The following is a 115,343-nucleotide window of genomic DNA, read 5'->3' as shown; positions in this document are numbered from 1 at the left end:
AGACCAGAAAGTGCAGCTGAGCATCGTTCACATCACCGTCCGGTACTTCGCGGCGGCGCGAGCGGCCGCGGGTGTCGACGAGGAGTCGCTGGACGTCACCACCGACGCGTCGATCGACGATCTCGTCGCGATCCTCTCCGCGCGCGGCCCGGAGTTGGCCAGAGTTCTCGCCCGATGCAGTTTCCTCTGCGACGGGGTGGCGGTGCGCGATCGCTCGGAATCGCTGAGAACAAACCGAACCGTCGATGTGTTACCGCCGTTCGCCGGCGGCTAACGGTGATTTACGTCACATCACGAATTGGTCACGGAATGACCACGTGCCCGTTATGCGGGTTTCCATTGCTGGGACAACGTCAAACATTCCTGCGCCTTTAAGATCCTCTTATAGTTCGCTAGCTGCGGAAACGCCGTCGTGGTCAAAAGTGACGAGACCGCACAGACCCGTTACGGTCTGTTCCCAAGCCACCAACCCCCATTGGCGGCCCGCTGTGCCCGATAACGCTGAACTCCATCCGTTGGGCGCGGTTCTTCAGACTCCTTGGATGGAGGCGGGGGACCCACCCGGTCCACCGAAATACCGGACCACTGGAGCCTTCACCGGCTCCTTGGGGTGAAGCCGGCGCCGCGAGGCGCAGGCCGGGCAACCTCTCCAGCCCGAACCCGACAGCTGACTCCGCAGGCGTTGACGAGAGGATTTTCTGCACCTATGAGCGGACGGCACCGTAGGGCCACCAGTTCGACCGTAAGTGTCGCGAAGATCGCCTTCACCGGCGCTGTCATCGGAGGCGGAAGCCTCGGAAGCCTTGCCCTGGCGGGCCAGGCTGGGGCAGCCACCGATGGTGAATGGGATACCGTCGCGAGCTGCGAGTCCGGTGGCAACTGGGCGATCAACACCGGCAACGGCTATCAGGGCGGCCTGCAGTTCTCGCCCAGCACCTGGAGTGGACACGGCGGTGGCGAGTACGCGCCCGCCGCGCACATGGCCACCAAGGAGCAGCAGATCGCCGTCGCCGAGCGCGTGCTGGCGTCCCAGGGCCGCGGCGCCTGGCCGACATGTGGGCGCGGGCTCTCCAGCGCGACGCCGCGCAACGTCCTCGCCGACGCCCCGCAGCCCCTCGACAACCCCGATGTGAACGGCATCCTGCCGCCTCCTCCGGTCGACCTGCTGGCAGCGCCCCCGCCGCCGGACCCGTTCGCACCCCCGCCGCCGGACCCGTTCGCGCCGCCTCCCCCGGCCCCGTTGGACGCGCCGTTGGCCGTGGCTCCGCCGCCCCCGCCGCCCGCTGACATCCTTCCTCCGCCGCCCGCCGACGCCGTGCCGCTGGCTGACATCGCACCCGCGGACCCCGCGCTGCCGCCGCCCCCGGACCCCGCAGTGCTGGCCGCCGCCCCGGCGCCGGCACCGCTGCCGCCCGGTCTCGGTCCGCTGAAGCTCGCTCCGCCGCCGCCCACCGAGGCCATCGCCGCCTCGAACTGGGACGTCGCCCCGGACGCTCAGGCGGGCGGACCTCAGCTGTGGGCGCTGCACGCCGGCGACCTGCCGCAGGAACCCGTGTTCCCCGCACCCGCTCCGGCCCCCGCGCCGGCACCGGCACCGGCACCCGCTGCCGGCCCGCTCGGCCTGGCCGGTCCCGCACCCGCTCCGGCCCCGGCAGCGGTGGCGCCCGACGGCGCGGTGCCGCCCCCGGCCGATCCGCTGGCCGCTCCCGGCCCCGTTCCGCACCTCGCCAGCCCCGACGCGCTGCCTCCCGGCGCGACCCTGGATCCGGTGGCGGGCGGCGCCGACTCGCCCAACGCGAGCTACCTCAAGGATCTGTGGCACGCCGTCCAGAACCAGGAGATCAGCGGCAAGGAGGCTCTGATCCTCGGGCTCTCCCAGCGCGGCATGAACACGCCGATCCCGGATCAGGCGCCGGGCCCGAACGTGCCGACCCAGTTCTCGCAGGGGCCCGCTGCGCCTCCAGCCGATCCGGCACTGGCACCCGCGCCGGTTCCGGCACCCGGTGGCCCGCTGGTTCCCGCGCCGCTTCCCCAGGCCTAACCGCCTAGGCGCTGCCGACCCACTCGTCGGTGCCGTCGGCGAAGAGCTGGTGTTTCCACACCGGCAGTCGCGCTTTGACGGTGTCGACGAGTAGCGCGCACGTCTCGAAGGCCGCTGCCCGGTGATCGGCCGCGACCGCGGCGACGAGGGCGTTATCGCCGATCTCCAGAGGGCCGATGCGGTGGCTCACGGCGATCGCCCGCACCCCACTGCTCCCCGCGGCGATCTCGGCGGCGACCTCGGCGAGTACCTGCGCCGCGGTGGGATGCGCCGAGTACTCCAGTCGACTGACGGACCGTCCGCCGTCGTGATCGCGCACCGCGCCGACGAAGCCCACGACGGCACCCGCCGTGGGAACCCACGCGGCCGCCTCGTGTTCGGCGAGATCGATGCGCTGCTCGGTCAGGTCCGCGCGCACGACGATTGCGGTCATGGGGAATGGTCTCCGCCCGCCAGTTGATCCAGCGCGTGCTGCAATACGTCCTCGAGCACCTCGAGGCCGTCCTTCACGCCGCCGGTGGACCCCGGCAGGTTGACGATGAGCGTGCCGTCGCGCACGCCGCACACGCCCCGCGACAGCACCGACGTCGGGACGTGGGGCAGGCCGGATCGACGGATCGCGTCGGCGAGGCCGGGGATCTGGTAGTCGACGATCTCCGCCGTCGCGTCGGCGGTGCGGTCGGTCGGCGAGATCCCGGTGCCGCCCGACGTCAGGATCAGGTGCACCCGCTCGCCCAGCGCCGCCAGCAGTGCGTGGTTCACTCCGATGCCGTCGGCGACGACGACGGGGGCGGGCACGGCGAACCCGCGCTGAGCCAGCCAGTCCACCAGGATCGGCCCGGTGCGGTCCTCGTAGACCCCCGCGGCGGCACGGGTGGACGCGATGACGACCCTGGCGCTGCGCGTCACGGACGGGTCCAGGTACCGGTCTTGCCGCCGTCCTTGCGTTCGACGCGCACACCGTCGATGACGGCGGCGGGGTCGACTGCCTTGAGCATGTCGTAGAGCGTCAAAGCGGCGACGCTGACGGCGGTCAGCGCCTCCATCTCAACCCCGGTGCGGTCGGTGGTGCGGACCGTCGCGGCGATGTCGACTTCGGTTGTGCCGATGTGGAATTCGATGTCCACCCCGGTGAGCGCGAGCTGGTGGCACAGCGGAATGAGGTCACTGGTGCGCTTGGCGGCGAGAATGCCCGCGACGCGCGCAGTGGCGAGTGCGTCGCCCTTGGGCAGTCCGCCCGTCGCGATCAGCGCGACGACGTCGGCGCGGGTGCGCAACGTCCCGACCGCGACGGCGGTGCGCTTGGTGGCGTCCTTGCCGGTGACGTCGACCATGTGCGCCGCCCCCGTCTCGTCGAGGTGCGACAGCTCCACGACTACTTGTTGACGACGGTGACCGGGTGCGTGTACGGCAACTCTTCGGCGGGCAGGGGGAATGTGACGTCGCCGAACGGCGACAGCGCGCCCGTGCGGTCGGCGGCGAGTTCGCTCACGGCGTGGTCGCCGTCCTCAACCGTGGGCCAGCCGTTGTCGACGTAGTGCTTCTTCTTGTCAGCCACGCCCACATTGTGGCAGGTCGACGGCCGAGTGGCGAGGGCGGTGCGCTGACATAGGCTGGTTGGCAATGTCTACCTCGGCGTCGTCATCCGCGCCTGCGCTGCCGCTCGGCGCATGGCTGGGTGAGTCGTCCGACGATCGGCTCGTCCGGCTGCTGGAACTCCGCCCCGACCTGACACAGCCACCGCCCGGCTCGATCGCCGCGCTCGCGGCCAGGGCGCAGACCCGGCAATCGGTGAAGGCCGCCACCGACGACCTGGACTTCCTGCACCTCGCGGTGCTCGACGCACTGCTACTGCTGCAGGCGGACGGCGAACCGATACCGGTGACCAAGCTGACGTCGCTCATCGGCGACCGTGCCGGCGTGGGACGACTGGACGCCGCGGTGGCCGACCTGCAGGAGCGGGCCCTGGTGTGGGGTGACGGCGTTCTGAGGGTCACGGCGGAGGCCGCGTCCGGGCTGCCGTGGTACCCCGGCCAGGTCACACTCGAGACCGACCACGACGCCAGCGCGATCACCGCACTGCTCGCAGGCGTCGACGCCGCGCAGCGCGATCTGCTGGAACGCCTCGTCGACGGCTCCCCCGTCGGGCGCACCAGGGACGCCGCGCCGGGCACCCCGGCCGACCGGCCCGTGCAGCGCCTGCTGGCGGCGGGTCTGCTCCGGCAGGTCGACGGCGACACCGTGATCCTGCCGCGGCTCGTCGGCCAGGTGATGCGCGGCGAGAGCCCCGGCCCCACCGGTCTCGTCGCGCCGGACCCGACCGTGACGACGACGACGGCGGCCGACGTCGACGCCGTGGCGGCGGGTGCGGCCATCGACCTGCTGCGCGAGGTCGAGGTCGTCATCGAGACCCTGTCGGCCACCCCGACGCCGGAGCTCCGCAGCGGCGGGCTGGGGATCCGCGAGGTGAAGCGGCTGACGAAGGCCACGGGCATCGACGATCAGCGGCTCGCGCTGCTGCTCGAGATCTCGGCGGCGGCCGGCCTCATCGCACCGGGGGTGCCCGATTCCGTCGACTTCGGCGACGGCACGGTCTGGGCGCCCACGGTCAACGCCGACCGGTTCATCGAGTCGCCGACCGCGACGCGCTGGCACCTGCTCGCGTCGACCTGGCTGGACCTGCCGGCCAGGCCCGGCCTGGTCGGCGAACGCGGGCCCGACGGGAAACCCTACGGGGCGCTGTCGGATTCGTTGTTCTCGACGGCCGCGCCACTGGACCGCCAGCTGCTGCTCGACATGCTCGCCGACCTCGCTCCCGGCCACGGCGTCGACGCCGAGTCGGCGGCGCGGGCGCTGATCTGGCGCAGGCCGCGGTGGGCGGCCAGGTTCCAGCCCGGACCGGTGGCGACCCTGCTCGCCGAGGCGCATGCGCTCGGCCTCGTCGGCCGCGGGGCGCTGGCCACCCCGGTCCGCAAGCTGCTCGCGGGCGAGCCCGACGACGTCGTCGTGGCCGCCATGACCAAGGCGCTGCCAGCGCCCATCGACCACTTCCTGCTGCAGGCCGACCTCACGGTGATCGTGCCCGGCCCGCTCGAGCGCGGCCTGGCCGAGCAGCTGGCCGCTGTGGCGACGGTGGAGTCGGCGGGCGCGGCCATGGTGTACCGGATCAGCGAGCAGACGATCAGGCGCGCCCTCGACACCGGACGCACCGCGGGCGAGTTGCACGCGATGTTCGCCAAGCACTCGAAAACGCCTGTGCCACAGGGCTTGACGTATCTGATCGATGACGTGGCGCGCAGGCACGGTCAGCTGCGCGTCGGGATGGCCAGCTCGTTCGTCCGGTGTGAGGATCCCGCGCTGCTGGCTCAGGCCATCGCCGCCCAGGCGATGGACCAACTCGACGTCAGGCTCCTGGCCCCGACCGTCGCCGTCTCGCAGGCCCCGATCAACGAGGTGCTGGCGGCGCTGCGGACCGCGGGTTTCGCACCGGCCGCCGAGGACTCGACGGGCGCGATCGTCGACCTCCGCGCCAGGGGCATCCGGGTGCCGGCACCGGCGGGGCGCCGCCGCGTGTACCGGTCGGCGTCTCCGAGCCTGCAGACGCTCGGGGCAATCGTGGCGGTGCTGCGCAAGATGGCCGCGGCGCCGGCGTCGGCTAGTCGGCTCGACCCGGCCGAGGCGATGGCCCTGCTGCAGCGCGCGGCCCACCAGCAGGGGTCGGTGGTGATCGGCTACGTCGACGCGGCGGGCGTGGCCACGCAGCGCGTCGTCGCTCCCATCAACGTGCGCGGGGGTCAGCTCACGGCGTTCGACCCGGCGGCGGGTCGGGTCCGCGAGTTCGCGATTCACCGCGTGACGTCGGTGGTGTCGTCGGACTCGGAGTGACCGGTCACACGCTGGCCGCAGGTTGTCGCAGGAGCCTGGATAATGGACCGAATGGTTTGCGAGCGAGAAGCGAAGCGGGATCGCGCATGACTGACGGCCCACTGATCGTCCAGTCCGACAAGACGGTGCTGCTGGAGATCGATCACGAACTCGCGGGCGCGGCGCGCGCGGCGATAGCACCCTTCGCCGAGCTCGAGCGCGCCCCCGAGCACGTGCACACCTATCGCATCACGCCGCTGGCGCTGTGGAACGCCCGCGCGGCGGGCCACGACGCCGAGCAGGTGGTCGATGCATTGGTGACGTACTCGCGCTACGCGGTGCCGCAGCCCCTGCTGGTCGACATCGTCGACACCATGGGCCGCTACGGCAGGCTGCAGCTGGTCAAGAGCCCCGTGCACGGCCTCACCCTGGTCAGCTTCGACCGCGCGGTGCTGGAGGAGGTGCTGCGTCACAAGAAGATCGCCCCCATGCTGGGCGCGCGCATCGACGACGACACCGTGCTGGTGCACCCGAGCGAACGCGGCCGCGTCAAGCAGCTGTTGTTGAAGATCGGCTGGCCCGCGGAGGACCTCGCCGGCTACGTCGACGGTGAGGCGCACCCGATCGCACTCGACCAGGACGGTTGGGAGCTGCGCGACTACCAGCAGATGGCGGCCGACTCGTTCTGGGCGGGCGGCTCCGGCGTCGTCGTCCTGCCGTGCGGTGCGGGCAAGACCCTGGTCGGGGCCGCGGCGATGGCCAGGGCCGGTGCGACGACGCTGATCCTGGTCACCAACACCGTGGCCGGCCGGCAGTGGAAGCGCGAGCTGATCGCGCGGACGTCGCTGACCGAGGAGGAGATCGGCGAGTACTCGGGCGAGCGCAAGGAGATCCGGCCGGTCACCATCGCGACGTACCAGGTGATCACCCGCCGGACGAAGGGCGAGTACCGGCACCTCGAGCTGTTCGACAGTCGCGACTGGGGCCTGATCATCTACGACGAGGTGCACCTGCTTCCCGCACCGGTGTTCCGCATGACGGCCGATCTGCAGTCGCGGCGGCGGCTGGGGCTGACGGCGACGCTCATCCGCGAGGACGGCCGCGAGGGCGACGTGTTCAGCCTCATCGGCCCCAAGCGCTACGACGCGCCGTGGAAGGACATCGAGGCCCAGGGCTGGATCGCACCCGCGGAGTGCATCGAGGTGCGGGTCACGATGACCGACAACGAGCGGATGATCTACGCGACCGCCGAGCCCGAGGAGCGCTACAAGCTGTGCTCGACGGCGCACACCAAGATCGCGGTGGTGAAGTCGATCCTCGCCCGCCATCCGGACGAGCCCACGCTGGTGATCGGCGCCTACCTGGATCAGCTCGACGAGCTGGGCACCGAACTCGACGCACCGGTCATCCAGGGGTCCACCAAGAACGCCGAACGAGAACTGCTCTTCGACGCGTTCCGGCGCGGCGAGATCCGCACACTGGTGGTGTCCAAGGTCGCGAACTTCTCCATCGACCTGCCGGAAGCCAGCGTCGCGGTTCAGGTGTCGGGAACCTTCGGGTCACGCCAGGAGGAGGCGCAGCGCCTGGGCCGGCTGCTGCGGCCGAAGGCCGACGGCGGCGGCGCGGTGTTCTACTCGGTGGTGTCGCGCGACAGCCTCGACGCGGAGTACGCCGCACACCGGCAGCGCTTCCTGGCCGAGCAGGGCTACGGCTACGTCATCAAGGACGCCGACGATCTGCTGGGCCCGGCGATTTGACGGTCCTTCGCGTGGTCCCGGTGCACACCGTCGAGGATCTGCAGGCCGCTGCCGCCGGGTACGTCGCCGCGCTCGGTCTGGTCGAGGTGATGAACCACGGCTGGATCGTCACGCTCGCCGGTGACGACGGCCACCAGGTGAGCCTGATGACCAGGGACCTGACCGCGGCCGTCAACCCGACGATCTCGGTGGAGGTCGACGACGTCGACGCCGCATACGCGTCCGCGGTCGCGGCGGGACTGGAGATCGTGCACCCGCTGTCCGACGAGGAGTGGGGCGTGCGTCGCTTCTTCTTCGCCGACACGTCCGGCAACGTCGTCAACGTGCTCTCGCACGCCTAGCAAGCCCGCGTCGCCGACGTGAAAGGCGACTTTCGGCGGAGGAGTTCGAGTGAATGTCTACCGAAGTCGCTTCTCACGCGGCGATCTGACTTCGCGCATGGCTTCGCACTCGACGCGGCGAGGCGCTAGCCTCATTCCTTGAGTCGGGACGACAGAGAGCACGGCAGAGATTTCATGACCCCTTCGCAGCGCGATAGCGCCACGACCTTGAGGTTCGTCACCGGTGTCGGTGCCGCCGCCGCGATCGCGCTCGGCGCGCTCCTGCAGGCGGGCACCGCTGCCGCCGAACCCGTGCTTCCGACGCCCGTCCCCGGCGAGCCCCTCCCGCCGGGGCAGCCGGTGATGATCCAGGACGTCGGGGGTGGCGACGCACCGCCCGCTCCCCCGCCGATGGGCGCGCCGCCGGTGCCGGAGATGGCGGCCGGGGACGCCAAGTACGGCTCCGGCAACGGCCCGCTGGGCTCGCTGCGCGACGCGTGGAATCAGGCCAAGGATCCCTTCAACATGGCGGAGAACCCCCAGGGCTTCGGCTCGGCTCCGCCGCCGGGAGCGGGCGCGCCGCCGCCGCTGCCGCCGGGGTACGTGTCGGTGAACGCACCGGGCTCCGAGACCATCGCCCCGCCGCAGGATCCGGCCCAGGGTCCGGCTCTGCCTCCCGGCTACTACTCGCTGTCGGGGCCTCCGCCGCCCGGATACTTCGACGCCCCCGCCGGAACGCCGATGGCGCCGCCAGCTGATCCGAACGCGCCGAAGCCCTACGTGCCGGTGGTGTCGCCTCCTCCGCCGCCGCTGATCCCGCAGCCGTAAGGCGGGTCGGCCTGCGGCGACTCGACTCAGGATGCTTCTGCAGGTTCGGAACCGCGCCAGCTCTGGTCCGTTGAGGCAGCGGCGCGACTGTCCATGAGCGCCCGAGTCATCGCGTCTGCAGGGAACCACAGCTCCACCCGCGGCGTCGCCACGGTGATCTGCTGCGGGATCCCGACCACAGTCTGCAAAGTGAAGAACGACAATCTGCCGTAGCAGGTGTCGAACCGCAAATGCAGCGACGGGTCACCGCGGTCAGGCTCACGGTCGCAGGGGACTACCCGGAAGCGTTCTCGTAACGACGCCTCGAACCGATCGACCCGCGTCCGCAGGCTCGGGTTGGTCAGCTGCTCCGTCCGCAATTGCCGCAAATACGCCTCGCCGACGTCCGCGGCATCCCGAACATGCGACAGAAGACCGCCCGAGTGAGTCAGGGCCGCGAGCATGTCCATTCCGCCGTCGGGGTCGGGCACATCGGCCCAGAGGTCGGGCATCACCACGGAGCACAACCACTGACCGCCCTGGTTCAGTCGCTGCATCGTCCAGTCTGCGTCGAAAACGAACGCCGGGTTGGGGTTATGGCGGCCGATCATCTCGACCAGCGACGCGCTGACAGATTTCGCCGCGTCGAGCTCGACCACGTGCCGAGGCGCGTAACCTCCGGCGAGCAAGCACATGTTGAGCTCGTGGTTGGACGCTCCGAGCGCTCGTGCGAGGTGGACGATCAGCTCCCTGCTGGCGCGGGCGCGGCCGGTTTCGACGAAGCTGAGGTGACGGGTAGACACGTCGCAGTCGACAGCGACGCGCAGTTGGCTCCAGCCCCGCCGCGCGCGCCAGCGGCGCAGGTGTTCGCCGACTCGCGCGTGAGTGTTCGTCGACTGGCCCCGTCGCGGCGCGGTGGCCACGGGCGCGGCCGTTGGAGAGGTCGTCGCTGACATCGTCGACCCCTCGCGCTCCCTAGGCGATTCGGCTGGCCGACGAGGGCGCGATGCGCTCGGTGGGACGGCATCGGCAATGCCGGCGGGCGGCGAGACGGCGGCGCAACGGGGGCAGAGTGCGTGCGGCGACCACGCGCGGTTCCGGAAGAAGTCGCCGCAGCGATCGCACAGTACCGTCTCCGGCCGACTCTCTCTGTCCTCGTGGATTTTTCCGCGGCGGACGGCGATCTCGTCATTCATGGCAGCGTCCAATCCTTTGTCACCGATGGGGCAACACTTCGTTTGCGAGAGTGGGCGCAACGACGCCACTGATTGGACCCGTCTGTCGAGACGACGCCCGGGGTGGCGGCGGTGAAGTGATCGCGATGTCGATTGCGCACCGCATCGGCCTCACCCGATTCACCGAGTTTGTCCACGCCGTACTGCCGCACGGTTTCCGGAATCTGGTATCGGACGGCGCTTTCGGCATGCTCCGCCGTTACGAGGAAGAACTCGACCAGTTGGCCGAGAAGCTCGTCGAGTCGGGCTCGCATCGGCTCGCCGCCACCTTCGACCGCCAGCGCGGCATCCATGTCGAACCCACCGATGAAGACCGCCAGCCGCCGCAGCACGGCTCGTTGCGGCTCAGTCAGAAGGGAGTGCGCCCAGTCCAGCGTCGTGTACAGAATCTGCTGACGCGACAGCGCCGTGCCCGAAGGTCCGGTGAGCAACCGGAACCGAACCTGCAGGCTTTCGACGATCTGCTGCAACTCCATGGTTCCCGCCCGAGCCGCCGCCAGTTCGATCGCCAGTGGGATGCCGTCGAGCCGCTGACATATCCAGTTCACCAGGACGGCGTCGTCGCCGGATACACCGACTTCTCGCCGCGCCCGGCTGGTGAACAGCTCGACCGCCTCGCCAGCCGGTGACAGGGGACACACCAGCCAGGTGACGGCGTTCGGGACGGCGGAGGGCTCCCTGCTCGTCGACATGATCGACAGCCGCGGGCAGACTCCGAGGAGTTCGACGACCATCTGGTCACACGCGTCGTAGAGGTGCTCGCAATTGTCGAGCAGCAAGAGAAACCTGCGGTCGCCGATGAACGTCCCAAGCGAACCTATCGCGGTGTCGTCCTGCAGATCGACAAGGCCCGGTCCCCGGGCGCCCGTGGCCGCTACGGCCCGCGGACTGCTCGCCAGCGCGAGATCGACGTAGCACACCGCGCCGCCGAACTTCTCGCTCAACGCCGCGGTCACCTCGAGTGCCAGCCGCGACTTGCCGACACCGGCGGCCCCGGTCAGGACGACGAAGCGGCTGTCGGTGACCAGCCGGCACAACTCCTCGGTTTCCGAGCTGCGCCCGACGAAGCTGGTCGACGGTCTCGGTGGACGCCGGGCCGCGACAAGCGGATTGCACCGCCGGTCCGCTCGCTCACCACCCATGGCATCAACATTCGCCGACCAGGGACGCCAGAACATCGGCGATACCGCGTATATGCAGACCGCCACCCCGCGTACTCCGACACCTGACGGCCTTGGCGCCGCCGCGGCTCAGGTGTGGCGCGCGGCTTCTTGAGCGAGCTGCACACGCGAGCTCAAGCCCAGCTTCGCGTACACGTGGGTCAGATGGGTCTGCACCGTACGCGGCGAGACGAACAACCGCGCTGCTATCTCCTTGGTTGCCAACCCTTCACTGACCAGGCCGACGACGTCGCGCTCGGTGGGTGTTAGCGAATCCCAGCCCGTGGTGGGCCGCTTGCGCTCACCACGGCCCCGCCGCGCATACGCAACGGCTTCATTGACGGACACGTCAGCAGCCTGCGACCAGACGCGGTCGAATTCATCAGAGCCCAGCGCGTTTCGGGCATCGCGCACCCCGGCTTCGTGGTCGGCGTCGTACACCTTGAACCGCACCACGCCGAGACCGCTGCGGATGCCCTGTGCCGCAGCGAAGAGCCGGACGGCCACCTGATGGCTGTCGGATTTCACGGCGAGCCCGGCGAGGATCTCGAGGATATCGGGAATGACCAGAACAGCGCCGACGTCCGCGGCGCACGTCAAGGCGTCGCGGGCATCTCGTTCGGCCTGCTCGACGCCGTCCTGTGCGCATGCGACCCGAGCGCGCGTCGTGAGCGCCAGCGCCCGGTGCCATCCGCCCAGAGTTGCCCTGACGTCTTGATCCGCCCACGTCCGAGCGGCCTCGAGATCGCCCACCGCCAAGGCGAGTGCGGCGAAGCGCCAGAGCATCGCCGCCGGGTAGGCGGGCTGGGCGGGTATGTGCCGCCGGGCCGCGGCTGCTGCGGCCTCGGCGGCCGCGACGTCGCCGGCGGCCAGTTCTGCCGCGATCATCGCCATGTGGCCGAGTCCGATGTAGAAACCGCCCCCCGATCGGACGCCGGTGTCGATGGCCGCGACCGCCTCATCCCGTGCGGCGTCCGGCCTGCCGCGGTAGGCCTGCAGGAAAGCCAAATTGATGCGGCCCACGAACACGTTGACCGCATCGGCTGCCGCTTCCGCATCGGCCGTCAGCTCGCGCAGCTCCGCTTCTGCGGCAGGCAGCGCGCCCTCGACCATTTGCGAGACCCCGACACCCCAGAGGCGGCACTGTCGCATCACGAAGTCGTTTCCGATCGCGAGCGCGAGGTCGTACCCCTCCTCGCCGGCCGTCCGAGCCGCGACCGGATCACCGGCGACGAACGCCGAGTACGCCTGCCAGCCGAGTAACTGGCTGAGGCGCCACCGATCACCCAGCGAACGGGCGAGCGAAATCGCCTCGGTGAAGTACGGCCGCGCGGCGTGCCCGTGGACAGCGGAGGTGGCGGCGCAGGCCGTGAGCACGTGACCCACGAGAACCGGGTCGTCAAGGTCCCGCGCGATCTTCAATGCGTGTTCGGCCTGCGGCAGGCTGTCGGCGGTCACCCAACCGCTGTCCAGTACGGCCTTGTCGGCTAGCGCCCGCGCGTGCACTGCGGGCGCAAGCCCGAGGTCGCCACCCTTCTCGTTGCTGAGGATCACGTGAAACCAGCTGCGTCCCTCCACCATCAACCCGCGCATCAGCCAGTACGGCTGCAATGCCGATACCAGGCACAGAGCCGTTTCGGGGTCTGCGCATTGGCGGCTCCACGCGAAAGCCGCTCGCAGATTGTCGATCTCGGCCTCGATCCAGTCGAGCCGCTCGTCTCCTACCTGCGCACCCGAATTGTCCAGCGCGATCACCGTCGACGTGTAGTGGTCTCGGTGGCGGCGGCGCAGCTGGTCGGCCTCACCCGACTCGCCCAGCTTCTGCAACGCGTATTGCCTCATGGTTTCCAGCAGGCGGTATCGGGTTCGGCCGTCAGCGTTCTCGGCGACCACAAGCGACTTGTCCACCAGCAGCGTCAACTGGTCGAGCACCCCGATGCGCTCAACGTCGCCACCGGCGCACACCGCTTGTGCTGCATCGCGGTCGAATCCACCCATGAACACGGCGAGTCGGCGGAACAGCGTCCGCTCGGATGTCGTCAGCAGACCGTGCGACCATTCGACGGAAGCACGCAGCGTCTGCTGCCGGGGTGTCGCGGTGCGCGCTCCGCCGGTCAGCAGCCGGAAGCGATCGTGCAGGCCGTCCAGGATCTCGGTCAGCGACAGCACACGCACCCGCGCCGCAGCCAACTCGATTGCCAGAGGCATGCCGTCCAGACGGCGGCAGATCTCGCCGATGACCGCCAAATCCTGCGCATCCGCGACGAAATCAGGTCGTACGTGCCGCGCTCGGTCATCGAACAGTTCGATCGCCTCGTCGGCCAGCGACAGCGAGGGCACGCGCCAGATGACCTCTCCGGGTGCGCCAATCGGCTCACGACTTGTCGTCATGACCTTCGCCGCCGAGGACGCACTGAGCAGGGCCTCTGCGACGCATGCGCTGGCGTCGAGCAGGTGCTCGCAGTTGTCGAGGACCATCAGCAGCTGCCGACCCGACGCGAACCGCAATACGGTGTCCATCGTGGAACTGGCGGTCTGATCCTTCAGCCCGAGAGCGCGCGCCACCTCAACCGACACCACGTCGGAAGCGGTGAGCGGCGCGAGATCGACGTACCAGACGCCGTCGGCGAAGTCGTCGCTCAGTGTGGTCGCCACCTGAATCGCCAAGCGTGTCTTGCCAACACCGCCCGCGCCGGTCAGGGTGAGCAAGCGGTTCTCCGCCAGCAGTCGACGCACCTCACACATGGAGGCAGCGCGGCCCACGAAGCGGGTCAGCTGCCGCCGGATGGTGCGCGGCAACTGCGCCGGTAGGGACTTGAGTGGCGCGAAGTCGATGGGTAGATCCGGATGACACAGTTGAACCACCCGTTCGGGCCGCGGCAGGCCCGCCAGGGCATGACTGCCCAGGTCGGTCAACCACGCGTCGGCCGGAAGCGAGTCGGCGACCAGCGGCTCAGTGGCGCCTGACAGTAGGGTCTGGCCGCCGTGCGCCACATCGCGTAACCGAGCCGCGCGGTTGATCGTCGGCCCGACGTACGTGGCGCCGTCGCGCAGGCGCACCTCACCGGTGTGCAGTCCGATCCGCAGCCGGATCGGCGTCAACTGCGCGCGCTGCAGATCCAGCGCACAGGCCACGGCATCCCTCGGGCACTCGAACGCGGCCGCGAAGCCGTCGTCGGCGCCCTGCTGGGGCGGGCGGACACCCCCGTGCGCGTCGACCGCCTCCGAGACGGTCGAGTTCAGGGCGGCGTTAGCGGCAGCCATGTCATCGGGCCGGCTCTCCCACAATTGCGCTGCGCCCTCGACGTCTGCCATCAGCAGCGTCACTATCCCCGTCGGCAGCAAGCTCATACCCAACCCGCTCTGCCGCGCAGGAAGCCGACCTGTGCGACCGTCACAGCGATAAATCGACTCGTACTCGGGGCCTACCGACCGCCGAACAAGAGAACATCCTATGTGGAGTTGCCGTCGCATGGCACGGTTAATTCAGTGATGGCTGCCAGTGAACGGCAACGCTCTCTCGGTTGACGGTCACGTTAGTTTGCTTTCCTCAAGCTGGACGGTATGTACGGCATTTCGGCTCTGCACCTTCGGTTTAATTGCACGCGTCGCTGAAGCCACGTACTGGAGACTGGGCGCGGATATCGGTATCGGCTGGCGCGCGCCGCGCATGCAGCCGTCGGCGGAAGTGGCAAAGATTTGCAGCTTGGCGAGAACTGCATGTCGAGGTAGTTCGACTTGGCTTGCCCGAGAATGTCTTTGATGGATGTGCATGCGATCAATTCCGCTTTTCGCTTGTGCCACAGCGCTGTTCGACATATCGCGATCCGGCGTTACGATCCCCACGCTGACGCGGTTACACGCGGGCGGATCGGCATGGAGTGCTTTGAGCAATGACCAACTTGGTAATGGTCAACGCGGGCATTGGAGTTCACTATCGCACCGGCGCAGTGGGGGTCGATCCCGGAACGTCGATTCCATTGCCATTCTCGGCGTTCGGCCGACGGGGAGCGCGTAGGAAGCTGCTTACCCATCAGGTAATCGACTCCGATTCCGAGGCCCCAATACGTTCATGCTATGAGCGTCGAGGTGCCAGCGGACCTGCGCACCAATCAAAGTCGTCACGTCACTGCACCGCGATCCGATCCCCGATCGATCCCCGCTGCCAGCCGGAGCCTGCGCCAATCGGCCAGATCGGTTGTCGAACAATATGATCTGTCGAGTGCTGAGGTCGATGCGCCCATCGGCCAGCCGCCCTCGTTGCCATCGCTGCCCAAGGATCTGCAGCACCGGTTGGATGCGGCCTTGGCTCGCCCGGCGGTCCAGCAGCCCAGCTGGGATCCCGAAGCGGCCCGCACCATGCGCACGGTACTCGAGAACGTCCCGCCGGTGACGGTGCCCGCCGAGATCGAGCGACTCAAGGGTTTGCTGGCCGATGTGGCGCGCGGCGAGGCGTTCCTGCTGCAGGGCGGCGACTGCGCCGAGACGTTCTCCGATAACACCGAAGCGCACATCCGGGCCAACATCCGCACGCTGCTGCAGATGGCGGTGGTGCTGACCTACGGGGCGAGCATGCCGGTGGTCAAGGTGGCCCGCATCGCGGGGCAGTACGCCAAGCCGCGCTCGGCCGACATCGACGCGCGGGGTCTACGGTCCTATCGCGGGGACATGGTCAACGGGTTCGCCGCGGACCCGACGGCGCGTGAACACGATCCATCGCGGCTGGTGCGCGCTTACGCCAACGCCAGCGCGGCGATGAACCTGGTGCGAGCGTTCACCGCGTCGGGGTTGGCGTCGCTGCACGCCGTGCGCGACTGGAATCGCGAGTTCGTGCGCACCTCCCCGGCTGGTGCGCGCTATGAGGCGCTGGCCGGTGAGATCGACCGCGCCCTGACGTTCATGAGCGCCTGCGGCGTCGCTGATCGCAACCTACAGACCGCCGAGATCTACGCCAGCCACGAGGCACTGGTGCTCGACTACGAGCGGGCGATGCTGCGGCTCGCCGATGACGCCTCGGGCGTGCCGTCGCTCTACGATTTGTCGGCGCACTACGTGTGGATCGGGGAGCGCACCCGCCAGATCGATGGGGCGCACATCGCGTTCGCCGCGGCGATCGCCAACCCAGTCGGGGTCAAGCTCGGCCCGATGACGCCCCCGGAGCTGGCGGTCGAGTACGTCGAGCGCCTCGACCCCGACAATGTGCCCGGCAGGCTCACGCTTGTTACCCGCATGGGCAACGACAAGGTGCGCGAGCTTCTGCCGCCGATTATCGAGAAGGTGCAGGCCACCGGCCACCAGGTCATCTGGCAGTGCGACCCGATGCACGGCAACACCCACGAGTCCTCCACGGGTTACAAGACCCGTCACTTCGACCGGATCGTCGACGAGGTGCAGGGCTTCTTCGAGGTGCACCGCGCGCTGGGCACTCACCCCGGCGGCATTCACCTCGAGATCACCGGCGAGAACGTCACCGAATGCCTGGGCGGTGCCCAGAACATCTCCGACTCCGACCTCAGCGGGCGCTACGAGACCGCCTGCGACCCACGGCTGAACACACAGCAGAGCCTGGAACTGGCGTTCGTCGTCGCCGGAATGCTGCGCCGTTGAGTCTCGCGCCAAGCAAGGAAGAAAGTGAGTTGTACTCAGGCGGATTGTCGACCTCGGTCTCCGCGCAGCGAGAATCGGATGCGCCACGCCGACCACAGAGGCAGCGGCCAAAGTCAGTGAGCCGATTATCCACAACGGGGTAAGGACCTTAAGGGCCACCAACGAGGACTTCTACATGACGACTGACAATGAGTGAACGGTGAGCGAATCGGTAACGCAATGCGGTTGTCGGTCAACCCCGTGGGCGTTCTCGTTGGGCGCGTGGACGATTCATCGCATGCTCGGGAAGGGCTCGTCGTCAGCCCGTCGGCAGGACGAAATCGCCGACATCGTGCTCTGCCCCTGCAGCTCCATCGTTCCCATCGCCCTCCTTACGCTGTCGCCATCAAGAACTCACGCAGTGCGTAGGCAGTATCGACCCACTCGAACTTTTCAGCCCATCCAGCGGTTGCTCGAGGGACCATGATGCGGACCACGACGCGAGTCGGCCGCCTCGTCGTGGGCCGCCGCAGTGAAGCGACAGGGATCGGCCTTCACCACAGCCCTTTTCGAGCTCTGCTGGATCTCATGCGTACCGCACTCGCCCGGTGCCATCACACCGAGCCTGTGACGAGCGGTTCGCTCCGCCCGTCGACGAACGGAGCCTAATCGTCAATCTCGTCGACGCGGTGTTGAGGCTGACTGTCGCGCGCACTCTCAATGACGTTGATGGCGACCCCCAATGCTGTTCGCAACTCGTTACCGGGCGGGTAATCGACGTCGATCCGTCGCACAGCGAGTATCGATGTGTGCGCGAGCAGGCCCCGGAATCAGACCCGCACGCTGTACAAGGCGGGTCTGCGGACCGCTCGGCCGAGATGCACGAGTTCGACTGCACATTCGGACCGTTGCGATTGCGGTTCACCGTCCGGACCCGTCCGCCCTTCACCATCGGAAGCGGGACCCTGACCGTATCGGCAGCTTTGAGCCGGTGGCGATCGGGACCGACGCCGGCGACGCCGATCCCTGCCGAAAGTGTCTCCGCGAGCATCCGTCTGCCGACTGGTTTGGCGACGAATCCGGTCGGCACGGCGCCCCAGCTGCTGTGGCTATGGCTGCGAGGGCTTTTCGGCCCGCTCACCGCTGTCACGGTCGCATTGAGAGGCGTGGCGCTCGCCGCCACCGATGCCCTGTGGCCGCGATGACCTCGGTGCGCAACTCACGACGAGGTGGCCCAGACGCTCGGAGCCAAGGACGACGGTTCGTCGGTGCCCCTGCGATTGACCCAGCTGCACCCCACTTACAGGGTCGGCATAATTCAAGGCCATACCGGCGATGGTGACCGCGATAGCGGCCGCCCCAGGAACGCGATCCAAGGCACGGCGGCCCGGTGGTCCGGGGGCAGGAACTGACGCCGCGCGAGCGCGAGGTGCTCCAAATCATACCGATGAACTCCGGAACGTGGCGGGCTCGCCGAACTCACCACCGCCGATGAACCTGACGGCACAAACGGCTTTTCAGCCGACGGCACCGATCACGGTGCGGCGCAGCGTCGCCCTGGTTGCGGCACCCCGACGGCATCACACATCCAAATGAAAACAGTGACAACGGTTTCGCCTCGGTTGGAGTCGGGAAATCCTCCCGTATTGCATCGACGCCCGATATTCGTCCCCAAATCATTTCTGCTGCAACACGTTTGCTTTGCATCAGCGAGGAGGGCGCTTGCTCCAGTCGTCGGCAGCAAACCAGCGACCACGTCCGCGCCGAATTTCGTTATCGACGAACGCCGCCACGAAGTTGATTGCGCGCCCGCTTCGTTACCTACTCGGTAATTGATCCGACCCAGATAATGAAGACATTGTCGATCCGATTCGACGGTTGAGCGTCAGCGAGCCAAAGGACAGATCATGACAGAATCCGACATCGGGCGCAGTGACGCCGAATCCGCAGCCCTCGACAGCGTCGCAGTGATCGGCACCGGGATGATGGGCACCTCCGTCGCGCTGTCCCTGCGGGCGCGCGGTCTGCAGGTTTACCTGCGGGACCAGGATCCTGCGGCCGCCGCAGTCGCCGCAGCCAGGGGCGCGGGCACAACGGAGGATCCGCCGGGGCCGGTCGACGTGGCGGTGATCGCGGTGCCACCCGGTGAGATCGCGCTCGTGCTGGCCGAATGCCAGGCCGCCGGACTGGCGCGGGTGTTCACCGACGTCGGCAGCGTCAAGGCCGCGCCAGTGGCCGCCGCCGAGGCCTACGGCTGCGACCTCTCCAACTACGTCGGGGGCCATCCGATGGCGGGAAGTGAGCGATCGGGTCCGATGGCGGCCTCACCGACGTTGTTCCTGGACCGCACGTGGGTGCTGACCCCACTGTCGGAGACCACTCCCGCGGCGATCGAAACAGTGGTGGAACTCGTCGAACTGACCGGTGCCGAACCGGTGATGATGACACCCGCTGATCATGACCGCGCGGTCGCCAGGGCGTCGCACGTGCCCCACCTGGTGGCCGCGGCGCTCGCGGCGACGCTCGACGACGCCGACGACGCGGTGCTGCGGCTCTGTGACTCCGACATCCTGGACATCACCCGGGTCGCCGCCGGCGACGCGAAGATGTGGTCCGACGTCCTCTCGCTCAATGCCACCGATGTCGCCAAAGTGCTGTCCGAGGTCGCGGCCGATCTCGCCGAAGCGGCCGCCGCAGTGGCTGGCGATTGGACGCAACTGACAACCCTGCTGCGGCGCGGCAACAGCGGGCGGGCGTTGCTGACGGGTGCCCTTTTCTACTGACCAATTCAGTTGGGGCACGGCGCCGACGAACGGCCGATGCTCAGGCCGACGCGCGCGCCATCACCTGACGAGTGTGCTGATCGGCGGGGAACCACATCTCCACTCTGGGCGTGGCGACGGTGACCTGCTGCGGCATCCCGATGACGCTTTGCACGGTGAAGAACGACACCGGCCCGTGCACAGTGTCGAAGTCCAGGTGCAGGGTTGGGTCGTCACGGTCCCCCTCCTCGTCCGCGTCGAACGCCGGATAGCGGCGTAGCAGCGAGGCCTCGAACGCGTCGACGCGCGCTTGCAGGTCGGGATTGGTCAACTGCTCCATCCGCAACTGGCGCAACAGTGCCCAGCCGGTGCAAGCGGCGTTTCGCATCTGAGAGAGCAGGCCGTCGCTGCGTGTCAGCGCGTCCAACATGTCAACCCCGACGCGCGGGTCGGCCACGGCGCTCCAGAGGTCGGGCATCAACACCGAGCACAACCACTGGCCGCCGGCATTCACCCGCACCGTCATCCAGTCGGGGCTGAAGACGAACGCCGGGTAGGGGTTGTGACGGTCGATCATCTCCACGAGGGCGTCGGATACGGCATGCAGGTCGCCTGCGAGTTCCACCATGTGCCGCGGAGCGAATCCACCGGCCAGCAGGCAGACGTTGAGTTCCTCGTTGGTCGCCCCCAGCGAGCGGGCAAGGTAGACGATCAACTCCCGACTGGGCCGCGCGCGACCGGTCTCGACAAAACTGAGGTGACGCGTCGAGACGTTGCAGTCGTGGGCGACGCGCATCTGGCTCAACCCCACACGGTTGCGCCACCGTCGTAGATGCTCGCCAACGCCTGCTTCGGACGGCACCGACACGGCGCTCGACGACTCGGTCGTCACGACGATCCTTTCGGTGCCACGGTGAATTGCGCTGTCGCCAGCGGATACGGACTGTATACGACTGGTCCGACAGGTACCGGACCTGACCGACAAGGCGACGTGCAGGGTCGCCCAGTCACTGGGGCCCGGCGTCGATGTAGGCCATCGCCGACGCGAGTTGCAAGATCAACTCGCTGCGCGGTTGCGCTCTTCCCGTCTCGACGTAAGTCAGGTGGGCCGTCGAGACACCGCACTCAGCCGCCGCGCGCGACTGACTCCGGTCCCGCAGCAGTCGCCAACCGCGCAACTGCTCCCCGACGCTGCCTCCGCTTCCCGGTGGGAGCTCTCGGTGTGGCTCGCCCGGCAAGCTCGGCCTCCTGCCGAATCGTGCACGGAAACGTCAGGACTGGGGCCGAATAGGCAGCACCGAGTTGTCGACGCTCTGGGACACACGGCTCACCGGTTCGGAGGTCGTCTGTGCGCGCGGGACGCCCTGAGCCGGCGCACCTTGGGCCGTCGGCGTCGCGGCGGTGGCGGCTTCGCCATTCCAGTAATGCGCGGACTCGGCGTAGCGCGCAGCCACATCGCCGGCGTGCACCGCGGCGTCGCCGTCCGCCGTCGCGGTCTCCGCCGCCGTTTCGGGCGTTGTCGGCGGCTGCGGATACTGGCCGTAACCGTGCTCAGCCGCCGCGGCGTAGTACGCGTAATACGCGTAGGGATCGGCGGCGACCGGCGCTTGATCGCCCGTCGTCGATTCGCCGGCCACGAGCGCAATCGCCGCGGCGACGGTTTGAAGAGCGGCCAGGACGACGATCACCACGACCGCCCAGTCCGACAATGCAGCACCTATATATCGCGACAACGCGTCGAGGAAGCCGACAGCCGCCAGACAGACCATCACCGCGAGCGGGGCCCGCCTGCCAGGTGCCAGGCTGACCGCGGCAGCGATGCCGGCCAGCAGGGCGAACCGCACCGCCCAGTCGGCGCCGATCGACGTGACCGGGGAATTGAAGCTGAGCAGGTAAATCGCGAGTCCGAACACCGCGACGGCACCGGCGAGATACCTGCCGATCAGAATCCCGCCCTCGTCCCGCGTCGGCGCCCGCCGGCCGACGTCCTCGTACCAGTACGTCATCGCCACTCCTGCTCGCGCGCCGCGGCCGCTCCCATCACTGATACAGACTGTATCACTGATGGTGGGCACCCGTCGATACCCGCGTCCGGGAGACGGACGTCGGCGCAGGCCGCCCGGCGCGGTTCGCCGGCGCCCCGAACTCGGTGGCGGCCAGCGACGCCTGCAGATAATCCAGCTCGTCGTCGGTCGCGACCATCGTCACCACCGACGATCCCGCGTGGGTGCTGACCCGCACGGTGTCACGGCGCGGGTCGAGCAACTGCAACGCCACATCGCAGGTGTCCGACGGCGGGACGGCCGGGGGCTGCACGACCACGACCGTCACCCCAACTCGGATCGCCTGCTCGGCGACGCCGTCGAAGATCTCCATCGACAGGTTGCGTTCCGAGCCCGCCTGGATCGCGCCGCGCCGCAACTCGTCGACCCAGAGCATGTCCTGGTCGCCGACCCGCTCGACCATCGCGTGCCACTGCGCCGGGCGCTCGGTGTGCACCCGCACGCGCGCTCCGAGCGCCAGCGAGCGCAGCACCACCTGCTGCGCGAGGTGCAGTGTGCCGGATATCTCGACCCTGGCGACATGGCGCCCGAACAGCGGCACCGCCACCGCCCGGCCGTCGGCGTCGGCGCCGATCACCTGCCCGCAGCCGGCCGCGGGCAGTGCCAGGTTCGCGAACGGCGAATCCCCGCGCCCGAATGCCCACCGCTGCACCGGGTGGTTCGGCGGCGGCAGCGGCAGACTTGCCGTCAATGCCGAGAACTGTTGTCCGACAAGAGGGTCGAGGTCACCGAGTGCGACGTCGCGTGATCCACGAGTGTCGAATCGGGCCAGCCCTCGGATCTGCACCGCGTCCCCGGCGTCGTCCGGCCGCAGCGACACCGTCAGCGTGGTCGAGTAGCTCGGAACCGTCCACAGCCCGGCCAATCCCTCGGTGGTCAGCAGCGCGGGCGGCAACAGGTAGCTGCGCAGCTGGAACCGCCCGGCGCTGCACGTCGCCCAGTTCTCGGTGACGTTGCGCAGCCCCAGGCCGTCGGACAGCTGGTTGACGGCGTGCCCGATCTCGACCGAGGTGAGGATCCTGGGCCGCAGCCCGGCCTCGACTAGCCTGCTGGCGACCCGGCGGGTGGCCGTAGCCGCCGCGCGCAGAATCCCATCGCGCCCGCCCCCGCGTCGCCGTACCGCGTTCGCACACCGGGACGGGTCGAACCGGACGACGATCCAGACGGTGCGCTCGGCGATGGCCGGAAGCGGTCCCAGGACTGCGTCGTAGACAGCCGCGATCCGGCTGCCGCCGTGCGAGCGGGCGCCGTGGCTGATGACGTCCACCGACGCCAGGCTGACGTCGTACTGCCGCAGGCAGTCAGCCACCAGCTGGACCGGGACCGTTTCGCCCGACACCGTGACGCCGGGTTCGAGGATCGTGATGGCCTGCGGGTTCGCTTCGATGCGCAGCATCGACAACAGGGTCTCGCCGTCCCAGCGGAACCCGACCTTCTCGCCGTCGCCACCGTCGGCATCGAACGGCTCGGCGATGTCGCTAGCCGTACCGTTGTCGCGCAATCGTTTTCGGCGATCACAGGCGAACTTCAGCCACAACGCCAGCCATTTCGGCAACGTCCCGCCGCGCACGCGCGCCACAATCGCCGCCGCGACGGCCAGACCCATGGCCCCGCCCTGCCAGCCCTGCAGCCGCAGCGCTTCGGCGGCCGTCAGTCCCGCGAGCACCAGCACCTGGGTCAATACGACGTGCCCGACGGGCAGCATCCGTTGGACGAGGATGTCGGCGGTGACGACCGGCGGACCGGGGTCGACTTCGTGACGAGACACTGGGCGTCCTTGCTTGGGCGGCGGCCGGTGGGACCTTGATACACTAAGTATCCACTATCTGGCGACGGAGGACCATGCCAGCGCCTGTAACCACCCGAGCGCAGGTCAACGGGTATCGATTCGTGCTCCGGCGGCTCGAGCACGCGCTGATTCGCGGCGACTCCCGGCTGATCCACGACCCGATGCGCGGTCAGATCCGCGCCCTGATCGTCGGCTTGGTGGTCAGCGTTCTCATCGCAGGCGCGGCCGGCGTGCTCGCCTTCTTCAAGCCGACTCCCAACATGGGTGATGCCCAGATCCTGTTGAGCAAGTCCAGCGGCGCTCTGTACGTGCGGATCGGCGATACCGTGCACCCCGCGCTGAACCTGGCGTCGGCACGGCTCATCGCCGGCGAGAACGCCGCGCCCAAGGAAGTCGACGACAAGTTCCTCAATGCGGTCAGGCGGGGCCCGGCGGTCGGGGCGGTCGGTGCCCCGGCGAGCATCGCCGCGGGCGACGACATGTCCGAGTCGTCCTGGTCGGTCTGCGACACCACCCGCACCCCGACCACCGCCGAGACCGCCGGAGCGCGGTCGATCGAGACGGCCGTGCTCGCCAACAGTCCGGACCTGTCGGCCGGCATCCGGGCCGCGGCCCCGCAGGAGATGATCCTGGCCCGGTCCGGTGCGGACGTGTTCCTGCTCTTCGACGGCGTCCGCGCGCAGATCGACGTCGCGGACCCGGCGCTCTCGGGCGCACTCCATTTGGGCGGCAACGCAATACGCGATGTCTCACCCAGCCTGCTCAACGCGTTTCCAGCGGTCGCGCCGATTGTGCCGATCGTCGTCGAGCGGACCGGGGAGCCGACACCGTATCTGGATCCGCAGTACCGGGTCGGAGCGATACTGCGCACCTCGGACTCCCGCGGCGACACGATGTACGTCGTGCTGCCCGACGGATTGCAGCCGGTCTCCGCGACCACCGCCGACATCATCCGGTACGGCAACCCCGCGCTGTCCGCTCCACAGATTGTCTCGCCCGCCGTGACGAGCGCCGCGCCGATCGTCCGGCGACTCGCCGTCGACCACTACCCCGCCGCGGCCCCGCAGATCGTTGCCGCAGACCCGGATCGGGTGGTGTGCCTGGCATGGCAGCGCTCCAACGGGGCAGCGCAGGCGACCACTCGCCTACTGGTGGGGCACCGCCTGCCGCTGCCGCCCGACGCGGCGCCGGTGACGCTGGCCACCGCCGACGGCAGTGGGCCGGGATTGGACGGGGTTTACCTGCGACCGGGGACCGGGGAGTACGTGCGCGCGACCGGGGTCGAACCGGGCAGCCGGGCGACAGGTCAGCTGTTCTACGTCTCCGACACCGGTTTGCGGTTCCATGTCAAGGACCTCGAAACCGGCGCCGCATTGGGCGCGACCGCGGTCAAGGGCAGCGACGGGCAGCCCGACACACCCCAACTCGCCCCGTGGCCGGTGCTGGCTCTGCTCCCGCCGGGACCGCAGCTGTCCCAGGAGTCGGCGCTGGTCGCACACGATGGAATGGCGGCCGATCCGGCCGGGCAGCCGGTGCTCCCATCGGGCGGCGGATAGGCAACCGGTGCCGCGTCCGTGGCCCGCGCTCAGATCTGCAGTTCGCGAAAGAACGCGTAGAGCCGGGTGACCCAGAAGCAGAGCGGGAACAGCATTCCGATCGCCAGGTACTCGGCAAGTTCGACCTGGCGGCGCATGACGGGCGAAAACGCGATGCGCGGCGCGGCCAGCCCGCACATCGCCACAACTACCGAAAGCGCGACGAGCATCGCCGCCGCGTTCACCTGCCAGCCCGGCAGGAACGTCGCGGTCTTGACGATCACCGCCAGCGCACACATCATGCCGCCGCCGATCAGCATCCCGGCCTGCTGCAGCTCGTGGTGACTCCGCCCGCGCAGGCACAGCACCACTGCGACGGTCAACGCGAAAGCGGTTCCCTGCCAAAAGAATCCGTTGCTGATGTCGACGGCGAAGTAGCTACCGGTGACCGCCACCACCGTCGCGGCGCCGAGGATCCCGGTCAGGTACCGGTTCGCGCGCCCGACCCGGTCGAGCATGTCATGCTCGGTGGGGATGACCTGTCTGCCGACCGCGTTGACGCCCTCGACCGTCGTGCCGCCCTGGGTGTCGATGTCGTCGAGCGGTTCCCCTGCGGTGGGCACCGGGGGAATCGGCACCCGGGACAGCAGGATCGTGATGCGTGGAGCCAGATAGATCGCCACCACCGCCGCCATCGCCGCCAGGGCGGCGACCGATCGGATCGGCGGGTGCCACAGCAGCAGGAACACAACTGCCGGTGCGCCCACCAATGCCACGCCGACCAAACCGGTGCACAACGCGCGACCGGTGTCGGCGACCAGCACCATCAGCAGTGCCGCCAACGCGGTGATGGCGACGGCCATCGGCAGCGACGTGAGTTCCGTGCCGCCGGGGATCACGAAGAGGCTTCCCGCGAGAATCGGCGGCAGGGCCGCCGCGGACAGCCACATTGCATCCCGTGGGCCGGCCAGACCGCGGTGGCGCAGCAGGCACACCACCGCCAGTCCCAGCACGCCGAGTACCACCGCCACCGTCGCGACCGACGGCGTCGGCGTCGGCGTCCCGAGTGCCAGCAGCACCGATGCCACCGCGGACCCGACGACACACAGCGCGATGATCGGGAACCCCCGCACCTGATCGTCGCCTTGCGCATAGGCATCGACGTCGTCGAACAGCGCAGGCGCGGTCGGCGTGCCGACCTCCCGGACTAGCAGCAGATCGCCGTCGACGACACCGACGTCGCGCAGCGAGCGAGACGGCTCGAAAGGCTGCAACCCCACACGCGCCAGCGTCCATCGGCCGTCGGTGTCGTCGTATACGGCCCCGGAACCGCCGGATGCCAGCGAGGCTTGCGCGTTCGCCAGCCCGATCACGTCGCCCACAATCGCCGACACCGGCGCATCGGCCGGCAACCCGACATCCAGGAGCGTTTCACCCACCAGCACGGATACGCGGCTGAGCTCCGGCTCGGTGACGACCTCGGTGTCCACCCCCGGAGGCGCCGGCGCTGTCATTGTCATCGCTGCCCTCCGTGAAATCCGACCGAGCCATTGAGTGATACTCGCTGTATCATACGGGTAACGTCAGGAGGTCGGTTGAGCACACAGGGATTCGTCCGCCGACTACGGCTGGCGTCGCCGCGGATGCCCGGTGGCGAGGTCAACCTGCAACCGCCGCCCGAGGTGCCGCGGGTCATCCCCGGCCGCCTGTTGGTCAAACTCATGCCGCTGGTCATGGTGGTCGCGGTCGTCGGGATGATCGCGCTGATGGTCACGGTCGGCGGGCGCGATCTGACGCGCAACCCGATGTTCCTCATCTTCCCGATGATGATGGTGATGTCCATGGCCGGCATGTTCATGGGCGGGATGGGCGGTCGGTCGGGGAAGTCGGCGGCCGAACTGAACGAGGAGCGCAAGGACTACTTCAGTTACCTGGCCAACCTGCGCGACGAGGCAGTCGACACCGGTTCCGAGCAGCGGGCGGCCCTGGAGTGGAGCCATCCGGATCCACGCGCCCTCATCGACATCGCCGGGTCGCGCCGAATGTGGGAACGCCGCCCCGGCGACCCGGACTTCTGCCACGTGCGGGTCGGGATCGGCAGCCACCGGCTAGCGACGCGGCTGCTGGCCCCCGAAACCGGCCCGCCCGAAGACCTCGAGCCGGTGTCCACCGTCGCACTGCGGCGCTTCGTGCACACCCATTCAGTGGTGCACACGCTGCCCACTGCGGTGTCGCTGAGGGCCTTTCCCACCATCGGGTTCGAGGGCGACCGCGCCGACTGCCGCGCGCTGGCGAGCGCGATGATCGCCGAGCTGTGCGCCTTCCACGGCCCCGACCACGTCCGGGTCGCGGTGGTGACGGCCAATCCCGACGGTGCGGCCTGGAGCTGGGTCAAGTGGCTGCCACACGCCCAGCACGCCACCGCCCGCGACGGTTTGGGCTCCATGCGCACGTTGTTCCCGTCGCTGGAGATGTTCGAGACGACCATGTCGGCCGATCTCGCGGAACGCGGAAGATTCACCCGGCACGGCGAGCCGACCCAGGGGGTGGCGCAACTCGTCGTGGTGATCGACGACGGGTACGTCTCAGGTGACGAACGGCTGGTGACCGACGTCGGCTTGGACAGCGTCACCGTGTTCGACCTCAGCGGCCGCGCCGAGGGCCTGGCCGCCAAACGCGGCCTGGCGCTCGTCGTGGAGGAGGACAGCGTCGGCGCCCGCACGCGCACCGGCGTCGAGCATTTCGCCATCCCGGACCGGATGACCACGATCCAGGCGACCGCGATCGCGCGGCGCATCGGGCGTTACCGGCCCGCCAGCGCGGCGCACATCGTCAGCCTCGAACCCGATTCGCGAGCAACCGATCCCGGCTTGATGGCGCTACTGAAGGTTCCCGACGCTGCCGAGATCATCCCCCAAACGGTGTGGCGGCAGCGCTCAACCAGGGAGCGGTTGCGGGTGCCGATCGGCATCACCCCGACCGGTCAACCGCTGGAACTCGACATCAAGGAGTCGGCCGAAGGCGGCATGGGCCCACACGGGTTGTGCATCGGCGCAACCGGATCGGGCAAGTCCGAGTTCCTTCGCACGCTGGTGCTGGGGCTGATCGCATCACATTCACCGGAGGCGCTCAACCTGGTTCTGGTCGACTTCAAGGGCGGTGCAACGTTTCTCGGGCTCGACGGCGCGCCACACGTTGCGGCCATCATCACAAACCTGGAGTACGAGCTGACGATGGTGGACCGCATGCGCGATGCGCTGGCCGGCGAGATGAACCGTCGTCAGGAACTGCTGCGGGCCGCCGGAAACTTCGCCAACGTCTCCGAGTACGAACGGGCGCGGGCGAGCGGGGCGCCGCTGGACCCGCTGCCGGCGCTGTTCATCGTCGTCGACGAGTTCTCCGAACTGCTGGCGCAGAAGCCGGACTTCGCCGAGCTGTTCGTGATGATCGGGCGGTTGGGCCGCTCGTTGCACATCCACCTGCTGCTGGCGTCGCAACGGCTGGAGGAGGGCAAGCTGCGCGGCCTGGATTCACACCTGTCCTATCGGATCGGGCTGAAGACGTTCTCGGCCGGGGAATCCCGCAGCGTGCTGGGCGTTCCCGACGCCTATCACCTTCCCAGCGTCCCTGGTTCGGCGTTCTTGAAATGCGATGCGTCAGAACCGTTGCGGTTCAACGCCTGCTACGTGTCGGGGCCCTACGTGAAACCCCAGAGCTCGACCGGGACGAGGAGCACCGCCGCGTTCGGAATGTCGGCGCCCAAGCTCTTCACCGCCACACCGGTCGCCAAAGATCCGACGCCCGCACCGCCCTCACGCGAGGAGGCTACCGAGAGCCACGGACCCGACGCGTCAACGGTGGCCGGCGCCGGGCGAGCCTCGCAGGCCAGCATCCTCGACGTCGTCGTCGACCGGCTACGCGGGCACGGGCGCCCGGCGCACGAGGTGTGGTTGCCGCCGCTGAATGAGAGCCCGGCCGTCAACGATCTGCTCCCGGACCCGAGCTGGCAGGACCCGCGTAACCTCGACGGCGGCCTGTGCCTGCCGATCGGGGTGGTGGACCGGCCCTACGACCAGCGCCGCGACCTGCTGTTGGTCGACCTCTCCGGCGCGAAGGGAAACGTCGCTGTGGTCGGGGGTCCGCAGTCGGGCAAGTCGACGGCCCTGCGCACGCTGATCATGGCGTCGGCCGCCACGCACACCCCCGAGCAGCTGCAGTTCTTCTGTATCGACTTCGGCGGCGGCACCCTGGCCAGCCTGGACGGCCTGCCCCACGTCGCGGGCGTGGCCGGACGGATGGATCCCGACCGCATCCGGCGTACGGTCGCCGAGGTCTCCGGACTGCTCAGCGAGCGCGAGCGGCTGTTCCGGGACCTGGCCATCGAATCCATGCGGGACTTCCGCCAGCGCAGAGCCCGGCTGGCAACCGTGCCTACCGACGAGCGGGCCGCAGATTTGTTGGCCCGCCACAAGTTCGGCGACGTCGTCCTCGTCGTCGACGGCTGGGCCACGGTCAAGAGCGACTTCGACAGTCTGGAACCGGTGCTGCAGTCGATCGCCATCGGCGGGTTGTCCTACGGCGTGCACCTGGCGATCTCCGCAACGCGCTGGATGGAGATCCGGCCCGCGGTCAAGGACATGCTGGGCACCCGCATCGAGCTGCGGATGGGCGATCCTATCGACAGCGAGGTCGGCCGCAAGTTCGCCGAACTGGTTCCCGTCGGACGGCCCGGACGCGGCATCAACGCCGAGCGCCTGCACATCCTCACCGCATTGCCGCGACTCGATTCCCGTTCCACCGTCGAGGATCTCCCGGCCGGCGTGGCCGATGCGGTGGCGGCGATGCGCACGCACTACGGCGACCGAGCGGCGCCACGAGTGCGAATGCTGCCCGACCACCTCGATCGGCAGGAGGTAGTCGAAAGAGCCCGCACCGCAGGCCTTGTCGGTCCATCGAGGATCGCGATCGGCATCGACGAGGCGGAGCTGGCGCCGGTGGTACTCCGTTTCGACCTACAACCGCACCTGGTCGCGTTCGGGGACAGCGAGTGCGGGAAGACGAGCCTACTGCGCAACATCGCGGCAGGAGTCATGGAGAACGCGACTCCGCAGGAGTGCAAGATCGTCCTCGTCGACTTCCAGCGTTCACTGCTCGGGTCGGTGGCCGACGAGTACCTGGGCGGCTACGCGACCGCCGCGCCGTCGTGCACGGAGTTGATGACGGCGCTCGCCGCATCGCTCAAGGAGCGGCTCCCACCGGCCGACGTCACGCCCGCCCAGCTCAAGGAGCGGTCCTGGTGGAACGGACCCGACATCTACCTGCTGATCGACGATTACGACCTGATCGGCGGCGGCTCGCTCAACCACCCGCTGGGTCCTCTGGTGGAGTACTTCGCGCAGGCCCGCGACATCGGTCTGCGGATCGTTATCGCCCGGCGTAGCGGCGGGGCGGGTCGGGCGATGATGGATCCGATCATCGGCCGGCTCAAGGACCTGTCCTGCAACGGTCTGGTGATGAGCGGCTCGCGCGACGAGGGGTCGCTGTTCGGCGGCTACAAGGCGACCACACTGCCGCCGGGTCGCGGCATGCTGGTCTCACGGACGGTCGGCAGCGGCGTGATCCAACTCTCCCGGATGGCGGACCAATGACCGGGTTCGGTGAGCTGGACCGCGCGTCGTCGATATCGGCCGCGCCCGAGCTGATTCGCATCGCCGTGCTCGCGGACCGGACGCAACTCGATGTGGCTCTGCCCGTTGATGTTCCGGTGGCGGCCCTGTTACCGGACCTCGTCTCCCTTGTGCGGTCGCGACACGGCGACGAAGCCGAGGAGACATCAGCGTCGCCGACCTGGCACAGGTTCTGGGTGGTGAGCCGGATCGACCCCGTGGTCACCCTCGCGCCGGACACGACACTGCGCGAGGCCGGCGTCAGCAGCGGCGAGGTGCTGCGCCTGACAACTCAGCCGGCACTCTCACCGCCCACTCTGCACGACGACGTGGTCGACGCGGCCGCCCGTCTGAACAGGACCGCTCACGTTGGTTGGAGCGCCGACTCGGCGCGCTGGATGGGTTGCGCCGGCCTGATGGCGGCCGGGCTCGTGTGGGTGTATTTCGTTGCGGGAGAGGCTTTCGCGGGCCACCGGTCGGTCATGGTCGCACTGGCGGCGGTGGTCGTCGCGGCTACGGTCGGCGCGGCCGCCCTCGCCCATCGTATCTACCGGCGGGCCGACGTCGCGACGGCCCTCGGGTGGACGATCATCCCTGTGGTCGCCGCGCTGGCGTGGGTCGCGGTGCACGGCCGAGGAAGCCTCGCGCTTGCGGCAGGCGCCGGTTCGACAATCCTGGTGCTCGGCGTGTGTCGGTGGGTGATCGGCACGGGCGGTTGGGCTTTCGTCGCGTGTGCGGTGCTCTTGGCCGCCGGGTTGGCGGGGGCGCTGGGGCACGCCGCGGGTGCGGGCACCTCAACGGTCGGTGCGGTGACAGCGGTCCTCGGGGCCTTCGCGTGTTCGGGTACCGCACGTCTGCATCGCCGCCGGGTCAGCGGCACCGGGGACCCCGGCGACACGGCACCTCGCCTCGGCGCCGCCTTCGGCGAATCCGAGCGAATCACGCACCCCGATACTGGGCTGCCGACCGCGGAGACCGTCTGGGCGGACGTGCGGGCAGCCGAACGGACGCGCTCCGCCGTCTCCGCCGGCCTCACGGCGACCGTGGCCTGCGGCGCAACTGCGGTGCTGTACGCCGCGCCTGCCACCTGGGACCGGGTGTCGTTCGCCGTCCTGTGCGCGACCGTACTTGCCCTGACGGCGCTGACACGCCGAGACCGGTTGCAGCAGGCCGCGTTCGCGGTTCCGGCAGCCTTGATCGTGATGCTCGCGACGGTGCGGGCGCAGGAGGGTTCGACGGTGATGGCCTCGGCGGCGCTGGTGACCCTTGTGGTGAGCGCGGTGGCGGCTGCCGCGGGCGCGCTGGCGGACGCGGGCGACGCCACGCGGGCCCGGCTTCGGACGGCGGCGGCGTATCTGCGGTACGTGACGTTCGCCGCGTTGATCCCGGTGGCGGTGTGGGTCGACGGGGGCCTCGCCGTGGTCGGCCCGACATGACAACCCGGCTGCGACGGTGGTTCGCGACCAGTGGAACCGCGGGCCTGGTGGCCTGTTTGGCTGCCGCTCCACCCGTCCACGCGGTCGCGCCGCCCGTGGTGGCACCCGGTCCACCTCCCACCGGACCGGTGGCGCCACCGCAGCCGACGGAGCGCATCACCGATTGCGGCGTGACCGCCATCCTGCCTCAGTCGGATTTCGGCCTGGCTCCACACGCGGCGCAGATGCTCGCCCTCACTGAGGCGTGGCGATTCTCCAGGGGCGCCGGCCAGAGGGTGGCCGTCATCGACACCGGCGTCAGCAGGCACCCCCGACTACCCGCGTTGGAGGCCGGCGGCGACTACGTGTCGAGCGGCGACGGCTTGGAGGACTGCGACGCGCACGGCACCCTGGTCGCCGGGATCATCGCGGCGGCACCGAGTCCCGACGACGCGTTCGCCGGGGTGGCGCCCGAGGCCACGATCCTGTCGATCCGGCAGCACTCCGGCGCCTACGACTTGGCCGGCACCCGCCGCAGCGACGACGACCCCAACGCGGTGTCCAGCGGATACGGCGACATCATCACACTGGCGCGGGCCATCACGCGGGCGGTCGACCTAGGCGCGACCGTCATCAACCTGTCAGTCGCCGCGTGTGTTCCGGTCGGCACTCCGATCGACGACGCCGATCTGGGCAGGGCCGTCCGGTACGCCTTCGAGCGCGACGTCGTCGTCGTCGCTGCGGCGGGCAACATCGACCCGCAGGGCCTGTGCGGTGTCCAGAACCCTGCCGGCGATCCGAACCTACCGCTGGAGCGGGAATGGGCATCGGTGCAGACCGTCGTCAGTCCCGCGTGGTACTCCGACTACGTCCTCACCGTCGGCGCATTGACACCGAACGGGGAACCTGCGGAGTTCAGCGTGCGCGGGCCGTGGGTCGACGTCGCCGCCCCCGGCGAGATGATCACGTCGCTGGACCCGCGCGGACCGGGCCTGATGAACGCCTGGCAGGATCAGCGCGGGATACAGCCGGTCAACGGCACCAGTTTCGCGGCGCCGTTCGTATCGGGTGCCGTCGCTCTGCTCCGGTCGCGATTCCCCGATCTGAGCGCGGCTCAGGTGATGGAAGTCATCAAGCGCACCGCCCACACCGCCGGTGGCCAGCCGAGCGCCGACACCGGTTTCGGTGTCGTCGATCCCGTCGCAGCGTTGACATACCTTCTGCCGCCGGTCGCCGCGCTGCCCGACAGGCAGGCGCCGCAGCCAATCGCCCGGCCACCGCAACCCGAGAGCGTCGACCTGCGCGCCCGCAACATCGCGCTGACGGTGTCGGGAGCATGCATCGCGATCGCTGCGGTGGCCCTGGGCGTGTTGCCTGCACGGCGGCGCAGCGCGGGCGGCGGTGACGGTGAGTAGCATGACACGGTGTATCAGTTTGGACCTAGGCGGTTGACATGTACCAGCAGGATGAGTTGAGCAACAGTAACGGCAGGCACAGCAGCGACCGGCCCGACCCGTCGTCGGCGCATACCGACGACGGCGGAGCGAACGCGCAGGCGGCACGCCGAATGGCATTGCCGCCGTGGCAGACTCCTTCCTCGTCAGTACCGAGGATGTTCGCCGACGCGGCGGCCGAGGCGGCCGATACCCAGGCGGCGCCCGTGCCTGCGCCGCGCCCGCCGCCCGCCGCCCGCACGGTGCCCGAATCGAAGCAACCCACGCCGGCAGCCGAACCGGCCGTGCAGGCACCCGGCCCGCCACCCGCCTGGTGGCTTCCCCCTCCTCCACCGGGATGGGCCGTCGCGCCGCCCGCCGGCTATGTCCCACACCCGGGGGTGCCGCGGATTCCGTTTCCGCCTCCGCCACCACCGCCCGGTTCGCCGCCACCACGGGCGTTTCGCACGCCGCCGTCGTTGGACGAGGCGGTACAAAGTCCAGGTGACCGTCCGTCACCGCGATCGGGTTGGCGCAGAACGGTTCACCACCTCAGCGGCGGCCGCGTCAACCCCGGTGCGTCACGTCGGCAGCGGGAGTACGACGAGCTGCTCGCTCGGATCCGCCGACCCATCGCCGGCGATTTCCGAGTGGCGATCCTGTCCGTTAAGGGTGGAGTCGGAAAAACCACGACCACACTGGGATTGGGGTCGGCGTTGGCCATGACCCGATCGGACCGGGTGATCGCCGTCGACGCCAACCCCGACCGCGGCACCTTGGCCGAACGCGTGCGGGACACCACGAACCAGTCCACGGTGCGTGACCTGATCTCCGACCCCCGCATCAGCAGCTATGCCGATGTCCGGGGCCATACCCGAATGGCTTTCAGCAGGCTGGAAGTTCTGGCCAGTGAGCAGGATCCGGCCGCAGCCGACGTGTTCGGCGAGGACGAATACCGGCGCACCGTGGAGATCTTGCGGCGCTATTACAACGTGATCCTCACCGACTGCGGCACCGGCATCATGCATTCGGCGATGACCGGCGTGCTCGATCTCGCGCACTCGGTGGTCCTCGTCAGTTCGCTTGCCATGGACGCCGCGCGCAGTGCGTCCGCGACACTGGACTGGCTGATGCAGCACGGCCATTCGGGGTTGGTACGGGATGCCCACGTGGTGCTGAGCGCATCTCGGCCGAGCGCCGCAGCAATGAAGGTCGACAAGGTCGTCGAGCACTTCGAGGCGAGGTGCGCTTCGATCCATCTCGTGCCGTTCGACCGTCATCTGGCCGAGGGCGCCGACGTCGACTTCGCGTTGCTCAAGCCGGCCACCGTCAAGGCCTACCTCGAACTGGCCGGCTCAGTGGCGGCCAACTTCTCGCGCCTTGGTGGCGGCTAGCCACGACAGGCTGCCGCCGCTCGCGATTACCTGTGGACGAGTTCAGCGGTAAAGGTGATCGCGAAGCACGCTCATGGCCGCCGAGGCCATGCCCTCTTCCCCGCCCGCGTCGACCCCCGCGACGAACATGACGTCGCCGTGGTCGACCATGGCCGACCACTCGGCGGAGAAGACGATGTTTCCGCCATCGTGCCAGTACACCCGGCCGAGCTGCGGGAGATCCTGTACGACAACGCCGTAGCCGTAGAAGCTGGTGCCGGTGTCGTCCTCGGCAACCCTGGGCTCCCGAACCCGTTCGAGCGAGGAGGCTGTGAGAATCCTTCCGTCCGCCAGTGCCTGAAGGAATTCGACGAACGTCCCGGCGGTGGTGACGAGCCCTCCGTTGCCGATGAGGTGCCACGAAGCGTCGTGGCCGCCCCAACTCGCTTCGAAGACACCTTCGCCGTTCGGAGCGCGCAGTGTTCGCGCGTCATCGTATGCGGACAGGTAGCCGATTCCATCAAGGCCCGCCGGCACCAGCAGCTCCGCATGTAGATACTCCTCATAGGATCGACCGCTGCGAAGTTCGATGATGGCGGCGAGGATCGAGTACCCGACATTGGAGTAGGCGTAGCGCGTGCCGGGCACCCCGACCATCTCGGACGCCAGAGCGCGCCGCAGGAACTCGCCGCGGTCGATTTCCTCAGCGTCGTCACCGATTGCCTCTGAAAGTCCGCCGGTGTGCGTGAGCAGCTGCTCCACCGTTATCTTCGCCTTATCTGCCGGGACTCCGGGCAGAATCTCGGTGAGCGTCTCGTCCAGACGGAGCCTGCCCTGCTCGACCAGTTTCGAGATCGCCACCCCAGTCACGGTCTTGGTGATCGATCCGATGTCGACCAATGCCTGTTCTGCGGCCACGCCGTCTGCACGTAGCGACCCGAACTCGCGCACGTGCGCTGGCTCTCCGTCGAGCGACACGGCGACGACGACGGGCGCCTCGTCACGCTCGAGCTGTTCGAAAGCTGCTTCCAGAGCAGCATTTCGATCCTGTGACGGCTGCTCGGCGACCTCGCCTTGACGATCACCGCAAGCGGCGGCCAGGAATGCAACGAGGCAACAGCTCGACAGGAGACGTTTCACTAGTCAATCATGCCAGACAGCAATGCTTTTCAAGCATCCGCCGCGCGGCTCTCCGGCGTCCTCAGGCTCGCGCCGGGTAGGGCGCCGTTCGAGGACGGCCGCAGGGGTCGGTATGACGATCGATGAGCGGTGAGGATAAGTTGGGAGCATGCGGGTCGGCAGAAAACTGGTGGTCGCCGCGGTCCAGCCAATTGTCATCGACGGCGATGTCGACGGGAACGTCGCCTCGCATGTGGAGGCCATTACGCGGGCCGATGCCCGGTTGGTGGTGTTCCCGGAGATGTCGCTCACGGGTTATCGGCTGGATTCCACGCCGGTCGACATCGCCGGATCGGGCATGGCGCCTCTCGTAAGGGTCTGTGCGAGAACAAACTCAGTGGCCTTGGTCGGTGCACCCGTGGAAGTCTCCGGTGGCCGGTTCATCGCGATGGTGCGGATCGACGGCGACGGCGCAAGCGTGGCCTACTGCAAGACGTTTCTGCACGGGACCGAAGACCGGTGCTTCGAACCGGGGTTGGGGCCGCGTGTCATCGAGGTGGACGGCTGGCGTATCGGTATGGGGATCTGCCGCGATACCGGAACTGAGGAACACGTTAGGGGCACCGCTGAACTCGGTGTTGATGTCTATGCGTGTGGTGTGGTCAACGATCAGACGGAGCTCGCTGAGCAGCAACGCCGGGGGCGCAGTATCGCCATGGCATGTCAGGCTCCGGTCGTGATGGCCAGCTTCGCCGGTCCCACTGGTGGTGGATTTGTCAGAACTGCTGGGCGTTCGGCTATTTGGTCGGCGGACGCCGAGGTGCTGGTTGAAGCCGACGATCGACCCGGCGATTTCGTATGTGCCACATTGAGGCGATCGTCGGGGGCAGAAGCGGTGCCGTAGCCCCCGGCTACGTCTCCGCCGGCTTCCACCGCTTGAGGAAATCCGTCTCCGGCCATTCCTCGTTGGCGGCCATCAGCTCGTACATCGTTGCGCCGTCAACGGATTCGCGGATAATGTCGGCGTGCCCGGCATGGCGGGTCAACTCCTCAATGAGGTGCAACACGACCCAGCGCACAGTCCAGTGGTCGAGGTCCTGCGGGAACCACGGCACGTCGTGCGGCACCGGCACCGCGGTGTCGAAATCCGCCTGCCGGAACACCTTCAGAACCTCGGCGTTCTGCTTCTCGAGGCCGGCGAGCAGGTGCTGGAGCGTCTCGTCGTCGCGCATCACGTACTGGTCGGCATGCTCAGCCATGATCTCCGGCATCGGGCGGTCGTCGGCGGGCGGGAAGTCCGGCGCGCAGGCCGCCCGTTGCACCCAGCCCTTCTGCACGACGGTGGCGTGCTTGATCAGCCCGCCGATGGACAGCGAACTGACCGATGGTGTGGACCTAGCCTGCTCGTCGGTCAACCCATAGGCCGCCGCGAAGAAGGCGTTCTGCTGAAAAGTCAGGAACTCCAGCAGACTCTGGCGTTCATCGGCGGCGGGCGGTGGCAGTCCTGGCATGGTTAATCAACTTCCTTTTCGTTGTATGCGGGTGAAGACGTTGACCGGGTCGCGACTATGAAGCGGTATCCAGCCTTTCGTAGTGCAACGTCATCGCTGACAAGTAGTCGTCGAAGCCGGCCACCTCATTGCCTGTCAAGCTGGCCGCGAGCATGTCGAGGTAGTACTCCCAACCGGGGCCCGTCGACGCCGCCTTGACTTCGGGATCGAGGTGGTGCACGAACCGCAGTGTGGTGCCCTGCGCGTCTGCGGTAAGCCACGCCTCGAGGTGCCACCGACCGTGGTCATCGAAGGCCTCAACCTCGAGTCGGCTGCATGGCTCGCACCCGATGACTGTCAGGTCGGCCTCGGGATGGCCGTCTTCGTGAGTCAGCGTCAATCGCACTGTAGCCGAGGCCCTTCCCGCACCAGTCCATGAACCGAACCAGCGCGCTGTCCGCTCCGACTCGGTCAGACTGGCCCAAACCTCCTCGATAGGAGCCTGAATGTCGCGCGTTAGTTCGAGATCTCGGCCCTGCGGCGTATCGAGTAGCCGACCGGTTGGTGTGAGTTGCATCCTGCACTCCTAGTTGTCGATCTTTCCCGCACGATGCTCTGCGGCAGCGCACGGTCAGGGCGCCGGGTCGGGCTACCGCACCATCAGCCCGGCTAGGTCGAGCTGGTTGACGGCGCCGTCGATGTCGGCATCGGGATGTTCGGCGAAGACGGCGGCGACGGCGGCGTAGCTCGCCGATCGCTCGGCGGTCACGGCCAGCAGTGCGCGACACTGGTCGGCGGTCGACGCACCGGTCTCGGCGACCATCGCCTCGATGGTCGCGTCAGCCGTGCCGACGGCGGGCAAGGCGACCAACTCGTCGCGGGTGTCGGTGCCGCCGCGATGCCACTCGCCACAGTTCCACCAGTAGCAGAACGTCAACAGGCCGTTGAGATTTCGCGTGTTGAGTACGCCATCGGTGACCCATGACGGGGCGCCCGTGTACAACGCCGGCAGGTCCTGGCCACCGTTGTAGGCGGCGTCCAGCAACGGCGAGCCCCATCGGCCGCCGGACAGCACGGCCCGATCACCGGGCAGCACGTACAGCGTCGACCCGCTGCGCCGATCGCCCTCGAACCAACCGTAGCCCGGCTGTATCCGCGGCCCCCATTCCGAGGTGACACCGACGTGCACCGCCGACAGCACCGCCCAGCGCGCCCAAAGGTCCGGCAGCGGCGCAACGTCCTCGTTGGTAGTGCTGCCGCGGCCGACGGCATTGTCCGCCGCCGCCTGAGCCGCAGCCCGCCTCGGGGTGCGGCCCTGCGCATCCGGACCGGCGATGTAACCCGCCAGCCAGACCGGCACCCAGTTGCGCGGAAAGGTGTCCAGGTCGTCTCGGTAGTCCTCGGGCGCCAGAATCTGGTCGTCGGGGAACGGTTCGTCGCCGTAGTCGTACTCGACGGTCATCTCGCCGTCCTCGGTCACGCCCAGCAGCAGCCGCCACCACGGCCCCGCCGGCATCTCGGCGGCCACCAACCGTTGCTGACGCACCAGTGCGGCAATCGATTTCGGCACGGGAGCAAGCCCGGACTGATCGTCGACGAAGAACCTCAACTGGGCGACCTCGGCGGTGACGGTGAACGCGAATACCGCCTCGAACCGCTGCCACCCCGCAGGTCCCAGCGCGGCCAGTTCGGTGACGATCGGCTCGAGTAGTTGCGAGGCCTCAGCGGTGGTGGCCTCCTCATCGCCGAAGCCGTCGAGGCCCACCGGCGGTTCGTCGACGATGGTGAAGTCGCTGATCAGCGGCTCACCTTCGGACTCGCGTTCGCGCAGGCGCTCTCCGAGGTCGGCCATAAAGTCACGCTGGCTGTAGTCGCTGGGTGTGCTCACTGGGGATCGCCGTTCTCGCGGGCACCGTCCGCGCGCTCGCGCACGGTGAAGGCATCGCGCGCCTGCTGCGGTGGCACCGACGACGACGACTCCTCGATCCGCCCGGAGTCCCCGACCAGAAAGATCGCCCGCCCCACCGGCATGTCCAGAAACGCCAACGGATCGCTCTCGTCGATGTCGACCGGGGCGAACACACTCCAGCCGGATTCGAAGCGGTCGGCCTCCAACCCGTCGGTCGGATAGTCCAGACCCCGAGACCGCACATACTCCGCCACCAACGAAATCGCCTGCGTTGCTTCCACTTTTCCTTCTTTCGGTTGTCTCAGGCTCTCGGCTCAGCCGTGGCTCCGCGTCGGCGCCGTCGGTCGGGCACGCAGTGGATGGTGAGGAGGCGGAGTCGTGGTCGCACATGACGACGGTGGAGGGTGCCGGCGGTGGGCCGCCGTGACCTCGTCTGAATCACTCAATCCATCTCACCTTATCCGCGCACCGTAGGACCGAACGACCTTGATGATACATCGAGTATCATACCGTGTGTTCGCAGCGGTCTGCTTCAACGGACCAAGGCGCAGGTCGAACCTGTCAGTTCAGAATGGCTCCGCAGGTGAGGTCGAGAACGGTGCCGGTCGTGGCGCCGGCTCGGTCCGAAGCCAGGTACGTCGCGGCGGCCGCAATCTCATCGAGCCGAGGCAGCCGAGGGACGAGTGTGTCGACGAGGAGGGGATCCAGGGCCCCCGGGGGGAGGTCTGGGACGCTCTCGGGTGTGAAGTTGGCCCGGATGCACGCCACTCGTACGCCGGTGCCCTTGAGTTCTCCGGCCAGGGTTCGGGTCAGCACCTCGATCGCGGCACATCCGACACTGAAGCCGCCCATCCGGTGACGCCACTCCTTCGCGGCTGAAGCGGTGAGCATCACGATCACTCCGCTGCCTTCGGGTGCCATTCGACGCGCCGCAGCGGTCGCGGTGATGAAGTGTCGGCGACTGGCGTCCCTGATCGGCTCCATGAACTGTTCGAGCGACATGTCCACGAGAGCGACGTCTTGGGTCGCCGCCATTCCGACCGCATTGAACGAGACGTCGATTCTGCCGGCAGAAGCGACCACGAGGTCAGCGTGTTGCTCGACGCTGTCACGGTCGTCCACGTCGACCTCGTGAGCGTGTCCGGTTCCGCCGGCGGCATCGATCTGATCCACGACCGCTTGCACCTTCGAGCCGGTGCGACCCGCAAGGAACACCTGCGCTCCCGATGCGGCGAATCCGCGAGCTACCGCGCCGCCCATCGATCCGGCTGCGCCGTAGACAACCGCCACTTTGCCTTCGAGTTGCATGTCTTCCTCTCGATCAGAAACACGGGCATCTGACTCCCCCTGGGCGAAACACCGCGGCCGGATTCGCAACGGCAAGCCTCCCACCCATCGGTCGGATAGTCCAGATCGATCCCGAGACCGCCCAAACCCCTGTCATCAACGAAATCACCTGCGCTGCTTCCAGACTGCCTACCATCCGGTCGTCAACACTGACCGCGCAGTGTGTGCAGCCCAACGTAACCACCTCCGCCAAGCTGCTCGGCGTCGAGGTTGCCGCCATGGTAACGGGCCAGTAATCAGCGGAAATCGCACCGAAACAGGTTGAACGTAGCTTCTCCGCCAGGAGTCGATCGGCCTCACTCCCTGGGTTGCCCTGCCGGACGACGTAATCCGGCGCTCCCTGACTATTGCGGTTGGCCATTGCGCGGCAAATCCGAAGGAGGTCCTGGTGACTGTTGAGCTGCCGACAGCATTGCGGCCGGTGGCGTGGTCGGCTTCGCCGGGCCGTGCGGTCAGTAAGACCCCGATGGCGTGCTTCGTTGGGTGCCGGCATGGACATTGAGATTCCACCGAGCCTGCACTGGGTGTCCTATCTGGCCGGTGATGAGTGGCCGACCGGGAGCGAGACGGCGATGGCACTCGTCGACGAGCACTACCAAGCGGCCTCGCGAGCGCTGGACGCCCTGATCCCGGAGTTGGATCGCGTCCGGGCACAGACCACCGAGGTGCTAGTTGGGCAGTCCGGGGCGGCCGCCCACGAGCAGTTCAGCTTGCTGTTCGATGGTGAGCACGCGGTCGCCGGGCTCGCCGATGCGGTTGCGGCGTTGGGCGATTCGGCGGGGTGGCTGGCCATCGAGATCGAGTACATCAAGCTCTCGATCGTATTCGGCCTCGCGTCCGCCGCGGTCGAGATCTCCTGGGCGCTAGCCAATTCCGGGTGGACGGCCGGAGGGTCCCTGTCACGCATCCCGATCACCGAGGCGGTGAGCCGGGCCTGCATTCGCCAGGTGGTGGCGGCGGGGTTGCGACGCATCGCCTCCGCAATCCGCGAGGTGGCGGCCCGCACGATGGTCAAACGGCTTACCCACGAGGGCGCACAGGGAGCCCTGGAAGAGCTCGGCTTCGCCGGGATCGAGGAGGGAGCCAAGTACACGGCTCTCGGTCACGAGAGCTACACGCAGGTCGTTGACGCCGAGCGGTTACGGCTGACGGCGATCAGCTCCGCGGCCGGAGGAGCCGCCGGCGAAGCCAGCGCGGTACCCACCGCCCACGTCTTGGGCACCGGCCGAATGGCCGGTACGGCGACGATGCTCGCCTCGGGGACGGTGGGAAACATCACCGGCGCGGCGGCAGTTGGCCAAACCGTCGACGTGTTCTCCGCCGGGTTCCTGGCCGCGACCGCAACCTCCGGCGTCAGTGGTCTCGGGGGAGATGCCGGCATGGCAGGGGGACACGACGCGATCGCCCGCACTCGAGCCGAACAGTTCTCCCTCCCAACGCCGCCCACACACGGTGCCCCACGCATGCCGGTCACTGCCCACACCGGCGCGCCCGTGCCCGTCTCCGACCCCTCGATGACCCCGGCCGCGCCCACCGCCACCGGCACCGCCGGCGCCGCGTCCACCGCCGGCCCACACGGCGGCGACACCCCCGGTGCTCGTAGCGCCTCGGTAGCCGACGGCGCACCCGAGTACCACCCCGGCGCAAACGAGGTGAACGTCACCGATTCCACCGCCGCCTCCCCACCCCACGGCTCACCACAACCAGCCGCAGCACACGCGAGTTTCCCGACCACTCCTACCGGCACAGCCAGCTCTACACCCGCCACCTCGCCAGCGCCCGCCGGCGCCACTCACTCCCCGACAGCCGCCCCCTCCCCCGCAGCCACCCCGCCGCAACAAATCACCACCCCGTCACACAATCCCACCGCCGACGTGTCCATGCGACTCGGCGAGACCAGCGCGCGGACATCCCACACCGTTGGGCAAGAGTCGATTCTGATGGCGACACGCATCGGCCGCGGCGACGTCGGCCCAGGCTCGGGGCCGGAGTCACACCGGGCCGGCGGGAGGGGAACCGATCCCGACCGCGCTGATCCCCGAGAGCAGATGAGTATGGTCCGACTGCCGGGGCAGCCTGACAACGATTTTCTTTGGGAGAGCGCGAATTACGAGTTCGAGGGAGCGCTGGACGACGCTGCGCGCAGCGCAGTCGAGGCGGTTGTCGGCCGCGCGTTGAATAGCCGTGCCGGCCTGGTCGGTGGCGAGCAGCCGCGCGTTGTCATCGTCGACTGGGAGGGATCGGATCACGACGCGAGATTGACCGCGGCGCTGGATGAGTTCACTGAGCTCGCTGTCGCGCTCACGGAGCGGGGCGCACGAATCCAGTACCTGTCCGGCCGTGTCGACCCGCACGGGGACGTCCAGCTCTCCGACATCGAATCGCCCGACGTACGTTCAGCCACAGGTGAATCGGGTTGGTGGCGAGGAACCGAGTTAATGTACTGGCAGGACGGGGACGGATACTGGCGCCCGGTGCCGCGCGATGTAGGACTCGACCGAATCCCACCTGCGCGCACAGGAGTGCAACTGGATGCGAGCTATCCGCTGCGCGAGGAGTATCGGGGTGAGGATGATCCGAGTCTGTCGCCCTTCGTCCGGGTGCATTATCTGTCCGCCGCCGAACTCGAAGCGACTCGCGTGTTCGCAGGGCCCGACGGCCGGCTGTACCGAGCAGCCGACGGCACACCGTTCCACTCTCCCGATTGGGCCATGTTCGTGATGGATCGCGGTGGCAATCTCTACGCCACCTCAAGTAAAACCTCTGGCCGCCTGCACCATTCGTCGTTCCTCGCCGGTGCGCCAGTCGCGGCCGCCGGACAGATGAAGGTGGCATTCGGGCGACTGCTGGCCGTACACGACCAGAACGGTCACCACCGGGCGACCGCAAACGCCAACGACCAAGGCCTGCAACTGCTCCGGAAGGGCGGTTTGGTACTGGGGGATGGATTCCTCCTGTACGACCATCACACCGCGGCGCGAGAATCAACACTGGCCGAGAGTGTCCGCACTGCCGATGTGGTGTCCGAACCCTCCATCGTCGAACACGTCCAGGGGACGTCGGTCCGGCCACCCCGGCAACGGATTCTGGTGTTCTGCGATAGATGGGGTCGCAACAGCGGTATGGAGACGTTGAACATGGCGTTGTGTCGTGGGTTGGCGCGGGCCGGCCACGAGGTGTACGTGCGGGTGAGGCGGGAGGCGGAAGGTGAGGTGCCGCCCGACGTGACGGTGATCGCCCCACGCCACGGTCAACCCGCGATATCTCGTCACCGGGACTCGATCGCCTTCCTAGCGGATCTACCGGAGTCGGTCGACATGGTGATCGGGCATGGTTACGACGGCGGGATGTCCGCCGTGCACGCGGCCGAGCACCGCTATCCCGACGCCAAATGCATTCATCTGCTTCATCTTCTGCCCATGACGCAACACGCCCTGAAGAACGAGGCGAGGCACGGTAGGGCCCGGCTGGCAGCTGACGTGTACATGGCCCGCCGTTCTCATCTGGTGGCGGGTGTGGGGCCGGTATTGGCCGCCGAGTCACTGGTGTCGTCATCGATGGCCGGGCGCGCATCAGTCCACGAGTTGCGGCCGATGCTTACGATGTCCGAGCAGCCGCCGCTGCCCTCGCCCGATGAACCCGAGCGGGTGTTGCTGTTCGGCCGAACGGACGACCCGTTGAAGGGCGTCGGGCAGGCGGCTCGCATGGTGCGGGGACGGCGCAGCCGCGGCCACGACACACGGCTGGTGACGCTTGGCGGCGACCTCCAGATGCTCCGGCACGCACGCCACAATCTGGCCGCCCTCGTCGGCGAGCCGGACGCGGTTGAGGTGCTGCCGCGCACCTCGGATCCCGATGAGCTGCAGGCGATTATCCGTTCGGCCACGGTGGTCGTCATGCCGTCCCGCGTCGAGTCGTTCGGCTTGGTCGCCGCGGAGGCGATCGAGCAGGGCGTCCCGGTGATGATGCCGTCGAGCAGCGGGGCCGGGCGGTTTCTCGCCAGTCTGGCGGATTATCGAGAGGCGGCCCAGCGGTTCAACCTCGTCGAGCAGCACTTCGGCGCACCGCCATCCGTCGACGCCTGGACCGACCGACTCGACGTCGTTCTCAATGACCTGCCCGCGGCGTGGGCGAATGCCCGGCAGCTACAGGAGCGGCTCGCACCATTCACCCCCGAACGCAGCGCGGATCACCTGGTCGATGCCGCACTGAACGCCGAACCGGGCACGCGCGTTCAGTCGCCTCCCGGACGCGCGAAGGTCCGTGTAGTCGGCTGGGGGGTGGTCGTTTATCCATATGGCGACGAAATAAGCGACCATGACCTCATCTTGGCCGTAGCCGATGCCATGGAAACCGATCCCGAGGTGAGAGCAGCCATCGCAGCCAACGCTCCCGTCAACTTCGGGCCCGCGCAGCACGCGTAGACCGGCGGGCCCGGTTGTCACCGTCGGCGACAGGTCGTCGCCTTAAACCTTAAACGGGTTGGCGGACTGTGGGTCAGGTGCCGCCGCGCTCTGAGTGCCGTCGCCCTCCTGTGGGTCAGCACCGACCGAGCCGCGGTGGTGCGCCAGCGCCACCAATTGCGTGCTCACACGGATCGACAGCTTCCGCATGATCGCATCGACACGCCTGCGCGCCGAGCCGGCGGGCACGTTCATCTTGTCGTCGATCTGCGCGGTGGTCAGACTCTGACCGAGCAGCCGGAACACCGCAGACTCGCGGCGATTCAGTCTGGCCAACTTCGCTCGCAGCCCGGCTGGTGCAACCACGTCGGCGGGAACCGCGAGACCGTGCCGGAAGGCAAGAGCCACCAGCGTTGTGAGTTCGTCGATCTCGGCGTCGCTCATGACCGTCAGGACGGTCGAGGCCGCGGTGCCGGGATTCAGTGACAGCTGCGTGTCGATGCGCTCGTTCGTCGAACCGTGAGCCAGCGCGACCACGACAGCGCGCTCCAGATCGGTCAGCTTCGCGAACCTCTGCGCGACGAGCGTTGCCGCATCTTCAGCCAAGGTGGCGGTCAGGGTCTCGAGGGCACCGGTGTCGTACAGAAGCGAGACTGCGTGGGTGAGGTCACGTGCCCCGAGTCTGTCGAACGCTTCCCGGTAGATCTGCCTGACCGACTCGGTCGTAGTGCCCAGCCGCGTGGCGATCTCCTTGGTGGACTTGCCACGGGCCGCCAAGCTCAGCACCCTCTTTTCGCGCACCGCCAACAGCGCCAGCTTTCCAGCCAACGTGCCCGACATGTCGGCTCGGGGCCGCAAGGTTCCGTTCCGGAACGCCGCTATCACCAGGTTCGGATTGCTCGTGACGCCGAACTTGCGCCGCAAGCTGCCCAGGTCAGTCCGCACGGTGTGCTTGTCAACGCCCAGTTCGGCGCTGATCTCGGTCGCAGCGCCACCCGCGCCAGTCAACTCCAAGATTCGGCGTTCGCGTGACGACAGTTCGACCGACGGCAGAGTTCCGTCGTCTGCTTCCGAAAGACTGGCTCTATGGGCCAGCGCCACCAGCCCGATGCGGTCTTCGGCACCCCAGTCGCTCATCGCGCGGTCGAGGTACCGATTGATCCCGGTAACGGTCGTCTCCAGTTTGGCGGCTATCTCGTCCGGAGAGAGTCCCCCGGCGAAGAGGCGCACCGCAAGCTGCTGGCGCGCGGGCCACGAGGTCAGAGTTCGGCGCAGCGCGCCGGATGAATCCGGCGGGACCGACAACAATCCCATGTGATGTGCCTTGGCGACTACCTGGGAACGGCCCTTGACCCCGAACGTGCGCAGCAGCCGTCCGACGTGTCTTTCGGTGGCATTGATACCGAACTGCAGCCGGGTGGCGATCTCGCGGTTCGGCAGGCCCTCGGCCAGCAGTGCCAACACGTCGCGCTCCGCGTCGGTAAGGCACAGCGCGCGTGCGGGATCGGGTGAGACCAACCCGGCCCGGAAGGCGATGACCGTCAGGTGGGCACGATCACGGGCACCCAAGATCCTGATCGCGGACTGCAGCTGGGTCTTGACCGCCGCCGCGCTGGTCGACAGTTGCGAGGCGATCTCGGCGTCGGCCATACCCCCGGCCAGCAACGCGGTCACCTCCCGACCCCGGGGTGTGAGCGCGGTGAGGCTCGGCGCGGCGGCACCGGTCCGCACCGATGTCACCAGACCGGTGTCCCAGGCCGTCGTAACGAGCTGCAACCGCTCGCGGGCACCGAGCTTGGTCAGGACATCTCGGACGGTGCGATGCGCGGTGCCCGGATCCCCCGACATCCGTGCGTCGATCTCAATATCGGTGAGGCCGGCGCCGACCAGCGCCAGGACCGCGCGCTCGCGCCGATTCAGCTGCGTCAGGCCCGGTGTGGACAACAGAGCACCCGACGGCAGCGACAGTGTGGCGAGCACATCGTCGCCGGGCCGGTCGATGCGCGGGTGAGCGGACACCAAACCGGCGTCGTAGGCCGTCACGGCGAGCTGGGTGCGTGCCTGAACGCCGAGCTTGCCGGCGATGGCGCGGACCCATCGGGCCACCGTGACCGAGCTGGCGGACAGGCGGGCGGCCAGTTCGTCATTGTCGAAGCCCTGTCCGACCAGCGTCAGCACTTCACGTTCACGGGCGCTGAGCGCGGTTACCCGCGCCGGCCCCGTCCGCGCCGCACCCAGCAGCCCGCGATCCTGCACCCAGGCCACGACGCCCACCCGGTCGGCGACCCCCAGTCTCGCGACGACCTTCCGGCAATGCCGCTGGACTTTAACCTTCGAAATCAACAGCTCTGCCGCTATCTCGGCGTCCGTCCGTCCGGCGGCCAGCGCTAGAGCCACCTCCAGCTGGCGGCTGGTCAGCGGTACATCTTCGACGCGAATGCGGCGGGCCGCGGTGGCGTGGTCCATCGGCTTCTCGCCCCACCACTGCGCGGCGTGCATCAGATGCCACCCGAGCAGGCGGTCACTGTCGACCTCGAGACTCACCAGATCACCGGGTTCCGGCAGATCGGATCGACCGGGGTACAGCAGGCCCCTGACGCGCCGCAACTCGGCTTTGGCGTCCTCACCGGTAACGATTCGCTCGAGGTCCCGCGCGGCACGCCGAACGTCCGCCAGCGACTGACGCAATTTCGTCGCGTTCCGCGGCCAGGTGAAGCCTCGGCGCGCGGCGAGCACGCTGCCGTCGCCCGACAATCCGGCTTCGATCCGGTCGACACCGCAGCTGCGGTAGTAGGGCTCCAGCTTGGCGTTGCCGACTCGGGCAAAGCCCCGGCCGCGCAACGTGGCGATGTCGATGAAGCTCGCGACCTCGTACACGACGAGTCGTCCATCGCTATCGCGGTAGAAGTTGTGCCGGATCCTGCCGACCCGCTGCGCGCCGAAATAGATCGCGCCGACCAGGACGACTTTTTCGCCGGCGACCGAAGCGCTGAATTTCACGGGAAACGGACCGTAATGACCCGACAGGTCGCGGGCGAACCGGGCCAGGATGTCCGGCGTCGCGCGGTTGTCGACCACCTCACCGAGATCGGCCGCGAAGCGGGGGTCCGCGTGGCGATCCCGCCAGCCGCGCGCCCGGTATTCGGCGACGTTGCGCGGCGCGCGCAGCGCCGCGTCTCCGGGATCGTCCTGGCGGTCCTTGACCAGCGGGCCGATCACACGATCCAACAGCGTGCGGCCCAGCCGGGTCTCGCCGAGGTTGGCCAGTTCCTTGGGTGCGGGAACATCGGTTTGCCTGTCGAGGCGACGGGCGACGTCGTTCAGCAGCCCGGCGTCGGCGTCGGCGTCCGCCGCCAGGTCGAAGGCGGCGCGCGCCAAGCCGCGCAGCGTCGTCCGCAACCGATACGCGTCCGAGGTTTTCCAGCCGAAGTCCCTGCGGGCGAGGCGATAGGCACTGCGGCCGGGCCCGGCCTGGGTTTCGATCCGGTCGACGCCGCGGCTGAAGAAGTAGCTTTCGACGGCGGCCTCGAGAGCGATCAGCCCGTCTGGGCCGTCGACGTCGTCCGGTGCGAGTACGACGTCACCGCCGTCGACCACCAATCTGCCGTCCCGGTCGCGGAAGATCGTTGCGCTGAACCGGCCGACGGTCGCGTCCCTGCGGCTCACGATGCCGTCCACCTCGACGACGCCGGCCCAACTCACCGCCGTCGCGTCGAAACGCAACGGCCCGTAATGACCGGAGAGATCGAATCCGATCTGGTCGACACCTTCCGCGTCGCCGGAGTCGACGACGTCGCCGAGCGGGCGCTCGGGCACGCTCGGCGGGCCCTGCACGAAGCCGACCCGCTCGGCGGCCGCCAGTTGCGCGGGCTCGAAGAGCAGGTCGACGGCGTAACCGTCGGCGTTCAGGTATCCGGCCGCGGTGAGCGACACCGCGTCTTCGCCCCACGCCGGCGGCCAGTCCGACCAGAGTCTGGTGTGCGGGTCGTACAGCCGGATCACGCCGTGCATGTTGAACGCCACGTAGGCATGCCCGCCGGCCGGCGCACCGCGGTCCGCCCACGACGAGACCAGCACGGCCGACGAGAGTGCGCCGAGTTCGCGCAGACGTTCGAACACCTGCTGATAGGTCTGGACCTCCGCACCCGACCCGAGTGCTTCGTACAGGTCTCGTGCTGGAACCCCGCTTGCCGTCGGCACCGTCTCCAAATCGATGTCGTGGTCGTAGATCTCGGACAGCACCTCGGCCACCCCATGTGCGCAGTTGGTCCGCAACTGCCTCTCGCCCCACCACTCGGCACCGGTGAGCAGCGCGCGTGCCAGACCGGGCTCGTTGGCCAGGACGGCGAGGTCGAGTGGGGACGGCAAGCCGGCGCTGCTGCGTGTCAGGGCCTGCAGCACGCGGTCGAGCGCCGCGCGGGCGGCCGGTTCGGCGTGCTCTCGTAACTCACCCGCCAGGCGCCGCAGGTTGTCCACCGACTCCTGGCGCAACCTCGGGTCGGCCGTCCAGCCGAAGCCCCGTAAGGCCGCCTGGTACCCGTCGGTCCCCCGCGGCGCGCAGAACGCTTCGTGGCGGTCGACGTCGTTGCGCAACGAGTAACGCTCCAGCTCGGTCAGCGCCGCCTCGAATCCCTTGTTGCGGAACGTCTCCTGCAGCTCAAAGCCGGTCTCGGTGACGACGAACTCGCCGTCGAGATCCGAAAACCTGAGCTGCAGGCTGCCGATCCGCTGGGTACCGTTCAGGATCACACCGTCGAGCACCACAGTGAGTGTCTCGTCGTTCCCGGCGTCTGCTGTGGTGAACTCCACCAGGTACGGCCCGTAGTGGCCGGACAGATCACGGGCGAACTGCGCCACCGGTGGCCCGTCGACGCTGTCCAGAATCACCCCAAGCGGATCGGCGTGGCGGGTGTTGACGTCGCGCTGCGACGGTGACTGCGCCCGGTACGCGACGACTGCCGCGGCCTTGTGCGCCTCGCCGGGGACGTCGGAACCATCAGTCGGACCGAAGGCGAAGCCGAGCACCCCGCTGCGCACATGGTAGTACGGCATCATCTGCGCCGTCATCGCATCGATGACGGCCTGGAACTGGTCGCGGGGCAGGTCCGGTGCGGGGTCGACCCTGGCCTCCCGGACGGTGAGATAGCCCTTCGCGTTCCGCGAGTAGATGCGTTCGACGTCGCCGATGTGGCGGTCGCCGTCGAACATCGCCCCGACCAAATGGATGCCGTCGGACTGCGCCCAGCCCCTGTAGGCGATGCGGCATGGCCCGTAGTCGCCGGACAGGTCGGCGGCCAGTCGGTCGATCCTGCCTGGGTCGGCGCTGTCGACGACTTCGCCCAGCGGAATGACCTGGCGGTGGTCGACCTTTCGGGTGGCGGTGTCCTGCCAGAAATAGCTGCCGCGGCGCCAGCGGGGACGCCACCACCGGCGGGCGGCCGCCGCGTCGGGGTTGCGTCGCGCGCGGCCCGCAGCCGGGTCGACGGTGCGTCCGCCCCGAACATCGCGATGCGGCTCGTGGTTGATGCGGTCGGTCGCGCCCGCGGCGATCCGGCCGAAGTTGGTCTGTGCCTCCGCCGCGGATTCGGCGGTGACACGCACGGCACCGAACCATCCCATCGCGGCGTCGGCCCCCACCCCGAACCCGAAGCGGCCGCGCGAGCCCGGCGTGCGACCACCCAATGAGGCGATCCGGCTGTGGGAGGCGGCCGCCACGTAGACGCCCACCCCGTGGCCCAACTCGCGAGCGTGCCGTAGCGGACCCGCCCCCGGCGAGTCGTCAAACGTCACCGAGCGCACCTGGCTTGCCAAGCGGCCGCCGGCGCCGGCGTAGGCGGCGACCGTCGCCCCCCACCGGTGCCCGAAGACGTGATTGCCGCGGAACCGGTGCCCATCGGCGGCCCACATTTCGCGCGCCGCGGTGAATGCCTGGATGTCGGCACGCAGCCGCGTGCTGGCCGCGAGTAGCGAATCTTGTTGTAAAGCCTTGCTATAGCCGTCCAGACCGGCGGCGACGGTGTAGCCGAGCCACGCGATCGACGCCATCGCCGATTCGGGCGCTTGCGTACGGGCCGACTCCAACTGGCTCTTGGCGGTCGCCGCCCACACGTCGAGCCGTTCGATCTTCGCGGTCGGCCCGGCCACGTGCCAGCTCACCGTGTCCGCGGTGAGCGGATCGTCGCCCCACGCCACGAGGACACGCCCGCCGCCACCGGGGCCGGTCACGTCGAGTGCCAAAAGCCAAGGGCCACTGACGTCGTCGGATTCCGCGTCGAGCAGACGGCTGAGCCGTTGCCATCGCGTCCGCTGCCGACGCGACCCGTCGCCCCCGCACAGCTCGCGCAGAACCGCCATGTTGGCCTCGTGACGCGCGGCCACCGGGATGCCGTCGGCGTTGCCGATCGCGTGCGGGTACGCGTCGAGTACCGCGCGCTGCCGGGTTCCGTCGAGGCTGGCCCACCACGCCGTGTTGGCGCGGGCCGGCTCGGCGACCGCCTGAACCGAGCCCGACAATCCGGTCAGCGTCGCCGGGGTCAGCGGCGGTACGCGTCGCGACAACGCGTCCCGTGCCAGTTGCCCGTCGGGGTCGTTCCCGGTCGGAACGTCACGCCAGCGCTCGCCGGCGGACCGCACGGGCTCGGCCTCGCCCGCGGTACGCAGCGGAGGTTCTGCGTCGATCAACGGATGCATCGGGTTGCCGTCGGCGTCGAGGTAGCCCACCACCGTCTGGGCCACCGCATCCTGACCCCAGAACGGCGGCCATCCCGTTGTGGTGCCGAGGCGGGGGTCGAAAAGCTTGATCTGCCCGTCCACGTTGATCGCCAGGTACGCATGCGCCCCGCGCTCGGGTCCCCCCTGCGCCCACACCGAGACCAGGACCGCGCAGTGCCTGGGCCCCAGCCGCTGTAGCTCTGCGGCCACCTCGTCGTAGGACTGTGCGACACGCGCGGTCGAGTTGAGGGCCTCGAAAAGCACACGCGGAGGCAGGCCGGCCGCAGTCGGCTCGGCGATGACGGCGAGGCTGCGTCCGTAAAGTCGGCCCAGCCATTTGGTCAGCGCCACAGCACTATTGGGAACCTTATCCGCCACCCAGCCCGCGGTCCGGGCGATCAGCTGCCAGCCGAGATCCTGCTCCTGTGGCGTGGTGAGCGCAAGCAGTCCGAGCGGCGTCGGCACATCGAGGCGGCCCGGCTCCAGCCGCGCCAGGATGTCGTCGAGCGCCATCCGGGCCTCGACGCTGACGCCCTGCTCGATCAGCGCGAGGGCTGATTGCCGGATGCTGGCCAGTGACTGCTCCAAGCGCACCGGGTCGGGATCCCACGTGGCCGCGGCATAGGCCGAATCTTCGGCGTACCCGCCGAGCCGTCGTCGGTGTTGGGCACCACTGGCGCGGAAGTAGCTTTCCAGTTCACCGAACACGGCTGCGTAGTGGGCGTCGTCGGACGGGTCGGCGAAGCCCTGCTCGCTGTCGAAGACCATGAGATCACCGTCGCCGTCGCGGAACACCGTCGCCAGGACCGCCCCCACCCGGCGTGCGCCGTCGAAGACCTCAGCCTCGAGTCGCAGGTTCGGCCCGTGGTCGCCGGGCCTGGCGTGCGCGCTGAATCGGACCCGGCAGCCGCCGTAGACCCCAGAGAGGTCGTGGACGAGGGTGGCGATCAGGTCGGCACCGGCCGGGTCGTCGAGGACATCGAGCGCGTCGAGCACATTGCCCAACGGATCGGCGAAGTCGGTATCGACCGGGGCAACCTCGCCCGTTTCCACGCGGTCGACGCCGCTACGGAGGTAATAGAAGTCGTCGAGTTCGGCTTTGATGTGCGTGCGCACCGCGTCTCGGCGCTCGACGTCGTTGATCATCAGCCCGAAGTCGCGGACCACCAAGGCGCCTTCGTCGTCGCGGTAGTAATGCCGTCTGAACTCCCCGACGCGCCGGCCGCCGTCCCGGATCCGTCCGGAAAGCAGAACGCCGTCCGGCCCGCCCCGACCGCGCAGGGCGACGAAGTAGGGACCGTAATGTCCCGACAGATCGCTGGCCAACTGGTCGGCGGCGTTGTCGGCGACGGCGTTGTCGACGACGTCGCCCAGGCGCTCGGCGAACCGGCTGTCGGCGAAGCGGTGTTCCGGTTCGGTGTCGCGGTATGCCGCACGCGCCTCGTCCTCGCTGCCACCCCGTACGAGGCCGACGTCGTCGGCGGCGGCGAGGTCCTCGTCGACATCGATCAACGGCACCATCGGCAGTCCCTCGGCATCCAGGTAGCCGACCGCGGTCGTGCTGACTGCGTGTTGTCCCCACCACGGCGGCCATCCCGAGGTCTTGGCCACGTGAGGATCGAACGTCCGGATCTGCCCGTCGACGTTGATCGCCAGATACGCATGCCCGCCGGCCCGCATGTTGCTCGGCGCCCACGCGGAGACCACGATCGCGCAGTGCCCCGGCCCCCTGCGGAGCAGTTCGGCGGTGACCTCGTCATAGGACTGCACGTGTTGCGCGGCCGAGTTGGCCGCCTCGAACACGGCACGCGCCGGTAACCCGGCTGCTGTCGGCGTGGCGGTGACGACATAGCTGCGCCCATAACGCCAGCCCAGCCACTTACTCAGGGCTACACCGCAATTCGGGTGGCCATTGGTGAGCCAGCCGACGGTCCTGGCGATCAGCCGACGGCCGAGGTCCTGCTCGTCATCGGTGGTCAAGTTCATCAGTTCGAACGGCGTGGGTACGTCCAGCGAACCCCGCTTCAGCCGATCCAGCACGTCATCCAGACGCAGGCGAGCCTCGACGCTGACTCCCTTCTGAATCAGCGAGGTCGCGCACATCCGAACGCTGGCCAGCGACTGCTCGAGACGGACCGGGTCGGGATCCCAACCCGCCAGGGAAGTGGAGCGGAATTCACCGGCGCACAGCAGTCGGCTCCGATGTTCGGCGCCGCAGCGACGGAAATAGCGTTCCAACTCGCTGAACACGGCGATGTAGTGCTCGTCGTCGAAGCGACCTTCGAACCCCTGCTCGCTGTCGAACACCGTGAGCGTGCCGCCGTCGTCGCGGAACACCGTCGCCAGAAAACCGCCCACGCGCCGGCTGCCGTCGAAGACCCGGGCCTCCAGCCGCAGTGTCGACGCGTCACCCGCCGGGGTTGCCTGCACAGTGACCTCGACTCGGCAGCTGCCATACCACCCGGACAGATCCTCGGCGAGGCCGGCGACCCGGTCGGCGGTGGTGTGATCGTCGAGCACGTCGCCCACGGCTTCAGCGCGGTCGGTATCGATGCGGTCGGCGCCGTCGCGACGGACAACGCGGCTGTCGACGTAGCCATCCTCAAGCTCGTCGTCACCCTGTCCTCGCGTTTCAACGCGCCCGCTGTCAGGGTCCGCGGCGTCCTGAATCAACCATCCGACGGACCGCGCGAGCAACACGCGTCCCAATTCCGGGGCGTCCGGGGTCGCTAGGTCGCGGAGGTGTTTCAGTGCGGGCAGGTGTCCGTTCTGCAGTTCGGCGCGAAGGTCTTCGAGCTGCTGGTGTGCTTCACCACCAACCACTCGCCTGATCACCGCGCGCACCGACGCCGACATGGCGATCCTCGACGCCGTCAACCGCGATGGATCCCACGTGAGATGCTCGAGCGCCCACGGGTTGGCGGCGGCCAAGGCCAGCCGTTGAGGATGCACGATGCCGCTGCGGCGCAGATAGCGCTCCAACTCGCCGAAAATCGCCAGGTACTGGACATCGTCGACGCCGGTGTCGAGTCCCTCCTCATGATCGTGAAGTCTCAATTCGCCCGCGTTCCACTCCTCCACCACGGCGAGGTAGCCGCCGACGCGTCGTCCTCCGTCGTCGAAGACGCTGGCCTCGAGCCGCAACTGCGACATGTCCTTTGACGCTCGTGCGGTGAAGGACACCCGGCAGGTGCCGTAAAGACCGGACAGATCGTCGCTGAGTCGGGCCAACCTGCTCGCGTTGGCCAAGTCGTAGATCAACGCGCTTAGCGGTTCAGCGCGGTCGGTATCCACACGGTGGTCGGTGGCGGTTTCGTAGCGCACACCGCCGCTGCGCTCGAAATAGTAGGAGAGTTCGGTGTCCAAATGAGTGCCGACCCATTCGCGCAACCTAGGGTCGGCGGTGGCGAGCCGAACCTCCCGCGCCACCAACCCGTTGCCGTCACGGTAGAAGTGCCACTCGAACTCCCCGACGCGTTCGCCGTCGGCGTAGTCGATCTGCCCGGACAAGTGCACACCGTCGGCCCCGCCCCAACCGACCAGCGCGACTCGAAACCGCCCGTAGCGACCTGCCAGGTCATCGGCGAACTGCGCGACGACCGACTCGTCGTGGGCGTGGTCGACGACGACACCCAACGGGTCGACCAGCTCGAGGTTGACGAATCGACTGGCGCGATCCTCGCGGCGGTAAGCCGCGCGGGTCTCATCGCGCGGGCCACGCACACGACCGACCGCATCGGCGGCAGCCAACTCGCCGACACTGCCGTCCAGCGGGATCACCGGTGTGCCATCGGCGCGCAGGTGACCTACCGCAGTGTCTGCCACCGCATCCGGACCCCATGAAGGCGGCCAGTCGGACCACATCCCGGTATGCGGGTCGAGAAGGCGGATGCGTCCACGGTTGTTGATCGCGAAGTAGGCGTGGCCGGTTCCGGCGCCGCCGACCCATGACGAGGCCAGCACCGCGGACGCGCCGTGTCCGCCGGCGAGCAGGCTTCTCTCAACGTCCGCATATGTGGTGAGTCGAGCGGCCGTGCCCACCGCCTTGAACAACGTTCGCGCCCGCACTCCAAGCAGCGAGGGCGGCGTGTCGAGGCGGCACTTGCGGCCGTAGAGCAGCCCAACAGCCGCGGCTATCCCGTGAGCGCAGCTGGTGTGGAAGTCGACCACCGACGCCAGCATCTCCTGGCCGAGCCAGCGCTCCGGGTCTAGGACGTCGGCTGTCTGACCGAATACCGATGTCGTCAGGTCCCCTGCGCGGAGCGCGAGACCGAGTACGTGTGCGCGGCTGTTGGCACCCAGCTTTCTCAGTACGGCGTCGACGTGTTGGCTGACCGAAGCAACGGGCAGGGACAGGTGGGCAGCGACGTCATCGACGGGGTGCCCCTCGGCCAGCAGAGCCATCACTCGACGGCGCGACGACACGAAGTCGTTGGCCGCCCGGCGAGTCCGTTGGCTCACCCGAACGTGACCTGTGGCGTTCGGAGTCAACATGTTGTGGCGCAGTGCGACGGTCACCAGCCGACCGCGGGAGTAGACGTCGAGTGACCGCAGAAGTTCACTGATGTAGCCCTGCGCGGTGTGCTCGCTCACCGACAGCTGTTCAGCGATGGCGGCGGGGGTGCGACCCTCGACGAGCAGCGCCGCTACGTCGTTCAGCCGTGTCGTGAGCACGACCCGCCGCTGCGTCGGTGCGGATCGCGCGTCCCCCGGCGTCTCCGGACGGACGAAGCCGTGCTCGTAGGCCATCACCACGAGCTGGGTGCGGCTTTGCACCCCCAGTTTCTTGCAGATCCGGTGGACGTGCTGCTTGATGTTGTTCAAGCTGGTCGACAGCCGCGCCGCAATGTGGTTCGGGGTGAGACCGACCACCAAGAGCGCAAGCACGTCGAGCTCCCGGCTGGTCAACGAGTTGACGGCTTCCGGCGCGATCCCCGCGGTGTGACCACGCGGTGTAGCGGGAATGACGCTCCAGCGGTGCGCCAGTGCAGCCAGCTGAACGGGGTTGTCAATTGCCAACTTTCGCAACAAACTGCCCACGTGCTTGCCCACCGCGGACTCCGAGGTGGTGAGCTCAGCGGCGATCTGAGCGGTCGAGGCCCCTGCAACCAGCCGAGCGAACACCGCCTGCTCGGTGTCGGTGAGCTCACCGATCTGCTCGGCGTTAAGGACCGGAACATCGTTACGTTCCTCGTCGGTCAGCGCGGCCAGCGGCCGATCGAGCGCGCTGGACATCGTGCTGTGTGGCGAGGTTTGGGCGGACTGCGGCTGCGAGCGCATCGCTTCGCGCGCAGGGTCCGCCTCCACCGGCCACGCCTGCACGGCCGACTCGGTCAGAGTTGTAGGCGCTGTCGAGGCAGCGGACACGCGCGGCGTCGAGACGAGCCCGGCTCGGTAGGCAACGGTCACCACTTGAGTGCTGGCCTGCACGCCGAGCTTCTGCATGATCACCGCAAGGAGCCGACGCACCGATCCCGCGGCCATCTTCAGATCGACATCGATCTGCGCGGTGGCTCGACCCCGGCCCAACAGGGTCACGACACGGCGCTCCAGCGGGCTCAACTGCCGGAGTTTCGCTGCGAGTCGCGCCGGCAGCGGCGTCGCGGTCGGGGACGGGCCGTCCCATAAAAGCTGATACGCCATCGCCACTAGCTGCGTGGGCTCGGCAAGCCTCATCGCGTCGAGCAACCGCTCGACGGCTTTCGCCGTGGTGCCCGTCGGGTAGGTGAACTTCGCGTCGACTCGCGCCGCCACCAGCCCCCGCGCCAACCACAACATGATCTCGCGATCGGATCCCGACAGACCCGCCACCGCCTCCGCGTCGGTGAATCCGTCCGGCTCAGCAGCCTCGGCAGTCACCAAACCGTTCGCGTAGGCCATCGCTACCAACTCGGCGCGATCACGCATCCCGAGCTTCGCTACCGCGCGCCTGACCAAGCCTTCGACCGTGTCCAGGCGGATACGCCAGTGCCGTGCGATGTCGCTATCGGTGTGGCCTTCGGCGAGCAGCCTCACCACCTCGGTCTCGCCGCCGGTCAGTGCGGCCTTCGCATCCGCCGGGACAGCCGAACTCGTCTCGTGCCAATTGACCTCGAGCAGGTCGCGGTGATGCGCCCAGGCCGCCAATTGTGCGCGGCTGGCCGCGCCGAGCTTTCTTCTCAGCTCACTACACGTTCGCTTCACCGTACTTTCGGCGATGCCCAGCTCCGCCGCGATGGCCGGGTTGCCAAGCCCCTGGCCCACCAGCGCCCACATCGTGCGTTCGGACTCGGTGAGCCGGGCTGCCAATACGCGCTCGTCGGACACCTCGACCCGAGCGAGTGCAGCTGTGGAGCGGTACCCGGCAGCGTCGGCGACCTCGGCTAGCAGCCGAGGATCCGGTACTCCGAGCTTCACCTGAAGTCGTGTGATGTGGCCGGCGGCGACCTCCTCCTCAATCGACAACCGGTCTGCGATCTGACTCGTCGTCAGAGCGGCTGCGAATAAGGCCAGCACCTCGCGCTCGCGCGGTCGCAGCTCGGTCAACACGGCCCCCGCCGCGAAGTCACGCCAGCCCTTCGGTGCTGGTAACTGCTCATCATCCGAGCCGGCATCACTGTTCGACCGCGAACTGTCGCGTGTGTCGCCGCCACCCTGCACGAAACCCACGTCGACCGCTGGCGCCAGCTGCGCCGCACCGGACAGCTCGTTGTGCGGGGTGCCGTCGGGATAGAGGAATCCGACCGCGGTGCGCACAACGGCCGTCTGGCCCCAGAACGGCGGCCAATCCGACCACCGGCCGGTGTGCGGATCGAACAACCACACACCGTCGCCCGCGCGGACCGCGAGGTAGCCGTGGCCCCCGGTGCGGGTGCCGCCCTCCGCCCACGCCGATGTGAGTACCGCCGTCGACCCCGGCGGCATCGTCATCAACCTCGTGCGCACCTGTTGATAGGTGAGGTCGCGTTCGGGCGCACACCGCAGCAACGCGAAGATGTCTCGGGCCGCGACCCCTTCGCGCGTTGCCACCACCTCGCCGAACGCGAGCTCGTGCCAGAACCGGATGAACCGCATCAGCGCGACGCCGCAGTTCTCGCCCCGCGGGTCAGCGCCCACCTGGCCTTCACCGCTGTCGGTGGCGGCCTCGATGATGGCGGTGTACGCGTCGTGGCCGAGTAGACCGGCCGCGTGGTGCTGCGCGACGAGCGAGCCGAACCCGGGTGTCGGGTCGACCCCGTCGAACCATTGTTTCGGTCCCCACGTGTCTGCGACCTGCTGAAGCCAGGTGCGCATTGCCCCGTGTAGTCCGGAGAGGATCTGCGCCCGGTCGGCGAGGCCCACACCGCCCTCAACCAGCTGGTCGTCGAGCGCTCGCAGCTGACGCACCCCCTCGTCAAAGGCGGCGTTCACTTGCGGCGGTGTCAGGGTGCCGGTACGCACACGGGGCAGACCGAGTGCGCGTACGGCCAGGTGGGCCGGTCCCGCTGCCACGTGCAGCCATCTCGCCCGCAGGGGTGTCGACGCGAAGTCGCGGGACTGCAGCGGGATGATCCCGCGGCCCTCGGTGCGATCCATCAGCTCGACACCGAGGTCGGCCCTGCCGGGCACTGTCAGTGCGACGAGCTGGTGCGGCTGACGCAGGTTGTCGTCGCCGGCGTGCAGGGTGGCCACCGCCTCGTCGAGCGCCAGGCGGGCACGGCCGCTCAGCTCGGGGCGTAGGCGGTCCGCGGCATCGGCCACGCTGGCCAGCGACACGTCGAGCTCGTCCCGACTCCACACGGCGCCCCGGCGCGCCGCCGCGCTGCCGCCGCCGGTCGTCCACCTGGTGTGCACATAGGCCACTCCGCAAGCGCGGAAGTAGGTTTCGAGCACCGCGGCGACGGGTGCTGCGAACCACTCGTCGGGCAACGCCGCCGCGCGGAACTGACCAACCTCGTCGACCACCAGGTCGTTGTCACCGTTGCGGTAGGCATGCCGCTGGATCTGCCCGATCGGTCGGCCCCGATGAAAGACCTCGCCGAACAGGTGAACGCCGTTCGCCCCGCCGTACCCCTGCCAACTCACCCGGCAGGGTCCGTAGATGCCCGACAGCGCGTCGGCGAGCCGGTCGACCCCCGACTGGTCGTCGGGGCTGGCGGCAACGCCGTCGACGACCTCGTTGAGCGGTGGGGCGAAGTCGGGGCGCACCACGCGAGCATCCGGATCCCCGCGCAGGTACGCCTTGACCGCGGCCCGTCGCCGCAGATCCCCTGCGACGTCGCCGATGTCGTCGGCCGCCGCGAGCTGCTGCACCGGGTCGACCAGCCGCGCCAGCGGCGTTCCGTCGGCGTTGAGGTAGCCCACGGCCGACTTGGTGACCGCATCCTGCCCCCAATACGGCGGCCAGTCGAGCGGGATGCCCGCTCTCACGTCGACCAGCAGCACCCGGCCGTGGTCGTTGACGGCCGCGTAGGCGTGCCCGCCAGTGCCCGCCGGCGACCACGCCGACGCGATCAGGGCCGAGGCACCGTGGCCCAGGTGCAGGAGCCTTCGCTCGATCTCTTCGTAGTCCGCGAACTCGGCGGATGACCCGACCGCCTCGAACATCGCACGCGCGGGCAACCCGTTCGCGGTCGGCTCAGCGTCGATACGCCAGCCGGGTCTCATGTAGAAGGCCCTCGCCCACTCCACCACGTCGATTGCGCAGTTGCGCAGGCGCTGCACGCTCCACCAGTCGAGGCCGGCCATCACCTTCTGGCCCAGATCGTCTTCGCCGGGCGCCGACAACGTCGCCAGCTCGGCCGATTTGGGCAGCAGCGGATGGCCTGCGCGCAACCGTTCCATCATCTCGAACAGCAACGGCAGGGCGCGTTCGTCGACGTCGCCGGCCAGTGACTGTATCGATCGACGGACCCCGTCGAGGGACTGCTCGAGGTGATCGGTGCGCGACGACCAGGTCTCACCCTCCAGCGCCCGGCGGTGGCCGTTGCCCTCGAAAGACGTGTGTCGAAGCCGGTACTCGATGCCGCTGCGCCGATAGTAGCGCCGCAGCTCCCGTTCAAGAGCTTCGCGGAAGCCGCGGCCAGTGAACGCGTCATCGAGCTGGAAGCCGTCCTCGAAGACGCACAACGCGCCGTCACCGTTGCGGAAGAACCCAAGGTGTATCTGACCGATGAACTGCTCTCCGTTGAGGACGCGGCCAGAGAACACCGCGCTTTCCCGGTTCCGGTGGCGGAGCTGCCGACCCGTGAGCTCGACGCGGTAGGGACCGTAATAGCCGGACAAGTCAGTGGCGAGGCGGTCAATCGCCACGTCGTCGTCAAGGTCGTGGAGAATCCACGCGATCGGCTCGGCGTGATCGGCGTTCACCCTGCGCACCGACGAGGACGTTTCGCGGTAGACGGTTGCGGCGGTCACTGCGGCCGCGGGCCGGTCGCCGGGGCCGGCAACGGTGACCCGGCTGCGTCGGTAGTAGGGGCTCAGTTGGGCGTTGAGCGCCGCTATGAACTCGTCACGCTCACGCGTCCCACCCTCGACCATCGTCGACCCGTCAACCACGAGATCGCCGGTGCGGGTGCGATAGAAATGCCGCTCGACGTCACCGATATAGGTGCGGCCGTCGAACACCGCACCAGTCAGATGAACACCGTCCTGGTTCTGCCAGCCCCGCAGCACAACTCGGTAGGGGCCGTAACGACCCGACAGGTCATCGGCGAGCCACTGGGCACGAACCGCATCGGCTGGCCCCGCGATCAATTCACCGACGGGGTCGGCGTAGCGGCTGTCGACCCGGCGGTCCGTGATGTCTTGGCGGTAGTACTCGACCGCAGGCCAACGCAATCCGCGACGCGGTATGCCAGCGGAGGGTACAAGCGACGGCACCCGGCCCGCGGCCGGCTCCCGCATGCTGCGGCCCAGCCGGATGCGATGCCGTTCCCGCTCGACGGTATCGAGCTTGCCCGCGGCGACACGTCCCATGTTCGCCAGCGCCTCGCCGCGCACCGCACCGGTCTGCCCGACATGGCCGTAGTAATCGGCCTGCTCGCCGACGAACTCCGCGGTCACTCGCTTGGCTCCGAACGCGCCGGCAGCCGGGTCGGGCCCCCGGCCGCGTACCCCCCGCTCCGACGAGGAGACCGCGACGAACACTTCGATGTCAGGACCGACGTCGCGCGCGTGGCCGAGCGGCAACGCATCTGCGCGGCCGACGATGGTGACCGAACGGACCATTCCGTCGAGCCGGCGACCGGCGGCGGCGTAACCGACCTCGGCGGCCGCGCCGCCCCGCGCGAAGAGGTGGTTGGCCGAGAATGGGCGCCCGTCGCCGGCCCACATCTCGCGCGAAGCGTTGAACCCGCCGATGGCGCTGTGCAAGGCGTCGCCGCCCATCCGCGCCCAGAACCGTCGGGCCCGCTGCCACCGCGACGAGCCGTCGAATCCAACCCACGCGATCGACGCGGCCGACAGTTGCGGATCTTCGGTCTGCGTGGATCGCAGTTGATTCAACGCGTCACTCAAACCCGTGTCCAACCGGTCAACCACCGCGCCGTCTCCACTGATGTGCCACGACACCGACTGCGCCTCATCCGGATCGGCACCGAAACTCAGCACGACGCGCCCTCTGCCGCCGAATGCCAGCGGGTCACAGGACAGCAGCAGGGGCGCGCCTATGCCGACCGCTTCGGCCTTAGCCGCGGCGTCGCGCAGCGCCCTGTCGACGCGATCAAGCCACGCCGCGAGTTTGCGCATCGCGCGAGGCATCGGCTCGCCACGCTCTGCAGCGGCCGCGAGCTCGGCGTGCATCTGCTGCAGCACAGTGGAATTGACCTGATGGCGCACCTGCGCCGGGACGCCGTCAGCATTGCCGATCGCCCACGGGTAAGCCTTCTTCACCGCGTCCTGTTGAGTGGTGGTCAACCCGTCCCACCAGACAACGTTGGCGCGCGCGCGTTCGGCGGCCAGCGTCGCCGATGCCAGCGGACTGACCAAATGATCGGCCCTGACCGGCGGAATCCGTTGTGCCAGAGCCTGATCGGCGACGATGATCGCCGAGTCGGCTGTCGGCTCAGTTGGGCGCCCTCGCACGAGGCCGATCCGCTCGGCCACCGCATCGAGCTGCGTCACAGGGTCGTAGAGCGGCTTGATCGGGTAACCGCGGTCATCGAGGTAGGCCACCGCGGTCGCGGTCACCGCTTCCTCGCCCCAGGCCGGCGGCCAGCCGGACCGGCGGCCGGTATGCGGGTCGATCAGATAGATCTGCCCGCCGTCGTTCACCGCAAAGTAGGCGTGCCCGCCCGAGCGCGCACCGCCCGGCGCCCAGGCCGAGGCCAAGACTGCGGACGACCCGGGACCGAGTTTCTTCAGTCGGGCGCGCACATCGTCGTAGGACCGGAGAAGCTCCGCGCCGCTGGCCGCGGCCACGAACAGGTCGCGCGCGGGCACCCCGAGTTCAGACGGCGGCGATTCGACGACGAACCGTCTGAGATAGCGGTCCGACAACGCGTTGGCGACCGTGTGCGCGCAGTTCGCGGTCAGATGTTTCTCGACCCAGCAGGCGGTGCTCGCCATCAGCCTGCGGCCCAGATCGGGATCGTCGTCGGTGTGCAGACTCGCCAGGAAACCCGGCGGCACCAGTTCGATCGCATCCAGGTCGGCGCGCAGACCGGCCAGGTCGCCCCGCCGCACCAGCTCTACCCTGTCCGGGTCGAACCACGGCTGCTCGGTCATCCACCGGACCAGCGCACTCCACTCGACCACAGCATCCAACCGTTGCCGGGCGTCGCCCTCGGTCGTGGCCAGCAACCCGCGGGCGGCTGCCTGCACATTCTCCATCGACTCGCCCAGGCGCGTCGCATCCAGGATCCAGGTGAACCCGTCTAGCGCACGGTCGGCCCCGTCGTCGCCGACGACGGCGTAGCGCTGCACGCCGGCCACGCCCGCACGCAGGTAGTACCGACCCATTTCAACACCGAGGTTCTCGACGAACATCCATCCCAACGGGTGCTGGCCGGTGCTGAGCGCCGCTTCGAAGACCACCAGCCGGTCACGGTCGTCGCGGAAGAACACCCGACGCAGGTCCCCCACATGTGAATCGCGGTCGAAAATCTCACCGCTCAACGCGATGTGCGGTCGTCCCGCGGTGAGGTAGCCCACTGCGGCGAACTCGACACGGAGCGAGCCGTAGACACCGGACAGGTCGTCGGCGAAACGAGTCACCCGCTCGTGATCGCCGACGTTGCTCAGCAGGTCGGTCAGCAGTTCGGCTCGCAGGCTGTTAGCCGGTCGGAACCGGTGATCGCGGGCCAACGAATCACCGACGAGGCCGTCGAGCACGCGACGGTACACCGCGTCGACCGACGCCTGCAGCTCAGCCGGCGCCACCCACGGGTCTCGGGGGAGTGCCTCGGCCTCGATCTCGATGCCGGCGACGCCGCTACGGCGATACAGCATGTCCAGTTGCAGATCGAGCTCGTCGAGGAACTCCGTCAACGCCGGTGACGGGTCGGCGCTGAAGACCGTTTCCGTTTCAACCACCTGCAGGTCGCCGTTGGCGTCACGATGGAAGCGGTAGGCGACGGTGCCGAGAGGCTGGTCACCATCCAGCACCGTGCCGACAATGCGGACGCCGTCATCGCCACCGGTGCCCGACAACGCCAGGCGGAAGGGCCCGTACGATCCCGACAGCTCGCTCGCCAACCGACGCACCACAGCCCGGTTCTCCGCGTTGTCGACCACGACCCCGAGCGGAACGGCGGAACCGGTGTCGACCGGCCGGCCCGTTGGATCCTGTGCAACCTCATCACGGAACACACCGTCGCGCGCTTCCGGCTCGTACCTGATCCGCGGGCTGCGCCAGTAGTAGTGGTCAAGCTCCCATTCGAGATGCAGACTGACACGGTCACGCATCTCGGCGTCGTCGATCCTCAGCACGACCTCGTGGACCACCAGCTCGCCGGCAGGGTCGCGGAAGAAGCGGCGCTCGATCTCGCCGAGGTATCGGCCGCTGTCCCACACCTCGCCGACCAGGTGCACGCCATCCGGTCCACCCCAGCCGCACAGGCTCAGACGGAACGGACCGTAGCGCCCGGACAGGTCGGCGGCCCACTGCTCGATGACGGCCCGATTGTCCGTCGCGGCAATAACGACATGGAGCGGGTCGGCGTGTTCGATCTCGACGAATCGTGCTCGCGGGTCCTGCGCCCGATACTGCTCTCGGGTCGATGGCTCGTCGTCGGCGGGCCCACGAACGGGACCGACCTCGTCGGCGGCGGTCAGTTCGTCGGCGGAGCCGTCGAGCGCGGTGACGGGGCTGCCGTCGGGACGGAGATAGCCGACCGCCGTCGTGGCAACCGCCCTATCGCCCCACACGGGTGGCCAATCCGCCAGCTCGCCGGTGGCGGGGTCGTAGTAGTACAGCTGCCCGTCGACGTGTACCGCGACGTAGGCGTGGCCGCCGGCCTTCGTCCCGCTCAGCGCCCACGACGACACCAGAATCGCTGATGACTCGGACGGCATCGACAACAAGGTCTGCTGAACGTCGTTGTAGGTCGCCCGCTGGGCTGCCGAACCGGCGGCCTCGAACAGGGCCCGGCTGGGCACACCGCGTGTCGATGGTCGGACTGATACCTCCATGTCACGCCCGCACCATTCCGATAGCCACGCCGCCGCCTCGTGGGCGCAGTTGTCGCGCAACGAGGTCGCGGCAAACCAGCCCGCGGCGGTCATCAGGTCGACGCCGAGGCGGGGTGCATCGTCGGTGCGCAGCGCCGCCAACAGAGCCGGCGTCGGCAACTCCGGGTGGCTCGGCTGCAGCCGGGGCAGCAGCGTCCGCAGCTCGGCCTGCGCCAGAGGGCCGACCCGCGGCATCAGGTCCGCCACGCACAGACGGATGCGCTCCAATGAATCGGACAGCTTGGCGGGGTCCCATCCGTGGCCGAGCCGCGCCGCAGCATACGAGCCCGCTGCGGTCGGCGTGGCCAGCAACCGGTCCGCGCGGCTGCGCCGGTAGTAGCGAGCCAGCTCGCTTTCCAGGGCGGTGTAGAAGCCGTGCCCCTGGTCGTCGGCGTCGTAGATGGCGATGTTGACGTTCTCGACCACCACATGCCCGTGGGCGTCGCGGAAGTAACGCCGTTCGATCGAGCCGACGTAACGCTCACCGTCCAGGATCGTGCCGGCCAGCCGCACCCCATCGCCCTGGCCGGGCTGAGGAGCCTGACGGGAGAACTCCACCCTGAACGGGCCATAGCCGCCGGTGAGGTCGTCGGCCAATTGGTCGACGAGCGCCGGGCCCACGGCGTCGACGACGTCGCCCAATCGCGGGGCGTATTCGCTGTCTGCTCGTCGGGTCGTGCGGTCGGCTTTGCGGTACTGCGTCCGCGCGGTCCGCGCTCCGGTGGACGGAACCGACAGCACCGCAAGGACTTCCGCCGGCGAGTGGTTCAGCTTGAGCAGCCCGATGGCCTCGACTTGGCGCGACCCCAACCGCACGCGCTCCGGCGCCGGTGGCAGCGCGATGCCGCGCCCGGACGTCGCGTGCCCGGCGGAAACCGACGTCGGCTGCTGGTAGGCAAGCGCCATGAGCTGCGTGCGGGTTGGCGCGCCGCTCTTCCTCAGGATGTCGCGCACCAGATCCTTTGCGGTACCCGACGTCCAGGACATTCTTTTGTCGATCTGGGTGTCGCTGAGACCGTCGGCGATCAAACCGACGAGCATCGTTTCACGTCCGGAGAGCCCGCTCAGCGCCGACTGCGCCTCCGCCTCGGGCACCGGGCGAACGAGACTACTTTCAGACAGCTTGTTGCGCAGGGCTTCCCGATTTCGCAGGCCCACCTTCAGCGCCGCGGTTTGCAGGTGACGCTCGACCTCCCAGACAGGCCGGGACAGTCGTTTCGCGATCTCGTTCTCAGCGAGTCCGAGGCCGAACATGACGACAACTTGTTTCTGACGGCTGTGGAAGCCGGCCAGGGTGCGCTCGTCGATCGCTTTCGCAGCGCGGTCCGGCTGTGTCCGCCGGGTGACCTCCGGACGCGCCGGGGGTCCGAAGTCGGCGCGGCGGAAATTCTCTGTCAACTCAACATAGTTGGACGCTCCCAGCTTCTGCATGGCGGATCCGAGTGCCAACGCAACCCGTTGCTCGCTGAACGACAGTGCTCTGCTGATCTGCCCGACCGATCGCCCATCTGCAAGTAACGCCAATACCTGCAGCTCAGGATCGGTCAGCCCCGCCGCACTCTCGTGATAGATCCGTACGAGTTCGGCTTCGCGGACGCGCAGTTTTAGCATCAACGTGTTCAACACGGAATCCGCGGATCCGCTGCGCACGCGCAGTCGTTTGTCGATCTCAGGGTTCGGCAACCCTTGACCCACCAGCGCCAAAACCTGCCTTTCAGCGACTGTCAGTTTCGCTGCCTCGACCTGTGCGCGTGTCGCGCCGCGCCGAATTGGCACAAGACCTCGCTCGTACCCGATGGCTGCGAGTTGACGGCGATCATGGACGCCGAGTCTGTGCATGACGCGGTCGACGGCGACCCGCACCGCAGCCGGACTGATCGCGAGTTGGCCCGCGATCTCGAGATCGGTGCGCCCGACGGTCACCAGCCTGGCGACCTTCCGATCGAACTCATCCTGCGCCGCGACCTGCTGCGAGGTGACCACCAGACCGGTTCCGATGGCGATCGCCGCGAGTTGGCTCCGCTCGTCGACGCCGAGTTTGAGCATGGCGGCGCGCAGATGACGCTCAGCGGTACCTGCCTTACCGTTGAACAGCGTCGCGTCGATGCCGGCGTCATCGATCAGCTGCACCGTCAGCCTGATCGACTCGATTTCACTGGGGCTCAATAATTTGCGGGCGCTTTCCTGCGCCTCGTCCATCGCCGTCGGAATCACAAGCCGCATGCCGAACGCCGCCACCACCAGACCGACGCGGTCAGCGGCGCCGAGCTTGGCCATCGCCTGGTTCAGAAGGCGATCGACAACCGTCGCACTCACCGACAGCCGACCAGCGATCTCGGTCTCGCTGAGGCCACGCGCGAGCAGGATCACCACCCTGCGTTCGTCATCGTTGAGGCCCGCCGGCGCGGCGCCGACCGATCGCGCGGGGGCGGTGGCGCCGCGTTCGGTGTCGCGCGAGTGAACCAAACCCATCTCGTCGGCCAACTGAACCAACTGCTCGCGCTGGGAGAGTCCGAGCTTGGCCATCAGGGCACGAACCCGTTGCTCGGTGGCGCCCGCGACCGGCGTCCGCGCGTCGATCTGCGCGTCGGTGAACCCTTGCGCCACCAAGGCCAGCAGATCGCGCTCGCGAGGGTTCAACTTCGCTGCCAACAGGGAACTTTCGGTACCTCTCGCCTCCTGCCAGGCACCCGCCTCACGGGCCATCGTCGCAAGTTCGCTGCGGTCCTGCACATCACACTTGGCCATGATGCGAATCAGATGAACCCGCACAACGTCGACGTTGAGGAAGGACTGTTGGGCGATCTCCGCGTCGGTCAAGCCGCGCCCCACCATCGCGGTCACCTGCCGCTCACGCTCGGACAACTGAGCGAGAGTGAACGCGCTTCGAATCCGCCCGACCTGCTGATCGCGCGGCCCCCGCACCTCGCCGACCGCCTCGGCGGCGGCCAACTCACCGGCGGTGCCGTCCAACGGCGTGACCGGCGTGCCATCAGCGTGCAGATACCCCACCGCCATCGCACCCACGGCGTCCTGACCCCACACCGGCGGCCACCCCGACCACTGACCGGTGTGCGGATCGAACAGCATCACGTCACCACCACCGACGTTCACCGCCAGATACGTGTGCCCGCCCAGCTTCTCGTGCCCGGCCCACCGCGACGCCACCACCGCCGCCGACCCGATCGGCATTCCCAACAGCGTCCGCTCGACCTGCCGGTAGTCGTCGTCTCCGCGGACCTGCGAACCCACCGCCTCAAACAGCGCGCGTGCGCGCACCCCACTCGCCGTGGCCTCCGAGCGAACGGTGAACAGGTGCGGGGGGTAAAGCCGCCTCAGGACATCTGCTAGGGCCAATGCGCAGTTCTCACGACGCGAGGTCAGCGAAACCGACTCGCGTGCAACATCATCAGCGGCCAGCTGCGCTCCGGTGCGCTCCGGGTAGTCGGTGGCGATCCAGCGCACCCCGAGGTCGCGGCAGAACGCGACGTCCGCGGGGTCGTTGGCGGTCCACACGTAAACGTCGAGTCCCCGCGCCGCCGCCTCCTCGACCAGGCCGGGATGCTCACACAACGTCCTGACCGACGGCCCGATCGCGGTCGCGCCGATCCGGGGTCCGACAGTGGTCAGGAACCGCGCGGTGGTGGCGCCGCCGCCTAGCCTGGCGGACACGTTGTGACCCAGCAGGATCGTCGGCAGCCGTGGCGCGAGCGCGCGCACCCGCGCCATCGCGGTCGCTGAGAACGAAATCATCAGCGCCCGAGCCTCTTCCGCGGTACGCGGCGAGGTCATCCCGTACCGGGACAGCATCGCCACGACTTCACGTTCCACGGAAGAGCCGTAGCGCACCGGGTGTTTGGTCTCGACGATCAGCTGAGCCGGATGGCCGGCGTCGGCCACCAGCCGGACCAGGTCCTCGAAGAGGAGTACGTCGAAGGTCTGATCCGCGGCACCGTCGCGGGCGCGGAACCGCAGGGCCTGCAGTTCGGCCAGGGTCATCTCACTGACCAGGCCGGTGCCGGTGGACACCTTGTCGACCCGCCGGTCGTGCAGGCACACCAGGTGGCCGTCGCGGGTCAATCGGACGTCGCACTCGACGGCGTCGGCGCCCTGTTCGAGCGCCAACTGGTAGGCCGCCAGCGAGTGTTCGGGACGTTCAGCCGATGCGCCGCGATGCGCAACGACCAGCGGTCGGTCCACCCGCAGCAGTCCCGACGGTCGTTCGCTGACGGAGACCGCAGTGGTGTCTACGACGACTGCGGGGGTCGGCTCAACGCCGACGTCGTGGTGGTGTTTGACGCCTTCCCACAGCGCTCCGTTGATGAAGTCGACGCCGAGCGTGGGGTAGTCCGGAGTGCTCAACGCCGCAATTCTCCTCGGCGTCAACAGGTCTGGTAGGCCGGGCTGCAATCTGGCGGCGGCGTACCGTAGGACGGCAGCGGCCTCGGGCCTGTCTCCCTCGATGCGATCCGCGGTGTCCTGTGCCCACGTGCGTAGATTGCCGAGCGATTCGGCGTGCAGCTCCGAATCCGTGTTCCACGTAACGCCCTGACGCGCGGCCGAGTATCCGCCGCCGGGCGGTTCGGCGCTGAGTTCGGTGCGGTCGACGCCGCTGCGGCGGTAGAGCCGCTCCAGTTGCACGTGGACCGCCTTGTGAAAGCCCTTCCGCTGGAATATGGGGTCGATGCGGATGCGGTTGTGGTGCACGACGGGTAGGCCGTCGTCGTCACGGAAGTAGGTGACCACCAGGCGGCCGATCTCCTGGTCGCCGTTGAGTATCGGCCCCTGCAGGCGGACCCGACGGTCGGCCGCGCTGGGGTCGACGAGCCGATGTTCGGAGTCCACGACGTCTGGGGTGAAGGCGACGCGGAATGGGCCGTAATGCCCGGACAGATCGCGGGCGAACCGATCGAGCACGGCCGGATCGTTGGCGTGGTCGACGACGTGCCCGATCCGATCGGCGTGATCGGTGTCCACCCAGCGCAGCGCTGGGTCCTGCGCCTGGTAAGCCGCGAGCGCGTCGGCGCCGGGTTCGGTCGACGGTCGTTGGCGGTCGGAGGCCGCCGCCGCGGCGGGGCGCCTCCACCTCGGGTTCCACCAGCGCCTCGGACCGCCGTCAGCGGTCAGCGCCGGTTCGACAGTGCGCCGCCCGCGCACCACCCGCCGTGACTCGACCTCGACGGGCCGACCCGCCGCGATGCGGCCCATGTTGGCCAGCGACTCGCGCGGCACCGTGGTGTCGACCGCCCCGTAGTACGAGTAGTACGAGTTGTGGGTGCCCAGGATGCGGCCTCGGTCCGCCGCTGCTGCGAACTCAGCGGTGACACGTTGTGCCCCAAAGGCTCTCACGGCAGGATCGGTTCCGATCCCGATGCCGATGATCCTGCCCGCCGATCCCGGCATGCGACCGCCCAACGCGGTGAACACGTCACGGGATGAGGCCGCGACGTAGACGTTGCGACCGATGCCGAAGTCATCGGCATGGCGCGCCGGACCGGCGCCCGGCGATCCGACCAGGCTCATCGTCCGTAGGTCTCCGGCCAGGCGGCCGCCCACCCCGGCGTAGCTCATCGTCGTGGAGCCGTAGGAGTGGCCGAAGATGTGGTTGCCGCTGAACCGGCTACCGTCGGCGGCCGCCATGCCCCGTGCGGCGTTGAACGCGACGATGTCGGCGCGAAGTATCTCGCCGCCGGCGCGCGCCGCGCTCCGCCCGGCGACCTTCCACAGGCCGCGCCCGCTGGGCACGTCGTATCCCAGCCAGGCGATCGAGGCCGCCGACAGCGTCCGCTCGGCGCTGCGCGTCGACTGCAGTTGACGCAGTGCGGTTCCCATGCAGTACCCGAGACGGTCGACGTTCATGCCCATGCCGGGAACGTGCCACGACACCGAATCTGCCACCATCGGGTCGGCACCGAAGGAGACCAGCACCCGGCCCTGCCCATTGAACGCCGACAGATCCAACACCAGCAGGTACGGACCGCCCACCCCGGCGGCCTCCGCCTCACGACGGGCTCGGTCCAGGGCGGACAGGATGCGCTCCGTACGCGCCAGCAACCTGCGCTCGCTGCGACTGAGCCGGCCGCCGCGTTGACGCTGGCCCAGCAGCGCGCGGTGAACGTCCTGCAGTGCTTGATGATTCGCTTCGTGCCGCGCCCTGGTGGGGATTCCCTCGGCGTTGCCGATCTCGGGATACTCGTCGAGGACCGCACGCTGGTGCCGACCGTCGAGCGCCGACCACCAGGCGGCGTTGGCCCGCGCGCGTTCCGCTGCCTTCCCGGCCTCACCGAGCGGATGGCAGATGTCGGCGACGCCGACCTTGGGCACCCGCATCGCCAACGCCCGCGCAGCTATGTTGCCCAGCGGGTCGACGCCGGACGGCACATCGCGCCAGCGCTCTCCGGCGGTGCGCCGTGGCGACACGTTTGAAGCCGCCGGTGCCGCGGTGGTCGACGGGCCGGGAACGCTCGCACCGGATGGGTCGTCATACACCGCGGCGGCGATCACCGCGCGGTAGACGTCGTCGCCAGTCTTGCCGTCGACACGCAACGACGCCACCCGGTCGATGAATGACATACGCTGCGCAGCAACAGCATCAGCCATCACTCGGTCGCTCATCAGGCTGTCGGTCCAGCGGCGCAACTCGGCCTCGAGATCGAAGAGCCTTCGCGCCCGGTCCGCCCACCCGGCCCCGTCGCGAACCAGCCGCTCGTCGAGTCGGCGCATCGCCACGTTGCCGTCGGCGTACACCTCGATTGCCTCGATAGCCGATAACGTCCCGCTTACGTGCGGAGGAAGGCCGAGCACCCGAATCGGGGAAGGCACCGCCGGGTGGTGATCGCCGAGAGCGACGTCAATGATGGCGCGGTAGGGGGCGTCACCGGCCAGGCCCTGCTCGCGATGGGCCGCCACGACTTCGGTGAAGGCTCGCGTGTCTATTTGTGCAGCAGGTAATTCCGCTTGTGCGCGATCGGACATCAGATCGAGTGACCAGCGCCGGACAGCAGCTTCCAGCTCGTGCAGCGTCCGGGCGCGCGCCCTGGCGCTGACGCCGCGGCGGATGAACTGGTGGTCCAATTCGCGCAGAGCGACGACGACCTCGGCGTAAGCCTCGAGCGCATTGACCTCCGAGAGCGTCCCAGCTGCGTGCTGCGGCAGCACGCGGGGCCCCAACAGCTCCCGAAGCCGATCGAGCGGGCTCGGCGTCGGACCGGGCGTGATAGCCGCCTCAGTCAGCAGTTCGGCTGCCCGCCACCGCGGGTTCCACCAATTGCGGTCGACGGTGGTTCCGTTGTCGCCGCGCCCGGCGGCCGGTTCCACTGTCCGCCGACTCGGCAGCCGACCGCTCCGGCCCGCGTCGTAGCGCGAACCCTCGCGGTCGAGACGGTCCGGGCGCCCCGCGACGATGCGCCCGATGTTGGCCAGCGACTGTGACCGCTGATCCGACTCCGGCGGCAGCAGCCACCCGGCCCGAGGCCCGGCGATCTCGGCGAAGTCGAAGTAGGCGTTGTGGGTTCCTGTGGTGTCGCCGCGATCGGTGCGGCCGGGAAACTCCGCGGTCGCGCGGGTCGCGCCGAACTCGCGCATCACCGGGTCCATGCCGAGGCCTCGGCCCCAGATCCGTCCGTTCGATCCCGGTGTCCGGCCGCCGAGTCCCGTCACCGGGTCGCGTGAGGACGACAGCACGAACACGTCGACGCCGAAATCGCTGGCGTGCCGCTGTGGACCAGCACCCGGCGAGCCGACCAGCACCACTGCGCGCACCAGGCCGGCCAGCCGTCCGCCTCGCCCCGCGTAGCTAGCGGTGGTCGAACCGTAGGAGTGGCCCACCAGCGTGACGCCGAACGCCGGATCGCCGTGTTTAGGCCACGGTGCATGCACGGCGTTGAACGCCGCCAGATCGCTGTGCAGGATGTCGCCTCCGCTGCGCGCCAGTTCCTGGCCGGCGACCCGCCATGTGGCCGAGTCGTTGGGCGCGTCGTACCCCAGCCACGCGACCGCGGACGCGGACACGCCCGGGTTCTCCGCCCCGGTCGACTGAAGCGTGTTGAAGGCGCAGTGCATGTGGTAAGCGAACTTGTCCAGCGTGGCGCCCAGCCCCGGGACGTAAACGGACACCGTCTCCGCTTGCTCGGGATAGTCGCCGAAGGCGACGATCATGCGACCGTCCCCGTTGAACTCGAGCGGGTCGAACGCCATCACGTAGGGCCCGCCCACCCGGGCACGCCGAGCGGTGGCAGCACCCCTACTCAACGCCATGTCGATCTTGTTCATTCGCAGCAGGTACTTCAGCTGCATCGGCTTCAGCGACATGCCCCGGTCGAGCTGCGCCTGCAGGCGGTCCCGAACGACCCGATGGCGGTCGATCACGATGCGGTTGGCGCGGTCCCGATCGGCAGTCGGGATGCCCTCGGTGTTGCCGATGTGCTCGGGGTAGGCCTCGATCAGGTCGTCACGCAGGTCATCGGTCAGCCCCGTCCACCACAGCTGGTTGGCCTTCGCCGTCTGGACAGCCAGCGCCGCATCACCCAGCGGGTTGCGCAGCTTGGCGGGGTCGCCGTCCGGCACCCGCTGGAGCAGCGCCTGCCGAACATGCTCGGGTACAGCATCGTTGGGCAACGGCGGCGTCGGCGGCGGGGTGTCGTCACGCGAGCGAGTGCGACGGAACGCGCCCAGCACCCCGCCGACGGTGGTCTCAGACGGACCGAGCAGCGCGTCGCCGTCGAGATGCCATCGCGGGTTCCACTGTCGCCGGATATGACGATCCTGCCTCGGAACGTCCACATCACCCTCGATGCGTAGTCGCCGCAGCATCGCGGGCTCGACGGTGCGCCAGCGGGGACGCCAGCCGGCGCGGCCGTGGTCGAACCGGTGCCGCTCGCCGTCGAGGCGCTCGGCCCGACCGGCGGCGATCATCCCGATGTTGCGCAGCGATTCGGAGCGAACCAGTCTTTCGGGGATCACCAACCTGTCGACGCGGGGCCCCGAGGCCGGCACGTAGTCGAAGTAACTGCGGTGAGTACCGACGGACGTCGGATCGTCCATCACCGAGGGGAACTCGGCGGTAGCCCGGACGGCACCGAACTCCCGCATCGCCGGATCGACGCCGAGCCCGCGCCCGAGGATGCGCCCGTCCGTATCGGGACCCCGCGCCCCCAGCGATGTGACCGGGTCGCGTGAGGACGACATCGCGTACACCGCAACGCCATCGCCGAAGTCCGAGGCATGCCGCTGCGGTCCCGCTCCCGGCGACCCCAGCAGCACGACCGCGCGTACCTCACCGGCCAGCCGCTTGTCGCGCCCGGCGTACCCGACCGTGCTCGAACCGTAGGAGTGTCCGATCAACGTGATGCCGACAGCGGGGTTGACTCCGGTGGGCCATGGGGCGCGCACCGCGTTGTAGGCGAGGAGGTCGGCGTGCAGGATGTCCCCACCCGCACGGGCCAGACCCGGGCCGGCGACGCGCCACGAGTCGAGGTCGTTCGGCGCGTCGTAACCGATCCAGCCAATGGACGCCGCCGACAGTGCAGGGTTCTCGGTCAGGGTGGACTGCAACGTGTTGAGCGTGCCGTGCATCACCCCGGCGATTTCCGCGACAGTGGTCCCCAGCCCTGGCACGTACACCGACACCGCATCCGCGTGGTAGGGGTCCTCGCCGAACGCGACGATCGCGCGGCCGTCCCTGCCGAACTCGAGTGGGTCGAACGCCAGCAGGCGCGGCCCGCCCACCCCGATCCGTTCGGCGGCTTCAGCGGCCGCGCGCAGCGCAGAGTCGATCTTGTTGGCCCACAGCAGGTACTTCATCTCGACGGGCTGGAGCTCGTCGCCATCCGTAAGCCTGGCCTGCAGCCGGTTTCGCACCCGCCGGCACCCGTCGAACACGATCCGATTAGCGCGGTCCCGCGCGTCGGCCGGGATGCCCTCGGCGTTGCCGACATGCTGGGGGTAGGTCACGATCACCGCGTCGCGCTGTTCGGGTGTCAGCGCCGACCACCACGCCGCATTGCGCTTCGCCCGGAAGACCGCCAGGTCGGCGTCGCCCAGCGGATTCCTCAACTCGGCCGCGTCACCGCTGGGAATGATCTGCCGCAACATCTTCAGCGCCAACGCGTGTACATCGGCGCTGCCGGCCACCAGGCCGACGATGTCGGCGGGCCGCAGACCGTCCACGGAGTCACGCAGGCGCAGCACCGGATCACCGTGCTCGTCGAGGTAGCCGACCGCGGTGATCGACACCTCGTCCTCGGACCACCGCGGCGGCCACGGATACCGCTCACCCGTCTCCGGATCAACGATTTCGATTCGGCCGCCGTTGTTCTCGACGAAGCACGCGTGGCCGCCGACTCGGCCGTAGCCGGGTGCCCATGAGAACGTCATGATCGCCGCCGAGCCGGGCCGCATGCCGCTCAGCTCCGCAGGCACCTCGTGCTGGTTCTGCAGTTTCACCGCGGAGCCGAAGGCCGTGTAGAGCGCGCGGGCGGGCACACCATCCGGCGTCGGCGGCGCCGTCACGGTGAACACGCGGCGGTAGCGCTGCGAGGCGATGTCGGCTACGCGATGCGCACAGCTCGTGGGCGGCGGCACTGCGGCGTCGACGGTCGGTCCTACGGCCGGCCCGACCACCGCATCCCGCTCCCCACCGATTTCGTTACGCGACGCGGGTCCTTCCGCGACCTGCGTGGCCGGCGTTCCGCCCGTGGTGGTCGACGACGCCGAGGCGGTGGCCGTGGCCGCGGCCGTGGTCGAAACGCTCTGCTGCGCTGATGTTCTCGGCGTTGCAGCTCGAGTCGGCGAATCACCGGTCGGCGTCGGTGCGGTGGCCGATGTCGCCGACGTGCTGGTCGGGGCGGATGCGCTCACCGCACCCGACGTCGCCGGCGCCGGTCCGGGCGGGGTCGACGAGCTCGGCGCGGAGGCCGAGGCAGTGAGCGATGCCGCGGTGGAGCCGACGGCCGACGGTGCCGCAGTCGCGATCGACGGTGCGGCAGCGGCGGCAGGCGGTGCCGCGGGCGAAGCGACCGCCGACGACGTCGGGTCAGACGTGGTGGTCGCCCCTGGAGCGGTCGCGACCGACGACATATCCGATCGCGTGGCCGCGTTGGAGGCGACGGCATCGCCGCCGGCGCGCACTCCGCTGTCGACTGCCGACGCGGTCCGGTCTCCGATCGACGCATCGGGCACCGCTGTCGACCCGGTCTCGCCGACAGCGGCCCGGTCCGCGCCGGTGGTCCGGTCGGCCCCCTCGGCGGGGCTGTCGGACGCCGGGGTGGCAGCGGCTCCCGAATCCTGCTGCGCGGCAGTATCTCCGACACCGTCTTGCGATTCCCGCGACGCTAGTTCGGAGGGGTCGACGGTGCCATCGATTTCCGCGGGGTTGGTAGCACCCGGAGCTCCGGGCGGATCCGCCGGTGCCGCGCCGACTAACCGGTCGTCGAGCGGTGCTCTGGGCGAAGGCACCAGGTTGCCCAGCTCCGGTCCGGGTCCGTGCAGCAGACCCGGCCCCGGAGTCGCAGCCCCGTGCATGCCACCGCTGAGCCCGTCGCCGGTCGCCCCACCCAGCAGCGAGACCAGGTCGAGTTGGTCGAGTCCGCCCGTCGCCCCGGCGCCAGCCGCGTTCCCGGCCAGACCCGCCGACACCTCCACCGCTGCGGCGTTTCCCGCGCGTCCCGCCCGGGTGCGGGCGTTCCCCAGTGCCGCCTGCATCGGATGCGCGGTGCCGCCGGCGCCGGCTCCGCCCGCCAGGCCCGCGATCGCCGTCTGCCGGAACATGTCGGCCACCAGATCTTTTCGGGTGCCCTTGTTGACCTGGAACCCCTGAACAGCGAGCTCCTGGGCAAGGCTCTGAACCAGTTCCTCACCAGCCTCGCCAGCCAACCGTTTGACCATCGTCCGCGTCAGCGCGCTGGCCAGCGCGGCACGCAACCCGTTGAGCAGGCGGAGCACGATCTGCCGGATCACCGACGTCGCAACCGCCTCCACGGCCGGGATGAGCGCCGTCGAGGCGCCACCCGTCCACGGCGCACTCTGGATGTAGAAGGCGATCGACGCCGCCGCCATCCCCAGCGTGCTGACGATCATCAGCTTCGCGTACTCGATGTCGGTGCCCGTGGTGCCGGCCAATTCGCCCAGCGCCGCCAGCGCATCGCCGAGCCTGTCCACCGAATGGTCGCCGTCGAAGAGCATCGAGAAGTGCTCGTCGGCGGCCAGCGCGGTCTCACCGAAGAGCACCGACAGGGTCTCCGAGCGCACCCTGGTCAGGTCGTCGACCAGCCCGAGAAGCTCGGTGGCCGAAGCGTTCCACTCCTCGCCGATGCGGAACATCGCGGTCTCGTCGCCCTGGGGCCACTCGTCACCGGCGAGGTAGGACACCCACTGCAGATACGACGGAATCTCAATTCCCACGCGAGGATCCCTCGGTGCTGCGCGTACTGAAAGAGCGTGTGGCTATGGCGCTTCGTCCGCCTGCTCGAACGAGTTCGCGGCGCCCTTCAGCCCGCTCGAGTAGTAGTCGAGCAGACCGGTTTTCGCATCCACCGAACCCTGCACCCAGTCCAGTTGGGCCAGATAGCCGCCACCGCCACCCGCAAACTGCTCACCGATCTTGTCGTCGCCCCAGGCCGCGCCCTCACCGGCCAGCCGTCCCTGCAGCGCCGCCAACGTCTTCTTCATCCGGTCGCTCACGTCGTGTAGATGCTCGGACGTGGCGCGCAGTTCCGCCGGTGTCACCTCGAAGGGCTCGCTCATGGGTCAACTCCTCGCGTCGATCTGCACCGTCGAGAGCGCCGATAACGGCGCGCTCATGAACAGAAATGATACACCGTGTATCACTCAGAAGTCATGTCGATGCCGGATGCTCGAAGCGCGCGGCGCCGCCACTTCGGCCGGCTTGTCACCGTCGACACCCGTTGAGCGCGAAGCGGAATCGAGCAACAACGTTGTTACGGCGACGCGGAGCGAGAGCGGGGCCACCGGTACTGCGCGGACCGCCTCAGACAGCCAATCCGCTGGCCGGACCGGACGTTTCGGAGGTGGTGGCGCGCTCCGGTCGGGTCATCCCCGCACGGTCGGGAACGGCGGGTCGCCGTCGTCCTCAGCGGCTCTGGTCGGCGTCGGCGCGCCGGTGAGGCCGGCCCAGTCAGGCAGTAGATCCCGGAAGTCCGGAGCGCCCTCGACGATGTCGGACAGCGACGGGAACGCCATGCGCCGATCGTTGATGGGAGTCATCAACTCGGACACCCGCCGGTCGATTTCGCGGATGGCCGCCTGGGCCGCCCGGGTCAGGTGCTCGCCGAGGTCGGCGAGCTCGTGGTCGTCGAGATACGACTCGTCGACCGTGACCTCGCGGACATGACCGCGGAAATCGACGGTGACCTCCACCGCGCCGTCGGCCTCCTTGGCGCACGCGGTCATGGCGCGCTGCTTCTCCTGCACGGCGGCGATGTCGCCCAGCTGCGCTTCGACCAGGGCCAGCACCTCGGCCAGTTCGTTTCGTGCGGCGTCATTGGTCAACGTCAACACCTCTCGACTCAGTGATACACAGTGTATCAAGAATCACCCTTGCTCGGCCCGCTCCTCTGGCAAGGGCACCGCGGGGTCGAGGTGGACGTCGAACTCACGCAGATGATGGTCGATGAGCAGCCAGGCCTGCGCGGTCAACCGGTCGACCACCCGGTCGCGGTCCTCCACACGACCGTCAAGCCAGCGCATCACGGAGGCGTCGACCAGCCCGATGACCGAAACCAGGGTCGCCTCCGCCGCGTCTGGATCGTCAGCGAAGTGCGGAAAGTAGCGGGCACCCGCGGCAGCAAGCTCTTCTGCGAAGGCCCCCCGCGACGCGTCATCCCGCTTCCGCTGGTGGCCTCGACTGACCAGGAACCGATACAGGTTGGGGTGCTCGTCGGCCCAGGTGGCCTGCGCCTCGATCGGTGCGCGCACCACCTCGAGGGGGGTTCCGCACAGGTCGAGCCGACTGGTGATCGCGGCCCGCAGCTCCCGATAGGCCATCCGCGCGAGCTCGAGGTCGAGATCGTCCTTGCTGGCGAAGTGGCGGTAGACGTTCGGCCGGGCCAACCCAGCATGCTCGGCGATCTGTCCGGTGATGGCGCCGGGCCCGTACTGCTCGATCGCGGCCCGCGCGGCGGCGAGTATCTGTTCACGACGGCTCGGGCGGGGTCCACCGGACCGGGCAGCCGAACGGGATGACGTCGCGCTCACGATGCCGATGGTAGGCCAGTCGCCGTCGAACAGCGTGCCGGTGTGCGTAAAGAGTTTCGCGAATGACAATTTCGGCTGCGGGTACGCATGCCACCACGGCCGCCGGTCGGTCATGTCAGCACGTGAGCAACATCGTTGGGTTCGCCGAGCAATGCTGAGGCGCGGCTACCCACGACGGACCCGTCGCAGCACCGCAACGTCCTCGGCGATCAGACGGTCGATGCGCTCGGCCAGTGCCCGACGATCCATCGGCCGGGCAGCGGTCAGGTCGGCGTCCTCGTAGAGATAGTCGCCGTCGCCGCGGACGCGAAGGAACACGGCGGCGTTCTTGCCCGCGTCGAAACCCCACCGGCGGAGCGGACGCCAATGGCTCTGCACCGTGCCGTATGCCGCAATGTCCGACCGAGCCACCGTCTCGACGCCGGTGTCGACGACCGTGTCGTGGACCGAGAAGTCGCGCGGCTCGGGAACGGCTACGGCCTGGCGTACATATTCGGGCACCACGATTCGCGCCCGCCGGCCCGGCTTCGTGAACGCCACCAGGTCGGCGATCGCCGCGCTGAGCTGGTAGGCCGAGAGTTCGTCGACGTCGATCGTGTCGACATCGACGTCGTCCCCACCCCGCTGCTGCGCCAGAAACCCGTTGTCCCCCAGCCGGTTGGCTACCACACGGATGCTCGGGGTGTCGGCGGGGATGAACTGGACATGGCACTCGACCCGGATGTCGGCGTAGGCGTAGGACGCCGCCCACTTCTCGAACTTCTGCAGATCACCCTCGGCGAGTCGGTCTGCGACCGTGGCCGCGTACTCGGCGTAGGCGTCGGCGGTCGGAAACCGCGTGGGCCGCGTGAACATCAGCGGATACGGCAGGAAGTCACGCCCGAAGTTGCGGCTGAGGATATCGACGTCGGTCAGGTCGATGCTGCCGACCCGCCGCCGGCTCGGACCGCTCATGCGACCGTCAGGGTCGGGCCGTCCACGCCGACCTCCGGTGGCCGGGCGATGTGCAGGACGACGGCGGTTGCGCTGAGCAGGTACTCCGCGGCGAGCAGCAGGACGATCGAATCCTGCAGCAGCAGCTGTGATTCGGCGAGATGCAGCAGACCAGCCGCCTGACAGCTGACACCCAGATACCCGTGGCCGAGGGCGTGCTCGTGCAGCGACTCCGCCCACGGCAGCCCCAGCACGCGGGCCAGTTGCCGGTACGGTTCGCCGCTGCGCGAGCCGTGTGGCACGAAGTGCGTGACGTAACCGGCGCTGACCCCGGCGTCGGCGAGCGCGGTGGTGGTGGCGCGCTGGAGCATCAGGAACGAATTGCGGGCATCCTCCGACGTCCTTGTGCGGCCCACGCGTTCGAGCGTCGACACGTAGTCGGCCATGGATGCCGTTTCGTGGAAGGCGTCGCGGGTGCGCCACGCCTCGGACTGGTCGGGGCAACTGGCCGTGCCCCACCCGAGAATCTGGGCGAAGCCGCCGCCCTCGGACACCACCGCCGCGTGTGCGGCATCGGAGAACGGTTCACCCCCAGCGGATCGCGATGTCGCGAACCGATCGGTCCACGACCAGTTGTCCGCGCCTGTGCACACCACGTCACCGCCGGGCTGCGCCAGACGGTCGGCCAGCACCCACGACATCAGACCGCCGGCGCAGTACTGGCGCACCTCGATGGCGTTGCCAGCGGAGCCGACGATGCCGTGTTGGACGTGGTGGTGCACGGGCCAGCCGACACTGGCCTGCACACCCGACCCGCAGTGCAGCACCCAACCCACCTGCGACGGGGTGATCGCTGCGGCAGCCAGGGCGGCCCGCCCGGCGTGGATCGCCATCTGCGCCGGCGATGCGCCCACGGCTTCGCGGACCGCCCGCCAATCCGGGACCGACGCCACTTCGCCGGTCTGTGTCGGACGCGCCGGGGGCAGCAGCACGCTCAGCGACCGGATCGACCGCACCCGCTACGACGCTTCCGGTTTGCCCGCTGCCGGATCACCGGCGTCACCGACGACGGGCACGATTGCGGCGGCCTCGCCGAACAGCGACTCACCATTTCTTTTGGTGCGCAACGCCTTATTGACCTTGTGATCCTTCTCTTCGGGGCCGCCACGCTGGCCCGACGGCGGCGGCGCGCCCGTACCGGGCGCACCGGCTCCCGCCATGCCCGCCTGCCCGAGGCCGTTGGCAATGCCGGCGAGGCGGCCCGCGGCGGTGCTCGGAGTGCCAGTCCCCTTCGGCGCCGCCAGATCGCGCGGGCCGGCTCCAGCGCCGACTCCGGCGCCGCCCGTTCCGCCGGCTCTCTCCGGCAGCCCGCCGACGCCCTTGGGTCCCAGGCCCAACACACCCTCGGGTGGCCGTGCCGACATCGGCGGCGTCTTCGCCGCGGAGCCCGCCGCCTGCTTGGCAGCGTTGGCAGCCTGACCGAGAGCATCCTTGGCCGCGTTGGCGAGCGCACCCGGTGCGCCCCCCGAACCGGCCGGTGCTCCCGGAACACTGGGCGACATGGGTCCTTTCGGCAGTTCTGCGAGATCGGGCCGAGGCCCGAGGCCGGCGAGCGCCGAACCCAGCGAGGGGCCACCGAACCCCCCGACCCCGCCCCCGCCGAACGACCCGACACCGCCGACACCCCCGACACCACCGCCGAGTTGCGGTGCCGGACCGCCGGCTTGCGAGGCCGTGCCGGTGGGTCCGACGGGCATCGGCCCCACACCGATCTTGGCGCCTGTGGTGAACGCCGGGTGGTTCTTGGCGATGTCGACGATGTTGGGGGCGTAGGCCTCCTTCATCACCTTCTGCGCGAAGGTGGCGTATTTGCGTTCGATCTGATCCCTGTGTTCAGGGAAATCCGCCACGTCGACCAGGTAGTTCTTCCGGTTGTTGACGATGTTCTCGCGGGTGGCCGAGATGGTCCGCGAGAACGCGTCCACGACAACGCTCATCGCGCCCGCGCCGGAACCCGCAGCCTGCGGCTCGACGAAGGACGACTCGAGGTTGGCCAGTGCGGCGTCGTGGGTGACGCCCGCCCACCTGTCCTCCTTGCCCTCCAATGCGGACAGGTCAAGTCGGAAGTCCTGCACCGCGCTGACGATGGCCGAACTGATCTCCTGCCACTGACCGGTGTGATTCGGGGCGACGTCCGGGTCGGCGCCGGAGATGTTTAGCCACGCTTGGCCGTAGGAGAGCCCGTTGAAGTCCTCGACCACCACCGTCGACGGGTCCTTGGCGTAGTCGCGGCCGTCCAGTTCAGGCAGCCGAGTGTGCGGATTGCGTGCTTGGATCTCGGCGTTCCTTCGGTTCTCGGGCCAGTGGTCCGGATCAAGGTCCTTCACGTCGTCGAAGATCGGCTGTGAACCCGCCGGGGGTGTGCACATCGCTGGCTCCTTGTTGCGGCGGCGGTCAGCCGGCCTGATCCTCGGCCTGCATCCGCTTGTACGCCGCGTCGACCGTCGCCTCGAACTCGTCGAGGTAGGTCAGGTACTTGTCAAGGATCGTCACGATCCCTTTCGGGCCGCTGACACCCAGTACGAGTTCAGCCCTGGTCTGCTGAGCCGAACTCCAGTTGCCCACGTTGCCGAGGTTCGCCAGGCCGATCGCCTTGTCGCGCTGAGCCTTCAGCTCGGTCCGGTACGTGTTGATCAGACCGGTGTACTCGCGATGGGCGCTCTCGGACAGCCGGAGATCCAGCGGCCCCGACTCCTTGAGTGCCGACATCTGCATCCTCAGTTGGTCGATCGACATCCTGCCTCACTCGATTCAGTCGTGATGAGCGGAGGCCCGAGTTCGACACTGAACTCGGGCTTCCGCGTCTTCCTTGCCGGCTCAGAAGCCGCCGGCCAGTGAACGGTCATGCTCCGCCGTCATCGCCTGCCGATCAACGGCCGCCTGCTGGGTACCCTGGATCTCCAGGATGGCGGCGTCCAGCTGCTGGGTGACCTGGATCTGCGCCGTCTGCAATGCGGCGGCCGCTTCGCCCTCGTAGACGTCGGCCAGCGCGGTGAACACCGAGTTGACGTCCTCCCGCAGCGCGTTCGCGTCGTTGAGGGTGGCTTTGATCGCGTCCAACTGCTCGTAGTTCGCGCCGTAGTTGTAATGAATCGTGCCCGACATGACTGTTCCCTTTCCTTGGTACGTGCCTGTTCCGTGCCTACTCGGCTTCCAGATTGACGAGCGAGGTCATGTTGCTCTTGCCCGTCTCGGCGACTTGGGTCAGCCGATTGATGATCGCGGTGAAATCCTCGTTGTGCGCCTGCATCCGCTGGGCGAAGCGGGTCGCTTGATCGCCCTGCCACGAGCTGGACGTCATCTCGAGAGTCCGGTCCTGCATCGACTGCCCGAGCAGACGTGCACTGCTCATGGCTTCGTCGACCTGCGTGATCTTGGCCTGAGCCTCCTCAGGCGTGAGACTGGTGGCTCCACTCATGTCATCTCTCCTTCTCGTTTGTGCTGTTAACTGGTGAATCCTCGGCGGGTCGGCCTAAGGGCCCTCCCATCCCTCGTCGGAGAGCCCGACGAGCTGACCGACCGCCGCGGCGATCGCGTGGTCGGTCCCCGGCTTCAACGTCGTCCAGAACTGACCGCTCGGAGAAGCACTGGGGCTGGCAAGAATTCGGCCGCGTTTGGTGTAGAGGACCGCCACCGCGGCCGGCCCCCGTTCCACGCGGTCACGCTCAGCGGCCAACGCGAAGTAGACGATCTCGGCGAAGGCGCGCCGCGCCGCCAGCGCCGACCCGATCAACATCGCCGCCCGTGACTCGGCGCCCAGCGCGCACAGGCGGTCGGCGATCAGCCGACCGTCGTGAGTGTCGCCGAGGCTCTCGGCCATCACGTCGAGTGGCGCGCCGACAGCGTCGATCGCCGCGGCTTCCGCGGCGGGCAACTCGCCGAGAATCACACGCGTCGCGGACCGCAAACCGGCTTCCGATAGGGGGCGAAGCAGATACCGATCCCCCACACGGCGGGCCATGACGCCACGGCCACCGCGGCGCACGACCGACAGGCGTGCGATGCCGTCCGGTGTGACCAACCGCATCGCGAGTTCACGGTCGGGCCGCTGCAACGTCATCAGCACATCGCACAGGTCGTCGTTGACGAGGCCGCCCGCGATCAACCCGCGGGCGGACAACCGGGCTGCGGTCGCGTCGAGCGCAGCACTCGATGACGGTGTGCTGCCGGGCCGCGGGGCTACCGTCAGAACCGTCGGTAGGCTCTGCACACCGGCCGCATCGGCGATCGCCCGCACCTCGGTGTCGCTGAGCGCGTACTCGAGATCAGCTGTGGCGCTCATGTTTGTGCGCTCCGATCGTGCCCGATAACCGGCAGAGCGACCCAACGGTCGGCCACCTGCTCCAGGTTCCGTTGCGATTCCTCTTCGGCATACCGCGCGGGTTCGGGTTCGTCGACGGCAGCGAGTTCGTCGAACAGTCCCGAATCCGGACCCCAGCTGACGTTGGACACGACGAACGGGGCATCGCTGGGCCCTGCGACCGGCAACCAGGAGACGTCGGCCTCCGACAGGCCCGCACCCTGTTCGCCGGCCCCGGCCAGCATCCCCGCCGGGTGCGGTGACTCGTGTTCGCGATCCTGGTCACCGCCGCGGCCGTACCCGGCCATCGGCGCGTACGGCGCACCACCCATTCCGGCAGCCGAGGCGCCGCCGGCGAAGCTCGTGCGCTGCAATGCCTTCGGTTCCGCGGTGCCCTTGGCACCGCCCGCCGCCCAGGGCGCCAACGGCGTCGGCATCGTGGCTGACCCGCCGCCGCCGCTCACTCCGCCACCGGCCCCGCCGGCGGTGGACTGCCGTTCGGCCGCCAGCGCATCGCGCTTGCAGATGTCCTGCGGAAGTGGCTGATCCCACGGCTGCGCGAGATGAGCCACCGCGCCCTCATACTGGCGCATCACCGCGGAAGCATCGGCGTGGTCCGCCCGCGCGGCCTCATCGAACTCCGCGAAACGGCCGGTGAGAACTGCGCCGTTGTAAGCCGCCAGGGACGCCATCATGTCGCCGGCGGCTCGGGCCTCAAGCGCCTCCGACACGGTCGGCATCGCGAGGATCGCCACCGTGTTGGCCACCGCGGCCTCCTCAGCGCGCTGACCGTTGGCCGCGGCGCCCAGACTGAACGCCTGCAGCCACTTGCCGAAGTCCTCGAGTTTGACCGCAACCGCAGCCGCCGCCTCACTGTCGAACGATGTCCGCAGCCTCGCGATGATCGCATCGTAATCGGCTGACACGGAGGCTAACTCGTTGGCCACCCGGACCCACGCCGCCCCGGCATCGCCCACCGAGCCCGGGCCGGGGCCGGTGGTGAGGTCGCGAGCCAGCTGCTCAGTGCTGCGCGACTCCCAGACCACATCGGTGAAGCTCACGATCCCACCTCCTTCCCACGTGTTGGTGACGACCCGTTATCCGTCCGGTCAGACGGTGAAGTCCTGATCCGAGGCCTCGACGTCGTGGGCGTGCTTGCGCAGGGCCGCGGCAACCTCGCGGATCTCCGTGACGCCCTTGTCCGAGGCCTCGACGAATGAGCCGTGTACCTGGTTGAGCGTCAACGCGATTCGTTGCGAGACCTCGTCGCCACCGGACGGTGTGACGGCCAGCTGTGGGGCCTCCGACTTCACAACCAGCTCGACGCGATGGGCCAACTCGTCCAGTTGGCGGGTCGCCTCGGTCACCTCGGCCGGCTCGATCGACAGTCCGCTGCCGTTGTCCATCTGCATACTCCTCGCCTAGATCCTCAGTTCGATGTCTGAAAGCCCGTGTGGATCCACCTCGCCGATGACCGGTGGCGCCACCGGCGCGAGGTCGCCGATGACCTCGCGACCGCGCCTACTGCTCTGCAACAGCGATGCGGCGCGGCGCCCATCCACGGCTGCCGAACCCGCATCGCCCTCGTCAATCGCCGAACACACGACGCACCCGTGAGTCAGCCGTTGTCCGCGGCGACGATGGCCGCCTTCGCCGCATCGGTGGCGCCGCCGATGGCCGAGTGCAGCCCCGCGACCAGCTTCGTGCCGGCCAGGTTGCTCGCCTGGGCCGGGCCGTAGGCAGCCAGATAGCCGACGCCGATCGGCCCCACCGCCGCAGCGGCGGCCGCCAGCATCGCCGCCGAATCGGCCGAACCCGCGGCGCTGACCGTCGCACCGGCCGCTTCGTTGGCAGCCGAGAACGCGTCCAAGCCGGCCGGTGCCACGTGAAAGACGTCGCCCACGTTGTGCCTCCTGTACGTCACTGTAGAAAAGTATCGCTTCCGGAAAAGCGTTCGCGCGATTACCTTTTGAGTAGTTCTCGATCCACGGGTCCAGAGTGTGATACACAGTGTATCGTCAGGCTGCCTGTGGCGCAACGGAACCGGGGCTGTCGCGTCGTCCCGGCGTGGCCCGGCCCCACCCGTGAATTCACCGGCTGCCGTTCCGGCGGACTCGGGGACGTGCTCCGCACAGGAAGTACTCGGTGATGCTCATGACCGGAACGCCCGCGGCGATGGTGCGGTATCGGCGTGCCACTACCTGAGCATCCCGTCCGTCGTCATCGCTCACCCAGTCCGGCACGTCGGCCAGCCACATCTCGGCGGCCTCCTTGAAGGTCTCCATACCGCTCGCGAGCAGAACCTCCCCGATGGGGCGATTCGTCTCGGCGAAGACCCGACGGACCGCGACCGGTAGTCTGTCCTCGGCGATCAGGGAGTCCGCGGCGACGAACGGCGCACCGGTTATCCTGCCTACCAGTTTGATTCGTCGTTGAACCACTCGCCCGAACGGCGACGCCGGGAACCCGGGGAGGTCCGGCGACATCGGGTGAGTCCGCTGATCGACGATCTCCACACCGATCTCCTCATCGGCCATGACTTCGAGGATTCGCGTCAGAGTTCCATTTGTGGCCAACAGAATCCGTAAGTCGCGCTTGAGATCTTTGATGTCGGCGGCGGATAGCCGACAGTGCGGCGCGACGGAGGTTCCCCGGCGCGACGGCGGTGCCGCAACGGCATGGTGCATGTCCACGAAAGTGTTGTCCCGTCTAGATTCTCAGGTCGATGTCAGGTGATTGATGCGAATCGATCTCACCGATCACCGGCGGGGCGACCCCCTCGAGATCACCGACGATCTCTCCGCCCTGGTTTCCGGTGTGCAGAAACGATGCCGCGGTGTGGCCGTTGGTGGCACTCGCGGCTCCCAACCCCGCTCCGGTCATCGGCGCGCCCATGAACGGCATCGCGGGCGTACCTCCCCTGCCGGTGCCTGCAGGCGCCGCGGCAGCAGCTGCCGAGACCGCCGAGGGCGCGACCATCGGTGCCGACGGCTTCGGCGCGGCGGTGCCGGTCGCTCCCGCTGCGCCCCCACCGGCCGCACCACCGACCGCGCCGCCGGCTTCGGCACCACCGACCGGTGGCGGCGCGGCGTCGGACTTCCCAGTCGGCGTCGACCGGGGGTCGGTGGTTGTCGACCCTCCCTGGCCGGCCAGCGAGGTGAGGGGGCCGATCATCCCGGTGGCCATGCCGGCCAGCGGTCCCATCATGTTGGTCAACAGCGTCGGCGCGGCGGACACGGCGACCGGAGCGCCGATCGCCGACGTCGTCGACGCCTCGCCCGCCAGGGATGCCTGCGTCTCGGTGACGACCTCGACGGAGGCGGTCACGGCACGGGTTGCCGCGGCGACGGCCGCGGCCCACCCCCACGGGAAGATGATGTTCGGTCCTATCGCCGCGATCGTCGCCTGGAACTCGGCGATGATCTCGATATGGCGCGCGCGCGCCTGCGCGACCACCGCCGCAGCGTTCGTCAGGCTGGCGCGCAGACCCGACGACTGCGCGCCCACATCGGATCCGCTGACCAACGCCGCCCTTGCGGCGTCGGCCGCAGCGGACCCGGACGCGCCCTGCCAGTCGGCGGCCAGCGCGCCGACCGCCGGGGACACCGTCCGCCCAGCGGAATCGAGCGCCTCCGTTATTCCACTGAACATCGACGTCGGGTCAACGCTGTCGAAAAGCCCGGTGCCCAGCGTGCCAAGCGCGTCGGTCACCGGACTGATCATCTGCATGGGATCCACCGGACTCGGTGGCGCGAACGGCTGCTCGTCGAGAGCCGGGTCACGTTCCCCCTCCGGGTCGGTCGGCGCCGCGGCGACAGGTGCCGAGAGTCCCAGCCGATCGAGGATCGTGCGGGTCGGCAGGCTCAGGTAGTCGACGAGGCCGGCCTCCTGGGAGGTGATCGCCGGTGTCGGGTCGAAGCCGGGTAGCTGCCGTGCCTGTTCAATCGTCGCACTGGGCGCCGACACATCGCTCACCTCGGACCGCCTCCTCGCACCTGGGGACGCGAGCAGTATCAAATCCCGCGTCGGGGTAGTGCGATTACGCGTTAGGTAACGAGCGCGGGTCCACGGCACCCGACCCGCCGAGCCTTTCGCAATCCCCGATACACGCTGTATCGTCGAGCGCGTGTTCGGAGCCCAGCTGTTCGACGATTCGGGACCGCTAGCGAGGCCGCACGGTGGAACCGTCCCACCGGGTCAGCGGAGCCTCTTGCAGCGAGCGCATCCGGGCGCCGAATTCGGCGGCCAGGAACCGCTGCCGGTCCGCGGCGATCTGCGCAGCGGCCGCCGCGGTGTCGACGATCAGTCTGGCGAGCCCCTCGGGACCGGAAGCCAGGGCGCGCGACGTGAGCCACAACCCGGTCATGGTGCCGAGGCCGTCGACCTCTACGGTGACCGCGTTGTCCCGGCTCGACACCCGCGCGGACACCGCGTTGCAATGCTCGTCCATCGCGGCGAGCAGATCGCGTTGCGCCACGATACGCGCGATCAGCGACTCAGCCAGGCCGGTCATGACGACCTCGACCACGTCACAGGGGGCTCATCCTCGCCGAACACGGCGGCCTCCGCGGCGAGCAGTTCGGCGGCGTCGGCCAACCCCAGCCGGTCAACCACCGCGGGCGCCACCCCACTGCTTTCGAGGCTGCGTCGGCGTGCAACCTGCTGGCGGCTCGCCGAGACCCGGCACAGCAGCAGGATCTCGCGAGCCAGATCCTCTGCGTCTCTGCACATCTCGCCCGAGTCGATCTTCACACGAATCGGCAGCCCGCGGTCGGTCGTCACGACCGCCACGCCGCCGCTTGCGGAGCGAACTGGTTTCGCGATCACGTCCTCGACCATAGCGCACGCCCCGTCACCGCCCACCAATCCGCACCAATACCTTTGGTGCACAGATGTTTCCGGTGATGTCAGCGGGCATCGCGGACCCCGAATCGGAGGTTGACGGTTGGCCAGCACCAGGGATGCGCAGCAGGCATTCGACGCCGGGGTGCTCTCCCTCGGCATTCCGATCGACGGGTTGGAGGCCGACCGGGACCTGCCGTATGCGCGGTTGGCGTTCACGCGCGCCACCGATCTCGACCCCACCATGTGCGACGCGTGGCTGGGCCGTGCCGCTGCAGGAGAGAACACGGACGCGGTGATCTACCAGCTGCACCAGAACCGGCGGACGTTGTTTCGGGAACAACGACGGTTGGGGCTCGCACCGCGGACGATCTCGGCACGATTCCAGACCGGCTTGTACCTCGACTACCCGCTGGCCGGTCCGGCCGAGATCCCGCTGGCCTACGCCGCCTCACTGATCGGCAATCGGGACTTCGACGAGGCCGAAGCGGTGCTCGACGACCCCGGCCCAGACGGCGGGGTCGACGTCTCCGAGATCGGGGCGTACGTGCGCGGTGTGCTGCACTTCACGACCCAACGGTGGCCCGACGTCCTCACGGCGCTGGCCAAGTCGGCGTCGTTCAGCGACGAGTACCTCGCCGCCGGGGCGCACGTGATGGTCGGTTCGGCGTGCGCGCAGCTCGGCTTGTTCGGTGAGGGCATCCGCAGACTCGACCAGGCCGCCGCGGGTCCCGTTCCAGCGGCCGGGCGCGCCGCGGAGTTCTGCAAGGGCCTGACGTTGCGCGAGATGGGCGACGAGGAGCAGGCCCGCGACATCTTCGAACGGATCTACAGCGAGGAACCCGATTTCGGCGCCAACGCCGCCGCATTGCACGACCCCAACTACCGGCTGGTGATCACGAGCAAGGACGCAATCGACTCACGCACCGACAAATGGGATCCGCAGAGCACACCCGACCCCGACGACTCCGAGCGGGACGCGCTCGCCGAACGGGGCAACCGGTATCTGGCCGAAGCGCAACGCGAGCTGGACCAGCAGATCGGGCTGGCCAACGTGAAACTTCAAGTGGCGAAGCTCCGCTCAGCGGCCGCCGTCGCGAAAGTTCGTTACGAGAAGGGGCTCAACACCGCTGCGCGCACACTGCACCTGGCGTTCACCGGTCCACCGGGGACCGGCAAGACCACGATCGCGCGAGTCGTGGCGCAGACCTACTGCGGTCTCGGACTACTCAAAACCCCCGCGATCGTCGAGGCGAAACGGCAGGACTTCGTCGGGCAGCACCTGGGCAGCACGGCCATCAAGACCTCGGCCCTCATCGACAGCGCGATGGACGGTGTGTTGTTCATCGACGAGGCGTACACGCTGATCCAGACCGGGCTCTCCGGCGGAGACGCCTTCGGGCGTGAGGCCGTCGACACGCTGCTCGCCCGCATGGAGGAGGACCGGGATCGGCTGGTGGTGATCATCGCGGGCTACGACGCCGAGATCGATCGATTCCTCGCCGCCAACGAGGGATTGGCGTCCCGCTTCACCAAACGAATTCGCTTCGGCTCCTACACTCCCGACGAACTCGGTGCGATCGGTCAGCTGATCGCGCGCACCCGCGACTCCGAACTCACCGACGACGCCTACCGCGAGTTAGTGGCGACGTGCACCGTGCTCTGCGAGGCGCATGCAGGCGACCGGGCCGGTAACCAGCGGCGCGGTATCGACTTGGCCGGCAACGGACGATTCGTGCGCAACGTGATCGAAGCCGCCGAGGAGGAGCGGGAGTTCCGGCTCAGCGAGCGTTACGGTGGCGATCTGAGCGGACTCGACGAAGGCGATCTGATGCGCATCGACGCCTCCGACATGGCGGCGGCACTGGAGGTCGTCACGGGGGCTCTCGGCTTCGCCCGCATCGATAGCCGGGCGCGACGGTAGCGGCGCGTCATGCGAGACGATCACAGCGGACATCCGGTGACGACGGAGTGGCCACCGGTTCACGCCTCACCCTCCAACGACGAGTTGGGGCTGATCCGGCACGCCCGGCCGGTAGCGCAGGAGGGCTGGCGTCGGGCAGTGCACCGCGCCAGCTTGGGCATCATCAATCCCGGCGCGTCGCAATGGGAGATTCGGCGCAACACCTTCGTGGACATGATCAACAGGCCGGTCCGCGGCGCCTACAGCATCGCGGTGCTGTCGATGAAGGGCGGCGTCGGGAAAACCACTGTCACCGTCGGCCTCGGCGCGACACTCGCTTCGCTGCGCGGCGACCGCGTCATCGCGGTGGACGCGAACCCCGACTTCGGGACGCTCGGACAGCGCGGCCCGGACGAAACCCGTTCCACGGTACGTGATCTCCTCGTCGACGACGCCATCTCCCGCTACTCCGATGTCCGCCGTCACACCTCGCAGGCGTCGAGCCGTCTGGAAATACTTGCGTCCGAACGTGATCCGGCGATGTCGGAGGCGTTCTCCGACGCGGACTACCACGCCGTACTGACCGTCCTGCGTCGCTTCTACAACATCATCCTCACCGACTGCGGCACCGGCCTCGTGCATTCGGCGATGGCCGGGGTGCTCGATCAGGCGGACGCCGCGGTGCTGGTGGCCAATCCCTCGATCGATGCCGCCCGCAGCGCGCTCGCAACCCTGGACTGGCTTAACCATCACGGCTACGCACATCTGGTACCGCGGGCGGTTGTCGTCTTCAGCCTGGCCCGGCCCGGCCAGGCGACGGTGGACATGGATCGCATGTCACGCCACTTCCTGACCAGAGTCCGCGCGCTGCAGCAGATCCCGTTCGACGACCACCTCGCCGAGGGCTCCGAGGTGTCGGTGGATCTGTTGGCCGGCAAGACGCGCAACGCGTTCATCGAACTCGCCGCCACCGTCGCCGACGGTTTCGCGTTCGAACCACCGCGCAGAGGCAACGTCACCGGCTGACGGCGCAAGCGCTACTGCCCCGTCTGCTGGCGCATCCTTGCCTGTTTCACCCCCCGTTCAACCGTCCTCCACTTTCCCGTCACGTCGATCCGCGAGTGTTGCGCTATCGAATTACTCAGCGCTGCAATACTTCTGATGCGATATGAAGGGTGGAGCGCGCCAATGCGTGGAGGAAGCCGATGGACGTCGTCATCCCGGCGGGTCTGCAGTGGGTCGCCTATCTCGCCGGACAGCAATGGCCGCAGGGCAGCGAGTCGGCGATGCGGCGCATCGCGAGCGATCTGCAGGACGGCGCCGATGAATTGGCCTCGCTGATACCCGATCTCGAGCGTGTACGGGCGCGCACGGCGATGGTGCTCAGCGGTACGACGGCGTCGACCGCCGACGAGCAGTTCGAGCTGCTCTTCGACGGCGATTACTCCGTGCACAAGCTGGCCGATGCACTGGACGCGCTCGGCGTGCTGGCCCGAACATGCGGCATGGACATCGAGTACGCCAAGTTGTGGATCGTCAGCACACTCGGAATCGCGGCGTTCGAGATCCGCGTCGCGATCGCCAACGCGCAGTGGACCGGCGGCGGATCGCTCGCCGCGATACCCGTCGTCGAAGCGGTGGTGGCGGCGTCGATCCGCGCACAGGTAGGCCGGTTGGCCGCGCACGTCGGTTCGGCGGTGGTACGCACACTGGACCGGACCATGGTCAAGCAGCTTCTCGTCAAGAGCCGGCAGGACATGACCAAAGCGCTCGGCCAGAGCGTCGCGATCCAGGCCTACCAGCTCGCCACCGGCCACCGCGAGACCGCGGACACCGCACTGCTGGCTCATCTCGCCGTGGTCTACGGCGTCGGGGGGGCCGTCCAGCGCCCGACGGGGGTCCTGGTGGGCGGGCTCGTCGGCACCGGGGGCTCCACCGCAGTGCGCGCCGTCAAGGGCGCCGCGACGGACGCCGTCGCGGCCGGAGTCGGCCGAGCCGCCGGCATCGTCGCCGACGGCGGTCAACTCGACCCGGTGACCGTGCTCGGCGCCGCCGCCAAGAGCAGCATCAAGGGCGCCGTCACCGGCTCCGCAGCGGGGGGTACAAGCTGAGTGTCGCCTCCTCCGCCGCCGCTGATCCCGCAGCCGTAAAGCGGGCCGGCCTGCGGCTGTAGGCGATTCCTCACAGCTGAGAGCACACGCGTCGTGGCGCGGCGTGGAACCCGGTGCGCACCATGGCGAGATGACTCCACACGTCCACATCGCCCGTGGCGCTGCCGCGTTGGCTGCGGCCATGGGAATCGGGCGCTTCGTCTACACGCCCATCCTCCCGTTGATGACGGCGCAGATCGGCCTGAGCCCAAGCGCGGCAAGCGGTCTCGCGACCGCGAACTACGCGGGCTACCTGGCCGGCGCGTTGGCCGCCGTGGCCTGGCCGCGTGCGACGCGCACAACGCTCAGCTGGCGAATGGCACTGGCCGCCGTGGTGGTGAGCCTGCTCGCGATGCCGATGACGCACAGCGTCGCGGCCTGGCTGGTCATCCGGTTCGTGGCGGGCGTGGCGAGCGCGGCCGTCTTCATCATCGCCGTCGACTGGATGCTGGACCACGCGCGCGGCCGGTCAGCGCAGTTGCCGGGCTGGGGCTTCGGCGGCGTCGGAATCGGCATCGCGATGTCCGGCGCGCTGGTGCTCCTGCTACCGGCCACCGGGTGGCGCACCGCATGGCTGGCCGCGGCGGCGCTGGGAGCGGTCGTCGCCGCCATCGCCTGGCACATGCGGCCCGCCGAGCACGATGCGGCAGAGCCGACTCACGTTGACTTCCAACACCGTTCCCACCGCTGGTTCACCGTGCTGCTGGTCTGCTACACGCTCGAAGGCGTCGGCTACATCATCGCCGGCACGTTCCTCGTCGCCGCGGTGAGCGAACCGGCCTGGCTGGGCAGCAGCGCCTGGGTGGTCGTCGGACTGGCCGCCGCACCGTCGGCAGCGGTGTGGGCGTGGGCGAGCACCCGGTGGTCGCGACCGACCCTCCTGGTGATCGCGTTGACGCTGCAGGCGTCGGGCATCGCGCTCACGGCCGTCGTCGGCGGCCCGACGGCCGCGCTGGTCGGCGCGTTGCTGTTCGGCGGCACCTTCATCGGGATCAGCACGATCACGCTGGCTGCGGGCAGGGTGCTGGGTTCGGCGAGCGCGGTGGCGCTGCTCACCACCGGTTACTCCCTAGGGCAGATCGTCGGCCCGCTGGTCGTCACGCCACTGCTGCACAACGGCTTTCGCGCGGCGCTCATCACCTCGGCCGCAATCGTACTGACGTCCGCGCTCACCGCGTTGTGGCTGCGCGTCGGATGCGCGGCGCTCACCCGCGATGCGGATCGTCCTGCGGCAGCCAGGCGTCCGCGACCACCAGCGGAGTCGGGGGCGCGTCACGGGTGAACGCCTCGACGACGGCGAGCACGCCGGGGTTCTGCTCCCCGCGGCGCCACACCAGCGACCAGGTCCACAGCGGTGCGGGTGCGACAACCGGGCGCCGCGACAGCCCCGCGGGCGTTGCGTCGTTCTGCCCCTTGGGATTGTTGAGCACCGGGCGCCGCAGCCGGCGGACGTGATCGAAGAAGGTCGAGCCCGTCACCCCGCCGTCGTCGACGTGCACGACCGTCGCTCCGGTGGCCTCCGCGAACTGCTCGGCGTACCGGTTCCACGACGACCAGCTGGCGTCGTCGGCGTCCACCAGCACCGTGACGTCGCGCGCCCGGACCGGGGAGGTGTTCGCACCGACGTCCAGCGCGTAGAGCTCGTCGGTGCCGACCAGCCGCGCATCGAGCGACAGCGCCGCCGTGTCGGCACGCTGCACCCAGCAGATCGCGAGGTCCAGACTGCCGTCCGCCACCCGCGCGGCCTGCGCGTGCGACGGCATCACCCACGTGTCGATGCGCAGTTGCGCGACGCCGGCCGCGCGTTCGGACCAGTCCGTCGGACACCACTGCACGCACCCGATCCGAACCGGCTCGTTCGACGCGATGCCCAGTGCCTGACGCCGGAAGGCGTCGGCCTCACCGATCAGGGCCCTGGCCCGCGGGAGCAGGGCCGCGCCCGCCGCGGTCAGCGCGACGGAGCGCCGGTCGCGGTCGAACAGCTGAACCTTGAGATCCCGTTCCAGCGCCTTGATCTGCTGCGACAGCGACGGGCCCGCGATGCGCAGCCGCTCTGCGGCGCGACCGAAGTTCAACTCGTCGGCCACCGTGACGAAGTAGCGCAGCTGCCGCAACTCCACGGACGTCAGCGTAGTGCAGTGCGAGGTTGCGCCTACCAGTAGAGAGCAAAGCCGTCCTGGCGGGCGGGACGCGCGGTGGTCGACGCTTCGTTCCGGAGTGCAGAACACATTCACTCGAAGGAGCAGCACATGACCGCAGAAGAACGCGTCGCACTCGTCACCGGCGCATCCCAGGGGATCGGCGAGGCACTGGTCGCCGGATATCGGAAGCTCGGCTACGCCGTCGCCGCGACCTCCCGCACCATCGCCGAGAGCGGCGACCCGATGGTCCTCGCCGTACCCGCCGACATCGCGGAACCCGGCGCCGGGCAACGCGTCGTCGACGCCACCCTCGAGCGGTTCGGCCGCCTCGACACCATCGTGAACAACGCGGGCATCTTCATCGCCAAGCCGTTCGTCGACTACACCGACGAGGACTACGACGCGATCACCGGCGTGAACCTCCGCGGCTTCTTCGAGGTGTCCCGCGCAGGCGTGGCCGCGATGCTGGAACGCGGCGCCGGCGGGCACCTCGTCACGATCTCGACCACGCTCGTCGAGCACGCCAACTCGCAGGTGCCGTCGGCGCTGGCGTCGCTCACCAAGGGCGGCCTGAACGCCGCGACCAGGGCGTTGGCCATCGAGTACGCGACACGTGGAATCCGTTCCAACGCAGTCGCTCTCGGAATCATCAAGACACCAATGCACGACCCGTCGACGTACGCCGCGCTGGCACAACTGCATCCGGTGCAGCGCATCGGCGAGGTGTCCGACGTCGTGGACGCCGTGCTGTACCTGGAAACCGCGTCGTTCGTGACCGGCGAGATCCTGCATCTCGACGGCGGCCAGAGCGCGGGCCACTGATGACCGCCGAGCAGATCGTGCGGGCGGTGATGGACCGCTGGCAGCGCGGTATCGACGCACACGACCCCGACGCCGTGGCCGCGGTGTTCACCGAGGACGCGGTCTTCCAGGGCCTGCGGCCGCACAGCGTCGGCCGTGCCGGCGTCGCCGCCTACTACGACTCGCAACCGGCGGGCATGACGGTCACCTATCGGGTGCTCGAAAGTCGGCTGCTGTCAGCCGATGTCGTGACCGGCTATCTGACGGCGACCTTCGCCTACGTGGCGAGGCCCGCCGTGGAGTTGCGCATCGGCGTCGTGCTAACCCGGCAGGGCGACGGCTGGCTGCTCGCCCAGTATCAGGCGAGCGCCGGAATCACCTCGCGCTCGAACAGTTCGATACCGGAACGGTCGTAGGCGGCCTCGGGGAAGTACATGATTGCGTACTCGCAGCCGAGAAGCTGCATCCGCTTGAGCTTCTCGACGATCTGCTCCGGCGTTCCACTGGCCGAATCCGGTGCGGTCACGTTCGCGAGCATCGCCTCGACCGCCTCCGCGTTGGCCTTGGTGGTCTGCCGGGCGCGGAGGCGTTCGACGCGATCGGCGACGTCGGCCTCGGATTCCCCGACGACGGCGTTGAAGTTGGCCGACCGGACGATCGCTCCGTAGTCGGTGCCCACTGCGGCGCAGTGACCCTCGAGCACCTTCGACTTGTGCGCGAAGCCCTCGGGCTCCGACACGAAGTTGGTGTACTGCGCGTACTTCGCGGCGATCTTCAGCGTCACCTTCTCGCCGCCGCCGGCGATCCAGAGCGGTGGGCCGCCCTCCTGCAGCGGCTTCGGGGCCACGATGGCGCCGTCGACCTGGTAGTGCTTGCCGTCCAAGCTGACTCGGCCGTCGCGCCACGCATCACGCATGATCCGCACACCCTCGTCGAGCTTGCCGAGCCGGTTACCGGCCGACGGGAAGCCGTAGCCGTAGGCTCGCCACTCGTGTTCGTACCAGCCACCGCCGATGCCCATCTGGACCCGGCCGCCTGAGATGATGTCGGCGGTGGCGGCGACCTTCGCCAGGTACACCGGATTGCGGTAACCCATCGCCGTGCACATCTGGCCCAGCTTGATACGCGACGTGGTCGCCGCGTACGCGGCCATCAGCGTCCACGCCTCGTGTGTGGCCTCGTCGGTCGGGACGGGCACCGTGTGGAAGTGGTCGTACACCCACAGGGAGTCCCACGCGCCGCCGTCGGCGTACGCCGCGAGGTCGCTCATCACCCCCCACTGGCTCGCCGGCGGGATGTCCACCAGATCGAGTCGCCAACCTTGCGGGATGAAGAGTCCGAAGTGCACGGGATCCCACTCTAGGTCGGAGTGCGCCGGCGGTCGACGGGCCCCGTCGACCCGCAATCCGTACGATCGGCCCGATAATCGCAAGAAATTCCGGTTCTCGCGATTGTTTCCGATGCCAGCGCGAATGCGGCCAATTGTCTACACTCGAATTCGATTAATACGATTCTTTAGCGTTCTAAGGACGATCATGGCTGTCAATTCGCGCGGAGTTCTGCGGACCCTCGTCACGGGTTCGGTGTTGGCGATCGCGCCACTGACGTCGCTCGCACTACCCGCGGTCAGCCACGCGGATGAGTGCGCCGAGGGCAGCACCGTGGACGCCGGGCAGTGCGGCGTGCGCTGTCCCGACGGCACCGTGGTGGACGAGGCCGCCGGCAAGTGCCGGGCCCAGGCAGCGCGGACGGGAACGCTGGAAGAGCAGCTCAGGCAGCTTCCATCACCGTCTGAGCTGCCGAAATTCGACGCCTCCGGCATTCCGCCGCTGGCCACGGTCGCGCTGCCGGACGTCGTTCTCCCGAGCTTCGGTATCGGTTTGGTGCCCGATCTCGTGGTCGCGCCGCAGCTCCCCGGACTCGGCGTTCCGCAGCTGCCCGCGCCGCCCAAGCTCCCCGCGCCGCCCAAGTTGACCACGTGCGGCCCCGAACTCGGCTTCGGTTTCAAGCCCTGCATCTGATTCACCGAATTTCTGCGAGCACAATTCCACGTCCACTCAGCGTGCCGATTTCCAGAATTCGACGGTTCGGCTCGTACACCTCGCCGACACACTCTCGGCTAATTGGCCAGCACGGCCGTACAGGGGTTTGACGATTGCTTTACCGCGCGCGCCGACACTCTCAGCGAGATCCGTGCAGATTGCGAGATCTGCACGGGCCGGGGCGTCGGTAGGGTCGCGTGCCGTGTCCCGCACCGTTCACCTGACCGCGTCCTCCCCACACCCCGTGGGCGGGCTCCGCTCGGCATTCGCCGACCGGGAGTACTGGCGGGCGCGCCTCGAGTTGTACGCCGCCGGCGCGCCGCGGCTGGACACGCTGAGCACCGCGACGGACGGCACGACGACGGTCGAGATCACGATGCGGTTCGGCGGTGAGCAACTGCCCGCTGTGCTGCGGCCGCTGCGGCTGGGCTCACTGCGGATCGTGCAGCGCGAGCAGTGGCAGCCGGTCGACGGCGGATTGCGCGGTGCCGTCGAGGTCGCCGCACCCCGAACCCCGATCTCCGGTCGAGGCGACGTGCGGCTCACCGGCGACGGTGCCGGGACCCGGCTGGACGGCACCGGGATCGTCGACGTCCGGGTGCCGTTGATCGGCGGACCCATCGCGGCCTTCCTCGCCGACCTGCTGGCCGATGGCATTCGCGACATCGTCGGAGTCACCGATCAGTGGCTGGACCGGCGGGCGTGACCGGTTTGGCCGTCGCCGTGCGTGGCTAGCCTGGAGCTCATGGCACTTTCGACGGATGAACGCGAACAGTTCCTCTCCGAGCCGCACGTGGCCGCCTTGTCGGTGAGCGCCGGCGACGAGCGCGGCCCGCTGACCGTGCCCATCTGGTACCAGTACTCGCCCGGCGGTGAGCCGTGGGTCCACACCGGGCTGGGGTCCCGCAAGCACCGGCTGATCGAGGCGGCGGGCCGGTTCACGCTGATGGTCGACCGGCTGGAGCCGACCGTGCGCTACGTCGCGGTGGACGGCACCGTCAGCGGCATCGAGCCCGCCACCGACGACGAGCTCGTCGAGATGGTGCAGCGGTACCTCCCGCCGGACAAGGTCGAGCCGTACCTCGAGTTCGCGCGGCGCGAGCACGGCGACAGCGTGACCATCCGGATGCGCCCCGAGCACTGGCTGTCGTCCGACCTCGGCGGGTTCTGACCAATGGGCGGGCGAAACCTGACGTTCCGGCTGCTCTACGGACTCGGGTTCACCCCGTGGGACGGTCACGCGCTGGCCCGCAGCCTCACCGACCTGATCGAGGGCGGCACGCTGACGCCGGGTAAGGCGCTCGACCTGGGCTGCGGCACCGGCGACAACGCGATCTACCTCGCCGAGCACGGTTGGCACGTCACCGGCGTCGACTACGTGGCGAAACCACTGGCGAAGGCGCGGCGCAAGGCCACCGGCAAGACCGTCGAGTTCGTGAAAGCCGATGTCACACAATTGAGTTCGGAGGGCGTCGGCGACGGCTTCGATCTCGTCATCGACAGTGGCTGCCTGCACGGGATGAGCGCAGGGGATCGCGAGAAGTACGTGCGAGAGGTGTCGGCGGTGACGTCCGCAGAGGCTCGGCTGCTGATCGTGGCGGTCGTGCCCGGTTCATCGTCCGGCGTGCGCGGCATCGAGCCCGCCGAGATCGAGCGACGGTTCGCGCCCGAGTGGACGATTCTCGCATCGGGCGACGAACCCACGTTGGATCGCGACGGGACGAACCCGGCCAGGCACTACCTACTGGCCCGAGCCGGCGGCCCCTCATCCCTCCGCTGAGCAGACGCAAAATCCCCTGAATCGCAGTGATTCAGGGGATTTTACGTCTGCTCGCGGGGTTACGTCAGTGACGCGGGCGGGTTGAAGCGCTCGCCGTACTTGGCGGCCAACTCCTTGGCGCGGGCCACGAAGGCGGCCTTGCCGACGCCGCCCGGACCCTCGTAGCCGACGATGAACTGCGCCGAGCCACCGGTGTAGGGCGGGTAGCCGATGCCCATGATCGAGCCGATGTTCGCGTCCGCGGTCGACGTGAGCACGCCCTCGTCGATGCACTTCTGCGTCTCGAGCGCCTCGGCGAACAGCATGCGATCGATCATGTCCTGCAACGGGATATCCGTCTTGCCGGAACCGAACGTGTCCTTCAACCCGGACCACAGGCCGACGCGCTTGCCGTCGACGTACTCGTAGAAGCCGGCGCCCTTGAGCCGCGACGGCCGCTCGAGCTCGATCATCTTCTCGACGACCGCCTCGGCCGGGTGCGGAGTGTAGGTGCCGCCCTCGTCCTCGACGCCCTTGCGGGACGCGACGGCGATCTTGTGCATCAGCTCGAGGTTGAGCTCGTCGGACAGCTGCAGCGGCGGCGCCGGGTAGCCGGCCTGCGAACCCGCCTGCTCGATGCTGGCTGCGGCGACACCCTCGCCGAGCATCGCCAGCGCCTCGTTGACGAAGGTGCCGATGACGCGGCTGGTGAAGAAGCCGCGGCTGTCGTTGACGACGATCGGCGTCTTGCCGATGGCCAGCGTGTAGTCGAACACCCTGGCCAGCGCCTCGTCGGAGGTCTTCTCGCCCTTGATGATCTCGACCAGCGGCATCTTGTCGACCGGTGAGAAGAAGTGGATGCCGATGAAGTCCTCCTGGCGCTTCACGCCGGCAGCCAGGCCGGTGATCGGCAGCGTCGAGGTGTTCGACCCCAGCAGCGCGTTGGGCTCGACGATGTCCTCGATCTCCTGGAAGACCTTGTGCTTCAACTCAACCGACTCGAAGACGGCCTCGATGACGAAGTCGACGCCCTTGAGATCGGCGGCGTCGGCTGTCGGCGTGATCTTCGCCAACAGCGCGTCGGAGCGCTCCTGCGTGGTGCGCCCCCTCTCGAGCGCCTTGGCCTCGAGCTTCTCGGAGTAGCCCTTGCCCTTCTGCGCGGCCTCAATCGAGACGTCCTTCAGGACGACGTCGTAACCCGCCTTGGCCGAGACGTAGGCGATGCCCGCGCCCATCATGCCCGCGCCGAGCACGCCGATCTTCTTGATCTCCTGCTTGGCGATGCCATCCGGGCGGGAACCGCCGGAGTTGATGTACTGCAGGTCGAGGAAGAACGCCTGGATCATGTTCTTGGCGACCTGGCCGGTGACCAGCTGGGTGAAGTAGCGGCTCTCGATGCGCGACGCGGTGTCGAAATCGACCTGCGCCCCCTCGACGGCCGCATCGAGGATCGCGCGCGGTGCGGGCATCGGCGCGCCCTTCAGCTGCTTCTTCAGCAGCGCCGGGAACGACGGCAGGATGCCCGCCAGGCCGGGGCTGCTCGGGGTGCCGCCGGGCATCTTGTAGCCCTTGGCATCCCACGGCTGGGTGTGGCTGTCGGGGTTGGCCTTGATCCACGCCTTGGCCGCCGGGACCAGTTCGTCGACGGTCGGCAGGACCTCGTCGACCAGGCCGGTCTCGAGCGCCTTAGCCGGCTTGAAACGCGTTCCCTGCGAGAGGATCTCCATGAACGCCTTCTGGATGCCGAACATGCGCACCGTGCGGGTGACGCCGCCGCCACCGGGCAGCAGGCCGAGCGTGACCTCGGGCAGGCCGATGACCGAACCCTTCACGTCGGCCGCGATGCGGTGGTGACACGCCAGCGCGATCTCCAGGCCGCCGCCGAGCGCCGCACCGTTGATGGCGGCGACGACGGGCTTGCCGAGCGTCTCGAGCTTGCGCAGATCGGCCTTGACCGCCTCGACCATCGCGAACGCCTCACCGGCGTTCTCGGGCCCGAGGTTGATCATGCCCTTGAGGTCACCACCGGCGAAGAAGGTCTTCTTCGCGCTGGCGATGACCACACCGGTGATCGAATCCTTCTCCGCGACAAGCCGTTCGACGGCGTTGTGCATCGACTCCTGGTAGTGCTCGTTCATCACGTTGGCCGAGCCCGTGGGGTCGTCCAGCGTCAGGGTGACGATGCCGTCGGCATCCTTGTCCCATGCAATGGTGTTCTCTGCCATGATTTTTCCTTACACCCGCTCGATGATGGTCGCGACGCCCATGCCGCCGCCGATGCAAAGCGTGACGAGCGCGCGGCGCGCACCCCGACGCTCGAGCTCGTCGACCATGGTTCCGGTGATCATGGCGCCGGTGGCGCCCAACGGGTGGCCCATCGCGATGGCGCCGCCGTTGACGTTCAGCTTCTCGTCCGGGATGTTCAGGTCCTTCTGGAACTTGAGCACCACCGACGCGAAGGCCTCGTTGAGCTCGAACAGGTCGATGTCGTCGACCGTCAGCCCGGCGCGGTCCAGCACCTTCTTGGTGGCCGGCGTCGGGCCGGTCAGCATGATGACGGGGTCGGCGCCGCTGGTGGCGGTCGCGACGATGCGGGCGCGCGGGGTCAGTCCCTGGGACTTGCCCGCGGCCTCGGATCCGACGAGCACCAGCGCGGCGCCGTCGACGATGCCGGAGCTGTTGCCGCCGGTGTGGACGTGGTTGATGCGCTCCACGTTGTGGTACTTCTGCAGCGCCACGTCGTCGAAGCCGCCCATCGCGCCGATGCCGTCGAACGCGGTCTTCAGCTTGCCGAGGCCCTCGAGGGTGGTGTCAGCGCGCATGTGCTCGTCGTGGTCGAGAACGACGAGGCCGTTCTGATCCTTGACCGGGACGACCGACTTGGCGAAGTAGCCGCCCGACCACGCCGCCGCGGCCTTCTCCTGCGAACGCAGGGCGTAGGCGTCGACGTCGTCGCGGGTGAAGCCCTCGATGGTGGCGATGAGGTCGGCGCCGATGCCCTGAGGGACGAAGCCGATGCGGTAGTTGGTCTCGGGATCGGTGGCCCAGGCGCCGCCGTCGGAGCCCATGGGCACGCGGCTCATCGACTCGACGCCGCCGGCGAGCACCAGGTCGTCCCAGCCGGAGCGGACCTTCTGCGCGGCGGTGTTCACGGCTTCGAGGCCGGACGCGCAGAAGCGGTTCAGCTGGAAGCCGCCGGTGGTCTCGGGCAGCTTGGCCACCAGCGCGGCGGTGCGGGCGATGTCGCCGCCCTGGTCGCCGACCGGCGACACCACGCCGAGGATGACGTCGCTGATCAGGTTCTCGTCCAGGTCGGGGAATCGGACGCGGAGTTCGTCGATGAGGCCGACGACCAGGTTGACCGGCTTGATCTCGTTGAGCGCGCCGTTCTTGTTCTTGCCACGAGGCGTGCGGATCGCCTCGTAGATGAAGGCTTCTTCGGACATGTCTGACTCTCCAAGTCCTTGTGAGGTTGGGGTACGCAGGTGAAATCCCACGTGGAGGGTAGTCCTCGCGAGCCGAGCCTAGCAGCCTCGCCCAACCGCTTGGTTGGGCGGCTGCTCAGGGCCTACGCCGCGTTCACTCAACTCCCCGACGTGGTCATAACCCACCGACATGGAATCTGACGACGTTCCAGGGCCGTGAACGTCGTCAGATTCCGGCTCGCGGAAGAAGGTCAGGCGCTCTTGAGCTCCAGGTCGGCGAGCGTCGGGTAGTCGACGTAGCCGACCGGGCCCGGTGCGTAGAACGTCGCCTCATCCGGGGTGTTGAGGTCGGCGCCCACGCGCAGCCGGTCGATCAGGTCCGGATTGGCGAGGAACGCCCGGCCCACCGCGGCGGCACCGATGACGCCCCAGTCGGCGAGTTCCTCGAGCTGGCAGAAGCTGGTGTCGGTCGCGCGCCCGGTGTTCAGCACCAGCGTCTGCGGCCACAGCGAGCGGATGACCCCGAACTCCGGCGTCGACGGATCCGCCACCACGTGCAGGTAGGCCAGGCCGAGCCCGCCGATCCGGTTCAGCAGCGCCTCGTAGGCGCCGATGGTGTCGACTTCGCGCATGTCGCCTGCGGGGTTTCCCGGCGAGATGCGCAGTCCGACGCGGCCCGCGCCGACCTCGGCGACGATGGCCTCGACCACCTCGGCGGTCAGGCGGGCGCGATTGTCCGGCGACCCGCCGTAGGCGTCGGTGCGCTGATTCACGACGTCGGAGAGGAACTCGTGCAGCAGGTAGCCGTTGGCCGAGTGGATCTCGACGCCGTCCATGCCCGCGTCGATCGCCCGGCGCGCGGACGCGCGGAACCGCTCGACGATCGGGACGATCTCGGCGGTGTCCAGCGCCCGCGGCACCGGCAGCGGCTGCTTGCCCTGTCGTGTGTGTGTCGTCAGGTCGGCCGCGATCGCCGACGGCCCGACCACCTCGGTTCCGCTGATGTCGGGATGGGCCATCCGGCCGACGTGCCACAGCTGCATGAACATCCGGCCACCGGTCTCGTGCACCGCGGCGGCGATCTCTGCCCACTTCTCCTGATGGGTGTCGGTGTAGTTGCCGGGGGTGTTCATGTACGCGCCGTTGGCGTCGGCCGAGACGGCCGTGGCCTCGCTGATGATCACTCCCGCCGCTCCGCGCTGGGAGTAGTACTCCGCGGCGAGATCCGACGGCGTGCCGTCCGCCTGCGCCCGCGACCGGGTCAGCGGCGCCATGAAGATCCGGTTGGCGGCGACGGTGTCGCCGATCGTCACGGGCTGCAGCAGTGGGGAGTCTTCGCCGAGGGTGAACGTCATGGCTGCCTCAGCGCCTCCGGCGACCGTTTCATTCCCTAACGATCAGTCCCTCACGACGGCGGTGACGCGAATCTCGACGCGCATCGTCGGCGCCCCCAGCACCGTGACACCGGTCTGGGTCCAGATCGGCGCCCGGTCCCCCATCCGCTGGCGGAACTGCGCGGCCATGACGTCGTTGTGGTCGGCTCCGATCGTGACGGCACCGTCGGCGAGCTTGTGATAGCTGTTGACGTGGACGACGTCGCGCCAGGTGGCACCGGCCGTCGCGAGCGTCCGCTCGATGTTGTCGAACGCCGTCACGATCTCGTCTTCGAGTTCCTCGGCGATGTTGATGTCGTCATCCCAGCCGCCGTGGCCGGAGATCTCCACCCGGTTCCCGATCCTGACGGCCTGGCTGTAATGCAGCATGCCCTTGAGCTTTTCGCCGAATCCCGGTGTTACGAAGAACTCGACCTCTGTTTCCGATTTCACTTCATGCATGAAGTCAACCGTACACGTGATGACTTCATGCGTAAAGTGAACGAATGGCGAAGACCGAGGAGCCCCAGTGGCTGTCCCCGAGCGAGAAGCAGGCCTGGACCGGGCTGGTGTCGCTGATGCTGCTGTTGCCGGGAAAGCTCGAGGCACCGCTGCGCGAGGTCGACCTGACGCTATTCGAGTACCTGACGCTGAGCCACGTCTCCGAGGCGCCGGACCGCCGAATCCGCATGAGCGAGTTGGCATTCCTCGCCAACGGGTCGCTGTCCCGACTCTCCAACGTGGTCAAGCGCTTCGAACAGCGCGGCTGGATGACGCGATCCCCCGACCCCGACGACGGCCGCTACACACTGGCCCATCTGACCGACGCCGGCTACCGCCTGGTCGTCGAGGCCGCGCCGATCCACATGCGCGCCGTGCGCGAATTCGTGCTGGACCCGTTGAACGCCAGCGACATCCAGGCGCTGACCCGAATCGCGGAGAAGCTGCGGGTGGTCGATCCCAACTTCGGTTAAGCGTGCAGTTTCAATCCGTCGACGACCTTGTCGACGGTCCTGCGATCGGCGCGAAGCGCGATCCCGACGAGATCAAGTTCGGCCTGCGCCACCGAGGCCACCGCCGCGCGGTTGGCCGCGTCGTGCCCGGTGGTGAACAACTCGGAGGTGAACACGGCGGGCACGACACCACGCGACAGCGCGCGGGTGAGCGTCCTGGTCATCCGAGCGGCGTCCGCGGTGTAGACCATGACGGGCTGACCGAACATCGGCGTGTACTTGGTGCCGTCGGCGTCGACGTAGTTCTCGCCGATCGACTCGTCGGCCGTCGCGGCGATACCACTGGCCAGGAACGCCGTCACGTTGAGCTTCTGCCAGGTGGGCAGGTCGTCGCGCAAGATGACCGCTATCTTAGTGTCGAAAGCGGGTGTTTGATCGTTCATGAGGACAGAAGCTAGCCATCCGCACCTTGCCATGGTGCCCGTGCCGAATTATGTTCGGCGATAGGTCGGAGAGAGGCGGCATGGACGAACTTGATTCGGCGATCCTCGCCGCGCTGCAGGCGGATGGTCGACGCAGTAATCGCGAGCTGGCCGCCGAACTCGGGGTGGCCCCGTCGACCGCTCTCGAGCGTGTACGCGCGCTACGACAGCGCGGGGTGCTGACCGGCGTGCATTACGCGGCCGACCCCGCCATGCTGGGCAGACCGGTCCAGGCGATGGTGACGGTGCGGCTGCGGCCGCAGTCCCGCGAGATCGTGCAGGGCTTCCGCGATTTCGTGATCCGGCTGCCCGAGACCCTGCAGGTGTTCATCACCACCGGCAGCGAGGACATCCTGGTGCACGTCGCCGTGCCCTCGACGGAGGCGTTACGGGATTTCGTGCTCGATTCACTGACCAAACGACGCGAGGTCGCCGGAGTTCGCACGGAGGTCGTCTTCGACCACGTTCGCAACCACGTCGTGCGGCCCGCGTGATGTCGAAATCGCGAAGAACATCACGATGCTGTGATCACGTCGCGGGCCAGCCTCAGGTCGTCGAGCTCCGGATGGTCGAGCCTCTTGATCATGTGAGTCGCCGCGACGACGGCGGAAAGTGCCGACACCACCTGTTCGGACGGTGTGGCACCGCGGGCGCGTCGACGCTCGTGTAGGAGCTGTCGGGTGAGGTGCAGGCCGATGCCCGTGTTGGCTCGGGTCACCACAGCGATGGACTCGTCGTTGTTCGTCAGCACCCCATCAGAGCCCAACCGGGATGGTCTGACAGGCACGAGGTGTACACCGTTAGCGCGGAATACGGGCGTCGCTAGGCTCGGTGAGCATGACAGTCGCCCGACTCCAGCCCTACGCGGTGACGATCTTCGCCGAGATGTCCGCGCTCGCCGCCCGCGTCGGCGCGGTGAACCTGGGTCAGGGGTTCCCCGACGAGGACGGCCCGGCGGCCATGCTGAAGACCGCCGAGCAGGCCATCGCCGACGGGGTGAACCAGTACCCGCCGGGATTGGGCATCGCGCCGCTACGCGAGGCGATCGCCGCCCAGCGCCGGCGCCACTACGGAATCGGCTACGACCCGGACACGGAGATCCTCGTCACCGTCGGGGCGACGGAGGCCATCGCCGCGTCTGTCATCGGACTCGTCGAACCCGGCTCCGAGGTGCTGATCATCGAGCCGTTCTACGACTCCTACTCCCCCGTCATCGCGATGGCCGGCTGTCACCGGGTGGCGGTGCCGATGGTCGCCGACGGCCACGGGTTCGCGATCGACGTCGACGCGCTGCGCGCCGCGGTCACCCCGAAGACCCGCGCGCTGATGCTGAACTCGCCGCACAACCCGACGGGCACGGTGGCCTCGCACGAGGAACTGGCCGCGATCGCCGACCTCGCCGTCGCCCACGACCTGCTGGTGATCACCGACGAGGTCTACGAGAACCTGGTCTTCGACGGCCTGCGGCACGTTCCGCTCGCGTCGTATCCAGGCATGGCGTCGCGCACCATCACCATCTCGAGCGCGGCCAAGATGTTCAACGTCACCGGCTGGAAGATCGGATGGGCCTGCGGCCCAGCCGAACTCATTGCAGGGGTGCGGGCGGCCAAGCAGTACCTCAGCTACGTCGGCGGGGCACCGTTCCAGCCGGCGGTCGCCCAGGCGCTCAACGACGAGGACGGCTGGTCCGCGGCGCTACGAGAGTCGTTCGAAGCCAGGCGGAATCGATTGGCGGCGGCGCTGGCCGACATCGGCTTCGCCGTCCACGACAGCCACGGCACCTACTTCCTGTGCGCAGACCCGCGCCCGCTCGGCTACGCCGACTCGACGACGTTCTGCGCCGAACTGCCCGAGCGGGCGGGTGTCGCCGCGATCCCGATGTCGGCGTTCTGCGATCCGAACTCCGGCCACATCGACCAGTGGAATCACCTGGTGCGCTTCGCCTTCTGCAAACGCGACGACACGATGACCGAGGCGATCTCCCGGCTGCAGGTGCTGAAAGGTCACTCGTCGTGATCGTCGTCGCACGACAGCGTGACGTAGACGGTTGAACCCGGCCCCGATAGACCGCTGACCTGCGTGGCCGTGCACTCCGAGAGCGGCGCTTCCGCGTCCCCCTGGACCTGAACGTCGTAACCCTTGGCCTGCAGGCTGCTCACCACGGTGTCGGCCTGCTGACCGCCGTAGGGGTCGGCATTGGCGGGGGCGGCCATGGTGAATCCGGCGGCGAAGATGTAACCGGTGGCGGCGGCGGTGGCGAGGAGTGTTCTTCTCATGGCTCGAGCCTCCCGCGATCCCGCGCCGGCGTCGTCGATGCCAGCACCCAGTCCCCGCTACCGGTTAGCCGCCATTCACAAGGACGCGGCGACCTCCCACACCGGCTCGAGCGCGGCGATTCCGGTTCGCACCAGCGGACTCAGCACGACATCGGTGGCGCCTGCATCCCGGTAGCGGCGCAGCTGCCTGGCCACGTCCTGGGCGGTGCCGACCGCGGCGAGGTCGATCACCGAGTCGACGCCCTCGCGTTCGATGACCTTCGCGTACGACGGAATCGACGTGTAGAAGCCCAGCGCCTCGGCGGCGGCGTCGCGGCCCGCGTCGATGTCGTCCGTGACGAGGACCGGCACGGCGGCGATCACCTCCGGCGCGGGCCTGCCGGCCTCGGCAGCCGCCGACGCGATGGTAGGCACGATGAACTCATCGAGTGTCCGTGGCCCCGCCAGGTACGGCAGCGTGCCATCGGCCAGTTCTCCGGTGACGCGTAACGCCCTGGGCCCCATGGCCGCAACGTAGATCGGTAACGGTGATCCACCCGCAACGGTGACCGGCCACTCGGGGCTCGCGGACAACTCCGCACCTTGGAAGTCGACGGTGCCGGAGTCGAAGATCGAGCGCAGCACCTGCAGGTGTTCGCGGAGCCGACCGATGGTGTTCGTCCATTCGACGCCGAACGCCTTCGCCTCGGGCGCGTGGGCACCGAGACCGAGTCCGAGGCTGAAGTTCCCATGCGCCGCGGCTTGCGCGGTCTGCGCCTGCGATGCGAGGACAAGCGGGTGGCGAGGGTTGATCGGTACGACGAATGTCCCGACGCCCAGCCCCGGTACGGCCGCGCCGACGAGACCCGACAGCGTGATCGCGTCGTGGTCGAACTGCTGCGCGATCCACACCTGGCGCACGCCGGCGGCATAGGCGCGGCGCGCCTGATCGACGGCGGCGTCGACGTGGTTGGGGGCGGACCTGTCCGGATCGAGTACTACTCCTGTGGGCATGTACGGGTCAGCGCCAGGGCGTCCCGGCACATTCCGTTTAGATCGTGCCGATTCCTAGCCGTAGAAGCGCGTCACCCGGCAGCGCAACCGGTCGACGGCCGCGTCGAGCACCATCTTCTTGGCGCGCTTGATCAGGAAGGACGGGATCGGCGCGGCGAGGTCGACGATCAGGTCGAATCTGACTCGGGTGCGGTCACCCTCGCGGATCAGCTTGTACTCCCCGTGCTGGCCGCGCTGCTGGAACGTCTCCTCGGCGTCCCACACCATCCAGTCGTCACCCCAGTGGTACTCGAGCATCTCCGTGTCGGAGATCCCCATGATCTTCACGGTCGCCTTCACGTGATGGGGTCGGCCATCGGGATGTCGGTCCACGACTTCCGTGGACCTGTGCAGGGTGGACCAGGACGGCACCTCGTCGATGTCGGCGAGCGCATTGAGGATCGCCTCCGGCGAGGCGTCGAAGAGGACTTCTCTCGACGCTCGTACAGCCATCAGGCAAATATAAGACTGCCCTTAGATTGAGGCAAGACTTTTCGCGAACTGCGATTTTGTTCATCGACGACGTTGCCAGCAGCAAATCGCCGTCACCAACCGATATCGGAGCGCGCCGTCGTCTGCTGCGGCGGTCGGCCGATAGGGCCCGGCTGGGACCGCGAGAACCGAGGCGCGGGCGCGGCCTGCGTGACGCCGTCGACGTCGGTCAACGTCGAGCGCGCCAGCAGATGGTCGTTGGTCGCGGCCTCCGTCCAGGTCAGCACCGGGGTGACGCAGGCGTCGGTGCCGTCGAAGATCACCGTCCACTCGGCGCGGGTCTTCGTCGCGAACCGCTCGGTGAGGATCGCCGCCATCTCCTCGAAGCGGTCACGGTCGTGCTGCGGCGGGACCTCCTCGGGCGACAGGCCGAGCCCCTGGAGCAGTTGCGAGAAGAACTGCGGCTCAATGGATCCCACCGCCATGTACTGCCCGTCAGCCGTCTCGTAGGTGCGGTAGTACGGGGCGCTGCCGTCCAACAGGAACGTCTCCCGCCGGTCCCGCAGCGCGCCCGTCGACTTCTGCGTCCACATCATCTGCGACAGCACGCTCACGCCGTCGACCATCGCGGCGTCGATCACCTGCCCCCGTCCCGAGTGCTCCCGCTCGTACAACGCCGACACAATGCCCAGCAGCACGAACATCGACCCGCCACCGAAATCGGCAACGTAGTTCAGCGGCACGACGGGCGGCCGGTCGCGGAAGCCGATGGCACTGAGCGCGCCGGTCTGCGACAGGTAGTTGATGTCGTGCCCCGCCGTCCGCGCCAGCGGGCCGTCCTGCCCCCACCCGGTGATACGCGCGAAGATCAGCCGCGGATTGACCGCCGCGCACTCCGCGGGCCCGATGCCGAGCCGCTCGCACGTGCCCGGCCGGAAGCAGTCCAGCAGCACGTCGGCCTTGGCCGCCAGGTCCAGCAGCAGGTGCGGGTCGTTCTTGACGTCGAGGTCGACGGCGCGCTTGCCGCGGTGCATCAGGTCGACGTTCTCCGCGGGCATCGCGAGGCCACCGGGGCGGCGCACGCGCACGACGTCGGCACCCAGGTCGGCGAGGATCATGCCCGCGTGTGGACCCGGTCCGATACCGCCGAGTTCGAGGACCCTCACCCCGGCCAGGGGACCCATGCGCTAGCCCTTCTTGACCTTCAGCACCCGCTTGCGCAGCCCCTCGGTCGCGGTCGTGAGCAGACCCTTCGCGCCCTGTTTCACCAGGAAGCCGGGCAGCGGCGCGATGAGATCCACCATGAGGTCGAACCGAACCCGCGTCTTGTCCCCCTCGGGGATCAGGGTGTAGCGCGCGTCCTGCGCGCGCTGCTGCTGGGAGCTCACCAGCGTCCAGCCGATGCCGTCGGGGTAGGTGGCGTGGTCCATGAACTGCTCGTCACTGATCCCGACGACCTTGACGACCATGCGGGACTTCTTCGGGTGCCCGTTGTCGTCTCGCTCGAGCACCTCGACCTCCTGGTGCGCCGAGGACCACTCGGTCAGGTGCTCGATGTCCAGGAGCACGTCGAGGATCTCGTCGGGTGTCGCCTCGATGACGACCTCGCGTCGTTCGGTGATGGCCACCCGCTAGCCCTTCTTGACCTTCAGCACCTGCTTGGCCAACCCGTCCGTGGCGGTCTCCATGCCGCCCTTGAGCGTGCGCTTGACGATGAATCCGGGCAGCGGCACCGACAGGTCGATCTTCATGTCGAACCGGACCTTGGTCTTGTCCCCTGCCGGAGTGAGCGTGTAGCCCGCGTCCTGCGCCTTCATCGAACTCGACGAGAGCAGTGTCCACGTGACGCTGCTATCGGTCCAGGTGTACTCGATCACCTGTTCGTCGGTGATGCCCGCGGCCTTGACCGTCATCTTGGCCTGCTTGGGCCGCCCGTCCGGATACCGCTCGAGGATCTCGGACTTGGTGTACTGCGGGGACCAGCTGGGTGTCGACTCCACGTCGGCGATGACGTCGAGGATCTCCTCGGGCGTCGCTGCGATCGTGACTTCACGCGAATCGGTGGTTGCCATGGCGCAACCGTAGCGAGTCGGAACTAACGGCCGGGCGGTATCAGCAGGGACTCCCACGAGGTGGCGGGTTGCTGCGCCAGATCGGCCTGGGTGTAACGACGCCCGTCGGGCCCGGTGAACGCTCCGGTGGCGGGGTCGTACGGCACGAAGGCGACGGGTGGCGCCGCGCTCGGTGGCGCCGCGGCGACATCCGGGCCGGGCCAGGCGACCCCCGGCGCGAACTGCGGCACCCCCTGACCCGACAGCGTCGCGTTGGGGTCGCCCTTCCAGTTAGTGCCGTCGTTGAGCGGCACGTAGTTCTCGTTGCTCTCGCACAACTCCACTGACGGCGCGCGCTTGGCGGGGTTACCCGCACACGGAATATTGCGCACACCACGGACATTCATGTTCGAGTCCTGAGGCAGCCGGCAGTAGAGCTCGCCGAGGGTGCGGTCGGGCGCGTCCTCGTTGACGGGCGAGCGCTGTTGTTGCACGGGAAGGAAGCCGGTGTTGCACGGCGGCGGCAGGTTCAGGTTCAGATTGAAGTCGAGGTAGATGCCCTTGTAGTCCTGCTGGGTGTCGGCGTTCGGCAGCGCGATCGCGGACATCACCGCGGTGCCCTGCGGGAACAGAACCAGCAACTGCTCGATGTTGGGCCGGTAGGTCACCGCGATGTCGCCGAGGCTGACCATGTTGGCCAGCAACACGGGCAGCGCGGGGGCAACCCGGTCGAGCAGCGCCCTGCCCTCGTTCAGCGCGGGCGCGCCTTTGCGCAGCAGGTCCGCGAAGGCCGGGTCCTGAGCCGCCAGCTGGCCGGTGATCGACGCCAGCCGCTGCGCCCACGTCGCGATCGAATCCGAGGTCCGCACTTGCGACTCCAGCACGGCGGGCGCCTGGTCGATCAGCTGGGTGATCGAATCCTTCTTCTCGCCCGCCTGAATCGCCAGCGACGTGGAGCCGTCGATGATGCGCGACAGTTCGGGTCCCAGCCCCGCCACCGCCGTCGCCGCCTCGTCCACGACGGTCTTCAGGTTGTCCTGCGGAATCGCCTTCAGCGCGGTGTTCGTCGCGTCGAGCAGGCTGCCGATGTCGGCGGGGACGGTCACGTTCGCAGCGGCGATGGTATCGCCGTCGGCCAGCATCCGGCCGCCGTCGTCGCCCTTGGGCGTCAGTTCCAGGAACTGCTCGCCGACCGCCGATCGGCTGTGCACCGCAGCCTCGACGTCGGCGGGGATCGGCGTGTCCGAGTTCAGCTTCAGTTCGGCCCTCGCGCCGGTGGCCGTGACGTCGACGGACTCGACGCGACCGATCTCGGTGCCGCGGTAGGTCACCACCGACGTCGGGTACAGCCCGCCGGTCGCGGGTAGGTCGACCGTGACGTGGTATCGACCGATCCCGATAAGCGCGGGGACGTTGATGAACCCGAACGCCATGATGCCGACGGCGATCACGGTCACCGCCGCCAGGATCACCAGCTGCGTCCACACGGTGCGCGGAAGGCGTATCACGTCAGTACGCTCCCCAGTTGTACGGCGCGATCAACGGGTTGCCCGCGGTGTACGGACTCGGCATCTGACCGATCGTCCGGCCCCACTGCAGCTCGAGCTCCGTGAGGTTGCCCTCCCACCGCGTGCCGGTGAACAAGCCGCTGTCGAGTCGGCTGAGCGTGAGGTCGACCACCAGGCTGATGTTGGCGAAGTCACCGCGGAACCAGTTGCCGATGGTGCTCTTCACCCACGGGTAGGTCGACAGGAAGTCGAGGCCCCTGGTCAGCGACGGGCCCGCGTTCGCGAGTTCGCGAAGTACCGGAGCGATGTTGCGCAGGTTCGCGACGAGCGATTCCCGCGTCTGGTCCGCCGTCGACGCGGCGACCGCACCGAACCTGCCGAGCGCGGTGACGGCGTCGGCGATCTGCGTGCGCGACTCCGCCAGCACAGCAAGCGCTTTCGGAATGTCGGTGAGCGCTTTGTCCACCGTGTCATCCCTGGCGGCCACCTGCCCCGCCAGCGAGTTCAGTTTCTCGGTCGCGGTGATGATGTCGTCGGTCTGCACGTTGAGCTGGCTGATGAAGGCGTCCAACTGCGTGAGCAGGCTGCGCATGTCGTTCTCGCGGCCGGCGAGCGCCTTCGCGAACGTCTGATTGATCTCCTGTAGCTGCCCGAGCCCGCCGCCGTTCAGCAGGATCGACACCGACGCGAGGGTCTGTTCGGTGGTCGGGTAGGTCGCGGCCGACGACAGGGGGATCACCGACCCGTCCTTGAGCTCACCCTCCGGCGCCACGTCGGTCGGCGGCGCCAGCTCGATGTGCATCGAGCCGAGGAGGCTGGTCTGCCCCACCTTCGCGGTGCTGTTGGCAGGAAGGCGAACGTCGCCGTTGATGCGCATGGTGACCAGCGCGTGCCAGTCCTGCACCTCGATTCTGGTGACGTTGCCGACGTTCACGTCGGCCACCCGGACACGGGTGTTCTGTTGGATGACAACGACATCGGGCAGCTGCGCCTGAATGGTGTACGACCCGTCCGAGTCCCCTGAAGTACCCGGCAGCGACAGCGAGTTCAGACCCCGCCACTCACAGCCGGGCACGGCGAAGAGGCAGACGGCGATGAACACGGCGAGGAGGGAGCGCGTCACGGGGTCCCTCCCGGCGCGGGCGGCTGCTGTTCGGCCGGGAGCGGCGGCAGCGACGGGTCCGGTTGCGGTCCGAGGCCGGGTGGCAGCATCAGGCCCTGCAGTCCGAGGGCCGCATCGGCCGGCGTCGCCTGC

General features: G+C 68.6%; 80 protein-coding genes, 4 pseudogenes and 1 riboswitch (1 of these 85 running past the window's edge). Of the genes and pseudogenes, 28 read left to right on the top strand and 56 right to left on the bottom strand.

The features are described 5' to 3' along the window. The first annotated feature begins 10 nt into the window (after positions 1–10). Together NM203_RS05280 and NM203_RS05275 are read left to right on the top strand one after the other, a co-directional pair. Positions 11–274: a MoaD/ThiS family protein gene (locus NM203_RS05280; RefSeq protein WP_255059120.1), complete on the top strand. Its 264-nt coding sequence runs from the start codon at positions 11–13 to the stop codon at positions 272–274. A 215-nt stretch (positions 275–489) separates the two neighbouring features. Continuing rightward, positions 490–697, top strand: a riboswitch (cyclic di-AMP (ydaO/yuaA leader). 9 nt (positions 698–706) lie between these two features. Further along, complete coding sequence (locus NM203_RS05275; RefSeq protein ID WP_255058646.1) at positions 707–2,041, top strand: transglycosylase family protein; 1,335 nt, start codon at positions 707–709, stop codon at positions 2,039–2,041. Between the two features lie 4 nt (positions 2,042–2,045). On the opposite strand, the gene NM203_RS05270 is transcribed toward NM203_RS05275, so the two are convergent. From NM203_RS05270 to NM203_RS05255, 4 genes are read right to left on the bottom strand one after another with little or no spacing between them, the layout of a single operon-like run. After that, positions 2,046–2,474: a molybdenum cofactor biosynthesis protein MoaE gene (locus tag NM203_RS05270; protein WP_255058645.1), complete on the bottom strand. Its 429-nt coding sequence runs from the start codon at positions 2,472–2,474 to the stop codon at positions 2,046–2,048. Beyond that, positions 2,471–2,950 carry a MogA/MoaB family molybdenum cofactor biosynthesis protein gene (locus tag NM203_RS05265; protein WP_255058644.1) on the bottom strand — a complete coding sequence of 160 codons (480 nt, stop codon included), beginning with the start codon at positions 2,948–2,950 and terminating at the stop codon, positions 2,471–2,473. Before NM203_RS05265 ends, NM203_RS05270 begins: the two co-directional genes overlap by 4 nt. Beyond that, a complete protein-coding gene (moaC, locus tag NM203_RS05260; RefSeq protein ID WP_255058643.1) occupies positions 2,947–3,414 on the bottom strand; it encodes a cyclic pyranopterin monophosphate synthase MoaC in 468 nt (155 codons plus the stop codon). The genes NM203_RS05265 and moaC overlap by 4 nt, the downstream gene beginning before the upstream one ends. Positions 3,415–3,416: 2 nt before the next feature. After that, positions 3,417–3,599, bottom strand: a complete 183-nt coding sequence (locus tag NM203_RS05255; RefSeq protein ID WP_255058642.1) for a hypothetical protein — start codon at positions 3,597–3,599, stop codon at positions 3,417–3,419. A 65-nt stretch (positions 3,600–3,664) separates the two neighbouring features. On the opposite strand from NM203_RS05255, the gene NM203_RS05250 reads away from it, so the two are divergent. From NM203_RS05250 to NM203_RS05235, 4 genes are all read left to right on the top strand, one after another. Then, positions 3,665–5,926 carry a helicase-associated domain-containing protein gene (locus NM203_RS05250; RefSeq protein WP_255058641.1) on the top strand — a complete coding sequence of 754 codons (2,262 nt, stop codon included), beginning with the start codon at positions 3,665–3,667 and terminating at the stop codon, positions 5,924–5,926. Between the two features lie 86 nt (positions 5,927–6,012). Next, entirely contained in the window at positions 6,013–7,662 is a 1,650-nt protein-coding gene (locus NM203_RS05245) for a DNA repair helicase XPB (protein WP_255058640.1), read from the top strand. Next, positions 7,659–8,003 carry a VOC family protein gene (locus tag NM203_RS05240; protein ID WP_255058639.1) on the top strand — a complete coding sequence of 115 codons (345 nt, stop codon included), beginning with the start codon at positions 7,659–7,661 and terminating at the stop codon, positions 8,001–8,003. The genes NM203_RS05245 and NM203_RS05240 overlap by 4 nt, the downstream gene beginning before the upstream one ends. A 207-nt stretch (positions 8,004–8,210) precedes the next feature. Then, positions 8,211–8,810 carry a hypothetical protein gene (locus NM203_RS05235; protein WP_308212807.1) on the top strand — a complete coding sequence of 200 codons (600 nt, stop codon included), beginning with the start codon at positions 8,211–8,213 and terminating at the stop codon, positions 8,808–8,810. Between the two features lie 26 nt (positions 8,811–8,836). Here the strand turns inward: NM203_RS05235 and NM203_RS05230 are convergent, their stop codons facing one another. The 3 genes from NM203_RS05230 to NM203_RS05220 all read right to left on the bottom strand — a co-directional run bounded on the left by NM203_RS05230 (position 8,837) and on the right by NM203_RS05220 (position 14,535). Continuing rightward, the gene (locus NM203_RS05230; protein ID WP_255058636.1) at positions 8,837–9,985 is read right to left on the bottom strand and encodes a helix-turn-helix domain-containing protein; all 1,149 of its coding nucleotides are present in this window, start codon (positions 9,983–9,985) and stop codon (positions 8,837–8,839) included. Next, the gene (locus tag NM203_RS05225) at positions 9,982–11,166 is read right to left on the bottom strand and encodes an ATP-binding protein (RefSeq protein ID WP_255058635.1); all 1,185 of its coding nucleotides are present in this window, start codon (positions 11,164–11,166) and stop codon (positions 9,982–9,984) included. Before NM203_RS05225 ends, NM203_RS05230 begins: the two co-directional genes overlap by 4 nt. A gap of 108 nt (positions 11,167–11,274) precedes the next feature. Then, on the bottom strand, positions 11,275–14,535 hold the full coding sequence (locus NM203_RS05220; protein WP_255058634.1) for a LuxR family transcriptional regulator: 3,261 nt from the start codon (positions 14,533–14,535) through the stop codon (positions 11,275–11,277). An 864-nt stretch (positions 14,536–15,399) separates the two neighbouring features. Here NM203_RS05220 and NM203_RS05215 point away from each other — a divergent pair. Continuing rightward, entirely contained in the window at positions 15,400–16,791 is a 1,392-nt protein-coding gene (locus NM203_RS05215; RefSeq protein ID WP_255059118.1) for a class II 3-deoxy-7-phosphoheptulonate synthase, read from the top strand. Between the two features lie 1,886 nt (positions 16,792–18,677). Next, complete coding sequence (locus tag NM203_RS05210) at positions 18,678–19,553, top strand: prephenate dehydrogenase (protein WP_255058633.1); 876 nt, start codon at positions 18,678–18,680, stop codon at positions 19,551–19,553. 40 nt (positions 19,554–19,593) lie between these two features. On the opposite strand, the gene NM203_RS05205 is transcribed toward NM203_RS05210, so the two are convergent. The 4 genes from NM203_RS05205 to eccE all read right to left on the bottom strand — a co-directional run bounded on the left by NM203_RS05205 (position 19,594) and on the right by eccE (position 23,363). Further along, entirely contained in the window at positions 19,594–20,424 is an 831-nt protein-coding gene (locus tag NM203_RS05205) for a helix-turn-helix domain-containing protein (RefSeq protein ID WP_255058632.1), read from the bottom strand. A 115-nt stretch (positions 20,425–20,539) separates the two neighbouring features. Beyond that, positions 20,540–20,710 carry a helix-turn-helix domain-containing protein gene (locus NM203_RS33470; RefSeq protein ID WP_408633306.1) on the bottom strand — a complete coding sequence of 57 codons (171 nt, stop codon included), beginning with the start codon at positions 20,708–20,710 and terminating at the stop codon, positions 20,540–20,542. Positions 20,711–20,803: 93 nt separating this feature from the next. Beyond that, entirely contained in the window at positions 20,804–21,538 is a 735-nt protein-coding gene (locus NM203_RS05200) for a DUF5336 domain-containing protein (protein WP_255058631.1), read from the bottom strand. 52 nt (positions 21,539–21,590) lie between these two features. After that, positions 21,591–23,363, bottom strand: a complete 1,773-nt coding sequence (gene eccE / locus NM203_RS05195) for a type VII secretion protein EccE (RefSeq protein WP_255058630.1) — start codon at positions 23,361–23,363, stop codon at positions 21,591–21,593. A gap of 74 nt (positions 23,364–23,437) precedes the next feature. Here eccE and eccB point away from each other — a divergent pair, with 74 nt between their 5' ends. Then, positions 23,438–24,940, top strand: a complete 1,503-nt coding sequence (gene eccB, locus NM203_RS05190) for a type VII secretion protein EccB (protein ID WP_255058629.1) — start codon at positions 23,438–23,440, stop codon at positions 24,938–24,940. 29 nt (positions 24,941–24,969) lie between these two features. Here eccB and eccD (NM203_RS05185) read toward each other — a convergent pair whose 3' ends face one another. After that, complete coding sequence (gene eccD / locus NM203_RS05185; RefSeq protein WP_255058627.1) at positions 24,970–26,439, bottom strand: type VII secretion integral membrane protein EccD; 1,470 nt, start codon at positions 26,437–26,439, stop codon at positions 24,970–24,972. Between the two features lie 75 nt (positions 26,440–26,514). On the opposite strand from eccD (NM203_RS05185), the gene eccCa reads away from it, so the two are divergent. From eccCa to NM203_RS05165, 4 genes and pseudogenes are all read left to right on the top strand, one after another. Continuing rightward, positions 26,515–30,567, top strand: coding sequence for a type VII secretion protein EccCa (gene eccCa / locus NM203_RS05180; RefSeq protein WP_255058626.1), 4,053 nt, complete (start codon positions 26,515–26,517; stop codon positions 30,565–30,567). Beyond that, a complete protein-coding gene (gene eccD, locus NM203_RS05175; RefSeq protein WP_255058625.1) occupies positions 30,564–32,021 on the top strand; it encodes a type VII secretion integral membrane protein EccD in 1,458 nt (485 codons plus the stop codon). Before eccCa ends, eccD (NM203_RS05175) begins: the two co-directional genes overlap by 4 nt. Continuing rightward, complete coding sequence (gene mycP, locus NM203_RS05170) at positions 32,018–33,415, top strand: type VII secretion-associated serine protease mycosin (protein ID WP_255058624.1); 1,398 nt, start codon at positions 32,018–32,020, stop codon at positions 33,413–33,415. The genes eccD (NM203_RS05175) and mycP overlap by 4 nt, the downstream gene beginning before the upstream one ends. Before the next feature lie 164 nt (positions 33,416–33,579). Then, positions 33,580–34,827 (top strand): annotated as a pseudogene (locus NM203_RS05165) (MinD/ParA family ATP-binding protein); the annotation flags it as partial. A 42-nt stretch (positions 34,828–34,869) separates the two neighbouring features. Here NM203_RS05165 and NM203_RS05160 read toward each other — a convergent pair. Beyond that, on the bottom strand, positions 34,870–35,946 hold the full coding sequence (locus NM203_RS05160) for a serine hydrolase domain-containing protein (RefSeq protein WP_255058623.1): 1,077 nt from the start codon (positions 35,944–35,946) through the stop codon (positions 34,870–34,872). Between the two features lie 148 nt (positions 35,947–36,094). Here NM203_RS05160 and NM203_RS05155 point away from each other — a divergent pair, with 148 nt between their 5' ends. Beyond that, entirely contained in the window at positions 36,095–36,829 is a 735-nt protein-coding gene (locus tag NM203_RS05155) for a carbon-nitrogen hydrolase family protein (protein WP_255058622.1), read from the top strand. Between the two features lie 7 nt (positions 36,830–36,836). Here the strand turns inward: NM203_RS05155 and NM203_RS05150 are convergent, their stop codons facing one another. The 5 genes from NM203_RS05150 to NM203_RS05130 all read right to left on the bottom strand — a co-directional run bounded on the left by NM203_RS05150 (position 36,837) and on the right by NM203_RS05130 (position 40,584). Beyond that, on the bottom strand, positions 36,837–37,436 hold the full coding sequence (locus NM203_RS05150) for a DinB family protein (RefSeq protein WP_255058621.1): 600 nt from the start codon (positions 37,434–37,436) through the stop codon (positions 36,837–36,839). A 55-nt stretch (positions 37,437–37,491) separates the two neighbouring features. Continuing rightward, positions 37,492–37,992: an SRPBCC family protein gene (locus NM203_RS05145; protein WP_255058620.1), complete on the bottom strand. Its 501-nt coding sequence runs from the start codon at positions 37,990–37,992 to the stop codon at positions 37,492–37,494. Positions 37,993–38,064: 72 nt separating this feature from the next. Beyond that, a complete protein-coding gene (locus NM203_RS05140; protein ID WP_255058618.1) occupies positions 38,065–39,267 on the bottom strand; it encodes a hypothetical protein in 1,203 nt (400 codons plus the stop codon). Between the two features lie 32 nt (positions 39,268–39,299). After that, on the bottom strand, positions 39,300–39,605 hold the full coding sequence (locus NM203_RS05135) for a hypothetical protein (protein WP_255058617.1): 306 nt from the start codon (positions 39,603–39,605) through the stop codon (positions 39,300–39,302). 280 nt (positions 39,606–39,885) lie between these two features. Continuing rightward, a complete protein-coding gene (locus NM203_RS05130) occupies positions 39,886–40,584 on the bottom strand; it encodes an SDR family NAD(P)-dependent oxidoreductase (RefSeq protein ID WP_255059117.1) in 699 nt (232 codons plus the stop codon). A gap of 578 nt (positions 40,585–41,162) precedes the next feature. On the opposite strand from NM203_RS05130, the gene NM203_RS05125 reads away from it, so the two are divergent. Continuing rightward, positions 41,163–45,095 (top strand): IQM protein middle domain-containing protein, encoded by a 3,933-nt coding sequence (locus NM203_RS05125; protein ID WP_255058616.1) that lies wholly within the window; start codon positions 41,163–41,165, stop codon positions 45,093–45,095. Between the two features lie 42 nt (positions 45,096–45,137). Here NM203_RS05125 and NM203_RS05120 read toward each other — a convergent pair whose 3' ends face one another. The 21 genes and pseudogenes from NM203_RS05120 to NM203_RS05020 all read right to left on the bottom strand — a co-directional run bounded on the left by NM203_RS05120 (position 45,138) and on the right by NM203_RS05020 (position 89,745). Further along, positions 45,138–68,432 (bottom strand): LuxR C-terminal-related transcriptional regulator, encoded by a 23,295-nt coding sequence (locus NM203_RS05120; protein ID WP_255059115.1) that lies wholly within the window; start codon positions 68,430–68,432, stop codon positions 45,138–45,140. Between the two features lie 411 nt (positions 68,433–68,843). Beyond that, a pseudogene (locus NM203_RS05115) lies at positions 68,844–69,623 on the bottom strand (glycerophosphodiester phosphodiesterase); the annotation flags it as partial. 1,224 nt (positions 69,624–70,847) lie between these two features. Continuing rightward, positions 70,848–77,780 (bottom strand): annotated as a pseudogene (locus tag NM203_RS33585) (alpha/beta hydrolase); the annotation flags it as partial. Between the two features lie 75 nt (positions 77,781–77,855). Then, a complete protein-coding gene (locus tag NM203_RS05105) occupies positions 77,856–78,155 on the bottom strand; it encodes a WXG100 family type VII secretion target (protein ID WP_255058615.1) in 300 nt (99 codons plus the stop codon). A gap of 306 nt (positions 78,156–78,461) precedes the next feature. Then, the gene (locus NM203_RS05100; RefSeq protein ID WP_255058614.1) at positions 78,462–78,920 is read right to left on the bottom strand and encodes a YbaB/EbfC family nucleoid-associated protein; all 459 of its coding nucleotides are present in this window, start codon (positions 78,918–78,920) and stop codon (positions 78,462–78,464) included. 42 nt (positions 78,921–78,962) lie between these two features. Further along, the gene (locus NM203_RS05095; protein WP_255058613.1) at positions 78,963–79,739 is read right to left on the bottom strand and encodes a TetR/AcrR family transcriptional regulator; all 777 of its coding nucleotides are present in this window, start codon (positions 79,737–79,739) and stop codon (positions 78,963–78,965) included. A gap of 51 nt (positions 79,740–79,790) precedes the next feature. After that, positions 79,791–80,579 carry an ESX secretion-associated protein EspG gene (locus NM203_RS05090; protein WP_255058612.1) on the bottom strand — a complete coding sequence of 263 codons (789 nt, stop codon included), beginning with the start codon at positions 80,577–80,579 and terminating at the stop codon, positions 79,791–79,793. Further along, positions 80,576–81,574, bottom strand: coding sequence for a beta-ketoacyl-[acyl-carrier-protein] synthase family protein (locus NM203_RS05085; RefSeq protein WP_255058611.1), 999 nt, complete (start codon positions 81,572–81,574; stop codon positions 80,576–80,578). The genes NM203_RS05090 and NM203_RS05085 overlap by 4 nt, the downstream gene beginning before the upstream one ends. 3 nt (positions 81,575–81,577) lie before the next feature. After that, positions 81,578–82,987, bottom strand: coding sequence for a hypothetical protein (locus NM203_RS05080; protein WP_255058610.1), 1,410 nt, complete (start codon positions 82,985–82,987; stop codon positions 81,578–81,580). Positions 82,988–83,012: 25 nt separating this feature from the next. Further along, positions 83,013–83,354 carry a hypothetical protein gene (locus NM203_RS05075; RefSeq protein WP_255058609.1) on the bottom strand — a complete coding sequence of 114 codons (342 nt, stop codon included), beginning with the start codon at positions 83,352–83,354 and terminating at the stop codon, positions 83,013–83,015. Positions 83,355–83,435: 81 nt separating this feature from the next. Next, positions 83,436–83,723, bottom strand: coding sequence for a hypothetical protein (locus tag NM203_RS05070; protein ID WP_255058608.1), 288 nt, complete (start codon positions 83,721–83,723; stop codon positions 83,436–83,438). Between the two features lie 37 nt (positions 83,724–83,760). Further along, positions 83,761–84,036 (bottom strand): WXG100 family type VII secretion target, encoded by a 276-nt coding sequence (locus tag NM203_RS05065; RefSeq protein WP_255058607.1) that lies wholly within the window; start codon positions 84,034–84,036, stop codon positions 83,761–83,763. A 54-nt stretch (positions 84,037–84,090) separates the two neighbouring features. Then, on the bottom strand, positions 84,091–84,900 hold the full coding sequence (locus NM203_RS05060; RefSeq protein ID WP_255058606.1) for an ESX secretion-associated protein EspG: 810 nt from the start codon (positions 84,898–84,900) through the stop codon (positions 84,091–84,093). Then, complete coding sequence (locus NM203_RS05055) at positions 84,897–85,979, bottom strand: PPE domain-containing protein (protein ID WP_255058605.1); 1,083 nt, start codon at positions 85,977–85,979, stop codon at positions 84,897–84,899. The genes NM203_RS05060 and NM203_RS05055 overlap by 4 nt, the downstream gene beginning before the upstream one ends. A gap of 48 nt (positions 85,980–86,027) precedes the next feature. Then, positions 86,028–86,324 carry a PE family protein gene (locus NM203_RS05050; RefSeq protein WP_255058604.1) on the bottom strand — a complete coding sequence of 99 codons (297 nt, stop codon included), beginning with the start codon at positions 86,322–86,324 and terminating at the stop codon, positions 86,028–86,030. Positions 86,325–86,339: 15 nt separating this feature from the next. Beyond that, positions 86,340–86,522: a hypothetical protein gene (locus NM203_RS05045; protein WP_255058603.1), complete on the bottom strand. Its 183-nt coding sequence runs from the start codon at positions 86,520–86,522 to the stop codon at positions 86,340–86,342. 14 nt (positions 86,523–86,536) lie between these two features. Next, entirely contained in the window at positions 86,537–86,842 is a 306-nt protein-coding gene (locus NM203_RS05040; protein ID WP_255058601.1) for a hypothetical protein, read from the bottom strand. A gap of 166 nt (positions 86,843–87,008) precedes the next feature. Next, positions 87,009–87,605, bottom strand: coding sequence for a chorismate--pyruvate lyase family protein (locus NM203_RS05035; protein WP_255059114.1), 597 nt, complete (start codon positions 87,603–87,605; stop codon positions 87,009–87,011). 22 nt (positions 87,606–87,627) lie between these two features. After that, positions 87,628–88,893: a hypothetical protein gene (locus NM203_RS05030; protein ID WP_255058600.1), complete on the bottom strand. Its 1,266-nt coding sequence runs from the start codon at positions 88,891–88,893 to the stop codon at positions 87,628–87,630. A 187-nt stretch (positions 88,894–89,080) separates the two neighbouring features. After that, positions 89,081–89,446: a YbaB/EbfC family nucleoid-associated protein gene (locus NM203_RS05025; RefSeq protein WP_255058599.1), complete on the bottom strand. Its 366-nt coding sequence runs from the start codon at positions 89,444–89,446 to the stop codon at positions 89,081–89,083. Further along, positions 89,428–89,745 (bottom strand): hypothetical protein, encoded by a 318-nt coding sequence (locus NM203_RS05020; RefSeq protein ID WP_255058598.1) that lies wholly within the window; start codon positions 89,743–89,745, stop codon positions 89,428–89,430. Before NM203_RS05020 ends, NM203_RS05025 begins: the two co-directional genes overlap by 19 nt. Positions 89,746–89,863: 118 nt before the next feature. On the opposite strand from NM203_RS05020, the gene eccA reads away from it, so the two are divergent. The 4 genes and pseudogenes from eccA to NM203_RS05000 all read left to right on the top strand — a co-directional run bounded on the left by eccA (position 89,864) and on the right by NM203_RS05000 (position 95,095). Then, positions 89,864–91,684 carry a type VII secretion AAA-ATPase EccA gene (eccA, locus tag NM203_RS05015; protein WP_255058597.1) on the top strand — a complete coding sequence of 607 codons (1,821 nt, stop codon included), beginning with the start codon at positions 89,864–89,866 and terminating at the stop codon, positions 91,682–91,684. Between the two features lie 51 nt (positions 91,685–91,735). Then, a pseudogene (locus tag NM203_RS05010) lies at positions 91,736–92,689 on the top strand (MinD/ParA family ATP-binding protein); the annotation flags it as partial. Between the two features lie 179 nt (positions 92,690–92,868). Then, positions 92,869–93,774 carry a WXG100-like domain-containing protein gene (locus tag NM203_RS05005; RefSeq protein ID WP_255058596.1) on the top strand — a complete coding sequence of 302 codons (906 nt, stop codon included), beginning with the start codon at positions 92,869–92,871 and terminating at the stop codon, positions 93,772–93,774. A 130-nt stretch (positions 93,775–93,904) separates the two neighbouring features. After that, a complete protein-coding gene (locus tag NM203_RS05000) occupies positions 93,905–95,095 on the top strand; it encodes a YbfB/YjiJ family MFS transporter (protein WP_255058595.1) in 1,191 nt (396 codons plus the stop codon). On the opposite strand, the gene NM203_RS04995 is transcribed toward NM203_RS05000, so the two are convergent. After that, positions 95,019–95,933, bottom strand: coding sequence for a LysR family transcriptional regulator (locus tag NM203_RS04995; protein WP_255058593.1), 915 nt, complete (start codon positions 95,931–95,933; stop codon positions 95,019–95,021). The genes NM203_RS05000 and NM203_RS04995 overlap by 77 nt on opposite strands. A gap of 129 nt (positions 95,934–96,062) precedes the next feature. On the opposite strand from NM203_RS04995, the gene NM203_RS04990 reads away from it, so the two are divergent. Next, complete coding sequence (locus NM203_RS04990) at positions 96,063–96,776, top strand: SDR family NAD(P)-dependent oxidoreductase (protein ID WP_255058592.1); 714 nt, start codon at positions 96,063–96,065, stop codon at positions 96,774–96,776. Beyond that, a complete protein-coding gene (locus tag NM203_RS04985; protein ID WP_255058591.1) occupies positions 96,776–97,171 on the top strand; it encodes a YybH family protein in 396 nt (131 codons plus the stop codon). Before NM203_RS04990 ends, NM203_RS04985 begins: the two co-directional genes overlap by 1 nt. Here the strand turns inward: NM203_RS04985 and NM203_RS04980 are convergent. Further along, complete coding sequence (locus tag NM203_RS04980; RefSeq protein WP_255058590.1) at positions 97,114–98,103, bottom strand: LLM class F420-dependent oxidoreductase; 990 nt, start codon at positions 98,101–98,103, stop codon at positions 97,114–97,116. The genes NM203_RS04985 and NM203_RS04980 overlap by 58 nt on opposite strands. Before the next feature lie 187 nt (positions 98,104–98,290). On the opposite strand from NM203_RS04980, the gene NM203_RS04975 reads away from it, so the two are divergent. From NM203_RS04975 to NM203_RS04960, 4 genes are all read left to right on the top strand, one after another. Then, positions 98,291–98,776: a hypothetical protein gene (locus tag NM203_RS04975; protein ID WP_255058589.1), complete on the top strand. Its 486-nt coding sequence runs from the start codon at positions 98,291–98,293 to the stop codon at positions 98,774–98,776. Positions 98,777–98,999: 223 nt separating this feature from the next. Then, positions 99,000–99,503 carry a DUF2505 domain-containing protein gene (locus tag NM203_RS04970; RefSeq protein ID WP_255058587.1) on the top strand — a complete coding sequence of 168 codons (504 nt, stop codon included), beginning with the start codon at positions 99,000–99,002 and terminating at the stop codon, positions 99,501–99,503. A 39-nt stretch (positions 99,504–99,542) separates the two neighbouring features. Further along, positions 99,543–99,968 (top strand): pyridoxamine 5'-phosphate oxidase family protein, encoded by a 426-nt coding sequence (locus tag NM203_RS04965; RefSeq protein ID WP_255058586.1) that lies wholly within the window; start codon positions 99,543–99,545, stop codon positions 99,966–99,968. Between the two features lie 3 nt (positions 99,969–99,971). Next, a complete protein-coding gene (locus NM203_RS04960) occupies positions 99,972–100,577 on the top strand; it encodes a class I SAM-dependent methyltransferase (RefSeq protein ID WP_255058584.1) in 606 nt (201 codons plus the stop codon). 59 nt (positions 100,578–100,636) lie between these two features. Here NM203_RS04960 and NM203_RS04955 read toward each other — a convergent pair whose 3' ends face one another. The 4 genes from NM203_RS04955 to NM203_RS04940 form a co-directional block, all read right to left on the bottom strand. Then, positions 100,637–102,781, bottom strand: a complete 2,145-nt coding sequence (locus NM203_RS04955) for a 3-hydroxyacyl-CoA dehydrogenase NAD-binding domain-containing protein (protein ID WP_255058583.1) — start codon at positions 102,779–102,781, stop codon at positions 100,637–100,639. 9 nt (positions 102,782–102,790) lie between these two features. Further along, the gene (locus NM203_RS04950; protein WP_255058581.1) at positions 102,791–104,002 is read right to left on the bottom strand and encodes an acetyl-CoA C-acetyltransferase; all 1,212 of its coding nucleotides are present in this window, start codon (positions 104,000–104,002) and stop codon (positions 102,791–102,793) included. Between the two features lie 230 nt (positions 104,003–104,232). Next, positions 104,233–105,336, bottom strand: coding sequence for an alkene reductase (locus tag NM203_RS04945; protein WP_255058580.1), 1,104 nt, complete (start codon positions 105,334–105,336; stop codon positions 104,233–104,235). Positions 105,337–105,378: 42 nt separating this feature from the next. Further along, a complete protein-coding gene (locus NM203_RS04940; RefSeq protein ID WP_255058579.1) occupies positions 105,379–105,816 on the bottom strand; it encodes a Rid family hydrolase in 438 nt (145 codons plus the stop codon). A gap of 44 nt (positions 105,817–105,860) precedes the next feature. On the opposite strand from NM203_RS04940, the gene NM203_RS04935 reads away from it, so the two are divergent. Next, positions 105,861–106,328, top strand: a complete 468-nt coding sequence (locus NM203_RS04935; protein ID WP_255058578.1) for a MarR family winged helix-turn-helix transcriptional regulator — start codon at positions 105,861–105,863, stop codon at positions 106,326–106,328. On the opposite strand, the gene NM203_RS04930 is transcribed toward NM203_RS04935, so the two are convergent. Then, positions 106,325–106,750: a PTH2-like family protein gene (locus tag NM203_RS04930; protein WP_255058577.1), complete on the bottom strand. Its 426-nt coding sequence runs from the start codon at positions 106,748–106,750 to the stop codon at positions 106,325–106,327. The two genes, NM203_RS04935 and NM203_RS04930, sit on opposite strands and share 4 nt — an antisense overlap. Positions 106,751–106,830: 80 nt before the next feature. Here NM203_RS04930 and NM203_RS04925 point away from each other — a divergent pair, with 80 nt between their 5' ends. Continuing rightward, positions 106,831–107,283 (top strand): Lrp/AsnC family transcriptional regulator, encoded by a 453-nt coding sequence (locus NM203_RS04925; RefSeq protein ID WP_255058576.1) that lies wholly within the window; start codon positions 106,831–106,833, stop codon positions 107,281–107,283. A 20-nt stretch (positions 107,284–107,303) separates the two neighbouring features. Here the strand turns inward: NM203_RS04925 and NM203_RS04920 are convergent, their stop codons facing one another. Then, on the bottom strand, positions 107,304–107,576 hold the full coding sequence (locus tag NM203_RS04920) for a hypothetical protein (protein WP_255058573.1): 273 nt from the start codon (positions 107,574–107,576) through the stop codon (positions 107,304–107,306). A 50-nt stretch (positions 107,577–107,626) separates the two neighbouring features. Between NM203_RS04920 and NM203_RS04915 the strand changes: the two genes are divergently transcribed. Continuing rightward, on the top strand, positions 107,627–108,805 hold the full coding sequence (locus tag NM203_RS04915; RefSeq protein WP_255058572.1) for a pyridoxal phosphate-dependent aminotransferase: 1,179 nt from the start codon (positions 107,627–107,629) through the stop codon (positions 108,803–108,805). On the opposite strand, the gene NM203_RS04910 is transcribed toward NM203_RS04915, so the two are convergent. The 9 genes from NM203_RS04910 to NM203_RS04870 form a co-directional block, all read right to left on the bottom strand. Next, positions 108,793–109,065, bottom strand: coding sequence for a hypothetical protein (locus NM203_RS04910; protein ID WP_255058571.1), 273 nt, complete (start codon positions 109,063–109,065; stop codon positions 108,793–108,795). The genes NM203_RS04915 and NM203_RS04910 overlap by 13 nt on opposite strands. A 75-nt stretch (positions 109,066–109,140) precedes the next feature. Next, positions 109,141–110,058 (bottom strand): LLM class F420-dependent oxidoreductase, encoded by a 918-nt coding sequence (locus NM203_RS04905; RefSeq protein ID WP_255058570.1) that lies wholly within the window; start codon positions 110,056–110,058, stop codon positions 109,141–109,143. 54 nt (positions 110,059–110,112) lie between these two features. Continuing rightward, the gene (locus tag NM203_RS04900) at positions 110,113–110,550 is read right to left on the bottom strand and encodes an SRPBCC family protein (protein WP_255058569.1); all 438 of its coding nucleotides are present in this window, start codon (positions 110,548–110,550) and stop codon (positions 110,113–110,115) included. A gap of 92 nt (positions 110,551–110,642) precedes the next feature. Beyond that, entirely contained in the window at positions 110,643–111,713 is a 1,071-nt protein-coding gene (locus NM203_RS04895; protein WP_255058568.1) for a CaiB/BaiF CoA transferase family protein, read from the bottom strand. A gap of 3 nt (positions 111,714–111,716) precedes the next feature. Next, positions 111,717–112,157, bottom strand: coding sequence for an SRPBCC family protein (locus NM203_RS04890; protein WP_255058567.1), 441 nt, complete (start codon positions 112,155–112,157; stop codon positions 111,717–111,719). Positions 112,158–112,160: 3 nt separating this feature from the next. Continuing rightward, positions 112,161–112,601, bottom strand: a complete 441-nt coding sequence (locus NM203_RS04885; protein ID WP_255058566.1) for an SRPBCC family protein — start codon at positions 112,599–112,601, stop codon at positions 112,161–112,163. Between the two features lie 23 nt (positions 112,602–112,624). Next, positions 112,625–114,088 (bottom strand): MCE family protein, encoded by a 1,464-nt coding sequence (locus NM203_RS04880; protein WP_255058565.1) that lies wholly within the window; start codon positions 114,086–114,088, stop codon positions 112,625–112,627. A gap of 1 nt (position 114,089) precedes the next feature. Further along, positions 114,090–115,211, bottom strand: a complete 1,122-nt coding sequence (locus tag NM203_RS04875) for an MCE family protein (RefSeq protein WP_255058564.1) — start codon at positions 115,209–115,211, stop codon at positions 114,090–114,092. Continuing rightward, on the bottom strand, positions 115,208–115,343 hold the 3' end of the coding sequence (locus tag NM203_RS04870; protein WP_255058563.1) for an MCE family protein. The gene runs 1,241 nt beyond the window's last position; the window shows 136 of its 1,377 coding nt (coding positions 1,242–1,377); the start codon falls outside the window, past its right edge; its stop codon occupies positions 115,208–115,210. The genes NM203_RS04875 and NM203_RS04870 overlap by 4 nt, the downstream gene beginning before the upstream one ends.

This window comes from Mycolicibacterium arenosum, assembly GCF_024320865.1.
Lineage (GTDB): Bacteria > Actinomycetota > Actinomycetes > Mycobacteriales > Mycobacteriaceae > Mycobacterium > Mycobacterium arenosum.
This window is presented reverse-complemented; position numbering and strand designations above follow the sequence as displayed.

Excerpts from the sequence above, each read along its gene's own strand:
- NM203_RS05275 (WP_255058646.1), top strand. The coding sequence starts at position 707 with ATGAGCGGACGGCACCGTAGGGCCACCAGTTCGACCGTAAGTGTCGCG.
- NM203_RS05270 (WP_255058645.1), bottom strand. The coding sequence starts at position 2,474 with ATGACCGCAATCGTCGTGCGCGCGGACCTGACCGAGCAGCGCATCGAT.
- NM203_RS05250 (WP_255058641.1), top strand. The coding sequence starts at position 3,665 with ATGTCTACCTCGGCGTCGTCATCCGCGCCTGCGCTGCCGCTCGGCGCA.
- NM203_RS05245 (WP_255058640.1), top strand. The coding sequence starts at position 6,013 with ATGACTGACGGCCCACTGATCGTCCAGTCCGACAAGACGGTGCTGCTG.
- NM203_RS05230 (WP_255058636.1), bottom strand. The coding sequence starts at position 9,985 with ATGAATGACGAGATCGCCGTCCGCCGCGGAAAAATCCACGAGGACAGA.
- NM203_RS05225 (WP_255058635.1), bottom strand. The coding sequence starts at position 11,166 with ATGGGTGGTGAGCGAGCGGACCGGCGGTGCAATCCGCTTGTCGCGGCC.
- NM203_RS05220 (WP_255058634.1), bottom strand. The coding sequence starts at position 14,535 with ATGAGCTTGCTGCCGACGGGGATAGTGACGCTGCTGATGGCAGACGTC.
- NM203_RS05210 (WP_255058633.1), top strand. The coding sequence starts at position 18,678 with ATGACAGAATCCGACATCGGGCGCAGTGACGCCGAATCCGCAGCCCTC.
- NM203_RS05200 (WP_255058631.1), bottom strand. The coding sequence starts at position 21,538 with ATGACGTACTGGTACGAGGACGTCGGCCGGCGGGCGCCGACGCGGGAC.
- eccB (WP_255058629.1), top strand. The coding sequence starts at position 23,438 with ATGCCAGCGCCTGTAACCACCCGAGCGCAGGTCAACGGGTATCGATTC.
- eccD (WP_255058627.1), bottom strand. The coding sequence starts at position 26,439 with ATGACAATGACAGCGCCGGCGCCTCCGGGGGTGGACACCGAGGTCGTC.
- eccD (WP_255058625.1), top strand. The coding sequence starts at position 30,564 with ATGACCGGGTTCGGTGAGCTGGACCGCGCGTCGTCGATATCGGCCGCG.
- mycP (WP_255058624.1), top strand. The coding sequence starts at position 32,018 with ATGACAACCCGGCTGCGACGGTGGTTCGCGACCAGTGGAACCGCGGGC.
- NM203_RS05155 (WP_255058622.1), top strand. The coding sequence starts at position 36,095 with ATGCGGGTCGGCAGAAAACTGGTGGTCGCCGCGGTCCAGCCAATTGTC.
- NM203_RS05150 (WP_255058621.1), bottom strand. The coding sequence starts at position 37,436 with ATGCCAGGACTGCCACCGCCCGCCGCCGATGAACGCCAGAGTCTGCTG.
- NM203_RS05145 (WP_255058620.1), bottom strand. The coding sequence starts at position 37,992 with ATGCAACTCACACCAACCGGTCGGCTACTCGATACGCCGCAGGGCCGA.
- NM203_RS05140 (WP_255058618.1), bottom strand. The coding sequence starts at position 39,267 with ATGGCCGACCTCGGAGAGCGCCTGCGCGAACGCGAGTCCGAAGGTGAG.
- NM203_RS05130 (WP_255059117.1), bottom strand. The coding sequence starts at position 40,584 with ATGGGCGGCGCGGTAGCTCGCGGATTCGCCGCATCGGGAGCGCAGGTG.
- NM203_RS05125 (WP_255058616.1), top strand. The coding sequence starts at position 41,163 with ATGGACATTGAGATTCCACCGAGCCTGCACTGGGTGTCCTATCTGGCC.
- NM203_RS05120 (WP_255059115.1), bottom strand. The coding sequence starts at position 68,432 with ATGGCGGTGGGGTATCTGCACGCTGATGGCACGCCGGTCACGCCGTTG.
- NM203_RS05105 (WP_255058615.1), bottom strand. The coding sequence starts at position 78,155 with ATGAGCGAGCCCTTCGAGGTGACACCGGCGGAACTGCGCGCCACGTCC.
- NM203_RS05095 (WP_255058613.1), bottom strand. The coding sequence starts at position 79,739 with ATGACCGACCGGCGGCCGTGGTGGCATGCGTACCCGCAGCCGAAATTG.
- NM203_RS05090 (WP_255058612.1), bottom strand. The coding sequence starts at position 80,579 with ATGAGCGGTCCGAGCCGGCGGCGGGTCGGCAGCATCGACCTGACCGAC.
- NM203_RS05080 (WP_255058610.1), bottom strand. The coding sequence starts at position 82,987 with ATGTGCACACCCCCGGCGGGTTCACAGCCGATCTTCGACGACGTGAAG.
- NM203_RS05075 (WP_255058609.1), bottom strand. The coding sequence starts at position 83,354 with ATGTCGATCGACCAACTGAGGATGCAGATGTCGGCACTCAAGGAGTCG.
- NM203_RS05070 (WP_255058608.1), bottom strand. The coding sequence starts at position 83,723 with ATGTCGGGCACGATTCATTACAACTACGGCGCGAACTACGAGCAGTTG.
- NM203_RS05065 (WP_255058607.1), bottom strand. The coding sequence starts at position 84,036 with ATGAGTGGAGCCACCAGTCTCACGCCTGAGGAGGCTCAGGCCAAGATC.
- NM203_RS05060 (WP_255058606.1), bottom strand. The coding sequence starts at position 84,900 with ATGAGCGCCACAGCTGATCTCGAGTACGCGCTCAGCGACACCGAGGTG.
- NM203_RS05050 (WP_255058604.1), bottom strand. The coding sequence starts at position 86,324 with ATGGACAACGGCAGCGGACTGTCGATCGAGCCGGCCGAGGTGACCGAG.
- NM203_RS05035 (WP_255059114.1), bottom strand. The coding sequence starts at position 87,605 with ATGCACCATGCCGTTGCGGCACCGCCGTCGCGCCGGGGAACCTCCGTC.
- NM203_RS05005 (WP_255058596.1), top strand. The coding sequence starts at position 92,869 with ATGGACGTCGTCATCCCGGCGGGTCTGCAGTGGGTCGCCTATCTCGCC.
- NM203_RS05000 (WP_255058595.1), top strand. The coding sequence starts at position 93,905 with ATGACTCCACACGTCCACATCGCCCGTGGCGCTGCCGCGTTGGCTGCG.
- NM203_RS04990 (WP_255058592.1), top strand. The coding sequence starts at position 96,063 with ATGACCGCAGAAGAACGCGTCGCACTCGTCACCGGCGCATCCCAGGGG.
- NM203_RS04985 (WP_255058591.1), top strand. The coding sequence starts at position 96,776 with ATGACCGCCGAGCAGATCGTGCGGGCGGTGATGGACCGCTGGCAGCGC.
- NM203_RS04975 (WP_255058589.1), top strand. The coding sequence starts at position 98,291 with ATGGCTGTCAATTCGCGCGGAGTTCTGCGGACCCTCGTCACGGGTTCG.
- NM203_RS04965 (WP_255058586.1), top strand. The coding sequence starts at position 99,543 with ATGGCACTTTCGACGGATGAACGCGAACAGTTCCTCTCCGAGCCGCAC.
- NM203_RS04960 (WP_255058584.1), top strand. The coding sequence starts at position 99,972 with ATGGGCGGGCGAAACCTGACGTTCCGGCTGCTCTACGGACTCGGGTTC.
- NM203_RS04955 (WP_255058583.1), bottom strand. The coding sequence starts at position 102,781 with ATGGCAGAGAACACCATTGCATGGGACAAGGATGCCGACGGCATCGTC.
- NM203_RS04950 (WP_255058581.1), bottom strand. The coding sequence starts at position 104,002 with ATGTCCGAAGAAGCCTTCATCTACGAGGCGATCCGCACGCCTCGTGGC.
- NM203_RS04945 (WP_255058580.1), bottom strand. The coding sequence starts at position 105,336 with ATGACGTTCACCCTCGGCGAAGACTCCCCACTGCTGCAGCCCGTGACG.
- NM203_RS04940 (WP_255058579.1), bottom strand. The coding sequence starts at position 105,816 with ATGCATGAAGTGAAATCGGAAACAGAGGTCGAGTTCTTCGTAACACCG.
- NM203_RS04935 (WP_255058578.1), top strand. The coding sequence starts at position 105,861 with ATGGCGAAGACCGAGGAGCCCCAGTGGCTGTCCCCGAGCGAGAAGCAG.
- NM203_RS04930 (WP_255058577.1), bottom strand. The coding sequence starts at position 106,750 with ATGAACGATCAAACACCCGCTTTCGACACTAAGATAGCGGTCATCTTG.
- NM203_RS04925 (WP_255058576.1), top strand. The coding sequence starts at position 106,831 with ATGGACGAACTTGATTCGGCGATCCTCGCCGCGCTGCAGGCGGATGGT.
- NM203_RS04915 (WP_255058572.1), top strand. The coding sequence starts at position 107,627 with ATGACAGTCGCCCGACTCCAGCCCTACGCGGTGACGATCTTCGCCGAG.
- NM203_RS04910 (WP_255058571.1), bottom strand. The coding sequence starts at position 109,065 with ATGAGAAGAACACTCCTCGCCACCGCCGCCGCCACCGGTTACATCTTC.
- NM203_RS04905 (WP_255058570.1), bottom strand. The coding sequence starts at position 110,058 with ATGCCCACAGGAGTAGTACTCGATCCGGACAGGTCCGCCCCCAACCAC.
- NM203_RS04900 (WP_255058569.1), bottom strand. The coding sequence starts at position 110,550 with ATGGCTGTACGAGCGTCGAGAGAAGTCCTCTTCGACGCCTCGCCGGAG.
- NM203_RS04895 (WP_255058568.1), bottom strand. The coding sequence starts at position 111,713 with ATGGGTCCCCTGGCCGGGGTGAGGGTCCTCGAACTCGGCGGTATCGGA.
- NM203_RS04885 (WP_255058566.1), bottom strand. The coding sequence starts at position 112,601 with ATGGCAACCACCGATTCGCGTGAAGTCACGATCGCAGCGACGCCCGAG.